Annotated in this window: 104 protein-coding genes, 2 rRNA genes, 4 pseudogenes and 1 riboswitch (1 of these 111 running past the window's edge); of the genes and pseudogenes, 56 read left to right on the top strand and 54 right to left on the bottom strand. The window is 39.8% G+C overall.

Annotation, left to right across the window (positions count from 1 at the left end; genetic code table 11):
• The 4 genes from putA to FTT77_RS08940 form a co-directional block, all read left to right on the top strand.
• Nucleotides 1–1,615, top strand: partial view of a trifunctional transcriptional regulator/proline dehydrogenase/L-glutamate gamma-semialdehyde dehydrogenase gene (gene putA / locus FTT77_RS08925; RefSeq protein WP_180109191.1) — the final stretch only. Its footprint begins 2,117 nt before the window's first position; the window shows 1,615 of its 3,732 coding nt (coding positions 2,118–3,732); its start codon lies off the left edge, out of view; it ends in the stop codon at nt 1,613–1,615.
• Nucleotides 1,616–1,844: 229 nt separating this feature from the next.
• Nucleotides 1,845–2,927 carry a tRNA (uridine(54)-C5)-methyltransferase TrmA gene (gene trmA / locus FTT77_RS08930; protein ID WP_078193491.1) on the top strand — a complete coding sequence of 361 codons (1,083 nt, stop codon included), beginning with the start codon at nt 1,845–1,847 and terminating at the stop codon, nt 2,925–2,927.
• Between the two features lie 252 nt (nt 2,928–3,179).
• Entirely contained in the window at nt 3,180–3,404 is a 225-nt protein-coding gene (locus tag FTT77_RS08935; RefSeq protein ID WP_168378613.1) for a hypothetical protein, read from the top strand.
• Nucleotides 3,405–3,667: 263 nt separating this feature from the next.
• Nucleotides 3,668–3,916 (top strand): hypothetical protein, encoded by a 249-nt coding sequence (locus FTT77_RS08940; RefSeq protein ID WP_180041590.1) that lies wholly within the window; start codon nt 3,668–3,670, stop codon nt 3,914–3,916.
• Between the two features lie 56 nt (nt 3,917–3,972).
• On the opposite strand, the gene FTT77_RS08945 is transcribed toward FTT77_RS08940, so the two are convergent.
• Complete coding sequence (locus FTT77_RS08945) at nt 3,973–4,749, bottom strand: phosphodiester glycosidase family protein (protein WP_257220784.1); 777 nt, start codon at nt 4,747–4,749, stop codon at nt 3,973–3,975.
• Nucleotides 4,750–4,884: 135 nt separating this feature from the next.
• Between FTT77_RS08945 and FTT77_RS08950 the strand changes: the two genes are divergently transcribed.
• Nucleotides 4,885–5,421, top strand: a complete 537-nt coding sequence (locus tag FTT77_RS08950) for a lecithin retinol acyltransferase family protein (RefSeq protein WP_078193494.1) — start codon at nt 4,885–4,887, stop codon at nt 5,419–5,421.
• Between the two features lie 139 nt (nt 5,422–5,560).
• Here the strand turns inward: FTT77_RS08950 and FTT77_RS08955 are convergent, their stop codons facing one another.
• Together FTT77_RS08955 and FTT77_RS08960 are read right to left on the bottom strand one after the other, a co-directional pair.
• Complete coding sequence (locus tag FTT77_RS08955) at nt 5,561–6,019, bottom strand: SRPBCC domain-containing protein (protein WP_373686706.1); 459 nt, start codon at nt 6,017–6,019, stop codon at nt 5,561–5,563.
• 79 nt (nt 6,020–6,098) lie between these two features.
• Nucleotides 6,099–7,129: pseudogene (locus tag FTT77_RS08960) on the bottom strand (aldo/keto reductase).
• Between the two features lie 96 nt (nt 7,130–7,225).
• Here FTT77_RS08960 and FTT77_RS08965 point away from each other — a divergent pair.
• Nucleotides 7,226–8,149 carry a LysR family transcriptional regulator gene (locus FTT77_RS08965; protein ID WP_180109189.1) on the top strand — a complete coding sequence of 308 codons (924 nt, stop codon included), beginning with the start codon at nt 7,226–7,228 and terminating at the stop codon, nt 8,147–8,149.
• A 9-nt stretch (nt 8,150–8,158) separates the two neighbouring features.
• Here the strand turns inward: FTT77_RS08965 and FTT77_RS08970 are convergent, their stop codons facing one another.
• The gene (locus FTT77_RS08970) at nt 8,159–9,070 is read right to left on the bottom strand and encodes a bestrophin family protein (RefSeq protein WP_180109188.1); all 912 of its coding nucleotides are present in this window, start codon (nt 9,068–9,070) and stop codon (nt 8,159–8,161) included.
• A gap of 135 nt (nt 9,071–9,205) precedes the next feature.
• The gene (locus FTT77_RS08975; protein ID WP_180004641.1) at nt 9,206–10,933 is read right to left on the bottom strand and encodes a glutamine--tRNA ligase/YqeY domain fusion protein; all 1,728 of its coding nucleotides are present in this window, start codon (nt 10,931–10,933) and stop codon (nt 9,206–9,208) included.
• A gap of 168 nt (nt 10,934–11,101) precedes the next feature.
• Between FTT77_RS08975 and FTT77_RS08980 the strand changes: the two genes are divergently transcribed.
• Nucleotides 11,102–11,611: a peptidylprolyl isomerase gene (locus FTT77_RS08980; RefSeq protein ID WP_078193500.1), complete on the top strand. Its 510-nt coding sequence runs from the start codon at nt 11,102–11,104 to the stop codon at nt 11,609–11,611.
• Between the two features lie 87 nt (nt 11,612–11,698).
• On the top strand, nt 11,699–12,418 hold the full coding sequence (locus FTT77_RS08985; protein WP_180109187.1) for a UDP-2,3-diacylglucosamine diphosphatase: 720 nt from the start codon (nt 11,699–11,701) through the stop codon (nt 12,416–12,418).
• Nucleotides 12,419–12,549: 131 nt separating this feature from the next.
• Here FTT77_RS08985 and FTT77_RS08990 read toward each other — a convergent pair whose 3' ends face one another.
• Nucleotides 12,550–12,768 carry a transposase gene (locus FTT77_RS08990; RefSeq protein ID WP_111883736.1) on the bottom strand — a complete coding sequence of 73 codons (219 nt, stop codon included), beginning with the start codon at nt 12,766–12,768 and terminating at the stop codon, nt 12,550–12,552.
• 308 nt (nt 12,769–13,076) lie between these two features.
• Here FTT77_RS08990 and FTT77_RS08995 point away from each other — a divergent pair, with 308 nt between their 5' ends.
• From FTT77_RS08995 to FTT77_RS09035, 9 genes and pseudogenes are all read left to right on the top strand, one after another.
• The gene (locus FTT77_RS08995; protein WP_168378620.1) at nt 13,077–13,226 is read left to right on the top strand and encodes a hypothetical protein; all 150 of its coding nucleotides are present in this window, start codon (nt 13,077–13,079) and stop codon (nt 13,224–13,226) included.
• Between the two features lie 59 nt (nt 13,227–13,285).
• Nucleotides 13,286–13,513 (top strand): annotated as a pseudogene (locus tag FTT77_RS17605) (transposase).
• 752 nt (nt 13,514–14,265) lie between these two features.
• Nucleotides 14,266–14,457 (top strand): cytochrome oxidase putative small subunit CydP, encoded by a 192-nt coding sequence (gene cydP / locus FTT77_RS09005; RefSeq protein WP_078188513.1) that lies wholly within the window; start codon nt 14,266–14,268, stop codon nt 14,455–14,457.
• Nucleotides 14,457–16,043 (top strand): cytochrome ubiquinol oxidase subunit I, encoded by a 1,587-nt coding sequence (locus tag FTT77_RS09010; protein WP_180109186.1) that lies wholly within the window; start codon nt 14,457–14,459, stop codon nt 16,041–16,043. The genes cydP and FTT77_RS09010 overlap by 1 nt, the downstream gene beginning before the upstream one ends.
• Nucleotides 16,040–17,185, top strand: coding sequence for a cytochrome d ubiquinol oxidase subunit II (gene cydB / locus FTT77_RS09015; protein WP_168378622.1), 1,146 nt, complete (start codon nt 16,040–16,042; stop codon nt 17,183–17,185). Before FTT77_RS09010 ends, cydB begins: the two co-directional genes overlap by 4 nt.
• 24 nt (nt 17,186–17,209) lie before the next feature.
• Nucleotides 17,210–17,311: a cytochrome bd-I oxidase subunit CydX gene (gene cydX / locus FTT77_RS09020; protein WP_002120988.1), complete on the top strand. Its 102-nt coding sequence runs from the start codon at nt 17,210–17,212 to the stop codon at nt 17,309–17,311.
• Between the two features lie 3 nt (nt 17,312–17,314).
• Complete coding sequence (locus FTT77_RS09025) at nt 17,315–17,617, top strand: cyd operon YbgE family protein (RefSeq protein WP_078188516.1); 303 nt, start codon at nt 17,315–17,317, stop codon at nt 17,615–17,617.
• A gap of 212 nt (nt 17,618–17,829) precedes the next feature.
• Nucleotides 17,830–18,318 carry a hypothetical protein gene (locus FTT77_RS09030; RefSeq protein WP_180059728.1) on the top strand — a complete coding sequence of 163 codons (489 nt, stop codon included), beginning with the start codon at nt 17,830–17,832 and terminating at the stop codon, nt 18,316–18,318.
• 26 nt (nt 18,319–18,344) lie between these two features.
• A complete protein-coding gene (locus FTT77_RS09035) occupies nt 18,345–19,196 on the top strand; it encodes a hypothetical protein (RefSeq protein WP_180022129.1) in 852 nt (283 codons plus the stop codon).
• A 284-nt stretch (nt 19,197–19,480) separates the two neighbouring features.
• Here FTT77_RS09035 and rodA read toward each other — a convergent pair whose 3' ends face one another.
• The 6 genes from rodA to FTT77_RS09065 all read right to left on the bottom strand — a co-directional run bounded on the left by rodA (nt 19,481) and on the right by FTT77_RS09065 (nt 25,683).
• Nucleotides 19,481–20,617, bottom strand: coding sequence for a rod shape-determining protein RodA (rodA, locus tag FTT77_RS09040; protein ID WP_168378624.1), 1,137 nt, complete (start codon nt 20,615–20,617; stop codon nt 19,481–19,483).
• 85 nt (nt 20,618–20,702) lie between these two features.
• The gene (gene ispD / locus FTT77_RS09045) at nt 20,703–21,428 is read right to left on the bottom strand and encodes a 2-C-methyl-D-erythritol 4-phosphate cytidylyltransferase (protein WP_180109185.1); all 726 of its coding nucleotides are present in this window, start codon (nt 21,426–21,428) and stop codon (nt 20,703–20,705) included.
• Entirely contained in the window at nt 21,391–21,783 is a 393-nt protein-coding gene (locus FTT77_RS09050; RefSeq protein ID WP_078188520.1) for a septum formation initiator family protein, read from the bottom strand. The genes ispD and FTT77_RS09050 overlap by 38 nt, the downstream gene beginning before the upstream one ends.
• Before the next feature lie 16 nt (nt 21,784–21,799).
• Nucleotides 21,800–23,089, bottom strand: coding sequence for a phosphopyruvate hydratase (eno, locus tag FTT77_RS09055; RefSeq protein WP_078188521.1), 1,290 nt, complete (start codon nt 23,087–23,089; stop codon nt 21,800–21,802).
• Between the two features lie 64 nt (nt 23,090–23,153).
• Nucleotides 23,154–24,011 (bottom strand): 3-deoxy-8-phosphooctulonate synthase, encoded by an 858-nt coding sequence (kdsA, locus tag FTT77_RS09060; protein ID WP_078188522.1) that lies wholly within the window; start codon nt 24,009–24,011, stop codon nt 23,154–23,156.
• 31 nt (nt 24,012–24,042) lie between these two features.
• Entirely contained in the window at nt 24,043–25,683 is a 1,641-nt protein-coding gene (locus tag FTT77_RS09065) for a CTP synthase (RefSeq protein ID WP_180055921.1), read from the bottom strand.
• 229 nt (nt 25,684–25,912) lie between these two features.
• Between FTT77_RS09065 and FTT77_RS09070 the strand changes: the two genes are divergently transcribed.
• Complete coding sequence (locus tag FTT77_RS09070) at nt 25,913–26,326, top strand: internalin (RefSeq protein WP_180005101.1); 414 nt, start codon at nt 25,913–25,915, stop codon at nt 26,324–26,326.
• A gap of 112 nt (nt 26,327–26,438) precedes the next feature.
• Here the strand turns inward: FTT77_RS09070 and FTT77_RS09075 are convergent.
• A pseudogene (locus FTT77_RS09075) lies at nt 26,439–27,323 on the bottom strand (LysR substrate-binding domain-containing protein).
• Between the two features lie 110 nt (nt 27,324–27,433).
• On the opposite strand from FTT77_RS09075, the gene dkgB reads away from it, so the two are divergent.
• A complete protein-coding gene (dkgB, locus tag FTT77_RS09080) occupies nt 27,434–28,240 on the top strand; it encodes a 2,5-didehydrogluconate reductase DkgB (RefSeq protein WP_218945807.1) in 807 nt (268 codons plus the stop codon).
• A 1-nt stretch (nt 28,241) separates the two neighbouring features.
• Nucleotides 28,242–29,417: an MFS transporter gene (locus FTT77_RS09085; RefSeq protein ID WP_180007842.1), complete on the top strand. Its 1,176-nt coding sequence runs from the start codon at nt 28,242–28,244 to the stop codon at nt 29,415–29,417.
• Nucleotides 29,418–29,455: 38 nt separating this feature from the next.
• Here FTT77_RS09085 and FTT77_RS09090 read toward each other — a convergent pair whose 3' ends face one another.
• The 3 genes from FTT77_RS09090 to FTT77_RS09100 form a co-directional block, all read right to left on the bottom strand.
• The gene (locus FTT77_RS09090) at nt 29,456–30,547 is read right to left on the bottom strand and encodes a YheT family hydrolase (RefSeq protein WP_180005104.1); all 1,092 of its coding nucleotides are present in this window, start codon (nt 30,545–30,547) and stop codon (nt 29,456–29,458) included.
• A gap of 203 nt (nt 30,548–30,750) precedes the next feature.
• Nucleotides 30,751–31,155 (bottom strand): nuclear transport factor 2 family protein, encoded by a 405-nt coding sequence (locus FTT77_RS09095; RefSeq protein WP_078189187.1) that lies wholly within the window; start codon nt 31,153–31,155, stop codon nt 30,751–30,753.
• Between the two features lie 123 nt (nt 31,156–31,278).
• Complete coding sequence (locus FTT77_RS09100; protein WP_180109184.1) at nt 31,279–33,303, bottom strand: NADPH-dependent 2,4-dienoyl-CoA reductase; 2,025 nt, start codon at nt 33,301–33,303, stop codon at nt 31,279–31,281.
• A gap of 180 nt (nt 33,304–33,483) precedes the next feature.
• Between FTT77_RS09100 and FTT77_RS09105 the strand changes: the two genes are divergently transcribed.
• Nucleotides 33,484–34,023 (top strand): PadR family transcriptional regulator, encoded by a 540-nt coding sequence (locus tag FTT77_RS09105; RefSeq protein WP_180055917.1) that lies wholly within the window; start codon nt 33,484–33,486, stop codon nt 34,021–34,023.
• A gap of 25 nt (nt 34,024–34,048) precedes the next feature.
• Complete coding sequence (locus FTT77_RS09110; RefSeq protein ID WP_180007844.1) at nt 34,049–34,957, top strand: alpha/beta fold hydrolase; 909 nt, start codon at nt 34,049–34,051, stop codon at nt 34,955–34,957.
• 134 nt (nt 34,958–35,091) lie between these two features.
• On the opposite strand, the gene FTT77_RS09115 is transcribed toward FTT77_RS09110, so the two are convergent.
• The gene (locus FTT77_RS09115; RefSeq protein WP_180059718.1) at nt 35,092–36,003 is read right to left on the bottom strand and encodes a LysR family transcriptional regulator; all 912 of its coding nucleotides are present in this window, start codon (nt 36,001–36,003) and stop codon (nt 35,092–35,094) included.
• Between the two features lie 279 nt (nt 36,004–36,282).
• Between FTT77_RS09115 and FTT77_RS09120 the strand changes: the two genes are divergently transcribed.
• Entirely contained in the window at nt 36,283–37,197 is a 915-nt protein-coding gene (locus tag FTT77_RS09120; RefSeq protein WP_180055915.1) for a LysR substrate-binding domain-containing protein, read from the top strand.
• 311 nt (nt 37,198–37,508) lie between these two features.
• On the opposite strand, the gene map is transcribed toward FTT77_RS09120, so the two are convergent.
• Nucleotides 37,509–38,303: a type I methionyl aminopeptidase gene (map, locus tag FTT77_RS09125; RefSeq protein WP_180109183.1), complete on the bottom strand. Its 795-nt coding sequence runs from the start codon at nt 38,301–38,303 to the stop codon at nt 37,509–37,511.
• Nucleotides 38,304–38,652: 349 nt separating this feature from the next.
• On the opposite strand from map, the gene brnQ reads away from it, so the two are divergent.
• Nucleotides 38,653–39,945, top strand: a complete 1,293-nt coding sequence (gene brnQ, locus FTT77_RS09130; protein WP_180007846.1) for a branched-chain amino acid transport system II carrier protein — start codon at nt 38,653–38,655, stop codon at nt 39,943–39,945.
• Between the two features lie 559 nt (nt 39,946–40,504).
• Complete coding sequence (locus tag FTT77_RS09135; RefSeq protein ID WP_078188534.1) at nt 40,505–40,741, top strand: hypothetical protein; 237 nt, start codon at nt 40,505–40,507, stop codon at nt 40,739–40,741.
• Between the two features lie 273 nt (nt 40,742–41,014).
• On the opposite strand, the gene FTT77_RS09140 is transcribed toward FTT77_RS09135, so the two are convergent.
• A complete protein-coding gene (locus tag FTT77_RS09140; RefSeq protein WP_180007847.1) occupies nt 41,015–41,476 on the bottom strand; it encodes a hypothetical protein in 462 nt (153 codons plus the stop codon).
• A 173-nt stretch (nt 41,477–41,649) separates the two neighbouring features.
• On the opposite strand from FTT77_RS09140, the gene FTT77_RS09145 reads away from it, so the two are divergent.
• Both FTT77_RS09145 and FTT77_RS09150 read left to right on the top strand, forming a co-directional pair.
• Nucleotides 41,650–42,510, top strand: coding sequence for an alpha/beta fold hydrolase (locus FTT77_RS09145; RefSeq protein ID WP_180007848.1), 861 nt, complete (start codon nt 41,650–41,652; stop codon nt 42,508–42,510).
• Between the two features lie 216 nt (nt 42,511–42,726).
• Nucleotides 42,727–43,212 (top strand): Lrp/AsnC family transcriptional regulator, encoded by a 486-nt coding sequence (locus FTT77_RS09150; protein WP_078188537.1) that lies wholly within the window; start codon nt 42,727–42,729, stop codon nt 43,210–43,212.
• An 85-nt stretch (nt 43,213–43,297) separates the two neighbouring features.
• Here FTT77_RS09150 and FTT77_RS09155 read toward each other — a convergent pair whose 3' ends face one another.
• Together FTT77_RS09155 and FTT77_RS09160 are read right to left on the bottom strand one after the other, a co-directional pair.
• The gene (locus tag FTT77_RS09155; RefSeq protein WP_168378640.1) at nt 43,298–43,510 is read right to left on the bottom strand and encodes a hypothetical protein; all 213 of its coding nucleotides are present in this window, start codon (nt 43,508–43,510) and stop codon (nt 43,298–43,300) included.
• Nucleotides 43,507–43,719 (bottom strand): DUF4177 domain-containing protein, encoded by a 213-nt coding sequence (locus FTT77_RS09160; RefSeq protein WP_168378641.1) that lies wholly within the window; start codon nt 43,717–43,719, stop codon nt 43,507–43,509. Before FTT77_RS09160 ends, FTT77_RS09155 begins: the two co-directional genes overlap by 4 nt.
• 385 nt (nt 43,720–44,104) lie before the next feature.
• On the opposite strand from FTT77_RS09160, the pseudogene FTT77_RS17610 reads away from it, so the two are divergent.
• Nucleotides 44,105–44,891 (top strand): annotated as a pseudogene (locus tag FTT77_RS17610) (IS3 family transposase); the annotation flags it as partial.
• A 127-nt stretch (nt 44,892–45,018) separates the two neighbouring features.
• Here the strand turns inward: FTT77_RS17610 and FTT77_RS09165 are convergent.
• From FTT77_RS09165 to FTT77_RS09180, 4 genes are all read right to left on the bottom strand, one after another.
• The gene (locus FTT77_RS09165; RefSeq protein WP_078193829.1) at nt 45,019–45,510 is read right to left on the bottom strand and encodes a hypothetical protein; all 492 of its coding nucleotides are present in this window, start codon (nt 45,508–45,510) and stop codon (nt 45,019–45,021) included.
• 361 nt (nt 45,511–45,871) lie between these two features.
• Entirely contained in the window at nt 45,872–47,266 is a 1,395-nt protein-coding gene (gene fumC, locus FTT77_RS09170; RefSeq protein ID WP_180003739.1) for a class II fumarate hydratase, read from the bottom strand.
• 198 nt (nt 47,267–47,464) lie between these two features.
• The gene (locus FTT77_RS09175; protein ID WP_180003741.1) at nt 47,465–48,472 is read right to left on the bottom strand and encodes an SDR family NAD(P)-dependent oxidoreductase; all 1,008 of its coding nucleotides are present in this window, start codon (nt 48,470–48,472) and stop codon (nt 47,465–47,467) included.
• 518 nt (nt 48,473–48,990) lie between these two features.
• The gene (locus FTT77_RS09180; RefSeq protein ID WP_180026274.1) at nt 48,991–49,587 is read right to left on the bottom strand and encodes a phosphatase PAP2 family protein; all 597 of its coding nucleotides are present in this window, start codon (nt 49,585–49,587) and stop codon (nt 48,991–48,993) included.
• A 314-nt stretch (nt 49,588–49,901) separates the two neighbouring features.
• On the opposite strand from FTT77_RS09180, the gene tusD reads away from it, so the two are divergent.
• Genes tusD through FTT77_RS09200 form a run of 4 tightly spaced genes read left to right on the top strand, consistent with a single transcriptional unit; the run spans nt 49,902 to nt 51,327 of the window.
• Entirely contained in the window at nt 49,902–50,270 is a 369-nt protein-coding gene (gene tusD / locus FTT77_RS09185) for a sulfurtransferase complex subunit TusD (protein WP_078190984.1), read from the top strand.
• Between the two features lie 45 nt (nt 50,271–50,315).
• Complete coding sequence (locus tag FTT77_RS09190; protein WP_078193833.1) at nt 50,316–50,666, top strand: hypothetical protein; 351 nt, start codon at nt 50,316–50,318, stop codon at nt 50,664–50,666.
• A gap of 13 nt (nt 50,667–50,679) precedes the next feature.
• Nucleotides 50,680–50,967, top strand: coding sequence for a DsrH/TusB family sulfur metabolism protein (locus tag FTT77_RS09195; protein WP_078190986.1), 288 nt, complete (start codon nt 50,680–50,682; stop codon nt 50,965–50,967).
• 48 nt (nt 50,968–51,015) lie between these two features.
• A complete protein-coding gene (locus FTT77_RS09200) occupies nt 51,016–51,327 on the top strand; it encodes a TusE/DsrC/DsvC family sulfur relay protein (protein ID WP_111884335.1) in 312 nt (103 codons plus the stop codon).
• An 82-nt stretch (nt 51,328–51,409) separates the two neighbouring features.
• On the opposite strand, the gene FTT77_RS09205 is transcribed toward FTT77_RS09200, so the two are convergent.
• A complete protein-coding gene (locus FTT77_RS09205) occupies nt 51,410–51,889 on the bottom strand; it encodes a helix-turn-helix domain-containing protein (protein ID WP_180007850.1) in 480 nt (159 codons plus the stop codon).
• A gap of 149 nt (nt 51,890–52,038) precedes the next feature.
• A complete protein-coding gene (locus tag FTT77_RS09210) occupies nt 52,039–52,938 on the bottom strand; it encodes a LysR family transcriptional regulator (RefSeq protein WP_180007851.1) in 900 nt (299 codons plus the stop codon).
• 97 nt (nt 52,939–53,035) lie between these two features.
• Here FTT77_RS09210 and FTT77_RS09215 point away from each other — a divergent pair, with 97 nt between their 5' ends.
• Both FTT77_RS09215 and FTT77_RS09220 read left to right on the top strand, forming a co-directional pair.
• A complete protein-coding gene (locus FTT77_RS09215; protein WP_180022109.1) occupies nt 53,036–53,488 on the top strand; it encodes a CidA/LrgA family protein in 453 nt (150 codons plus the stop codon).
• On the top strand, nt 53,485–54,195 hold the full coding sequence (locus FTT77_RS09220) for an LrgB family protein (RefSeq protein ID WP_171262654.1): 711 nt from the start codon (nt 53,485–53,487) through the stop codon (nt 54,193–54,195). The genes FTT77_RS09215 and FTT77_RS09220 overlap by 4 nt, the downstream gene beginning before the upstream one ends.
• Before the next feature lie 67 nt (nt 54,196–54,262).
• On the opposite strand, the gene FTT77_RS09225 is transcribed toward FTT77_RS09220, so the two are convergent.
• From FTT77_RS09225 to FTT77_RS09295, 15 genes are all read right to left on the bottom strand, one after another.
• Nucleotides 54,263–55,009, bottom strand: a complete 747-nt coding sequence (locus tag FTT77_RS09225) for an adenosylcobinamide-GDP ribazoletransferase (protein WP_180022108.1) — start codon at nt 55,007–55,009, stop codon at nt 54,263–54,265.
• A complete protein-coding gene (locus FTT77_RS09230; RefSeq protein WP_180049618.1) occupies nt 55,006–55,629 on the bottom strand; it encodes a histidine phosphatase family protein in 624 nt (207 codons plus the stop codon). Before FTT77_RS09230 ends, FTT77_RS09225 begins: the two co-directional genes overlap by 4 nt.
• Nucleotides 55,630–56,682 (bottom strand): nicotinate-nucleotide--dimethylbenzimidazole phosphoribosyltransferase, encoded by a 1,053-nt coding sequence (gene cobT, locus FTT77_RS09235; RefSeq protein ID WP_111884330.1) that lies wholly within the window; start codon nt 56,680–56,682, stop codon nt 55,630–55,632. It abuts the gene before it with no gap.
• Complete coding sequence (cobU, locus tag FTT77_RS09240; RefSeq protein WP_180049616.1) at nt 56,679–57,200, bottom strand: bifunctional adenosylcobinamide kinase/adenosylcobinamide-phosphate guanylyltransferase; 522 nt, start codon at nt 57,198–57,200, stop codon at nt 56,679–56,681. Before cobU ends, cobT begins: the two co-directional genes overlap by 4 nt.
• Nucleotides 57,197–57,871, bottom strand: coding sequence for a 2'-5' RNA ligase family protein (locus FTT77_RS09245; RefSeq protein ID WP_180011401.1), 675 nt, complete (start codon nt 57,869–57,871; stop codon nt 57,197–57,199). Before FTT77_RS09245 ends, cobU begins: the two co-directional genes overlap by 4 nt.
• Nucleotides 57,872–58,063: 192 nt before the next feature.
• Entirely contained in the window at nt 58,064–60,235 is a 2,172-nt protein-coding gene (gene mtlD / locus FTT77_RS09250) for a bifunctional mannitol-1-phosphate dehydrogenase/phosphatase (protein WP_180089918.1), read from the bottom strand.
• Between the two features lie 235 nt (nt 60,236–60,470).
• On the bottom strand, nt 60,471–61,691 hold the full coding sequence (locus tag FTT77_RS09255) for an MFS transporter (RefSeq protein WP_180109182.1): 1,221 nt from the start codon (nt 61,689–61,691) through the stop codon (nt 60,471–60,473).
• 111 nt (nt 61,692–61,802) lie between these two features.
• Nucleotides 61,803–64,070 carry a TonB-dependent receptor gene (locus FTT77_RS09260; RefSeq protein WP_180109181.1) on the bottom strand — a complete coding sequence of 756 codons (2,268 nt, stop codon included), beginning with the start codon at nt 64,068–64,070 and terminating at the stop codon, nt 61,803–61,805.
• Between the two features lie 15 nt (nt 64,071–64,085).
• Nucleotides 64,086–65,357, bottom strand: a complete 1,272-nt coding sequence (locus tag FTT77_RS09265) for an MFS transporter (protein WP_257224712.1) — start codon at nt 65,355–65,357, stop codon at nt 64,086–64,088.
• Nucleotides 65,333–65,725: a hypothetical protein gene (locus FTT77_RS09270; protein ID WP_180109179.1), complete on the bottom strand. Its 393-nt coding sequence runs from the start codon at nt 65,723–65,725 to the stop codon at nt 65,333–65,335. Before FTT77_RS09270 ends, FTT77_RS09265 begins: the two co-directional genes overlap by 25 nt.
• A complete protein-coding gene (locus tag FTT77_RS09275) occupies nt 65,722–66,354 on the bottom strand; it encodes a GNAT family N-acetyltransferase (RefSeq protein ID WP_180109178.1) in 633 nt (210 codons plus the stop codon). The genes FTT77_RS09270 and FTT77_RS09275 overlap by 4 nt, the downstream gene beginning before the upstream one ends.
• A gap of 54 nt (nt 66,355–66,408) precedes the next feature.
• Nucleotides 66,409–68,244, bottom strand: coding sequence for an IucA/IucC family siderophore biosynthesis protein (locus FTT77_RS09280; protein WP_180109177.1), 1,836 nt, complete (start codon nt 68,242–68,244; stop codon nt 66,409–66,411).
• Nucleotides 68,244–69,701, bottom strand: a complete 1,458-nt coding sequence (locus tag FTT77_RS09285; protein ID WP_180109176.1) for a lysine N(6)-hydroxylase/L-ornithine N(5)-oxygenase family protein — start codon at nt 69,699–69,701, stop codon at nt 68,244–68,246. Before FTT77_RS09285 ends, FTT77_RS09280 begins: the two co-directional genes overlap by 1 nt.
• Nucleotides 69,694–71,478, bottom strand: coding sequence for an IucA/IucC family siderophore biosynthesis protein (locus FTT77_RS09290; protein WP_180109175.1), 1,785 nt, complete (start codon nt 71,476–71,478; stop codon nt 69,694–69,696). The genes FTT77_RS09285 and FTT77_RS09290 overlap by 8 nt, the downstream gene beginning before the upstream one ends.
• Before the next feature lie 590 nt (nt 71,479–72,068).
• Nucleotides 72,069–72,338 carry a hypothetical protein gene (locus tag FTT77_RS09295; protein WP_168378663.1) on the bottom strand — a complete coding sequence of 90 codons (270 nt, stop codon included), beginning with the start codon at nt 72,336–72,338 and terminating at the stop codon, nt 72,069–72,071.
• Nucleotides 72,339–72,730: 392 nt separating this feature from the next.
• Between FTT77_RS09295 and FTT77_RS09300 the strand changes: the two genes are divergently transcribed.
• The gene (locus tag FTT77_RS09300) at nt 72,731–73,630 is read left to right on the top strand and encodes a hypothetical protein (RefSeq protein WP_180007864.1); all 900 of its coding nucleotides are present in this window, start codon (nt 72,731–72,733) and stop codon (nt 73,628–73,630) included.
• 344 nt (nt 73,631–73,974) lie between these two features.
• Here the strand turns inward: FTT77_RS09300 and ybaK are convergent, their stop codons facing one another.
• Entirely contained in the window at nt 73,975–74,442 is a 468-nt protein-coding gene (ybaK, locus tag FTT77_RS09305; RefSeq protein ID WP_180023982.1) for a Cys-tRNA(Pro) deacylase, read from the bottom strand.
• A gap of 154 nt (nt 74,443–74,596) precedes the next feature.
• On the opposite strand from ybaK, the gene FTT77_RS09310 reads away from it, so the two are divergent.
• The 7 genes from FTT77_RS09310 to FTT77_RS09340 all read left to right on the top strand — a co-directional run bounded on the left by FTT77_RS09310 (nt 74,597) and on the right by FTT77_RS09340 (nt 81,470).
• Nucleotides 74,597–75,499, top strand: coding sequence for an acyl-CoA thioesterase II (locus tag FTT77_RS09310; RefSeq protein WP_180007865.1), 903 nt, complete (start codon nt 74,597–74,599; stop codon nt 75,497–75,499).
• Between the two features lie 81 nt (nt 75,500–75,580).
• The gene (locus tag FTT77_RS09315; protein WP_180109174.1) at nt 75,581–76,216 is read left to right on the top strand and encodes a CDP-alcohol phosphatidyltransferase family protein; all 636 of its coding nucleotides are present in this window, start codon (nt 75,581–75,583) and stop codon (nt 76,214–76,216) included.
• A gap of 47 nt (nt 76,217–76,263) precedes the next feature.
• Nucleotides 76,264–78,018, top strand: coding sequence for a bifunctional alpha/beta hydrolase/class I SAM-dependent methyltransferase (locus FTT77_RS09320; RefSeq protein WP_180109173.1), 1,755 nt, complete (start codon nt 76,264–76,266; stop codon nt 78,016–78,018).
• An 18-nt stretch (nt 78,019–78,036) separates the two neighbouring features.
• Nucleotides 78,037–79,389, top strand: a complete 1,353-nt coding sequence (locus tag FTT77_RS09325) for a phosphatase PAP2 family protein (RefSeq protein WP_180109172.1) — start codon at nt 78,037–78,039, stop codon at nt 79,387–79,389.
• Nucleotides 79,386–79,814 (top strand): hypothetical protein, encoded by a 429-nt coding sequence (locus FTT77_RS09330; RefSeq protein ID WP_180109171.1) that lies wholly within the window; start codon nt 79,386–79,388, stop codon nt 79,812–79,814. The genes FTT77_RS09325 and FTT77_RS09330 overlap by 4 nt, the downstream gene beginning before the upstream one ends.
• Before the next feature lie 61 nt (nt 79,815–79,875).
• Nucleotides 79,876–80,526 carry a 1-acyl-sn-glycerol-3-phosphate acyltransferase gene (locus tag FTT77_RS09335; RefSeq protein ID WP_180003782.1) on the top strand — a complete coding sequence of 217 codons (651 nt, stop codon included), beginning with the start codon at nt 79,876–79,878 and terminating at the stop codon, nt 80,524–80,526.
• Nucleotides 80,526–81,470: a phosphatidate cytidylyltransferase gene (locus tag FTT77_RS09340; protein WP_180109170.1), complete on the top strand. Its 945-nt coding sequence runs from the start codon at nt 80,526–80,528 to the stop codon at nt 81,468–81,470. Before FTT77_RS09335 ends, FTT77_RS09340 begins: the two co-directional genes overlap by 1 nt.
• A 109-nt stretch (nt 81,471–81,579) precedes the next feature.
• Here the strand turns inward: FTT77_RS09340 and FTT77_RS09345 are convergent, their stop codons facing one another.
• Nucleotides 81,580–82,785, bottom strand: coding sequence for an alkane 1-monooxygenase (locus FTT77_RS09345; RefSeq protein ID WP_180109169.1), 1,206 nt, complete (start codon nt 82,783–82,785; stop codon nt 81,580–81,582).
• 181 nt (nt 82,786–82,966) lie between these two features.
• Here FTT77_RS09345 and FTT77_RS09350 point away from each other — a divergent pair, with 181 nt between their 5' ends.
• Nucleotides 82,967–83,917, top strand: coding sequence for an AraC family transcriptional regulator (locus FTT77_RS09350; RefSeq protein ID WP_180049598.1), 951 nt, complete (start codon nt 82,967–82,969; stop codon nt 83,915–83,917).
• A gap of 4 nt (nt 83,918–83,921) precedes the next feature.
• Here FTT77_RS09350 and lpxB read toward each other — a convergent pair whose 3' ends face one another.
• Together lpxB and FTT77_RS09360 are read right to left on the bottom strand one after the other, a co-directional pair.
• Nucleotides 83,922–85,094, bottom strand: a complete 1,173-nt coding sequence (lpxB, locus tag FTT77_RS09355) for a lipid-A-disaccharide synthase (protein ID WP_180022776.1) — start codon at nt 85,092–85,094, stop codon at nt 83,922–83,924.
• 106 nt (nt 85,095–85,200) lie between these two features.
• Nucleotides 85,201–85,461: a helix-turn-helix domain-containing protein gene (locus FTT77_RS09360; protein WP_180009501.1), complete on the bottom strand. Its 261-nt coding sequence runs from the start codon at nt 85,459–85,461 to the stop codon at nt 85,201–85,203.
• Between the two features lie 387 nt (nt 85,462–85,848).
• Between FTT77_RS09360 and FTT77_RS09365 the strand changes: the two genes are divergently transcribed.
• From FTT77_RS09365 to FTT77_RS09375, 3 genes are all read left to right on the top strand, one after another.
• Complete coding sequence (locus tag FTT77_RS09365) at nt 85,849–86,745, top strand: sulfite exporter TauE/SafE family protein (protein ID WP_180109168.1); 897 nt, start codon at nt 85,849–85,851, stop codon at nt 86,743–86,745.
• A 127-nt stretch (nt 86,746–86,872) separates the two neighbouring features.
• Entirely contained in the window at nt 86,873–87,964 is a 1,092-nt protein-coding gene (locus FTT77_RS09370) for a 3-deoxy-7-phosphoheptulonate synthase (protein WP_143221612.1), read from the top strand.
• A gap of 57 nt (nt 87,965–88,021) precedes the next feature.
• Nucleotides 88,022–88,546, top strand: coding sequence for a protein tyrosine phosphatase family protein (locus tag FTT77_RS09375; RefSeq protein WP_078191020.1), 525 nt, complete (start codon nt 88,022–88,024; stop codon nt 88,544–88,546).
• On the opposite strand, the gene ispF is transcribed toward FTT77_RS09375, so the two are convergent.
• The gene (gene ispF, locus FTT77_RS09380; RefSeq protein ID WP_168378679.1) at nt 88,534–89,022 is read right to left on the bottom strand and encodes a 2-C-methyl-D-erythritol 2,4-cyclodiphosphate synthase; all 489 of its coding nucleotides are present in this window, start codon (nt 89,020–89,022) and stop codon (nt 88,534–88,536) included. The genes FTT77_RS09375 and ispF overlap by 13 nt on opposite strands.
• 100 nt (nt 89,023–89,122) lie before the next feature.
• Here ispF and FTT77_RS09385 point away from each other — a divergent pair, with 100 nt between their 5' ends.
• Nucleotides 89,123–89,773, top strand: a complete 651-nt coding sequence (locus FTT77_RS09385) for a hypothetical protein (protein ID WP_180109167.1) — start codon at nt 89,123–89,125, stop codon at nt 89,771–89,773.
• A 75-nt stretch (nt 89,774–89,848) separates the two neighbouring features.
• Here FTT77_RS09385 and FTT77_RS09390 read toward each other — a convergent pair whose 3' ends face one another.
• The gene (locus FTT77_RS09390; protein ID WP_168378681.1) at nt 89,849–91,090 is read right to left on the bottom strand and encodes a D-amino acid dehydrogenase; all 1,242 of its coding nucleotides are present in this window, start codon (nt 91,088–91,090) and stop codon (nt 89,849–89,851) included.
• Between the two features lie 133 nt (nt 91,091–91,223).
• Nucleotides 91,224–91,314: riboswitch (glycine riboswitch) on the bottom strand.
• A 231-nt stretch (nt 91,315–91,545) separates the two neighbouring features.
• Here FTT77_RS09390 and FTT77_RS09395 point away from each other — a divergent pair.
• The 3 genes from FTT77_RS09395 to FTT77_RS17455 all read left to right on the top strand — a co-directional run bounded on the left by FTT77_RS09395 (nt 91,546) and on the right by FTT77_RS17455 (nt 93,022).
• Complete coding sequence (locus tag FTT77_RS09395; RefSeq protein WP_180109166.1) at nt 91,546–92,319, top strand: hypothetical protein; 774 nt, start codon at nt 91,546–91,548, stop codon at nt 92,317–92,319.
• 175 nt (nt 92,320–92,494) lie between these two features.
• The gene (locus tag FTT77_RS17450; RefSeq protein WP_252725826.1) at nt 92,495–92,698 is read left to right on the top strand and encodes a hypothetical protein; all 204 of its coding nucleotides are present in this window, start codon (nt 92,495–92,497) and stop codon (nt 92,696–92,698) included.
• 60 nt (nt 92,699–92,758) lie between these two features.
• Nucleotides 92,759–93,022 carry a hypothetical protein gene (locus tag FTT77_RS17455; protein ID WP_252725827.1) on the top strand — a complete coding sequence of 88 codons (264 nt, stop codon included), beginning with the start codon at nt 92,759–92,761 and terminating at the stop codon, nt 93,020–93,022.
• A gap of 102 nt (nt 93,023–93,124) precedes the next feature.
• Here the strand turns inward: FTT77_RS17455 and FTT77_RS09405 are convergent, their stop codons facing one another.
• The 3 genes from FTT77_RS09405 to prmB all read right to left on the bottom strand — a co-directional run bounded on the left by FTT77_RS09405 (nt 93,125) and on the right by prmB (nt 96,038).
• Nucleotides 93,125–93,640 (bottom strand): GNAT family N-acetyltransferase, encoded by a 516-nt coding sequence (locus FTT77_RS09405; RefSeq protein WP_180109165.1) that lies wholly within the window; start codon nt 93,638–93,640, stop codon nt 93,125–93,127.
• Between the two features lie 279 nt (nt 93,641–93,919).
• Entirely contained in the window at nt 93,920–95,014 is a 1,095-nt protein-coding gene (gene aroC, locus FTT77_RS09410) for a chorismate synthase (RefSeq protein ID WP_180109164.1), read from the bottom strand.
• A gap of 13 nt (nt 95,015–95,027) precedes the next feature.
• Entirely contained in the window at nt 95,028–96,038 is a 1,011-nt protein-coding gene (gene prmB, locus FTT77_RS09415; protein WP_078193871.1) for a 50S ribosomal protein L3 N(5)-glutamine methyltransferase, read from the bottom strand.
• Nucleotides 96,039–96,349: 311 nt separating this feature from the next.
• Here prmB and FTT77_RS09420 point away from each other — a divergent pair, with 311 nt between their 5' ends.
• From FTT77_RS09420 to FTT77_RS09445, 6 genes are all read left to right on the top strand, one after another.
• On the top strand, nt 96,350–96,655 hold the full coding sequence (locus FTT77_RS09420) for a hypothetical protein (protein WP_078191029.1): 306 nt from the start codon (nt 96,350–96,352) through the stop codon (nt 96,653–96,655).
• Nucleotides 96,656–96,812: 157 nt separating this feature from the next.
• On the top strand, nt 96,813–98,186 hold the full coding sequence (locus FTT77_RS09425; RefSeq protein WP_180041466.1) for an AarF/ABC1/UbiB kinase family protein: 1,374 nt from the start codon (nt 96,813–96,815) through the stop codon (nt 98,184–98,186).
• A gap of 241 nt (nt 98,187–98,427) precedes the next feature.
• Nucleotides 98,428–99,714, top strand: coding sequence for an acyl-CoA dehydrogenase family protein (locus FTT77_RS09430; RefSeq protein ID WP_180109206.1), 1,287 nt, complete (start codon nt 98,428–98,430; stop codon nt 99,712–99,714).
• 29 nt (nt 99,715–99,743) lie between these two features.
• Nucleotides 99,744–100,943: an acyl-CoA dehydrogenase family protein gene (locus tag FTT77_RS09435; protein WP_180109163.1), complete on the top strand. Its 1,200-nt coding sequence runs from the start codon at nt 99,744–99,746 to the stop codon at nt 100,941–100,943.
• An 88-nt stretch (nt 100,944–101,031) separates the two neighbouring features.
• Nucleotides 101,032–101,517: a GNAT family N-acetyltransferase gene (locus FTT77_RS09440; RefSeq protein ID WP_180109162.1), complete on the top strand. Its 486-nt coding sequence runs from the start codon at nt 101,032–101,034 to the stop codon at nt 101,515–101,517.
• 339 nt (nt 101,518–101,856) lie between these two features.
• The gene (locus FTT77_RS09445) at nt 101,857–102,441 is read left to right on the top strand and encodes a lytic transglycosylase domain-containing protein (RefSeq protein ID WP_180054910.1); all 585 of its coding nucleotides are present in this window, start codon (nt 101,857–101,859) and stop codon (nt 102,439–102,441) included.
• An 84-nt stretch (nt 102,442–102,525) separates the two neighbouring features.
• On the opposite strand, the gene FTT77_RS09450 is transcribed toward FTT77_RS09445, so the two are convergent.
• From FTT77_RS09450 to FTT77_RS09460, 3 genes are all read right to left on the bottom strand, one after another.
• The gene (locus FTT77_RS09450) at nt 102,526–102,966 is read right to left on the bottom strand and encodes a hypothetical protein (RefSeq protein ID WP_180009496.1); all 441 of its coding nucleotides are present in this window, start codon (nt 102,964–102,966) and stop codon (nt 102,526–102,528) included.
• 250 nt (nt 102,967–103,216) lie between these two features.
• Nucleotides 103,217–103,331: ribosomal RNA gene (gene rrf / locus FTT77_RS09455) — 5S ribosomal RNA — on the bottom strand.
• A 254-nt stretch (nt 103,332–103,585) separates the two neighbouring features.
• Nucleotides 103,586–103,693, bottom strand: a 23S ribosomal RNA gene (locus FTT77_RS09460); the annotation flags it as partial.

The raw sequence follows: 103,693 nt of genomic DNA on the forward strand, positions 1-103,693 counted from the left end.
TGTGCTGTGCATTAGCCCATGGAACTTCCCGCTTGCTATTTTCACAGGTCAAATTGCTGCAGCCTTGGTTGCAGGTAATACCGTGATTGCCAAGCCTGCTGAACAAACGCCTCTGATTGCTGCTCAAGCTGTACATATTTTATGGGAAGCATGTGTTCCCTTCGATGTATTGCAACTCCTTCCTGGACGTGGCGAAACCATTGGTGCCAAACTCAGCGCGGACTCACGTATCCAAGGCATCATGTTTACAGGCTCAACGGAAGTCGCACGTATTTTGCAAAAAACCGTGGCACAGCGCCTAAACCAATTTGGCGAGAGCGTGGTATTGATTGCTGAAACTGGTGGTCAAAATGCCATGATTGTTGACTCATCTGCATTGACAGAACAAGTGGTATTGGATGTCGTTAACTCTGCTTATGACAGTGCAGGTCAACGCTGTTCCGCCCTGCGTATCCTCTGTGTACAAGAAGATAATGTGGACGTAGTCCGTACCATGTTACAAGGTGCGATGAAGCAACTTCGTGTCGGTAATCCTGCCCTATTAGCAACTGACATTGGCCCAGTAATCGACCTTGAAGCACAGCAAAATATTGAAAAACATATTGAGAAGATGCGTAGCAAAGGCTATCCCGTACATCAAATCATGTTTAATGCTGATAGCAATGCCTTAAGTACGGGAACCTTCGTTGCACCAACTTTGATTGAACTGCCAAATTTAAATGATTTAGAACGCGAAGTTTTTGGGCCAGTATTGCATTTAATCACCTACAAATATGGTGAGATTGAAAACCTATTAACACAAATTAATGCCAAAGGTTATGGTTTAACCATGGGCTTGCATACACGTATTGATGACACGATTCAAAAAGTCATCGGTCATGCAGAAGTCGGCAACCTGTACATTAACCGTAATATTGTAGGTGCTGTGGTTGGTGTACAACCCTTTGGCGGCGAAGGCTTATCAGGTACAGGTCCAAAAGCGGGCGGTCCTTTATATCTCTACCGTTTAATGCATCAAGTGTCTGTGAAAAAACTGGCTACACCTTATGCGGCTCAGGCAGAAACGCAAGCTACACACTTCCCTGCATATGAAGCTTTTAACACTTGGGCGAAGCAGCATTTTTCAGGCATTGCGATTCAAGCACCGCAGGCCATAGCCGCTGGACAAAGTTTTGAGCTACAAGGCCCAACCGGTGAAAACAACCAATATGCCATTTTGGCACGTAAGGGTGTGCTTTCATTGGCTAACAATGATGCAGATCAACTACATCAAATTGCTGCGATTTTATCGGTAGGTAGTCAGCCTGTGGTACTTGCAGACAATACTTTTGTGTTGAAACACTTAAATAGTATGCCGAAAATTCTCGTGGACCAATTTAAAGTGATCACGGATATTTATCATGGGAATTTTGATGCAGTTTTACATCATGGTGAAAAAGGTGAGTTATTAAAAATTCAACAAGTCATCGCGTCTCGTGAAGGTGCAATTATTGGCATTACGCATTTAGCTTCAGGCCAATATGACATCCCTGTAGAACGTTTCGTGATTGAGCGTGCAATCAGTGTCAATACAGCGGCAGCCGGTGGTAATGCTAGCTTAATGACAATGAATTAAACACTGAATTGAACTCCAACTAATCAGTTCCTCACTTAGCTCAATCTTTATGAATGTTCCATAAAGATTGAGCGTTTTTTTAACTTCCCCTCGATAAAAGTTCTGTTTAGCGTATTCAGATTCATCTTCTCTACAGATAAATACAGCCAAAAGTGGAATTAATTTAGTCTTATAAGGTGAATTTTGCTAACATGACTTTTTTTAATATGTTTGCGATTTTTTACTGCATATGACTTCAACTTATCAGCAACAACTTGATGCCAAAGTTGCCCGCATTACGGCTCAATTTTCAGAATACAACCCTCCCTCTTTAGAAGTTTTTCCTTCTGCTGAACAAAACTTTCGTATGCGAGCGGAATTCCGAATTTGGCATACTGAAAATGATATGTTCTATGCAATGTTTGAACGCAATGCAGACAATGAAAAACAAGTTGTAGAAATTAAAGATTTCCCTATTGCAGATAAAAGCATTAATGATTTAATGCCCGTATTATTAAATGAACTCAAGGCACAAGAGATCTTATCGAGCCGTTTATTTGAGGTTCATTTCTTAGCAACCCTGAAAGGTGAAATGTTAGTTTCATTGGTTTACCGCTGCCCGCTCAATGCTGAATGGGAGGTAGCTGCCAAAGCGCTGTCTGAAAAGCTCAACATCAAGATTTATGGTCGTAGTCGTGGTCAGCGCGTGATTTTAACTGATGACTATGTGGTTGAAGAACTCCAAGTATTTGACCGTAAATATCAGTACAAACAAATTGAAAGTAGTTTCACTCAGCCCAATGCTGGCGTGTGTCAAAAAATGCTGGAATGGGCGTGTCAGGTTGCGGATCACTCAGACAAAGACTTACTTGAGCTCTACTGTGGTAATGGTAATTTCACGCTGCCACTTTCTACACGCTTTAATCGCGTTTTGGCAACAGAATTAGCCAAGTCTTCAGTTTATGCAGCACAGTGGAATATTGAGCAAAATGGCATTGATAATATCCAAGTGGCTCGTCTATCAGCTGAAGAGTTTACCCAAGCCTACAATGCTGAACGTACATTCCGCCGCCTTGAAGAAGCTGAGATTGAAATTTCAAGCTATAACTTCGATACGGTATTTGTCGATCCACCGCGTGCAGGTATCGATGATGAAACACTAAAACTGTTGCAACGTTTTGAACGCATTATCTATATTTCATGCAACCCAGATACTTTACATGACAATCTTAAACTGCTTTCACAAACGCATAAAATCAGTAAATTTGCCTTGTTTGATCAATTCCCTTATACACACCATGTAGAGTCTGGTGTGTTTCTTGAGAAGATTTAAACAAATTATTTCAAGTCATGTTGTTGTCATAAAAGGAGCTTTCTAAAAGCTCCTTTTTTATATACTAAAAAAGCTTTATTTTCTCGCCACATGCGGTGTAATGGATGCCTTTTTATATCAATTAGGCAAAGATTCTAAAAGTCCAATCGAAAAAATGATGATTCAAGTGGCTAAAATTTCACTTTAGTAGTCTTGCTTTATTTATTGGATTGGTTATATTTCGTCCTATGTTAGGTCGCAAATGAAGGCTCTATGAGTTTTTGGCATAAGTTGTTCGCTAATGAACAGCAAAACGGGCATAAGAATCAAATTGCCTGTGTTGAAAATGATTGCTCTTGTAAAACCAATGAACAGCTTATTGCTGCTCTTACAAAGGCAACAGATGAAGATGTTATCCTCGGTATCAAAAAAGTACTCGCTTCGCGCGGTTATAGCCGTAAGGAATTAAATGAAATCCAGCATCTACCTCTACAGTAGAGTCTGAACATTCAATGTTCAAACAAGGCATTCTGTTTTACAGAGTGCCTTTTTCATTTTTTAGTCTAATCAAAAGTATGCCGCTTATTTACAGATTAGGTTTTGTGGATTGGCCACATCGCTATTTACAGCTTTTATGCTATGCTCCAAGGCAACTCAGTGATGTCTAATTTTTAAACACACGACAATAAAACCTAATATTGCATCAAATATGATGCCGAAGACCTCTAAACAGCATTGATATAAAAACTAAAGGAATGAACATGAATAAATTAACAATTTGCCTAATCGCCTGCTGCATACTTAGTCTAAGTGCTTGTAGCCAAATTCCCAAAGAATGCGAAGAATCTTGGGATAAACTCGAAGCCTTATCGAAACAAATGGGCTTAAACGAAGAGCAAATCAAAGAACAGAAAAAACAGTTTGAAGAAAGTATCAAGCAACAATCTAAAGAACAAGCCATTCAAATGTGCCAAACCCAAAGTACCTTTTTAGGTTTAGTCGGCAAATAAACAGTAGTTGCTATCAATCTAAAGACTGTATACATGAAGCCCGACCATTCGGGCTTTTATTGTTTGCATTGAAATGCTGTTGTATACGCTACAATTGGCCCTAAAGCTTTCAAACTTGAATCATGTCTATTCAATGCTTGAATATCTGCACTAGACACAGATCCATCTAAATACAAGGCATTGTTAATCGATAATTGCTGCTTAAAATATTGTGCAAATGCATAAAACGACACGCCTTCACGACTGATCACAAAATACAACTTGCCGTTTTTGATCCCCACACCATTGCGGATTTTCAATGAATCTGACTGTGGGATAAAGTTTGAATTGATTTTTCCATCTACCACTAGCATCGGGCCTGACTGCGTCGCATAACGTGCATTAAAATTTGTGGAAGCATATTTTTGTGTAGTTAATATCACCGCTTGCTTGTCATTCCATGCTAGAACACCATTCGGCTGAATTAAGAAATTGCCAAAGCCTCGTGTTGCACGATTCAAGGCTTTTTTCTGCAGCCCATTTTCAACGTAAAGACCAACAGGCGCTAAATCTGCATGATACATCCCTGCATTCATTGCGAAGTTCATCGTATTACATTTACGCGCTAATGCCTGCTTTAAACGCTGTAAGTCTCGATATGGCTGCTGCTCTGCATTATATAAATAGAGCTTCAGTTGACTCAGATCCGAAATTTCAACCACATCCACGGCAATGGGCTGACTGACACGTTTCGCTTGAATATTGGCATAGGAAATAGTCGGTGAGAAAATCAGACCGAGCAGCATCATAAAGCGCATTTTTTTAAACATTGAGGTTGATTGAACACCAAGCATGACCCTATCCATAGCGTGCGTTAAAAATCGAACAAATTTTAGCTAAATCATCGCTAAAATAGTCGATTAATTCACAGATTAAAAGTAGACTAATCTTTAAAAATAATTCGGATTTAAAGTAGGACTGGTAAATTCATGCACGTGCAGAAAGATGGTTTTCCTCTTGGAACACATCTTATTGTTAAACACTTCGGTTATAGCCATCATGGCATATATGCCGGCCGCGGTAGAGTCATTCACTACTCTGGTTTTGCACACCTTTTCAAAAAACATCCAATTGAAATGACTTCGATCGAAAAATTCAGCCACGGCAAAAAAATTATCGTTCAGTCATATAGCAATCCAAAATTTAAAGGTCGTAAAGTGGTGCGTCGCATGCGCTCACGTATGCATGAAAACAACTATCATCTGATTATTAATAACTGTGAACACTTATGCACCTGGGCTATTACCGGCGTTGAAAGTAGTCCTCAAGTGTTCCGTATGATGAACCGACTCACCACGATTGGCTATGTCAGTTCTCTGATGAGCTTTATGAGCAGTATGATGCTGACCGTGACCACCACTTGCTTTGCACTGGTGTTCTATATTAAAAAGAAACTGCGCGAAAAAGCCAAAATGCAAATGCCGGTTTATACCTATTTAAAGCGTGAAGAACATAAAAATCGTTAATTCACTGCAGCAGCATTGAACCGTGGCTTTATCAAATTTCAATACATCAGCACATTGCTTAGAAATCCTGCGCTAATACACAAGCTTTTCCTTACGGCGTATCAGATGTCATGCTTAATTTTGGTCACTCTTCACATTGCTAAAAGTTCGCATTGCTAAAAGGTGGAAATTTATCTTCAACCAAATTGCTTTGCAGGCCATGTTCTAAATAAATTTTGGCTGCATCCAAAACCGTTGTAAAACCACCTGTACTATCGATAATAAAATCAATTAATGCCTGACCTTGCAGAGGAATCTTTGAATTTTTGATACGAACGTAGGTTTCCATCGGGCTAATCTGCTGAAAAATAAAATCGACCTGAGTTTTTGGTTCACCCCACTGTATTTGAATTAATTTGTTTTCCTTAATATTCAGCACGTCTACATCGGCGACTGCATTATATTTTTGCCAAGTCCATTGCACCGTTTTACCTTCTTCTAGATATCCACTCGATGCACTAAACCAAAAATGCTGTGTTATTAAAGGATCAACAAAAGCATTAAATACGATATTGATGGACTTACGAATTAACATCTGGGTTTCAATCACGACACTCATCAGCATTCCTTAATATTTTAATTTTATTCAGTGATAGCACAGAGAACTGATCATTGCCTACCACTGAATTGTTATTGCCCTATTCTGCTGTATGTTCTGAAATAAAGGCTGATGTCACTAGCGTGGGATTCTTCTCTGTAAATTGCCCATTCCAATAGGGATAGTATGGATAAGGTGGATACACTGCACTGACTGCGTCTAATCGGGCTAACTGCTCTACGCTTAACGACCAATCTTTCGCCGCAAGGTTATCCAACAGTTGCTGTTCATTACGTGCGCCTATCAAAATACTAGACACAGTCGGTCTGGTTTTCAGCCAATTCAATGTAATCTGCGGGATAGAGTGCCCTGTTTCCATGGCAATTTCTTGCATTACATCTAACACTGCAAATAACTTTTCATGTCGAACTGGCGGTGCGAATTGTGCTGTTTCATGCAGCCGACTTTGCTTTGGAATCGCATGCTCACGATCAAATTTTCCTGTTAATCTCCCCCAGCCCAGCGGACTCCAAACCACTGCACCAATCTGTTGATCATGCTGCGCAGGCATCAACTCCCATTCATAGTCACGTCCAATCAAAGAATAATAGACTTGATGCACACTTAGCTTTTCATAGCCATGCTGTTGGGCAATCGACTGTGCTTTCATAAGCTGCCAGCCTGAAAAATTCGATGCACCGATATAGCGAACTTTTCCACTACGTACCAAGTCATCTAAACTGCGCATCAGCTGCTCAAGTGGCGTCGTGCTATCAAACTGATGCAGCTGCAGCACATCAATATAATCTGTGCCTAACCGTTTTAAACTCGCCTCCACGGCTTGAATTATATAGCTTCTAGAATACCCACTTTGCTGGAAATAATCACCTCTTGGCGTTTTGATTGAAGTAATGCACCGAGCATCTGCTCAGAGGCACCATTTGAATAAGCATCTGCGGTATCGAAATAATTCACGCCTTGATCAATACAGAGATCAATCATGCGCTGAGCATCATTTAAGCTCGCTTGCCCCCATGCAGAGAAAATTGGGCCTTGCCCACCAAATGTACCTGCTCCAAAACCAAACTCTGAAACTTGTAGGCCAGATTGCCCTAGATTGTGATAGTTCATGGTGATTTCCTGTGTTTTATTTATACACAGAATAGGTACAGATGTTTATCAGAAAAACCCTGAATATCAAGAAAGACTTTCTTGATTATATTGATAATGCTGACTGAAGATTTCGACTTATTCACACGAATGGCGACACTGGGTTCAATCAGTCAAGCCGCCAAAGAAGCCAATCTCTCTGTTTCTGTCGCTAGTAGCCGTCTACACAGACTTGAACAAAGTTTAGGGCTACGCCTATTTCATCGCACCACACGGCAACTACATTTAACACAGGAAGGTGCTGTTTTATTGCAACAAGGATTTCCCTTACTCGAACAATTTAATTCGCTACTGAGCCAATTTCAGCCTGAACCACAACAACTCAGTGGCGTATTAAAAATCATATGTTCAGAAGTTTTTGGAAATCGTATTTTAGGGCCAGTATTTGCAGCCTTTGCCAAGTTGCATCCAACATTGACTTTGGATATTGAACAGACCGATCAAAATTTAGATTTGGTCTCGGCAGGTATCGATGTTGCGATACGTATTGGTCAACTAGAAGACTCATCGCTGATTGCTAAACCACTTAGCTTAAACCGTCGTATTTTGTGTGCCTCGCCAAACTATATCGAGCAACATGGCGAACCTCGCTCTCTAGAAGAGCTCTCTATACACCAATGCATTTTACAGAAATACCCTAAGGGTGTTTCGCAGCTTTGGACATTCGTCCAAGATCAACACAGCATAAAAATACCCGTTTCAGGGCAATTTCATATCAACTCAGGTGAAGGCGTACGCCAAGCAGCACTTGCAGGTTTAGGCATCTCAAACCACTCCATCTGGCATGTGGATGAAGATTTACAATCTGGCCAGCTCATCCAAGTTCTACCCAAGATCCCTCTTCAAAGTACTGCAATCTATGTGGTAATTCCGCATCGACATTTTGTTCCGCCTAAAGTACAGGCTTTTATGCGACACTTGGACGATTATTTTCAGCATCAGTATGCTTGGTACGTATCGCCCAATTTATCTAAAAGTTAGGCCAAGAACTTATCTTAGGTTACTGTTAAATGTCTTAATCAGCGGCGGAAGTTCAATTTCTAGGCTGCTAAACATTTCACGCTCAATATTGCGTACAATCGAGTCCAGCGGTAAATCATTTTCCTGCAAACCAAAAGGCTCCTCCAGCTCTGCACTTAACGCATCCAACCCTAAAAATAAATATGCAATCAATGCCACAATGACAGGTGTCCATATCCCTAAACTGGCCTCTAAGCTAAATGGTAAAATCAGACAAAATGAATACACCGCGCGATGTAAAAGCACCGAATACGAAAATGGCAATGGCGTGGTCATAATACGGTCACAGCCTGCATGGATATCACCCATCGCTACGGTATGACGTGTGAGCGTGCTGTAGATAATGTCTGTAATCTGACCTTGTTTATAGGTTTTGACTAAATCTTTTTGAATAATTTCAAGTAAATACTGTGGTGCATTGATATTGTCTCGGCATTGCTGCCATTGCTGCTCCGTTAAATCTACACCGTCTTTAAAATGTACAATATCTTGTGATTCATAGCGTAAGCGATCACGTAACAAATTGCAAAACAGCATGATGCGGTACATCAACACGGTTCTTTGCTCATCTTCAAGTACATGACTATCCCGAATCATGTGGCGTGTATTGGCAATCAATGTGCCCCAAAGCTTGCGACCTTCCCACCAACGGTCATAACAGGCAGTATTTCGAAAGCTCAAAAAAATCGACAGAATTACCCCAAAGATAGTAAACCCGATGGCTGGAACTTCGGGCGTATTCAGGTAATGTGCAGCACTTAGATACACCAAAATCGCCGACAAACTCACGACGACAGCCAACGCAGGCATGACTTTTGGGAGTATCGTGCCATGCCATGCAAATAAAAGTTTAAAGCTATTATTTTTATTTCGAATGATCACTTATTTCCCCTCTGTACTGCCTTAATGAACCATCTCAAGCATGAAAAAAGCCCAACCGAAGTTGAGCTTAATCTTAACCTACTTGATCTTAACCTATTGGGGATTCAAAGATGAATCCCTTTAAAAACTAAGATTTTATTTACCCGGTTTAAAACTGTCTTTCAAATCTAAGATGCGGTTAAACACTGGTTTTTCAGCTGTATGATCAAACTGATCTGCAACAAAGTAACCTTCACGTTCAAATTGGAAACGATCTTCAGGTTTTGCTTCTGCCAATGCAGGCTCAATGACCGCTTGAACCACTTTAAGTGATTCTGGATTTAAGTTTGCAAGGAAGTCATCACCCACTTCAGGGTCTGATTCAGTGAATAAACGGTCGTAGATACGAACTTCCGCAGCAATACCCTTGCTTGCAGAAACCCAATGTACAACGCCCTTCACCTTACGGCCTTCGGGGTTTTTACCTAAAGTTTCAGGGTCAATTGAACATTTCAATTCAACCACTTCACCGTTCTCGTCTTTAATCACTTCATCGCACTTAATCACATACGCATGACGTAAACGCACTTCACCGCCCGGAATCAGACGTTTAAAGCCTTTAGGTGCAACTTCTTCAAAGTCTTTACGATCAATGTAAATGTCTTGAGTTAACGGAATGATACGGTCACCCATGTCTACGTTTGGATGACGTGCATGCACCAAATCCATCGCTTCAGGCAAGTTAGTTAAAGTCACTTTGAGTGGATTCAACACAGCCATGCCACGCGAAGCAGTATTTTCTAAAGACTGACGGATGCAGTATTCAAGCATTGCAACATCTACGATACTGCCATCAACTTTCGTTACACCTACACGTTTGCAGAAGTCACGTAGACCTTCTGGAGTAAAGCCACGACGGCGCATACCCACAACGGTCGGCATACGTGGGTCATCCCAACCATTCACAAATCCACCTTCAACCAATTTACGTAATTTACGTTTAGAGGTAATGGTGTAATCCACATTTAGACGGCTTGATTCGTACTGACGTGGTACAGATGGGGATTTAACTTTCTCTACAACCCAGTCATAGAACGGACGATGATCAACAAACTCTAGTGTACACAGTGAATGCGTAACTCCTTCAATGGCATCTGATAATGGATGCGCATAATCGTACATTGGGTACATCTTCCATTTATCACCAGTTTGGTGATGTTCAGAATGCAAAATACGATACAAAATAGGATCACGCATATGAATGTTAGGTGAAGTCATGTCAATTTTGGCACGTAGTACTGCCTGACCTTCTCCCAACTCACCATTACGCATTTGTTCAAAACGCGCTAAGTTTTCTTCTACGCTAGCATCACGTTGCGGCGAATTTTTACCCGGCTCCACAAAATTACCGCGGTTTAGTTTGATTTCTTCAGGGCTTTGCAAATCCACATAGGCATCACCTTGTTCAATCAATTGAACTGCCCAAGTGTAAAGCTGATCAAAATAGCTCGATGCATAACGTGGCTCGCCGTTCCACTCAAAACCTAGCCATTTCACGTCATTGGCAATACCGTCTACATACTCTTGTTCTTCGGCATCTGGGTTTGTATCGTCAAAACGGAGGTTACATAGACCCGCGAATTCTTGAGCAATACCAAAGTTCAGACAAATAGCTTTTACATGACCAATATGTAGGTAGCCATTTGGCTCAGGTGGAAAACGTGTTACAACTTGTTCTGTACGACCTGCTGATAAATCATCGGTAATGACCTGACGTACAAAATCTAAGCCTGGCTGTTGTTCCTGCTGCGCAGCTTCGACAGGGGCATTGTTCTTGGTTGTCGGATTGTTAGGCAGGGATGAAACAACATCGTTTGGCTTCATGGTAATAAAATCACTTCTATAAAGATAAAATTAGGATAATTAAAACGCTTTTCTTTATTTTTAACAAAGAAAGTAACGTTTTTACTTGCCTTGTAGTTTACAGTTTGCTTATGCTTCTCACAACCAAAAAACCCATGGCTTTCATGTCCATGTACAGGAGATTACACAATGAGTTTTCCTCAAGTCGAATTAAACACCAATAAAGGTCGTATTGTTCTTGAGCTTAACACTGAAAAAGCACCTAAAACTGCTGAAAACTTCTTACAGTATGTTCGCGATGGTTTCTATGACGGCGTGATTTTCCACCGTGTTATTGATGGTTTCATGATCCAAGGCGGCGGCATGGATGAAAACTTCAAAGAAAAAACAACTCGTGATTCTATTGAAAACGAAGCTGACAACGGTTTAAGCAATGATGTTGGTACGATCGCTATGGCACGTACTCAAGCACCTCACTCTGCTTCAGCTCAATTCTTCATTAACGTGAAAAACAACTCTTTCCTTAATCACACTGGTAAAACAGCGCAAGGTTGGGGCTATGCAGTATTTGGTAAAGTAGTTGAAGGTCTTGACGTTGTTGACGCAATCAAAAGCGTTCGTACTGGTAACCGTGGCTACCACGCAGACGTTCCTTTAGAGAACGTTGTAATCGAATCAGCTAAAATCATTTCTGAATAAGAATCCCTCCTAACCTCCCTTTATAAAAGGGAGGAAAAGTCCCTCTTTTTTAAAGAGGGATTTAGGGAGATTCAAAGGAAAAGATTCGTGACCTATCTGTTTATCGCTGATTTACATTTGTCACCTGAACACCCTCGACTCGTTCGGGGGTTTTTAGCTTTGTTAGAACAATACAAAACTCAACATACCCAGCTGTATATTTTAGGTGATTGGTTTAATGCTTGGATTGGTGATGACTTTACTGCCCCATGGTTAGACGAAATCATTGCAGCGCTTAAAGATTTTACTGCTTTGGGAAATCAAATTTATTTCCAAGTAGGTAATCGTGACTTTGCATTGGGTCAAAAGTTTTTAAATAAATTTCACGGTCAATTATTACAAGACGTTGATTATCTCCACGTTGGCAACTATAAAATTCGCCTCGAACATGGGGATTTACTTTGCACCGATGATATGTCTTACCAAAAGTTTCGTAAAGTGATTCGTAATCCTTTGCTTTTAGGTTTCTTAAAGAGCTTACCGCTTAGCATTCGACAAAAAATCGCCAATGGTTTCCGCAAAAAAAGTACTGAAACCAAGCAAGTTAAATCCTATGACATTATGGATGTAAATGCCGAAGCTGTAGAAAAGGCTTTAGAGCAAGCCGATCTACTGATTCATGGACATACCCACCGCCCCCAAATACATGATGTGCACGGCAAATCACGTATCGTTTTAGGGGACTGGCGTGCAGAACAAGCTCAAATATTAGAGTTTAATGAAAACCCATCTGTAAGTGATTTAAAATTAAAAATCTGGTCTTACTAGTCTATAGCTTTCTAATCGTTAGCCTATAGAAAAATTTACCATCATATCTGATTTAATGTACGTATCCAGACCATGCCAACGTAGACTTTTAATTAAGCAAAAAACAGCAGATGATCTGCTGTTTTTTGCTTTTAGGCTAAGCGATATAGCTGGTTTGGGCCAGTATAGAAGCTTTTGCCATCTAGATTCAGGTTAAAGGTCTCGCCTGTTTCTAATTCAATCATTTGCCCAACATCAACCCAAATTAAACCAGCATTGGTATTTTGTTGACGTTTCAAAGGCACCAGTTTTACATTAATTTCGTCGCCATTTACGGCTTTGGCAGTTTGCCAAGTATTTAAAATATTCAAAAGATTTACTCAACATGTGAGCTTTTTGTGACAGAACAAAGAGATTAATCAATCGGGTTTGGAATAATAATTCTGTAGTTACAAAGATATGAATCAAGTCAGAAGCTTGAATACAGATAAATCACAATCAGCTAAATAAAAAAAGATAAGCAGGAACATTACCCACTTTGAGTTAGGCACAAGTATACAATATCGCGCTTTGATTAGCAAAAGTAGGACTTATATACGTTATAAATACCTGCTTTTTCAATAGTATTCAAAAATCTGTGTCATTTCAATAAACTGAATCAAACAAGAAATGACACATCATGGCAAGCAACTTTGATTTCAAAGCTGTTTTTAAAAACAATTACAGTCAAGCCCTCCTCACTGGTGAAAACGGTATCTTAACCCCACCCCTCAAACAACTGACAGAAGCAGCTTTAAATGCTGAAATTGAATTTAGAAGCCCCCACTAGCCAATTGTAGGAATAGCTATTCTCGTAAGACTGTAAAATCATCTTACGGTTCATTTGAACTGGAAATACCTCGGGATCGTGCTGACGATTTTGAGCCTCAACTCGTCAAGAAAAATCAAACCTAACTCCATAAATAGATCGACAACAAAGTCATTTCGCTATATGCACTCCGTACGGGCTACCGCAATATTCAGAAACAAATTACCGATATGTATGCACTGGTTCTTTCCAAGGGTGGCATTACCAATATTACAGACAAGTTAATCCCTGAATTACATGCTTGGTAACGGCGTCTTCTCGATATTGCCGTATATCCATTTGTGTGGCTCAATACCATTCATTACAAGTATTATTCACCAATTAAAATGTCGTGTTTTTAACAAAAAAGATCAAGAATGAAGGTATTTCTGTCAACAAAGCCGTTTTACCATTCTGGGATTACATGCCGAGGACCATAAAGAACGGCTAGGTCTTTACCTTTCAAAAAGTGAAGGTGCTAATGAATGTTCAGCGTATTCACAGATTTGCAGAATAGTGACAGACATTCTGATCGCCTGCATTGATGGACGTAAAAGCTTCCTGAGGCAATTGCTGCGATATGTCCGCAGACAGAAGTTTATACACTGAAGAATGCGGCCCACATCAAAACAAGCCTCAATTTATCATGATATATCTGGGCTTATTCATGATTCGGGTTATTTAATAGCGAGGTGGTGTCGCACTTCAAGACTTAACCTACTTATATTTAATTAGTAAAGATTCTCATTATTCACAATGTAAATTTTAGTAAATATAGTAAATTAGTCAGAATTTAAATTAGATACATAAGCAATTTAGTCGGGTTTAAAAAGTTTAAATATAAGTATTTTAGTCAGGTATTTAAATAACAGAATTAGTTTATTTTTAAATCATTAAAACGATTAAGTTATTGTATTAAAACACTTTAATAATATATTTTTATTTTAACTGTTCAACCTATTTGCTTTTTGTGTATATTTGTTAATAATATAGTACAAGTTTAAAGAATAGGCTTATCTCCATGAGCTTAAAATTCAAAGATTTAAATCGTCGTGTGGTCAGAGAAATAACCGCAATACTAATAATTAAAGTGATTATTTTAATGATCATTAAGAACATCTGGTTCGACGCCCCTACCATCCCTAAAAACTTTGACAATCAAGTTGCCGAGCATATTGCTGGCAGTCCTTCCCAAATCAAGGAGACACGTTGATGATTTCTGAAAGCGTGGTCGATCTTTCGCGGTTCCAATTTGCAATGACCGCGATGTATCACTTTATTTTTGTTCCGCTGACTTTAGGTCTGGCTTTTATTCTTGCCATTATGGAAACCACCTATGTGATTTCTGGCAAAGAAATTTATAAAGACATGACTAAATTCTGGGGAAAACTCTTCGGTATTAACTTCGCATTAGGTGTTACTACTGGTTTGACCATGGAGTTTCAGTTCGGTACTAACTGGGCGTATTACTCGCACTATGTCGGTGATATTTTCGGTGCACCATTAGCCATTGAAGGTCTGATGGCATTCTTCCTTGAATCAACATTTATTGGTTTATTCTTCTTCGGCTGGGATCGCCTATCCAAAGTTCAGCATTTGGCTGTAACTTGGTTAGTTGCACTTGGCTCGAACATGTCTGCACTATGGATTTTAGTAGCCAATGGTTGGATGCAAAACCCTGTTGGTTCTGCTTTTAACTATGAAACCATGCGTATGGAAATGGTGGACTTCGGTGCGCTGATTTTCAACCCCGTGGCTCAGGTTAAATTCGTGCATACCGTATCTGCAGGTTATGTGACTGGTGCTATTTTCGTACTGGCAATTTCAAGTTACTACTTATTGAAAAAGCGTGACTTGCCATTTGCGCGTCGCTCATTCGCCATCGCTGCTATCTTTGGTTTAGCGTCTACACTTTCGGTGATCTTACTGGGTGATGAATCTGGTTATGAAATTGGTGACGTACAAAAAACTAAACTAGCTGCGATTGAAGCTGAATGGGACACTCACCCAGCTCCAGCGCCATTTACTTTGTTCGGTATTCCAAATAAAGAAACCATGTCTACTGACTACGCGATCAAAATTCCTTATGTCATGGGGATTATCGCAACACGTTCAACTGATAAAGAAGTGACAGGTATTAAAGACCTGATCGTACAACACGAAGCGCGTATTCGTAACGGTATGGTGGCTTACTCACAGTTAGAACAACTTCGTGCAGGCGATACGTCTCCTGAACTTAAAGCAGCATTTGCTGAGTCTCAAAAAGACTTGGGTTATGGTCTGCTTCTGAAAAAATACACAGACAAAGTGGTCGATGCTTCTGATGATCAAATCAAAGCTGCTGCAAAAGACACTATTCCACATGTTCCAAGCTTGTTCTGGGCATTCCGTGCAATGGTTGCTTCTGGTTTCTTAATGCTCCTTCTGTTCGTACTTGCTACCTTTGCTGTCGGTAAACGTAATGCAGAAAACAAACCTTGGTTATTAAAATTTGCTTTGTTTGCTCTACCATTACCTTGGATTGCTGCACAAACAGGTTGGTATGTTGCCGAAGTTGGTCGTCAACCTTGGACTATCGGTGAAGTTCTACCTACACATCTTTCAACTTCTAGCTTAAGTACAGGTGATGTATGGGGTTCTATCCTTGCATTGGCAGCGTTCTACACTGTACTGCTGATCATTGAAATGTACTTAATGATTAAATTCTCACGCCTTGGCCCAAGTTCTCTACATACTGGTAAATACCACTTCGAGAAACTTGAAGCTGCAAAAAAGGCAAATGAGGAGGCTCAAGCATGATCGAATATGAATTACTCAAAATCATTTGGTGGGTTTTAGTCGGTGTCCTACTGATCGGCTTCGCCCTCACCGATGGCTTCGATATGGGCTCAATGGCGATCATGCCATTCGTAGGTAAAAAAGACGAAGAACGTCGTGCGGCAATCAATACGATTGCCCCACACTGGGACGGTAACCAAGTATGGTTTATTACTGCCGGTGGTGCACTGTTTGCAGCATGGCCAATGGTATATGCAACTGCATTCTCAGGCATGTATTGGGCGCTGTTACTGGTACTCTTCGCTCTCTTCTTACGTCCAGTCGGTTTTGACTACCGTTCTAAACTTGAAAATACCAAGTGGCGTAATTCTTGGGACTGGGGTTTAGCAATTGGTGGTGCCGTTCCTGCCCTCGTATTTGGTGTTGCGTTTGGTAATATGTTCCTTGGTGTTCCATTCACTATGGACGAAACTGTTCGCTCGACTTATACAGGGAGCTTCTTTGCACTGCTTAACCCATTCGCTTTAGTTTGCGGTATCGTGAGTTTATCTATGCTTTGCGCTCACGGTGGTGCATGGCTCATGCTTCGTACAGACGGCGATCTACGCGCACGCTCTGCAAAAGCAACTCAGCTTATGGGTATCGTATTCTTAGTTTGCTTCTTACTGGCAGGCGCATGGTTATACTTCGGTAATATCCAAGGCTACACATTAGCTCAACCGTTTGACACTAATGGCGTTGCAAACCCATTAGCTAAAGAAGTGATCACCAATGCCAACCCAGGTTGGATGAACAATTACAGTACTTATCCAATTACTATGATTGCGCCAATCATGGCTATTTTAGGTGCGCTGATCATCATCCTTGCCGCAGGTAAAGGTAAAGCAGGTTTCAGCTTCCTTGGTTCAAGCTTGGCAGTCATTGGTGCAATCTTAACTGCTGGTTTTGCATTGTTCCCTTTCCTTATGCCATCGAGCATCAACCCAACTGTAAGTTTGACTATGTGGGATGCGGTATCAAGTAAAAATACCCTAACTGTGATGACAGTTGCAGCATGTATTTTTGTCCCACTTATCCTGTGCTACACAACTTGGTGTTACTACAAAATGTGGGGCGTGGTTACTAACAAACATATTGAAGAGAATTCACACAGCCTATACTAAGGCTGTGTCTAAGGAGAAAAGACGATGTGGTATTTTGCTTGGATTCTCGGTATCTTGATGGCATGTTTTGCAGGTGTACTTAGTGCGCTTTACATCGAACATCATCAAGATCTAGATGAGGAATAACAAATGACTGATGCTGCTGTAGAAAAATCACTTGTAGAAAAGAAGCCAAATAAATTTGCAATGGTCATTTCCTGCCTGTTAGCTTTTCCTTTGGCAGCCGTGTTACTTGTACATCCTGCTGCCATGCTGGATGACAATGGTGGATATAGCCATCGAGCGCTGATGTTCATCATGATAGGTATTTCAGGTGGTTTTGTGCATGGTGTGGGTTTTACACCACACCATTGGTTCTGGAAATGGCTTTTTAGCCCCTTCCTCGCTTGGCCACTAATGTTGTGGGGCTATTACACGTGGTTCCTACATTAATTAATATCTAAATAAAGCCCTCAATTGAGGGCTTTTTTTATGTTTGCCTTAAAGCGCTGATTTTTCAATGCAGATTAATAAAACAAAATATTATAAATTTTCATTAAAAATTAAACATTTTCTAACATTTGATTATACATATTAGCGCCCGCAAAGTTGCATCGCCGCTGCATGGCCTTTAGCATGCTCTGCACCTGAATTGGAGTTATATAATGAAAACTAAAACCTTTTTAGCTGCAGCATGCATTATTGCCAGTACTTACACATCTGCAGAAGAAGCAAAAAAAGGATGGCTGTCAAAAGCTATTGATAAATGGAATACCTTGGGGCAGCTGACAGATAAGGATTTTGAACAGTATCCGACGGTGCAGGAATTTTTCCAAGCCAAGTATAAAAATCCGCGCACCATCACCATGAATAACGTATCTTACGGTGCAGGCACCATTATGTGGGAACGCGCAAACACCTATTGTGCGCGTGACGGCGGTGAATTTGTACAAATTAAAAGCCATCCATCACCGCTGATTCCTTATAAAGGCTCTGAGGTGCTGTCTACACCGAATCTGCAAAAATACTACGGCTTATTCCAGTGCAAAAATATCAAAAACAGCTGGAAAGTTTACTTTGACCATCAGAACGAGCGTATTTTCCAGCATCCGTCTCCAAACACGGCTTCTGACGTCAGCTTCAATTTCGAATAATCGTTATCTATAGAAAAAATCAAAATATGCAAAAAACATTATTGTTTCTTGCCGCAGCAGCCGGGCTATCCGGCTGCCAAGTCACAGGGGAACGCGGCAGCCTCTATCAAAATGTGCTAGGCGGCTTCGGGCCTAAAACCCAGCATATCCAGCTCAATCCAGAACTGAACAGTTTTTCCCTGACAGTACCGCTCTCGGCTTATAATGAATTGGATTTAAACAAAGGGCTGATCAGCAATGCCCCGTTCTTTAACCAGTTAAAACAAGACCGTTACTGGAGTGTGCATCATATTTATGACGCGCAATTCCGGCGCTTGGCGCAAGACCGGGTTAAAATAAAAGTCTGCAATACGGTCAGCGCTGATCACCGCCGCAGCGCCAACGACTCCAGTTCCTGCGCAGATATACAGATGCGCGTCGCATACGACAGGCTGAGTGATGGCGTACGCATGACCTTCAAGCCTATTACGGCCGATATCAGCACAGAAGACTTCGGCTTCTTTATCAAAAACGCAGCGCCGGAATTATTTAAAAATGCCGAGCAGCTGAACACTGCAACCCTGATTAAAACCTTCGGCTATGAAGATGCGCTGACAGTCAGCAGCAAACGCACGATTTCCAGCCTCAGCAATGTGCTAGTAAAAAATGGCTATACCGTTACTACTCAGGATATTGCCAATGAAAAAATTTACTTAAGCTCATTTGAGCTTAAATCGGCTGACGCGAAGGTCTTTTCCATCTTGAACTGCCGCACCGCTGCCGCCAAAAATGGTTCCAGCACCAGCTGCAAATATGCCCTGTTCAGCCCCTATGCCATCAGCGACTATCGAATTTACAACAAAGAAATAGCCAGAAAAATCAATCAGCTATTCAACTAAACCCAAAGCCGGCATGAAGCCGGCTGTTTTTATCCGCTTAGCCGGCGCCTGCCCAGATACTGACAGATTATACTTGCGGGCGCTTATGAGCGCTGGCCGGCCAGTCCGCCATAGCTTAAACAACTACAACCAAGGCATTCGACCTGCCAATCATCTGCACAGAAACATTGATTTACGTTCTGACGGACTGCTCAATACATTCTGCTACAGCATTTTCCCGTACGTCCAGCGCATAAAAAAAGCCGGACATTGGTCCGGCTTGATTATTCCGTTTACATTAATGCTTAGCGATGCGTATGAATCGACATCACAATCCCCATACCTGCAAGCATGGATATGACTGCTGTACCCCCATAACTCATCAAAGGCAATGGATCGCCTGTTACAGGCAAAATACCGCTAACCATACCTGAGTTCAAAAACACAAAGAAAAAGAAGGTTAAGCCCATCGCCCCTGCATAAAGTCGTCCAAAATTATGGAAGGAATTTAGTCCAATAATCAAACAGCGAACAATAATTGCTGTAAACAAACTAAATAAAAGGAATACACCAATAAAGCCAAATTCTTCAGCATAAGTCGACATAATAAAGTCAGTATGATGCTCTGGTAGATAACCCAAGTGCGACTGTGTCCCTTCGGTATAACCCTTGCCCATTAACCCGCCTGAACCAATGGCAATTTTAGACTGAATAATGTTCCAACCTGCACCAAGCGCGTCAGATTCAGGGTCAAATAACGTCAGTACACGTTTTTTCTGATATTCCTGCAGAAAGAACATCCAGAGTACAGGTGCTGCAATCGCAAAGGCGGTTAAAGCAGCTGCAATTAAACGCCAAGACATACCACTTAAAAATAAAACAAAAATACCCGGAATAATCAAACCGATATTCAAGTCAGGCTGTAAAGCGACCAATGCAAATGGAATCAATAATAAAATTAATGCCCCGACGATTTGTAAAAATTTCGGTGGAAATGGTTTTCGCGCAAAATACCACGCCATCATGAGTGGCATGGCAAATTTCATAAACTCACTCGGCTGCATACTGCCGATACCCGGTAAGCTAATCCAGCGTTTCGCCCCCATCCTTTTTTCACCAATAACCAAAACCAACAACAGTAAAAATATACCGATGGCATATAAGTACGGACTCATAGATTGGTAAACTTTGGGTGGAATTTGCGCGCAGATCAACATCACAATAAAGCCTACACCAAAACTTGTGGCTTGACGTAGTACCATTCCCGAATCTTCCGCGGTCGCACTATAGACAACCATCAGCCCCAATATTGCATTGAGTACCAAGAAGCAAAGTAACCACGGGTCTAAATGAAGTTTAGCCCATCGAGAAGAATCGTGTTTTATACTGCGGCCATCACGTAATGACTGACGTAAAAAACGATACTGTTGAGAAGGGATCATTGCGAAACAGATCTAAAAAGGATGCGGGAATTATAGATTAAAGCGACAGTAAAAATCACTGTCCCTTAAATATTCCTTGAAATAATCATCTATTAACTTGAGACGCTAAAATTAAACGTGCCAATTCCAAGTCATCAGGATAGGTAATTTTAATATTGTCCGAACGACCTTGCACGACATTAACTTGCTCACCGACAAATTCTAAGGCACTAGCTTCATCTGTGATGGTCGCACCAGCGGCAAGCGCTTGTTCAATGGCATTTTTAAGCATACCCAATTTGGCAATTTGTGGTGTCTGCGCTTGCCATAAAGTTGAACGATCTACCGTTGTTGATATTTGTGGTGGCGTTTCAACTTGTTTTAAGGTGTCGCGTACAGGGATGGCGAGAATCGCACTTTGCTCCGAATCGACTGCCGATTGAACTAAATCTTCTAGACTCAACTGTGAGACACATGGTCGTGCTGCATCATGAACAAACACCCAATCATCATCATTGGCAATCGAAGATAGATATTGCAATGCATTGAGTACAGAATGCACACGCTCTGCACCGCCTAAACAAAAATGAGCCTTCTCTTGATTAGTGAGTGCCAAGGTCTGAGCAACATTATCTTGCTCACCTATAGCCAATACATAGCCTGTCAACGGCAATTGGTTGAGACGTGCAACTGTGTGTTCAAGCACAGTTAGACCCGCAATGTTTTGATATTGTTTTAGTTCAGTTTTAGAAAATCGACTTCCTGAACCAGCAGCAGGAATAATAGCCCACAATTTAAGGTTCGGGTGGAAGTTCGGCTGGTTCTGATTCATTGGTACGTAGGTCTACTTTTGCATTTGGATCAATATAAATTGGTTTGTACTGAGTACTGATCGTACTCATCTGTACGAAAGTCTCATGCGGTTTAATTAAACCTAAATCTAGACGAGCATGCTCTTCAATAGCTTCAACGCCATTTTTTAAATCGTATACTTCAGCGGCAAGCACGCGATTTCGTTCTTTTAATTCGTCATTGAGTTCGACTTGTTGTTGTATTTTCTGACTCAGTTGTTGATGTTGATGATAACCACCTTCACCGAACCAGTATAAATATTGAAACCCTGCGATCAAAAAGATCGCAAGGCCCAACAATGCTTTACTCGCTTTGGAGTCAAATACATTTAACATAGATAGCATGATCTGCTTAGTTCAAACCTTTGAACTCAGCTTTACCGCGATATGCAGCATTAGTCAATTCTTCAATACGAAGTAATTGGTTATATTTCGCTACACGGTCAGAACGGCAAAGTGAACCAGTTTTGATTTGACCCGCTGCTGTACCCACTGCAAGATCCGCAATAGTTGAATCTTCAGTTTCACCAGAACGGTGTGAAATTACTGTAGTGTAACCATTTGCTTTTGCAAGGTAGATTGCATCTAGAGTTTCAGTCAACGTACCGATTTGGTTGTACTTGATCAGAATCGAGTTACCCACTTTTTCATTGATACCACGTTGAAGAATTTTAGGATTCGTAACGAATAGGTCATCACCAACCAATTGGATTTTGTCGCCAAGGATTGAAGTGAGGTAAGACCAACCTTCCCAATCAGACTCATCCAAACCATCTTCAATTGAGATGATTGGGTATTGTTTTGCAAAACCAGCAAGGTAGTCAGCAAATTGGTTGCTTGTGAATGCTTTATTGCCTTCACCTGCAAGGATGTATTGACCATCTTTGTAGAATTCTGAAGATGCACAGTCAAGCGCAAGCATAATGTCAGAACCAGCTTTGTAGCCAGTTTTTTCAATTGCTTCAAGAATTACTGTAATTGCTTCTTCGTTAGAACGAAGGTTCGGTGCAAAACCGCCTTCATCACCAACTGCAGTATTTAAACCTTGTTTCTTTAAAACTGATTTCAAAGAATGGAAAATTTCAGCACCAGCGCGTAAAGCTTCAGAGAATGAAGTGAAGCCTACTGGCTCAATCATAAATTCTTGAATGTCTACGTTATTGTCTGCATGTGAACCACCATTTAGGATGTTCATCATTGGAACAGGCATAGTCAAAATGCTGTTATTACGAAGGTCTGCGATGTATTGGAAAAGTGGAATTTTCTTTTCGTCAGCAGCAGCGCGTGCAGCAGCTAGCGATACCGCTAAAGTTGCGTTCGCACCTAATTTTTCTTTGTTTTCAGTACCGTCAAGCGCGATCATTGTGTTATCAATGTCTTTTTGTTCGAATACTGATTTACCCAACAATGCATCACGAATTACTGTGTTAACGTTGTTAACCGCAGTTTTAACGCCTTTACCTAAGTAACGAGCTTTGTCGCCGTCACGAAGTTCTAAAGCTTCACGAGAACCAGTTGAAGCACCAGATGGTGCACATGCACGGCCTACAACGCCAGAGGCTAAGATTACGTCTGCTTCGATGGTAGGGTTACCACGAGAGTCCAAAATTTCACGTGCACGAATGTCAACGATTTGGCTCATGAACAATTCCTCAGTTGATTAATAAAAATGATGCGTCAAAAGTGACGCATCAATGTGTATCGAATTAGTGTGTGTCTAACTTTGCGAAACCTTTAACTAAGGTATCGAGCTCTTTTAACTGTGCCAAGAAAGGTTCCAACTGTGACATGCGTAGCGCACATGGACCGTCACATTTGGCATTTTCTGGATCTGGATGAGCTTCTAAGAACAAACCTGCTAAACCAGTCGCCATACCTGCACGTGCCAGTGTCGTGATTTGTGCACGACGACCACCTGCAGAATCCGCACGACCACCCGGCGTTTGAAGCGCATGCGTAACATCAAAGAACACAGGGACATTCATTTCTTTCATGATGTCAAAGCCCAACATGTCTACAACTAAATTATTGTAACCAAATGCTGAACCACGTTCACAAAGAATCAGTTTGTCATTCCCTGCTTCCAAACACTTATGCAAAATATGACGCATTTCGTGTGGTGCGAGGAACTGTGCTTTTTTAATATTGATGATGGCATCAGTTTTCGCCATCGCTTCAACAAGGTCAGTTTGACGGCTTAAAAATGCAGGAAGCTGGATAATATCCGCAACTTCAGCAACAGGCGCAGCTTGATATGGTTCATGTACGTCAGTAATAATCGGCACATTAAAGTGTTTTTTTATGTCAGCTAACCACTCGATTCCTTTTTCCAGGCCTGGGCCACGGAAAGAGTTCAAGCTTGAACGATTGGCTTTATCAAAACTTGCTTTAAACACATACGGAATATCCAAGCGTTTGCAGATATCCACATAGGTTTCAGCAATTTCAAAAGCAAGGTCTTTTGACTCAAGTACGTTCATGCCGCCGAATAGTACAAATGGCAAATGATTTGCCATTTGTATATCGCCTAAACGTACAATTTCCTGTGGTTTTAATTGTGACATTTAAACTCTTCCTGGTTTAGTCAAAAACACATTATTTCGCTTTTTGGTACTGCTTTTTAGCAGCATCAATAAAGCCTGCGAATAATGGGTGTCCATCACGTGGTGAACTTGTAAATTCCGGATGGAATTGTACAGCAATAAACCAAGGATGTTCAGGAATTTCAACAGTTTCAACGAGACGCTGTACTGGAGAATAACCTGAAATCTTCATGCCTTTTTCTTCAAGCACTGGGATATAACGGTTGTTCATTTCATAACGGTGACGATGACGTTCAACGATCTCTTCAGAACCGTAAACTTGTGCAGTTTTTGTTCCCGCAACCAATTCAGATTTTTGAGCACCCAGACGCATTGTGCCGCCTAAGTCAGAATCTGCATTACGTTGTTGAACTTCGCCGCGCTCATCTAACCATTCAGTGATTAGACCAATCAATGGTGATTTAGTAGAACGGTTAAATTCAGTAGAAGTTGCATCGCTAATACCCGCAACGTTGCGCGCATATTCGATCACAGCCAACTGCATACCTAAACAGATGCCAAGGAATGGCACACCGTTTTCACGTGCAAAACGAATCGCTTTCATTTTGCCTTCTGTACCACGTTCACCGAAGCCACCCGGCACTAAGATTGCATCCGCGTCTTTTAATACGTCGTTTACATCTTGGCTTTCAAGTTCTTCTGCATTTACGTAGTCGATTTGAACTTTCACACGGTTTTGAATACCCGCATGTAAAAGTGCTTCGTTTACAGATTTGTATGCATCTGGAAGTTCAACGTATTTACCAACCATCGCTACACGAACTGTATATTCAGGGTTCAGTAATGCATCTACAACGTTATCCCAGTCTGTAAGATCAGCTTCTGGAAGATCGTCATAACCAAAACGTTCGCAGATTAAATCATCAACGTTTTGTTCATAGAAAGTACGTGGAATTTGGTAAATTGAACGCGCATCTTTACATACCACAACTGCACGCGCTTCAACGTTCGTAAATAACGCAATTTTACGTGTAGTGTCAGCATCAACATCATGCTCTGTACGGCAGATCAGGATGTCTGGTTGAATACCAATCGACAAAAGCTCTTTTACAGAGTGTTGAGTTGGTTTAGTTTTTAATTCAGCAGCTGACTTAATATATGGGAGTAAAGTTAAGTGCATTAACATTGTGCGCTTATGACCTAGTTCGACCATAAGTTGACGTACAGATTCCATGAATGGGAGAGATTCAATGTCACCTACTGTACCGCCGATCTCAACGATCGCAACGTCATAGCCTTCACCTGCGCGAAGAACACGTTCTTTAATATTGTCAGTAATATGTGGAATAACTTGAACTGTACCACCGAGGTAATCACCACGACGTTCTTTATTCAAGACATCTTGGTACACTCGTCCTGAAGTAAAGTTGTTCAGTTTGGTCATTTTCGCACGACGCAAGAAACGTTCGTAATAACCCAAGTCTAAGTCAGTTTCAGCACCATCCTCTGTGACAAAAACTTCACCGTGTTGGAATGGACTCATAGTCCCTGGATCGACATTAATGTATGGATCCATTTTTACCATGGTTACTTTTAAACCACGGGCTTCTAAAAGCGCAGCCACTGATGCAGCTGAAATACCTTTACCTAGTGATGATACAACACCACCAGTAACGAAAATAAAATGGGTCATTAAGTTTCTCGTACAATGGAGCCTAAATTGGCCTACAATGTTGTGCGATTTTACTTTACTCTGTACCAAGAAAGCAAAGTCATTCCGCATCAATTCATAGAACAATTAACAATTGGCTATTGTAACAGCAATTATCATAAAAATTTAGAGTAAGTTCTTATCATTTCTATATTCTTATTTGCTGTTATAATGCAGTTATCCAATCCACACTTTTTTGTTTTGTGTAATTATGAATAAGAAACTTTTAATCTGCGGTGCAATCGCAACAGGTCTACTTCTTACAGCATGTGTAAAAAAAGAAGCACCAAAAGAAGAAGAACAGGAACAGGTTGAAGTTGCAGCATCTGAACCAACAGTATCTGTACCTACACAATTAGAACCAGTTGAAGAACAACCAGTTGTTGAAGAACCGACTCAGCAGCAAGTTGAAGTGATTCGTGAAGAAACACCGAATACAACAACTGAAATTCGTCGTGAACCTACTCCTCCTGCAGAAGCTCCTGCTCCAAAAGCAGAAGCACCTAAAGCAGCAGAAAAACCTGCGCAAGCTGCTCAACCTAAACAAAACTCTGGTTCTGCACAGTCTGAAGATGACGCCGTTGCCGCTGCCATTGCTGCTGCAACACCAGCCTTAGAGAACTAAGATCGAAGTTTTATCAAACAAATGATCAAAAAAACCCGGCAAAAGTCGGGTTTTTTATTGTTTCTATGTAAATAAAAATCTGTACCCGACGATGCACTGTTTTTTCTCACAACTATTCTTGTAATTTTTCAGCTAAATATTCAATAAATAAACGAACACGTTTCGGTAAATGCTCTTGTTGATAATAGACAGCATGAATAAGCTGTTCATGCGGTTCAATTTGATCGTCTAAAAATTGTACCAATCGCCCTTCTGCAATATCTTTTTCTAACATAAAAATCGAAAGACAAGCGATGCCCATCCCATGAATCGCAAGCTCCCGTAGTGTTTCACCATTTGATGCCTTGATGTTGGGTCGGATCGTCAGGGGCTTCCCTGCGACTTGGAACGGCCAAGTATTCATATGGGTAATTTGACTAAATCCAAGTAAAGCATGTGCTGTTAGCTCATCAGCATTTTGCGGTCGTCCATGCTGCTGAAGATATTCAGGACTCGCCACCAAACACAGTCGACTCTTGTAGATAAGTTTTGCATGCAAACTGGAGTCGCTTAATTTTCCAAAGCGAATTGCGACATCTGCTTTATGCTCTAATAAGTCAATCACTTGATCATGATTCACCAATTCAATCTGTATATGCGGATAACGTGCATTAAATTCTGGTATCAAGGGAACGATCATATGCAGAATAAACGAAATCGCAGAATCGACCCGCACCAACCCCGAAGTATCTGCATCTAATTTCAGCAGAGAATCTTCCGCTTCACTCAAATCATTCAATATCCGCCGTGTTTTAGCTAAAAATAATTGCCCCTCTTGCGTCAGCTTAATTTTGCGGGTTGTTCGTTCCAACAGGGTTACATTTAATTTAGATTCCAGACGCTGTAATGCACGGCTGACACCAGATGCTGTTTAATCCAGTCTTTCTGCTGCTTTGATAATAGAGCCGCTATCTACAATAACAGTAAAAGCCTGAAGCTCCTCAATGGTCGATTTCATTGCATATTCGAATTCGTGATTTTTAATCAATAATATATTCCAAACTCATGCATTTTTCTTCAATAAAATTAGCAGCACAATAGCATCAACTCAAAAAAAGAGAATTCCTGATGATTGTTCCTCAATTTGGTGTCGGCACCTTCCGTTTGACAGGTGACACTGTCATTCATTCTGTTAAAACTGCCTTAGAAGTTGGATATCGTGCTGTAGACACCGCACAAATCTACGGTAATGAAGCAGAAGTAGGCCAAGCAATCGATGAAAGTCAGGTCAATCGAGCTGATATTTTCTTAACCACGAAAATTTGGACTGAAAATTATGCTGCCGACAAACTGATACCCAGTCTAAAAGACAGCTTAATTAAATTAAGGACAGATGCAGTTAACCTCACACTTATTCATTGGCCTGCACCTGCACTTGGAGTCAATATTCCAGAATTAATGGGACATTTACTTGAGGCAAAAAAACAAGGTTTGACTGAATATATTGGTGTATCTAATTTTAATATTGAGCTTACTCAACAAGCTATTGACAGTATAGGTGCTGAGCAGATTGCAACCAATCAAATTGAACTGAGTCCTTATCTTCAAAATGAACGACTTGCGACTTACTTAAAACAGCAAAATATTGATGTCACCTCTTATATGACCTTGGCTTATGGCAAAGTGCTAAATGACCCAATACTTTCTGATATTGCAGCACAACACCAAGCTTCAGTTGCACAAGTGACACTCGCTTGGGCGCTGCAAAAGGGTTATGCCGTAATTCCATCGTCAACCCAACGTGAACATTTAACCAGTAACTTAAAAGCTCAAGACATTCATTTAACATCAGAACAGATGCAGGCCATTGCCACACTAGACAGAAATGCACGTGAAGTGAACCCACCTGAACTTGCTCCAGTGTGGGATATTTAATATGAAATTCAATTTTCCATTAATTGCATTAGCCGTAGGTGCTTTTGCAATTGGCACAACAGAATTTTCACCGATGGGTTTTTTGCCTGAAATCGCAGCAGATTTATCGGTTTCCATTCCTCAAGCGGGCTTACTGATTAGTGCCTATGCCGTTGGCGTCATGATTGGTGCCCCATTAATGACCTTATGGTTAGCACGTTTTCCTAAACGTACTGCCCTTATTTTACTAATGGCAATCTTTACCATCGGTAATATTTTGGCAACGATTGCACCCAATTATCTCGGTTTAATGGCGGCACGTTTGGTGACTAGCTTAAATCATGGGGCATTTTTTGGCTTAGGTTCTGTCGTTGCAGCGAGTGTTGTGCCGAAAGATAAACAAGCCAGTGCCGTTGCTATGATGTTTATGGGCTTGACCATTGCCAATATTGGCGGCGTGCCACTCGCAACGTGGGTGGGGCAAAATATCGGTTGGCGTATGTCTTTTGCCGCTATTACCTTACTGGGCATCATCACCATGTTGGCATTATGGAAAGCACTACATCATCAGCAACAGACCGAAAAACCTGATGTACGAGCAGAGTTAAAAGTATTAACACGCATGCCTGTTGTTTTAGCACTGCTCACCACGGTAATGAGTGCTGGAGCTATGTTCGCGCTCTATACCTATATCGCACCGAGCTTAAAAGTCTTTACCCATGCAAGCCCTGAGCTTATCACTTTCATGTTGGTCTTAATCGGGATCGGATTTTCAATTGGTAACCATTTCGGTGGTAAGTTTGCAGATCAGTCTCTAGATAAAACCTTGATTGGCTTTTTAGTCTTACTCATGCTGATGATGCTGTTATTTCCAATTTTAGCAACAACCACCATTGGCGCGGCGATTGCATTAATCATCTGGGGAGCAGCAGCCTTTGCCGTTGTACCACCTTTACAAATGCGTGTTATGACAGTCGCTCACGATGCACCAGGCCTCGCTTCTTCAGTGAATATTGGTGCATTTAATCTTGGAAATGCTTTGGGCGCTGTTGCAGGTGCCGCAGTGCTAAATCTCAACCTAAGCTATGCTGCAGTATCTTATACAGGAGCGACATTGAGTGCTATAGCGTTGATTTTAGTATTGATACAGATGAAGCTTAAACCTCAAACAACTGCATGTTGCGCACAAGCCGAGTAACACACACTTAAAATAGCCTATCCAAAGTAGGCTATTTTTTAGTTCGCATATAACTTTAAAAAATCTGCCATCAATTTGGTTGCCCATGAATGGGTATCAACAAGACCTTCATAATAACCACAGTGACTGCCTTTTTTGGTGGTCACCACCACCACATTCGGCAAAGAACGAATTAATTCTTTATAGGGCTCAAAGTTTTGAATGTGGCAAATAGGATCGTCTTCGGCATTTAAAATCATCAAAGGAATTTTAAGATTTTCAAATACATAAATTGGGTTGGTGGATTTGGCATAACTTTCATAATCAGTAAAACCCGCCATTTGAAAATATGTACGTTCAAACTGCGCCAGATCTTTACTTTTTAGGACTTCAATTATAGATGGAGTCGTTGACCATGTTGCAGAATAGGGTTCTACAAATTTCTGAAAGAGCTTCTTGGTCATCATTTTACTGTAAAAAGGATGGACATTTTTAAAGCCAAGCTCGGTGTCATAGCCCGGACATAAAGCAAAAGCCGCTTTAAGTGGTGTTTCCTCACCTTGTTCGCCTAAATAGCGGACCAATAACCCCGTTCCTGCAGATGAACCGACGCCAAATAAATTCGATTCGGGAAATTTCTGCTGAATAAAGGCAATCTGTTCACGCAGGTCATCGGTTGAACCAAATAAATTTATTTTGGCAACAGGCATAGGTAAATTGGCATGACCGCGTCTTAAACATAGCGCAATGCGCCAACCTGTATATAGATGAAGATCCCGAACCACTTCTCGCATACTTTCAGGCGTTCCCGTAATCGTATGCATGAGCACCACAGTTGGCACATCCGCAGGTAAATCCAAACCCAACCATGCAATGGCTGTGATTCCACCATCAGCCATGGTTAGCTGCTCTATGGCATCATATTTAAGCTTCACTTGACGCTTTTTAATGACATCAAAATACAGTAAATGTGCATGGGTATTCGACAGCCAAGGCGTAGGACGATATTTTTCATGTAGTTGCTTTAACTTCGGCAGCACATGTTGCATTTGCCCTTCAGGATGATAATAAAGCTGTGGTATTTCCGCACCGATGGCATGATCTACAAAATTTAAAAGAGCCAGACGCCCTTTATGCATCACATTATTCATTGACCTTACCTTCACCTCGCTTCGCACTACAGCAAATCATTTCAATCTTTTCACTTTGACCAACAAGGCCCATTAAACAAACGTATCTACAAAACCATATCTCACTAGCAATATTTGTTTACTTAAACCTCATAAGCAAAAAGCATGACAATATCCATCATGCTTTTTATCATTCTGTGATGAGCATTTAAAAATCAGCAGATTCAAGGCTGATATTGCATAATGCGCTCACCCATTTTCGCCGCCAATGCTTCCAAGCCACTTTTCGGACGGAGCATGACTTCAAAATCAATCATCTGTCCTTGTTCATTAAACTGAATCATGTCGATCCCTTTTAATTTTTTCTCGCCAACATTGGCAGAAAACTCAAGCACCACATTTAAACCATCTTCTGAGTAAAACTCACGGTGATAGGTAAAATTTTCAAAAATTTGAATCACATTGGTCAAAATAAAAGTTACTACAGGCTTACCTGGATATGGGTTAAACGCGACAGGTGAACGAAACACCACATCCTCTGCCAAGAGTTCATTTAAAATATTCATATCCCGTGTGTCGAGCATTTCGTGCCAACGTGCAACAGATTTTTTTGTTATTTCAATAGTCATGTTTATGTCCTTTTTTTGTTGATGAATCATTTCCCTATCCTCAAACTCCTCTCAAAATGGAGAGGAAGCACGACAACTGCATATTAAATTGAATGTAGTTGTCGTGGTTAAGTATGAGGCTGATTAAATCACCGCAGCCAAATCTGCACCTTGACGAATGGCACGTTTAGCATCTAACTCACCCGCTTCTTTCGCGCCACCAATCAGATGCACATTTTTTCCATCTGCTTGTAGCTGTTCATACATCGCGGTATAGGATTCCTGACCTGCACAAATCACCACATGATCAACATCTAAAATACGTGGTTGACCATCAACGGTAATATGCAAACCTTGATCATCAATTTTATCGTAGCTTGCACCCGCAATCATTTTCACATCGCGGTGTTTCAAACCTGTACGGTGAATCCAACCCGTGGTTTTACCTAAGCCAGCACCGACCGATTTAGCCTTACGCTGCAATAAATACACTTGACGCGGCGATTCTTCGACGTCTGGATGTTTCAAGCCACCGACTTGCGCATAAGTGGTATCAATTCCCCATTCATCATAAAATTTCTCAGGATTGAGGCTACCGCTTTCACCTTCATGCGTTAAATATTCAGCCGTATCGAAACCAATACCGCCTGCACCAATGATCGCTACACGTTTGCCAACTGGTTGACGCTCACGTAAAACTTGTAAATAACTCAATACTTTTGGATGATCAATACCATCTATATCTAACTGACGCGGTGTTACACCCGTCGCCACCACGATGTCATCAAACTCAGACTGAGCTAATTCTTCATAGGTTGCCGTATGGTTCAGTACCAATTTAATCTGAGGCAATAGTTCTATTTTGCGTTTGAAATAGCGCAGCGTTTCATAAAACTCTTCTTTACCAGGAATCGTTTTCGCAATATTAAACTGCCCACCAATTTGGCTTGAAGCTTCAAAAACCGTTACATTGTGACCACGTTCTGCTGCATAAGTTGCAAAGCTTAAACCCGCAGGTCCCGCACCAATCACAGCGATATTTTTCACCTGTGCAGATTCTTTAAATATCAGTTCAGTTTCATAGCAGGCTTGAGGGTTAACCAAACATGTTGCAATTTTCATTGAGAAAATATGATCTAGGCAGGCTTGGTTACAACCAATACAGGTATTAATTTCATCACTACGCCCTTGTTCTGCTTTTTCCACAAAACATGGGTCAGCTAACATTGGACGTGCCATGGACACCATATCTGCATCACCTGATGCAAGAACATGTTCAGCCATTTCAGGGGTGTTAATACGGTTTGAAGTGATTAAAGGAACATTCACAAGACCTTTTAACTTCTTGGTCACCCATGTAAATGCAGCACGTGGCACTTTGGTTGCAATGGTCGGAATACGCGCTTCATGCCAACCAATACCGGTATTGATAATAGTTGCACCGGCTTTTTCAATGGCTTTTGCAAGTTGCACAACTTCTTCGAAAGTCGAACCACCTTCAACCAGATCCAGCATAGAAAGACGGTAAATAATAATAAAATTTTCACCGACTAATTCACGCGTACGACGCACGATCTCAATTGGAAAACGAATCCGGTTTTCATAACTGCCACCCCATTCATCATCACGGTGGTTGGTACGTGCAGCAATAAACTCATTAATTAAATAACCTTCTGACCCCATGACCTCTACACCATCATAACCCGCTGTCTGTGCTAACTGAGCACATTTGGCAAAATCATTGATCGTGCGTTCGACGTCTGCTGTGCTTAAAGCTTGCGGTTTTACTGGGTTAATTGGTGCTTGAATAGATGAAGGTGCAACATTATTGGCTTGATACGAGTAACGACCTGTATGCAAAATCTGCATCGCAATTTTACCGCCAGCATCATGTACCGCCTGCGTAATCACTTTATGTTTTTCTGCTTCTTCTAAAGAGTCTAATTTTGAACCACCAGCAAATGTCACACCATCATCATTGGGAGAAATACCACCGGTTACAATCAGACCTACACCACCTTTCGCACGTTCTGCATAAAAAGCAGCCATGCGTTCATAGCCACCCGGTGCTTCTTCAAGGCCGATATGCATAGAACCCATCAATACACGGTTCTTTAGCGTTGTAAAACCTAAATCTAGTGGTGCCAATAAATTTGGATAATTTGACATTTTTTCTCCTTAGCGTGCTGAAAAGCTGGCTATTTTTATCTTCACTTGTATACGAGCTTTCTATTTCCATCTACGCACACAAGCTTTTGCAACTTGTTGCACTAATTTATATGCGAGATTTGATTTTTATGCAACATGTTGCATAATAAAAAGTACAAAACTATTTTGACTGAGCCATATATGTCTTTAGCCCATGTTTTACTGACGAGCTTACTTGAAAAACCGAGTACAGGAATTGACCTTGCACGCCGTTTTGACCGCTCTATGGGCTTTTTTTGGAATGCAACACATCAGCAAATCTACCGTGAACTCAGTGGCATGCAGCAAAAAGGCTGGATCAGCACCATTGAAGATGACCACAGTACAACCCGTAAAAAAACCTACCAAGTTGAACAGCTTGGACGTGTTGAATTAGCCAATTGGATGGTTGAGCAAAGCCCTCCGGCTCAGTTACGTGAAGAGTTGATGGTTCGTTTACGTGCAGAAGCTCAGCTGGGTACAAATGGCGTATTACCCGAATTAGAGCGCCATCTAGACATTCACAAAGAAAAACTAAAAGTGTACCAGTCTATTTTTGCAAAAGACTTTGCACATGCGCATGATGAAGACCGTACTTTGTACATTCATAAAATGATTTTACAGCTTGGGATAGATTTGGAAATCGGTTGGATCAAATGGCTCGAAACCATCATTCCACAGTTGCATAAATTTAATCGCTAAAACAAAAAAATAAATAGGAAGCCGCATGCCACACTATACAATGCCAGATCAACAACAACTGTATGTTCGTGAATATGGTCAAGGAGAACCCATCCTGGTTTTATCTGGACTGGGCATGCAAAGTTGGCAATGGCACCCTTTTCTATATCAACACCGAAAGCATTTTAAATTTATCATTCCAGACTGGCGTGGATTTGGCGGCTCTAAACATTGTCAAATTCCAAATACGGACACCATTTCAAGCCATTGGCGAGATATTGACAGCTTAGTTTCCCAGCTTGGTTACGATAAAATCACGGTGATTGCCTACTCCATGGGGGCAACGACCACCATGCACGGTTTAAAATACGGTCAGTTTGCTGAAAAAATTAAACGCTATTTACACATCGATCAAACCCCTAAAATACGAGTAGATGCAGATTGGCAATATGGTTTATATGGCAAACGCCACAATGAGTTTTTAAGTATTTTAGAAGACATCTCGAAGGTACTTGCAACCAACCTCTCCGTGCCATTTGCACAGCAGATGAATAAACATGACCGTCAAGGTCTGGTCGACGCTTGGTTAAGATTCATAGACTTACAAAATAGCAATCCTTATGCTTTATCCGCTTTCCGTTTTGCATACCAACAACCAACTTTACAGAAGCTGATGTTACCCTCACAAAGTGTGACCTATTTATATTGGTATATTCAAAACTATTTGAACCATACTGAAGATTATCGTGAAGCCATTGCAGCACTCACCGCACCAACAACTTTTTTCACAGGTGCAAAATCGATCCTCTATCCTGCCCAAGGTCAAAAAATTATTGCTGACAGCCTAACCAATGCAGAGCAAATCATTTTTAAGAAATCGGGGCACACGCCATTGCTCAGTGAACCGGTCAAATTTAGCCGTGAAGTCACCAAGTTTTTAAAACAAGCGGTCTAATAACACTAAATAAAAAAAATAGGCTCAAAACTTTCAAGATTGAGCCTATTTTTGTATGAAGGAAAGTGTTACTTAACTGTTTGCTTCTAAATTGAATTTCGAAATTAACATCTAAATTAATTTTAAAACAAATGTTAGAAAACTCGACGATCGTATTCAATTGCTTCCAAATCATATACTTGGTAAACACAATCAAATAAAGGACGTGCCAATTCCCCTTCATCATCATTCCGCACAATCAAATAAATTTGGCTAATGGCCGCACTATCCGATAATTTCACATAATTCACATGCCTAAACTGCATAATTTGTACAGATTCAGGAACAATACAAATGCCTTCGCCTGCGGCAACCATGCCTAGTGATTGCTGCAAATCTGCTTGAGTGTTAAAGCGTTTCGGCTCCATACCATATTCTAAAAACAACGACTTGATTAGCGTTGCATAACTTTGACCATCCGTTGCTGGATAGATAAAAATCTGCTCATCTTTGAGATTATTTAATGCAATCTGCTGCTGTAAAGATAAAGGATGACTCGAATGCACCGCAACAATTAGTGGCTCTTCTCGTAATAGCACACGTTTAACCGCCTGATCCGACACACGAACTCGGCTAAAACATGCATCAACCCGACCTTCTTTTAATGCCTGAATCTGATCAACTGCACTCAGTTCAATTAAATTTACATTTAAGTGTGGATATTGCTGGCGGAACAAATAAACGATTCGAGGTAATAAACCACAGAGTAAGGAACCGCCATACCCAATATTAATGGTACGTTCAGTAGCACTGGCCCGCTGCGTAATGAGCTTAATTTCTTCTGCATTTGAAAGTAATTTCACGGCTTGCTGATAAAAGAAACGGCCAATGGTGGTGGTTCTCAAAGGACGGCTGCCACGCTCAAAAAGCTGTGCACCCAACTCTTCTTCTAAATTTTGAATTTGACGACTTAAAGGAGGTTGAGCAATAAATAGCTTTTCAGCAGCCTTCGTAAAACTCTGTTCTTCTACAACGGCGACAAAGTAACGTAAATGTCTTAATTCCATGACATTGTCCTTTAATGTCGAATTTCTTTCATAATGGTCTTTTATTTGAATATATCAGGACGACACTCAAATCACATCCTTCAAATTCGGTTATTTAAAAGATGTATACACCACATTTATTGTTTGGTCATGCTAATGTGAAACGATTACAAGGTTAACCCGACTTTAGTCTTGGCAATTTTACTCAACTTTCTCACATGAAAAACTACAAAACGTGATTGACTTCATGAAACAATTCAAGTTAATTAGCTAAATCGTTGCAAATATGGAATAAGAACAGTGCTGAGTGATCTAGATGATTTTTATTGTTTTGCCCAAGTGGTCGAACATGGTGGTTTTAGTGCAGCAGAACGTGCAACAGATATTCCAAAATCAAAACTAAGTCGTCGGGTCTATAACTTAGAAGAACGTTTAGGTGTCCGCCTGATTCAACGTAGTTCACGACATTTTGCTGTTACAGATATTGGTATGAATATCTACCGCCATGCACAAGTTATGATGAATGCCGCTCAAGCCGCACATGATTTGGTTGATCATCTCAGCACACAGCCGCGCGGCTTAATTAAAGTCAGCTTACCTGTTTCCATCGCGCAAAATGAAATGACCAAAATATTACCTGAATTTTTAAAGCAATATCCAGAAATCAAAGTGCAAATGATGGTGACCAATCGGCGCGTAGATATCATTAATGAAGGCTTCGACCTTGCGCTGCGTGTACGTTCAAATCTAGACGATGACCCGAATTTAGTCATTCGTAAATTTGAAACGATTGAGCAGCACTTATTTGCCAGTCAGGCCTATCTGAATAAATTTGGTGAACTCAAACAGCCCGAAGACTTATCACAACATCAAATATTAAGTATGGCGGATGAGCATCTCGATCAACATATTATTGTGACCGATGCACAGCAGCATCAGAAAAAAATTAAAGTCAACCCAACGGTAATGGGCTCTGACCTATCGATGTTAGCTGCACTAGCCTGCCAAGATTGTGGCGTGGTGTTATTACCCGACAGTATTGTGTCCGATCATGTGAAATCAGGTGCTTTGGTTCATGTATTACCTGAATGGAAAGCTGCACATGGTATTTTCCATGCTGTATATCCATCTCGTCGTGGCTTATTACCGGCTGTACGTGTTTTCATTGATTATTTAGTTGAAAAACTCAGCCAACATGAACACGCTAAATTTTAGGCAAAAAAAAGCTTACCCATGTGATGGGTAAGCGAAAACTTAAAAACTAAGAAACTACAGCAGAATCTGTAATCATATTATATAAATAAAATACATCTTTATTAAATCGTTAATAGCTCTAACTGATTTTCAGAGTTATAAGCAAAACCTTATAAATTAAGCTATAGAGAAAACCTCTTAGTCTTAAAACCTATAACGCTCATACACACTACAACTTATTAGACTAAAGTCAAAAAATATACACTTGTACAATTTAATTTAACTTCAATCCTTTAGATACAGCAGATTCAGGATTAAATTCGCGATTTAGCTTAGATTGCAGGATATGTACCTGTACCTTCTGGCCATGGAGATAGCAACTCAAAACCACTATCGGTTACAACCACCATATGCTCCCACTGTGCAGATAAAGAGCGGTCTGCAGTAATCACTGTCCAGCCATCTTTTAACTCTTTAGTTCGCGCTTTACCGCTGTTAATCATCGGCTCAATGGTAAAGACCATGCCTTTTTTTAGAATTACACCTTGACCCGGTTGACCATAGTGTAAAACGCTCGGTTGCTCATGATAAACCTTACCAATCCCATGACCACAGTATTCACGTACAATGCTGTAGCCTTCACGATGAGCAACTTGTTGAATGGCATAACCTACATCTCCCAATGTTGCTCCCGGTTTAACTGCATGAATCCCAGCAACCATGGCCTCGTAGGTAGTTTCGACTAACTTTTTAGCCGCAGGCGAAACCTCACCCACATAGTACATACGACTGGTATCACCAAAATAACCATCTTTAATGATGGCAACATCAATATTGATAATGTCGCCATCTTTCAATACGGTTTCTTTCGAAGGAATACCATGACAAACCACTTCATTCGGTGAAATACAGGTGGTTTTGGTATAGCCATAGTAGCCAACATTGGCAGGAATCACTTTAAGTGTGTTGATGATAAAATCATTGCAGATATCGTCCAAATATTCAGTCGTCACGCCCGGCTTGACATACTCCCCGATCATCTCTAAAACCTGAGCAGCTAAACGACCTGAAATGCGTAATTTTTCAATATCTTGCTCGGTTTTAATCGTGATTTTGGAAGCTTTCATCTGAATATCCTCAAATTTGAATACACCGAATTATAGACCTTTTAGATTTTTTTTGTTTTATTCAGCCAATATTTCTGCATTTATTCGGCTTATAGCATCCTATTTAGTGCTGAAAATTAGAACAATTGATTTATATCTGATAAATCTTAATCGCTAAACATATTTCTATAAAAAATTTATATACAATAAATTTCTTTTATTTATCATAAATATAAATAAAACATTATTTTATCTGTCAATATATTCATGATTCGTATTATAAAAACTATCTATACGATTTATAAATTTTGCTCCAAAAACGAGCTTAATTGCACTAAAATTGCCTTTTTTCACAGTTCATCTCCCCTTTATGACAAGTCTTCGTACACGGGATATTGTTGCCTTAGGTTTTATGACCTTCGCACTGTTTATTGGTGCAGGCAACATTATTTTCCCACCAATTGTCGCACAGCAAGCGGGTGAACATGTTTGGTTAGCTGCATTTGGTTTCTTAATCACCGCAGTTGGTCTACCTGTCATCACGATTATTGCTTTGTCGCGTGTTGAAGGTTCTATTCAAGTTTTAAGTTCACCTTTGGGTAAAGCAGCCAGCATTATCCTTACTGTCGCGTGTTACTTAGCTGTTGGACCTTTATTTGCAACACCTCGTACAGCTACCGTTTCTTATGAAATTGGTTTCTCTTCTTATTTTGGTAACGGCGCAAACAGTCTGCTAATTTATAGCGTGATTTATTTTGCATTAGTGACGATTGTTTCACTTTATCCAAACAAAATTTTGGATACTGTGGGTTATTTCCTTTCACCACTCAAGATCTTAGGTCTCATTGTACTGGGTATCTCTGCGTTCTTTATCCCTGCCGGTGTGATTCCACCTGCTATTGGTAATTACGTGGCTGCACCAGTTTCAGAAGGTGTGGTCAATGGTTATTTAACCATGGATACTTTAGGCGCTTTAGTTTTTGGTATCGTGATCGTAAAAGCCATTACTTCACGCGGTGTAACGGATAGTAAGCTCGTCACTAAGTATGCTGTCATTGCCAGTATTATTTCTGGTATTGGACTTACACTGGTTTATATCAGCTTGTTCAAACTCGGTATGGGCAGCCATGATATTGCTCCAAATGCAACAAATGGTGCAGTGATCCTGCATGCATATGTACAACATGCTTTTGGTGATATGGGCGCTTATTTCCTATCTGCAATGATCTTTGTTGCATGTATGGTGACCGCGATTGGCTTGACCTGCGCATGTGCTGAATATTTCTCAGAATTGACTAAAATTCCATACAAAGTTTTTGTGTTCATTTTAGTTGGTTTCTCACTGCTGATTTCAAACTTAGGTTTAACCAAACTCATTGCAGTTTCAGTGCCTGTTCTAAGTGCGATTTATCCACCTGCGATTGCAGTTATCCTACTTAGCTTCTGCTCTAAATGGTTTATTTCACCATCACGAGTTATTGCTCCTGTTACCGCTTGTGCGTTTATTTTCGGTATTTTTGATGGTTTAAAAGTAGCTGGTTTCGAAGATGCGCTTCCAAGCTTTATTGCCAATCTACCGCTTGCTCAACAAAATTTAGCATGGCTGATCCCTTCTGTGATTGTGCTGATTATTGCTGCTGTAATTGACAAAGTTAAAAAATAACCTTTTTTGACCTGTCTAAAATCGGAGTTTTACCCGAATGACGATTTTACCTGTGACCAATAATTGTCGAGTTTTACCCAAACTGACTTTTATTTGTCCTACTACAGCGCAAAAATCCTAAGTCATTGAACTTTTTTAATAAAGTTTTATTTTCATGATGAGAAAAAAATCCAGCCCTTTGGCTACAAAATATAATAATAGTTAAAATACAAATACTTTCTGCAAAATACACCGTACACAAACTCCATGATTAAGCCCGATTCAGACTGTAAGCTAGGCGGTTTCGTGTCATAAAGCCGATATACCCGTGTTGGTATATATATTGCTTATTCATACATAGATATTATGCATCGACCATTTTACTCACCAGTCAACACCTTTAGATTCATAATATTTAGTATATGAATAAAATGATTATTCTTATACGATGATCTAACATAGTTTTATGACAAAATAATGACATTTGCTATTGAAATACTTCTAGTTTCGAAGTACAACAGTAGTTCAAACCTGACCAAAATCATGGGTTTTGGCTAAACAACAACAAGGAGGGGTGGAGATGTTATCAGTACATTTCAAAAAGCAATTCTTCATTAACGCTCTGAAGGCAAATAAGAACATGGTGACCTATACAAGCACCACTATTGCTCTCATGCTGACACTACTTATTCAAGGCTTAATACAAGGAAATTTAAGACCTGAATATTTTGCTTATGCGCTTATTGTCTCTGTAGCCTTTTATTTATGGGCAGTCATTGACCACAAATATCGAAAGCAAAAATCAACAGAATTTTAAGTTAGAAGATGGATGAGGCATCATCCATCTTGAAAAAAGAAAGATGCCACCCCCACCTTCTCGATCATTTAATCCTTTTTAAATAACAATACAAATAATCCCTAAAATAACCAGAAAATCATCAGCCTTTTCTCATAAATTTTCAATTCTGCAGAACTTAAAATTTTGTTTATATAAATTCTTCGACCTAACAATCGTCTGCACTTTAAAAGCTTTTATCTCCTGATTAGCCTCCAATCTAATTGATACGATTTTTATTTGATACTACTTTGCTTAAAACCAAAATTTAACGATGACTCCGAAGAGCAATCCGAGTGTTGCAATTAACTCGCCAATCACCAATCCAAGCATTGCCATACTCATCATCCATTTAGGTAAATGCCATTTGCCTAAGACGTGCGGTACTTTAAATTGATTGGTGGTATCAGCTAAAAAGCCATGCAGCACATAGCTTAAAATCGAAAAGCTAAAAAAGAACAAATTGATGATTACAAAGAGTAAATTGAGTGTATGTGGAAGTGCTGAAAAATAGGCCAATACCGCTAAAATAAGCGTCGCTGGGGCGTATAACAAACTGCTCCGATGTGCGATATCTACATAATAATGCGCACGTGCCAGTTCAGACTGCCTTATTTGTGCATATTTCCACACACCTGTGAGCATACCTACCCATAAATAAATCCCACTAAAAACTATCGCAATTTTTACTGCACTCGAAAGTTGAAGCATGTCCATTTTAATTTACATCCATTGTTCAATTATACGCATTATTTTTATCTGTATTTCTTCTGCAATAGTACTTGCTTCAAACCTGTTATGACATGACTTTAGAGTCATACTCTTTTCAGGTTTCTTTTTGGAACTTGTGTAAATTAGTGACATCGGAACACACCCATGAAGTTTGAATCATGTCATCATCTGAAAAACTCACGATTCATTGCCAAGACGGCTATTCACTGAGTGCGCGCTTTTATCCGCACCAGACAGAGCTCAAACAGGCTTTACCTGTGTTGATTTGTCCAGCCACAGGCATTACCAAGCAATTTTATAATAGCTATGCAACATGGTTGAGCCAACAAGGCTATGACGTTTTAGTTTTCGATTTTCGTGGTATTGGTGAGTCGCTACACAGCCCTTTAAAACAATCGACAGCAAGTATTGTGCAATGGGGGCAGCTAGATATCCCTGCGGCAATCGACGCTTTGATCAGTAAAACGCAGGCACCTAAAGTCATATTACTCGGTCATAGCGCAGGCGGACAATTATTAGGTATCGTGCCAAATTATGACAAAGTTGCCAAAGTGGTTGCTGTTTCTGGCTCTACAGGTCATGTCAAAGATCTTAAAGGTCGCACCAAGCTTTTAGCTCCAGTGATGTTTAATGTGATCTTCCCGATTGCACGCTATACCATTGGCTATGGCCCGACTAATGCGATTGGCATGGGTGAAAATTTGCCAAAAGATGTTGCTCGTGAATGGGCTGAATTTTGTAGCAAACCCGGTTATGTCATCAACGCCTTAGGCAAAACTGTTCAGCATGATTTTCATCAACAGGTGAGCTGTCCGATCACTGCCGTATGGAGCTCTGATGACGAAATCGCCACGGAAGCCAATGTCAAAGACTTGCTGCGCTTATACCCGAATGCTTCGACTCAAATGATTGAGTTAAAACCGAAAGAAACAGGTCATAAAGCCATCGGACATATGTTGATGTTTAAATCGTCACATCAAAACCTATGGCCGATCATTGAACAACAGTTACACGCTTAAGTTTTTGCCACTCAGTCAGTAATCCGGCTGAGTGGTCTTTTTATAATCTGCACAAGATTTTCTATTTTTAGCTTCAATCACCCTGCCTAACACCTTACATAATTTATTTTTCTATCTTTAAAATCTGCATTGCAAGTCCGAGTGTGCTAATTTTCTTCAGCCGACCATTGCAAAAAATGATATAACTATTTTTTCTCAATTATATTCTATTTTGGCATGAGTGAAGCACGACACAACCTCGACAGAATTGATCGTTTAATATTATCCGCATTAAGAGAAGATGGACGACTCACCATAGCCCAGCTTTCTGAACGTGTTGGTCTCTCCTCTTCGCCATGTTGGACACGCTTAAAACGTCTAGAAAATTTAAAAATTATCGATGGTTATACAGCCAACATCAATCCAAAATCGATTGGGATCAATGAATTATTCTTTATTGAAATCACATTAGAACGTCACGATGATGAAATTTTAGATCAATTTAGTGAAACTTTAGCCAATATGCCAGAAGTGGTAGAGGCACATTTAGTCACTGGCGATTACGATTATTTAGTGAAAGTTGCGGTTAAAAATGCTGAACACTATGAGCGTTTTTTGCGTAAAAACTTATATTCTATGAAAGGTATACGCCATACACGCTCTATTTTTGCGCTACGACAATTAAAATCTGCCAGCAGTGCTGACCTTATGATGATTGAGTAATGAGCCAATATAGATTTAATCTATAAGATGACTTTAAAATTTAAGGGCAATTGAGTTCAGCACTCAATCGCCCTATTTATGCGGTCTAATCTATAAAGCCATCTTTTTTCAATTTTTTATCTGTCAAATACTCACGTATGACCAATGTTGCGATAATAATGATGGCTTCTAGAATCGCCACAGTGACGGTTATTTTGGTAAATACTTCGACACTGAGCAACTCAAACCACAACTGAGCGATGGCTAATAACCCCCATAAAACTGAAATAATAAGTGCGCTAAAGACACCATATTTCATATTTCTCTCTCCAAAACAACTACATAAGCTTCACGCTTCCAAAAAAGTAGCATACGGCGGATATCTTTTTCCATCGTAATCACCGCCCAACCTTGCTGCGCATTTTGATTTAAAAAATTGGTGAATTTAACAGGATCAACTTTTGAAGAGCCAAGCAGTAAAGATCCCAGCATGCCTTCTTGATAGATAACAACTTTATATTCTTTCATCAATATAGTTCTTTATGGTTATAGTGAAATGAACAAATGTTCAGGGCAAAGTATAGCGATCGCTTTTTTCTAAAATAACCTAGTTTTACCCGCCTAATTTGCTCAGCAATTTTTTCGATTTTATGTTTTAATACATGCAGTATGAGATGAGCCTTATATGAGTATCACGCGAGTGATACGACTAGCCCCTAACCATGGGGCTTTTTAATGTCCGCATTTATGATTTTCAAGTTTTAGCATCTTTGAGAGACTCTTTCGCTAATAGTTTGCTGTGTCTTTCGACATGCTGCCAGCATAGCCCTATACTCGTAAAGCTAAGAAAGTATTCAAAGCAACGATATACTTACTTAAATCTATCACCGATCAGTTAAAAATAATCACTGCAGTCTCTTCTGCCTGCAAATATCTAGGTGTCAGCACTTCACGCTTCTATGCATGAAAAATGTTAGATTTATTTATGTATGATGATTTGAAAGCTATCCATTGGCAGCATCATACTCATTTAGGCGCACAATCATGTCCATGACATACATGATCTTGATTATCGTATGAATGAATGTTCTGTCTGTAGAATCTAAGAATATTTAAAAAGCTAAGTTTACTGAATAAAGTTGCACGCAAATATAAGCATACAACGGATATTACTTATATCAGTACCAAGCAAGATGGGTTGTATTTATGTGGATGCTAAGTTTATTTAGTCGTTGTACTGTCTGTTGGCAAACTAGCCATTGTAATGGTCAAGTAAAATCAGACCATCAATTGATATGCGTGTAATGCATTTAATTAAGCAGTAGCTCATCAAGGTTATCCAAACAGGTGCATGGTACATTTCCTTGCAAAGCAATACTTCACAGACTCGAAGTACTGTAATCATGATTGTAGGGGCTATTTATTGATGAATAACGGTATTCTAGTATACAACCGTCGCGACCTTACACAGTATGCTGCTCATGGGATAATGCAGTAAGCGAAGCTTGTCTCCCACATTAAAAGACCATGTGATTCACGGTAGTGTTTACTACTAGAAAAGAAACCGATGCTGTATTATTCTCAAAGTTTACTACCATCGAATTAGACGACCTTCTACAAATGACTGGTTAAGTCTAAAAGCCTTTAAGCAGAAATATTTTAAGTATTTAGAAGGGATGACCGTTCACGATATTGTTTAGGATCAATGCTTCACTTGCTTGATGGGTCACTATGAAACAGTCACTTGCCGCAGTAAATCTGAAGTTCTGCTGTGCATATAAAAAATCCTCCTAAGCGGAGGATTTTTCGACTAAAACTGTGTGCAGTTTAGAATTTTGCTTCTAATACATTCGCTGACACTTGGTTTTTCCAAAGCTCACGTAAAGTCGGTAGATAGAATTTTTCACCTAGCTCGACCAACTCTGCATCAATCAAACCATGAACTTCGTGCATGAATAAATAATCAAGTTCAACGGTTTGTAATTTTGACTGTGCTTTTTTATATTCTTTACGTTTTTGCTGTGCTTTTTTTACCAAGTTATCTGCATAAGCACGGTCTTTATATTGGGCAATAGCATTCAAACGTAGCTCAATTACGCCCCACCCACTGAGTAGTAATTTAAATTTTTCAAAATCTGTCGTTGTTGATTCCCAGCTCATTTCTTCTAGATTTTCATTCTCAGGCAAAACTGGTAGCAAAAGCTCCATAACACTTGGGAAAATCTTTTTAAAATTCAAAACAAATTTAACAGGATGCTCGCCCGGATAGTCTTTAAATTGAACGTTCTTTTGGACATCTGTCAAATAGATGGTGAGCATTGGGGGAAATCCTTAAATAAAACACTGTCTTGCAAATATTTATTCAAACAAATGTCAAATAGCAACGAAAACAGAAAAAGAAAGGCATTTTAACAAGTGTGCCAATGAATTCAAAGCCCAATCCAATGAATTACTCGCTTCATCATCAGGCCTTTCTTCATTTTGTTCGTTCCCCTATTTTTAATAAATCGTCTGGTTTCTATACATACATTTCAAGATGAATATGAATCCAAAGAATCTGTGTTAGGCAATAACTAGTTGAAAAATAATTCAATCATATATCCAATAAAAAGAGAGGCTGAATATGAATCAGCCCCTCTTTTTATTTTCAAACACTCTAGATGAATGATCTCAAACCAATTTATTTGGTATTGGGTAAAACCATTTGCTCAGGACGAACCACTTCATCAAATTGCTCTGCAGTGACTAAACCGAGTTCTACCGCAACTTGCTTTAGAGTTTTACCTTCTTTATATGCAGTTTTAGCAACTTTTGCAGCATTTTCATAACCAATTACAGGATTGAGTGCCGTAACTAACATTAATGAATCATGTAAGAAATGATCGATTTTTTCACGGTTTGGCTCAATGCCTACTGCACAGTGGTCATTAAAGCTATTACATGCATCACCGAGGAGTTGAATAGATTGCAATAAGTTAAAGGCAATAACAGGCATAAACACGTTTAATTCAAAGTTACCCGATGCACCGGCAACATTAATGGTTGTGTCATTTCCAAGTACTTGAGCAACCACCATTGTCATGGCTTCACTTTGAGTTGGATTGACCTTACCTGGCATGATGCTTGAGCCTGGTTCATTTTCTGGAATACGTAGCTCACCAAAACCACAGCGTGGGCCACTGGCTAACCAGCGCACATCATTGGCGATTTTATTTAAACTTGCAGCAAGTGTTTTTAAAGCACCCGACGCGAATACAGCTGCATCACGCCCTGCTAGTGCTTCAAATTTATTTGGCGCAGTGACAAATGGCAGACCCGTTTGTTTCGCAAGTTCTGCTGCTGCTTTTACAGCATATTCAGGATGTGCATTCAGACCTGTACCGACCGCTGTACCACCTAGTGGTAATTCATACAGTCCTTCTAAAGCTTGATTTAAACGCTTCAAACCATGATCGAGCTGTGAAACATAGCCGCTAAACTCTTGGCCTAATGTTAAAGGCGTTGCGTCCTGTAAATGTGTACGGCCAATTTTAACAATATCTTTAAAATCGTTAGATTTAGCTTCTAAGGTATTACGCAGTTTTGTTACTGCAGGAATTAAAAGCTCATTGATTTGTAGACTTGCAGCCACATGAATTGCGGTTGGGAATGAATCGTTGGTCGATTGAGCACGATTGACATGATCATTGGGATGGACAGGTTTTTGTGAGCCCAACGGATTACCCAGTTTTTGATTGGCAATATTGGCAATTACCTCATTACAGTTCATGTTACTTTGCGTACCTGAACCAGTTTGCCAAACTACCAGTGGAAATTGTGCATCCCACTGCCCTGAGATCACTTCTTCGGCTGCATTGACGATATAACCAGAAAGTTCCTGAGGGATTTGACCCAATGCTGCGTTAGTAATCGCTGCTGATTTTTTAACGAGACCCATTGCACGAATCATTGGACGTGGTAAACGTTCACCACCAATTTTAAAGTTTTGCAAACTACGCTGTGTTTGTGCACCCCACATCGCATCGCTAGGTACTTCAACATCGCCCATTGTGTCATGTTCAATACGTGTTTGCATAAATGACCTCATATCCTTATCTATAAAATTGAACGTCTGTGCAGAATCAAATTCTGCTGATAAATACAGTTTAGGTAACTTGTTTAGACTTGTAAATAATAACCATTATCAATTATAAGTGGTTTATTTGATAATCTTTATCGTGATTTTATAAAGAAAATCATGCACGATGATTAAATTCACCCAATACAAGACGAGTTAATTACCTCTTAATGTTTGTTGATAGAAACGCCATTCATCTTCTAGCATTTTCTTTAAATCTTGTTCAGGCTGCCAATCAAAAGTACTTTTCGCTTTCTGTGTACTTGCCCCAAGCTGGTCATATTCATGGCTTGGATAAAAAGTAGATTCGACAGTCTTAATCTCGGCCTTAGTTACTTCTGAAAGCGTATCTAATAGTTGCTGTATCGAAACCAACTCACCTGAAATATTAAAAGCCTCACAGGCGAATTGCTGCTGCGACAACCATTGCAAACATTGCCACACCGCCTTACAACAGTCGAGTACATGCAAGAAACTCCGTTCCACAGTACCATCTCCAGTTTTAGCTTGTTTGCGAAGTTCGATAAAATCTCGTTGTAAAGCCCCAACTTGCATCGCTAGTGGCACGATATTTTTTGGCAATGGCGCTACAAACTCACCTAAAACTGCATGCTCGAAAGCACCTGCGACGTTTCCTAAACGCAAAATCGCAATTTTCCACTCATTATCCGTACGTGCAGTATCCCGTATAATTTCTTCCACCATTTGTTGAGATTTCACATAGGGATTTGGATAGGTAAAATTAATTTCTGTGTCTTCTGTTAATTCTGCCGACGACTGACCATATACCGCTAAACTTGATAAATGGATCAGTGTTCGTACACCTGTTCGCTGCATGGCACGCAGCAAACTCATGATACAACTGACATTATCATTATAATATTCAAGTGGTTTAAGGACGGATTCTTCCAATGACTTAAAGCCTGCCGTATGAATGACAGCATCGACGGTATATTGTTCAAATACTTTATTGAGTGCGGGAGTATTGCGAATATCGAGTTTGACAAAAGGCACATACATGCCTGAAATAAATTCTAGTCGTTCAAGTGTTTGTAAATTTGCATTGGATAAATTATCCACAATAATGACTTCTTGACCTTGAGCCATTAAACTCAAGGCTATATGTGAGCCTATAAAGCCTAAACCACCAGTCACTAAAATCATTGTTTAGATACTCCTTATAGTTATCAAGCTTTTACAACTCTTTGGCATCATCTTGAAGTAGTCACCAACTTTTCTACAGATCAAAATTATTAAACCTCGCCTCAGCATTTTCCATGAGCCGAACAATCTGCAAGAGCATTCTAGTTTTATCTTACTGCTTTGGAATTTTGACTGTGTTGCAGTTATGAATATTAACTGTATTTGATTTACGAAAAATGACCTCGCTAGCCAATCAATTTTGAAGAAATCTCAAGATTACGTGGTATTTGAGTGAACGCTTTTAGAAGAAGATATTTAAAAAAAATTCGCACTACTAAATATTTGATGTAGGACAGTCGAACTAGAAAACACCTGCTCGAATGAGCAAATGGAATTGAGCAGTCTGACTATTTTTTGAGGTATAGAATCTGGATGTGAACGCCAGATGAATCATCATAAATATTCATCTGGCAAGATGTTGGCAATGTAACTATAACAGCAGCAAACGTTTGAAATCGCAAATATCTAAGCAACTTAATTTAGCGGATATAGCCTTTTTTAATCATGGCTGAGAATAGGAACTCGTAAACTTTTAATATCATGCTCACCAAATGAAAACCATAGCTTCGCCATAAAGACAGTCCGACAAAATTAAGCAAAACAGCGATGATCAACGCGCCCGCCATATCCATTGGATAATGCACACCTAAATAGACTCTCGACCACGCCACAAGAAAAGCGAATGCGAGAAATACATAGCCGACGGTTTTTTGCTTTGAAAATATATAAGAAAATGCAATCGTGCTAAAAAACAGCATGTGATCACTCGGGAAGGATCCATTCGGTGAATGTTCTATAATCGTGCGTCCGACGTCCAAGACAAAGGGTCTAGGATAGTAAAAGAAACTCGAAATCACTTGGCTGATAAGAAAAGCGACGATTGTAAAAACTGTGGCTTTAACGATTTGTTTTTTGGTGTCAAAACTGCCTTTAAACCAAGCCAAAAACATCAAAAGAATCACGATATAAAATAGATCATTGGCAATAAATATGGCAAAAGAAATAGTGAAATCTAAAGCATTGTCCGAAGCATTGATTGAATTAAATAAACTTAAATTAAATTTCTCTATATTCATGAGATGGTTTAAAAAATGAAAAGATCATAGCACTCTGTAAAATCAAAAATTGCGTTTTATTCATATAAAGATTTTTCAGTATGTAACCGTAGAGTTTATTTATGAAAAAGTGATGGCTCGAGGCTGAATCCAAATTAAACCCAATGTTATACCAATCGTTCTATTTGAAGAAAAATTTGCAATGGCAGTGCTGCCTAAATAAGCAAAACTGTGCAAATATTCAGATCATTGAGTAAATCATTGTATACTAGCTTTTTCTTCTGAACTCAGAACAAACTGTCGATCTAGACCGTTTATTCATTTAGTGAATTTCGATGAGTACTCTATTACTAATTACCTCCTCACCCACTTCGATATTGGCTTGGCATGCTTTGGGTCTTGCCCAAGCGCTGAAGCAAAAAGGCGAAAACTTTCGGGTTTTTTTCTATCAAGATGGTGTAAATGTCGCAAATGCCCTGCAATGGGTGCCAGATGATCAACGCAAACTCAGTAGTGAATGGCAAAAACTCGGCATTCGTTTACCTGTTTGCGTAAGTGCAGCTCTCGCACGTGGGATCACAGATCAGGAAAATGCACAGCGTCACAATATTCAGCAACATAATCTAGCTGAGCAATTTGAACTTGTGGGCCTAGGCGAACTCGCCGATGCCGTACAAGCTGCTGACCGTTTATTGCAATTCTAAGTATTTTGATTGCCGCGCATTTGTAGCATTGAAAAGGAAAATTACGTGAAATCTGTACTGGTTGTTTTAACCCATGCAAATCTTGCAAGCTTACAAGTACATGAAAGTCTTTCTGCGACCATGGTGCTTGCAACCTTCGGCTGTGACGTTAAAGTGTTGCTCAAAGATGCTGCGCTGAGCTTACTTCAGGCAGAACAAGAGTTTAGTCAGCTCAAGCATGCGTTTAAACTCGCTTCCAACATGGTTGATAGCTTTGAGTTTTACGATCTCACCCCGATTTATATTGAACAAAAAAATTCACAGCATCCTTTTGTGATCAACAGTGAACAAGAACTAGAGTTTGTTCAATTCAATACTGAATTAATTCAACAATTTGATCATGTGTTGTATTGGTAAAAGAGGAATGATGATGTCAAATTCTACGCTGTATTTAGTCCAAGCCAGCTATGCCAATACCCTACAGCACATCCAGCAGTTAGCCAGTTTAATCAATCCTGAAGATGCAATTATCTTGATGGGTGAAGCAGTCTTACATATTGCAGATGAACAAATTCAGCAATTTGGCACATGTTATGTACTTGAAAATGATGCTGAGATTTTAGGTAAAAGTATGAATTATAGTCATATGAAAGTGATCGACTATGCCGCTTTTGCTGATCTATGCCTTAGATTTAAACGATGTATTTCACTCAAATAATTTGAGTAAAAGCGATCCATTTCTACAATCTTCTCTTTTGGAATGAATATGAATCTTGAATTAGACCAAGATGGCCATTTGGTGGATTACACTATTTGGAATGAAGCTGTTGCCCAAGAACTGGCTAAAAGTTTAGAACTTGAGTTAAGCCCTTGGCATTTTGAAGTTTTACAAGCTGTACGACAGTTTTATCAACAGTTTGGTCACTCACCGGCAACTCGCCCACTCATTAAATTTTTAATGAAAACCGTGAGCGCTGATATTAATAATGCAGTTTTACAAGACAAATTTAACACCGGTTTGGTCGCTCGACATTTAAGTCGTTTAGCGGGCATCCCTAAACCTGCAAATTGTTTGTAATTTTAAAGTAATCTAAATACTGCTTAGGCTATTTTGGCTATATGGATGCAAATCAGCATCTTGAAGAAAGCCATAAAACAGCTTAGGCAGGTTTTAATTGATTGAGAGCGATGTAATAGGCTTGGGTAAAAACTGGTTTGACCTGTTTGGCTTGGATCGGTTCTGCACAACATGAACACACTAAAACGGGTTTAAACTTTTCACCACATGTCTGATGGACATATTCAACAGGTGATCCCAAGCCCTGATCCATATATTGATCGGCCCAATGTGTCATAGCTAAAAGGATTGGATACAAGTCTAAGCCTTTTTGCGTCAGTCGATATTCAAAACGTTCCTGACGCTCGACATAAGCAACTTTGGTTAAAATACCCTCTTCAACCAAACGCTTTAATCGGTCGGATAACACATGACGCGTCACACCGAGATTTTGTTGAAAGTCATCAAAACGTCGAATGCCCATAAATGCATTACGGATAATCAACATGGTCCAACGATCCCCTAGCACTGAAAGCGCACGAGCGATTGAACACGGTTGTTGACCAATATCATCCCATTTCATTTTATGAACCATCAAAAATAACGACCAACACCCAATTTAATTCATGCCTGTTGATTTTGCAAAATCCTTTTCAATAATCTTTGATGTACAAATCATAAATCCACCATCGTTTCAACGCATTCATTTTATCTGCTTGATCTGTAAATGAACTAAAAATGTATTTTGTCTTTATTGTCCTCAATTATTTCTAGCCATGCACGCGTTGCGGGACTCATGGCAACAGTGGTATTCCAGGCCATACTGAGTTTCCAGTCTAGGTTTGGATTTTCTAATTCAGCCATATGGTATTTTGCCGCATCAAGTTGTTCACAATAAATTTTAGGCAGGAGTGCAATCCCGACATTTGAATCTACCATTTTGGCGATGAAGTCCCACTGGCTACTTTTACACACTACATTGGGCTCAAATCCGACGTAATTTGCCGCCTGTATAATGATGTCATTGAGTGTGAAGGTATCGTCATACAATAAAAAGGATTCTTCTTTTAATTCAATCAACGAAACGGTTTTTCGCTTACGCCACTGTGAGTTTTTTTTGGACAATAGACACAAAGGTGACTCCATCACTGGAATACCACTCAGCACCGGTTTCAAGTGACCCAAAATAATCCCGACGTCGACCTGTTTTTTTAAAATGGCACTTTCTATACCTGTCGCCCCAACCTCAAAAAAGCTCAGTTCAATATTGGGGTATTTTTTATGAAACAGCGCGATTAACTGACTGAACAACACTGATGCCAATGGCGGTAAACCTAGGGTCAATTTACCTTGTTTTAAGGCACGAACTTGGGTAACGGTATCAAGCATCCGTTGTTGTTCATTCAATATCACTAAGGCATGCTGATAAATCTGCTCTCCCATATAGGTGAGCTGTGCTTCCCTTTTTCGACCTGCTTCTCCTTTATGAAATAAAGGCACGCCGATCTCGTCTTCTAACTGACGAATTAATTTACTAATGGTCGGCTGAGTGACAAAAAGCGCTTCTGCTGCATGACTAAAACTCTGTTTTTGTACGATGGTCACAAAGACTTTTAGGCTTTTAATGTCCATTATTATTCCATTTAAGCATAATTAATAATTAATTATTCATAATTATACAGGGTATGCACTTTTAAAATAGCGTCATCTCCTATTCTACTGTCGTCTCATGGATACGTTTCCACAATCTACTTCCAAATTTACCCAGTTTCTTAAAACTTTAGCGCAGCTAAGTTTATTGATATTGATCTGGTGGATTGGCTCTTGCATTCAATCTTGGTTTAACTTGCCGATCTCTGCTGGCGTGATTGGTTTATTGCTCCTTTTAGCCGCATTGTTGAGTGGTTTATTTAAAATGCAGTGGATCAAACAAGGCTCAGATTTTATTTTGGCTGAACTGGTTCTATTCTTTATCCCCTGTGTAGTTGGATTAATTAAATATCAAGATTTATTACTCAGCTCTGGCTGGCAGTTAATTTTAGCCGTGGTACTGGGTACCGTCTGTGTCATGGTGTTTACAGCATTTACGGTTTATTGGGGCTTTAAACTCGAGGCAAAACTTAAAGCGAAACACCAAACTGCGACAGATCATGATGTCAACACAGCAGGAAAAACCTTATGAACGATTTTGGGTTGAACAGCATCTCTGTATTGTTTTTCGTCCTGACCCTTGTCGGTTATATTTTGGCGAAAAAGCTACATCGTAAGTTACCGTATATGGTTCTTTCCCCTGCACTATTCGTCCCGTTTGTGCTGATTATACTCATGCTTTGCTTTCATATTTCATATGACACCTATATGCAAGAAAGCCAATGGATTGTATGGATGCTCGGCCCGGCAACTGTGGCCTTTGCTATTCCCATCTATGAATATCGGCAAATTATCCGTCAGCATGCGCTGAGTATTAGTTTGGGCATCGTGATTGGCATGTTAGCAGGAATTATCAGTGCTTTTTATTTGGCACAGTTGTTTCAGTTTGACCAAGAAACGTCTTATAGCTTAATGGCACGTTCCATTTCTACCCCCTTTGCCATGGAACTTACCTCGAATATTGGGGGGTCAGTCGAATTGGTGATTCTATTTACCATGATTACTGGGATTGCCGGCGTGGCTTTGGCTGACCTAGTTTTGGCTGGGCTTAAATTGCATTCACGCTTTGCGCAAGGTGCGGCTCTTGGCAATGCTGCACATGGATTTGGTACAAGTAAGGCGTTATCACGTCATAAAGAAGAAGGTGTTGCAGCCTGCTTGAGCATGGTACTAGCTGGGGTCTTTATGGTATTGCTTGGGCCATCACTTATTCATTTAGTCATTTATCTGTTGGGATAAAATAAAAAGCCCAGTGCAATAGCTGGGCTTTTTTTAAATCAGGAGTTAAGTCATTTCACTGTAAAAACTAAGCAATTACATAATGTAGTGCTATGACAAACGCTAAGAGACTCGACACTTCTGTAATTTCAATCGCTGCACCAATTGTATCTCCCGTTACGCCACCTATACGCTGAATAAATTTCCATCGCAAATACAGTAAAGTACAAATAAACGCGAATATACTCACCACTCCAGTCCAGCTAAAATACAAACATGCACTTAGGCAGAGTATAAAGACCAGGTATGCCGACTTTCGTGGAATAGTTGCTGCTATCGATGAGCCCAAGCCTTTTTCACGAACATACTGAGTTGTTAAAAACAAAAATAAAGGGGCTAAACGACCTAATACTGGAAATACAATTAATGCCAAATACATTTGCTGTTGTAGCAAAACATAAAGCGCCGACCATTTGAGTAAGCAAATCACGACGAGGCTCAACACACCAATCGGCCCACATGCAGGGTCTTTCATGATTTTAAGTGTACGTTCGGCATCACCAAAGCCACCGACCCATGCATCTGCCGTATCGGCTAAACCATCTAGATGTAACCCACCTGTGAGCCAAATCCAAACCACAAGCAAAATGCTACTGAGTAAGATGATTGGCAGGCTGTGAAATGTAAAAGCAAGCAAGGCAAGAATGCCACCGATCAGCAATCCCACCACTGGATAAAACAGTAAAGACTGTCCATTTTGCTGTTTCGATGGCATCGCTTTAAGTTGAATCGGAAAAGTCGTGAGAAACTGTAGAGCAATCCAAAAAGGTGTCATTCACTTTGCTCCAAAAGACGGATATTTGCGCGATTTTGAACAAGAAATGAATTTAATTGTCCCAATTCAGCCGTCATTTTTAATAAATCATCTAAGTGACCTTGCTGTGCCATACATTTTAATAATTTAATCACACCACCATGGGAAACCAATAAAACGCGTTGCCAATGATGCTGTTGAGCCTGCAAGACTAGCTCATCTAGACCGCTTAAGATCCTTTGTTGAAATTGCTGAAGACTTTCTGCATTCGGTGGCGTAAATGTGCTGGGACTTTGCCAAAACTGTGCGAGTAACTCTGGAGTGTTTTCATAGATATGCTTGGTTGATACCGCTTCCCAGTCGCCAAAATGCATTTCTTGAAACTTCGCATTTTCAAACATTGGACGTTTAAGTTGTTGAGACAAATCTAAAGCAAATAAACGGCAGCGCTGTAAGTCAGAAGTAATGATGACATCCCAGCTCGCTAAACCGTGTGTATGAATGACGTTCAATACATCATCTATGGTCTGCTGCATCTGCTGCCAACCTTTTTGCGTCAAAGCATCATCTGTAGAGCCACGTAAGGTATGGCTCAGTTCAGTCTCACCATGACGCAATATATCTAAACGGAAATGTTCCATTTAAACTTTTTCACCAATCACAGCAGCTTGTGCAAAAGTCGCCATGTTGTTATGTAAACGACATGCCAAACGAATTAAACCCAAGGCCGCACCGGCACCGCTGCCTTCACCTAAACGTAAATTCAACTTTAAGAGTGGTTCAGCTTCAAGGGCTTGAAGTAAACGCTGGTGCCCATATTCAGCCGATTGATGACCAAAAAGCATCCATTCACGTACAGCAGGATTTAAACGAACAGCGACCAAGGCAGAAACCGTACTAATAAATCCATCAACGACCATTGCCAGACCCAATTGCGCACAGCGAATGTATGCTCCAACCATCGCGGCAATTTCCAAACCACCTACGGCACATAGGGCTTTAAAGACATCTTGGCCAACATAGTCCTGATGTAAGGCTAAAGCTTGATCAATCACTTGTTTCTTATGTGCCAATTGTTCAGCACGAATACCTGTACCAACACCTGTCAGTTTTTCGGCCGGCTCATTAAATAAAAAACATGCAACAGCAGAAGCAGAACAAGTATTGCCAATGCCCATTTCCCCTGCGACATAAATAGACGCACGTGCAGCGATAGCATCTTCAACACTTTTACGGCCAAGATTCATCGCTTCAATACATTGTGATTCGCTCATCGCAACAGTTTTAGCAAAATTTGCTGTACCCGCTGCAATACAGTAGCGCTCTACCCCTGCATATTCATAAGCTTCGCCTACCGAACCACAGTCAATCACTTGTAGTTTGGCTTGATACTCACGTGCAATGACACTAATACATGCACCACCGGTCGTGAAGTTTTGTAGCATTTGGCGTGTGACAGCTTGTGGGTAGGCCGAAATATTTTCTTCCATCACGCCATGATCACCTGCAAAGATGGTGATCCATGGGAAATCGATATTAGGCTGATCCGTGTTTTGTAATGATGCAAGTTGCACCGCTACATTTTCAAGTTCTGAAAGCGAGCCCGTAGGTTTAGTTAGCTGTAACTGGTGATTTACCGCCTGTTGCTTAGCTTCGATACTCGGATTTTGACAGGGTTCTTGCCACCAGTTCATGCTTTATCTCCTTTTAAGATCATTGGAAAACCTGCAACACAAAACACCACATGGTCAGCTATTTGACCAATTTGTTGATGTAAGCGCCCAGATTCATCGACGAATTTTCGACTGATTTGTCCCATGGGAACAACGCCCAGTCCAGTTTCGTTACTGACTAAAATAATGTCTGACTTTAATATTGGCAGCACCGTAAGTAATTTTTGGCATTGTTGCTGTTGAAAATCTGCTTGTTCATGCAGCAATAAATTACTCATCCACAGCGTTAAACAATCGATAAGAATGGTTTGATGAGCTTGGTCTATTTCAATTAAGCGGTCGGCTAAATATAGAGGCTCTTCAATCAGCCCCCAATGCTCAGGACGGTCAGCTTGATGATGCTGAATTCGCTCCTGCATTTCCTCATCATATGCTTGTGCCGTAGCGACATAGATGACGGCTTGAGCACTCGCTTTAGCTTTTTGTTCTGCAAGTCGGCTCTTACCTGAACGTGCCCCACCCAAAATGAAATGAATCATGATTGTGCCATCTCTATATTTTGTCTGAACTGATGTTGATAATAAGCACTCAATGCCCCTTGTAATACTTGAGCCTGATAATGACCAAAAGTCAGTTGCTTGCTTTCAAAATCAAAGCTGTGCTGTTCAACTTGTTGGATTCTTTCAAAAATATCATCGCTATTCCATGCCTGTTTATACAAGCCCAATGTAATATGCGGACAATATTCGATCGGTGCAATTTCATTCGAGCTTACATTGAAAGCTTGACGTAGATGATCAAACTTACGATCTAAATCCAAAATTTCAATAAACAGTGCGCTTTGAAAGCTATGGATCTGACCTGTACGTAGCCGAATATTAGATAGCGATAACTGTCGAAGTTGTTGTTGATGCAGTGCCAACTCATCTGCTGAGAAATTATCATTCCATCGTTGTTCAGAATGATCGATTAATTGGGTTTTATTCAGCTCTTCAAAAAAACCACAAATAAACACGGTGATATGAAATTGGCGCGTATTCGGCGTGTATAAAAGATCTGAAAACTGCGCTCGAAGTGCTGTGAGATATTCCAATAATTTAGGATCCTGTATTTCTAGATACCACAAAGCATAGTGCTGACGACCTTGATGCCAATCGGGATAATCCTGATTGAGCGTCGGTACGACTTGCGTTGAAGGTTTTAGAAACACAGATAAATCACTTTAAATTCAATCTGCTTTATTAAAGCATGAATCAAAACAGACTTTACCCAATTTTGATTTAGTAATATTCAGTTAGAACTGAAATTCATTCATCTAAGACCTCTATTTAAGAAAAAAAATGCCGAGTCATACTCAGCATTTTGATTCAATATATATTGCGCACAGATAAGCATTATATTTTTAGGCAAATTTCGCAGTATCTTTCTGATCTTGCGTTACAGCATGGTTTTTCCAAGATGTAAACTGCTCTGTGAACTGATCAGAAAAATGCTGCAACTGTATCATTACATTGGCCTCAATCTGTTCAATACGTTCCAGTTGTTCAAGCTCGTTTGTCTTTTTCAGTTCTGAAAATTGCAACTGGATAAAGTTGATAGCCTGATCCATCGAACATTGATTAACACTCACGGCATACATCAAACCATAGACAATACCTTGCTGTAGGTGCGTTGTCTCCAGTCCATATTTCACATTGGTCGCCAACGAGCCCAACACTCGTTCATTAATTGCAAGTTTACGTAAAGGATCTCGTGCCACACGCGCACATGGATCTTTATACGCATGTTCACAAGAGTTTATAAAGCTTTCTGCCAGTCGTGTTAGATCAAAAGCACGATTTGGTAAGCGTCGTGCTAAACCAGCCTGCACCTCGTCAATAAGTTCATGCATAAATTGATCAACCCGATGATCTGCAAGTGCCACACCTATGGTTTGATGATTGAACAGTGCTGATTGCCAAGCCAACATGGCATGTACGCCATTCCATAAGCGATTTTTAATTAATTGAATATCTTCAATATGATCGACCAAAATCATTTGACGCATTTTTTCTAACAAAGGACTGTTATTTTCTACATAGATCGGCATGTCAGATTCTGCGTTAAATAAAATTAAATCCATGCTTTGCAATATATGACTTGGGTGGAAATTTCGGCGCATATCCTCAACATATAAAGTGGCTTGACGTTCCTGATCAGGATTTAATTTCGTCGCATCTTCTAAGTCTAATTGAGCATTCACTTCAACTTCATCTAATTGAAATTGTTTGAAGATATTATATTTTATACGGAGCTGACGATATAAGTTTTGGTCACTTAACTTAGATACCATGCGGTTGACCACGGTATCGCAAAAATAGTGTTGTTGCATGATTTTCTCTGCAACAACCGCTCCAGCAAGCTCAGTTAAAGCCTGTTTTAAATGTGACATTAATAATTGTTTTGCTCCGACTTTGTTCAAAATGATCAGCATCGTTAGAGGTTCGATGGCTTTCTCATCATGTGCAATATGTCGTGCATACAGGCCTTGTGCAATGGTTTTGGCCTCTTCTGCAATCGCTTTTTCAGGCAAACAGATGGCAACCAAACTTGACTCTGTGTACATCTCTTGCATCTGCTGAATATTTTCAGCATCAATGACTGCCATGTTTTCAATGCGTTCGTCATAAGACAATTGACCATAGCGAATACAATAGGTACCAAATGCATTGACCGCAGAACGATATAAAGGGTTACGAGTCGATGCATAAATTTTTTTCGGGCGTGTATAACCATCCCAATGCGACAAAATTTGTGCTAAATAACCACCACCAATCGCCCCAAAACCATGAATACCAACAGTGAGCTGATTAAGGGTTTGTGGAAAAGCCTCTTGCACATGCGGCATCTCTAAATGCGCAGTGAACGGGTCAAGTTCCGTCAAACAGTCATACATACATTCATAATAATATTTGGCTTTGGACAGCATGTTTTGATTGGGCGATTTAATATCTTTAAACAGTACGGTAATACCGCCAGCCTCAAAGGCCGAAGTCACACCATTTTCCGAGTCTTCAAACATCAAACAATCAGCAGGATTTAAATTCAGCTTTGCGGCAGCACGCATAAATATTTCAGGATGTGGCTTACCATTTTCAACTTCATCGCCACAGACTAAGACATCAAAGAACTTATACACATTGGCATTGATGAGATATTCTTCTGCGATTGCACGGCGACTCGATGTTGCCACGGCCATCCTCAGTCCTGACTTACGTAAGCGTTCTAATACTTGAACCAAGCCTTTTTTGATCGGTACACCAAACTGACGAACATGCTCCAACTCTAATTCATCTGCGCGTTTGCGAATATCTGCGTATGGAATGTTTTCATCATATTCAGCTTGGGCCAATCGATGCGCGCTTTGTGCACTTAACCCCAAACAATTCATCAGATATGATTCGGAAAACTCAACACCGATCAATTCAAGAGATGCCTGTTTCAATGTTTGAAACCGTAAACGTTCAGTATCAAACATTGTTCCATCCATATCAAAAATGGCGCCCAGAACCAAATCATTATTAAATTTAAGCATTTAACCTCCGTTATTTTTTATGTGAAAAGAATAACGGAGAAAACTATTGATTCAGTACTTTGAGAATTAATGAAACAATTGTGGTTATTTTTTAATCAAAAAGCTTGCTTTTAAAATCTATTTTGTAAAATCAATCGCTGATCAAGTAACATCATGTAATCAAAACCCACTGTTGTCAGGATAGGCCTATCTTCACACCGACCTATTGAAGTAAGTATACAAGTCTCTGCATATTTCACTCAGTTACTCGCTTCACGGTTTGAGTTTTGGTTTGAAATAAAAAGAATACGATTAAACCAAGCATCACTAAAAATAAAAAATAATACGGAAATTCTTTGTGCCACTGGTATAAACCCGTACTAATCAGTGGCCCGACAACAAAACTCAAAGCCTGAGTGGCTGTACACCAACTTGCCACCTTAGTCTGTAACGCACTGGGCGCCGTTTGCGCTGCACCCGTTGTAAATGCAGGGATTAAACATGCTACCGATATACCATATAACAGGTACGTGGCTTGAAATATCCGTAATTCATTGGTGAAAACCGAAATCAGCAAGGCTGCTGCCATGCTAAACAGCCCAACCCACAGTAAGCGATATACGGACCAATTTAAATACTTAGAAATCAGCGTTTGCATCACCACCAAAGCAATACCCACGACGAGAGAACACTCTGCAAAATGCACTGCACCCTCTGCAGCAGTCATATTAAAGCGGTCTTGAATATAAAACCCTGCCGTTAAATTCACTGTCACGATGGCAAGATAGAGACTGAATCCCAACATTAACCATGGATAGCATTGCTGAATGCTCAAATCCGTAGATGGTGACTCATGCTTTTCTGTCACTGGCTTTTCAACGCTATGCTGTTCGGTATGTCGGTCAAAGCTGAACACCAAGACCGCAGAAATCAACGCTAAAATAATGATTGCTGCCCAAAGCGGCGTCATGATTCCACCAAAGCCCAACAGTAAGGTTGTTAGAAATGGACCAATGATCACGCCTGCACTGTTTAATGCACCGAATTTTGACATTGCTTGTGAACGCTGCTGCTCATTGTTAAAACGAGTCATCACATAAGTTTGCAAGGCAATCTGTGGCATCGCCATAAATACCCCAGTGGCTGCACGTGAAAGCATTAGTAAACTAAACAGCAACAACATCCCTATCTGAACAGAAAGGCCATACATCAACACTGCAGTAAATAGCCCCCATGTCACAGCCATGCCCACAAAACCGATACTCAACAGTTGATAAATCGAAAACTTGGATTGATTTTTTGAAATGTAAATCGCACCGATAGCCATCAGCAGCGCACCGACGGAAACCATTGCTCCGCCTTGTAGTTCAGAAAGCTTTAACTCTCGAACCAATGGCGCCAACAGCGGCAATATCATCGAGAAACTTGCACCATTGGCAAGACTGGCAGCAATAAACAGTTTGTTATTTCGATCCATTATTTTTGTTATCCATTTTTAATGGCTACGTTATAAACAATAGAGGTGACTTAAGCCACCTCTATTTTGTAAGTCACGATACCGTGCTTTAAACCTGATTCAGGCTTTAAATCAGTATTTCACCGTATAACTTAAACCGTAGGTGCGACCTTGAGCCGCTAGGCTAGAAATTGGGCCATAGACAGTTTCAACCGACTGACTGTATACCGACTTATAATCCGTATTCCACACGTTGTAGACACCAAAGCCCACATTACCCGGTCCTACTTTTGCATTGGCAATCACGTCCATCGTTGCAAAGCCTTTAATTGACGCTGCTGGAGCAGATCCATATTTCACAGCGTCTTTTTGGGCTTTGTCTGTACCGCCAATCGCTAAAGCTTGAACACGTAGGCTCATGTCATTATCAAATTGCCACTCTGAAAATGCTGTACCTTTTAAAGGTGCTACACGAATGGCATCCAATTCTTGCCAGTCACCTTGGGTATTTTTAAATTGGCCCGTGGTATATGCAACTGTGCCGCCAACAGTCCAATTTGGTTGAACTTCATAACTGGCATTGGCTTCGACACCATAGATACGTTCATCGGTATCAATAACATCAATGGTGTAATTCGGCGCACCAAATTTCAGGCTTTTATCTGAGTCATTATAAAAAGCCGTGACTCCTGCATTTAAACCACCGGCATTTTGTACACGCCAACCGAGTTCATAGTTATTGACTTTAATCGGGTCAATGGTTTGGCTATTAATCACAGAATTTGCCGGCACATCGCGCAGCATACGTTGCACATCGGGCAAGTTTGAACCTTGTGAGAAATTGGCAAACACTTGCTGTACATCTGTTAAGTGATACACCGCGCCAACATTAAACAGCGTTGCATCATGTTTTACTTTGCCGCCGTTCAGTGTTTTCGCCACATAACCTGGGGTTAAATCTGCGGTAATGGCTTCCATATAAGGCACAGATGAATCGACATCGCTTTCTACACGTTCATGGCGAATGCCTGCTTGTAAGCCTAGTCGGTCAGTTAATTCATATTGCGCTTGGGCAAATACCCCAAGTTTTTCTGTTTCAACATCAGGGCCAAAAGCATAGTAGTTAAACGGCTGATAACTCAAACCATTACTTTGAATAAACGTTGCGCTGTCATACATTTGGATATTTTGTTGATCTTTTTCATTTTCATAGTCCACACCATAGGTTAGACCCAGTTCACGACCATTTAAGTTAAGATCTTTTTGTAGAGCAACACGCGCGCCTAAAACATCGATATCGGTTTCTGACTGATACACCAAGAAGAGTTCAGGTGCCATTTGACGTGCAGATGGGAACCACCGTGCTTTTTCATTTCGATAATAGGTTTCAGCATTTAGACGGTGGCCTAAAATATCTTGATTTTCATATTGTGCGTTGACGCTATAACGTTCAGTTTGTGGTTGTTCGGCAAGTTGTAAGCCTTTTACCGCATTTAAAGACAACGGCAGCTTGCCACCCACGGGCTGTGAGCGCAGCGCATTTAAATTTGGACCATAGTCAGGGCCATAGTCACTATCTTGCTCATCATTATAATATTGCGCACCAAAACTCAGCGTTTGACCATCGGCAATTTTCCAACTGACACGACCATTTAGATCTAAAGTGTCGGTATCTTGACGGTCTGTTTGTGCAATTTCAGGCCCAATACGGTTGCCATGACTATCCTGTATTTCGCCACGTTTGGTATAGCTTGCACCTAAAGTTCCGCGTAAATTGCCTTGATTAAAGTTCATGGTTTGTGCAGCTTCATAAGCTAGCGCATCAGACTTAAAATTATTACCAGAAGTGACACCGACTTTCGTTTCAAAACTCAGCGGCTCAGATCCACCTCGTTTGGTGATGATATTGATAATACCGCCTGTTGCACCTGAACCATAAATACTACTTGCACCTGAGACCACTTCAATTCGTTCAATCATCGACGGGCTAATACTTGCCAGTTGTCGAGATCCATCACGATATCCCGTTTGCGGCACACCATCGATCATGTATTGCACCACACGTCCACGCATGGTCATCCCATAGTTAGACGTTGTACCACTCGATGGAGTCAGTGATGGCACCAATAAACCGACAATATCGGCTGTGCTTTTACCTGCATTGGCTTGTTTTTCAATTTCTTCTTTAGGAATGCTGTACACCGTACCCGCAATATCGGCAATGCTTTTCGCAGAACGAGTAGCCGTCACAACAATCGGTGCCATTTTAGTAGCTTCTGTAGTTTGTGTTTCAACTGCTGTATTTTGTGCAGTGTCTGTCGTGACGTCTTGCGCATAAAGCTGAGTGCAAATTGCTAAGCTGAGACAAGTCAGTTGCATCGGTAGAGCTAAACGTTTCATATTCTTTTCCATTTCTTAGAGTTCCGATTGAGTCGGAAGAGTTTGAGTTTTTAAATTTTGTGTTTTTAAAACAATGCGTTGACTAAGTAAGACACTGATTACTGAGCCGATTGCCAATACCAAGTAAAAATGTCCATAGCCTAATGATTTTGCGAGAAAGCCTGAAAATGCGCCGCCAATGAAGTAAACGAGCAATTCAAAGCACACTAATATAGTGAAATCGGTACCCGCCTGTTCTTTAGAACTGGTCTGCATGAAATAGGCATAGAGTGATGTCATGGCGATATAACGAATGGCTAGCATCAACACGACAAATAGACCTAAAAGCAGATGCCATTGATTCAACCACTCCAATACAACGGCTGCCCCAATGACGGCATATAGCAATGTACGTAACCATCCTGCCCAGACCAACAATTGCGTCGCTTTGATTTTTTTCAGCAATACAGCTGCACTAACAGCTGCAATCAGACCGACACCGGCACCGACCACAGACATCAACACCCCGATCTGAGACAGTGACCATTTTTGATCGATCAACATGGGATTCAGCATTGCCATAGCGGGTGCTTCCACCACGCGATAACAAACGATGAGCAGCAAGGCCCAACGAATCGCAGATCGTTTAAACGCTTGTCGTAGGCTTGGTTTGGCTTTGGCAATTTGAGTTTGTGGTTCTTCTTGAATAAAAAACACAGCAAACATGGTTAAAAATGTCAGCAGCGCTAAAGTTGTGAGCGCTGACTGCCAACCCCAATATTGGTAAATCCATAAAGTTGCAGCGCCACCAAGCATGCTACCGACGGCCACCCCAATACTCTGTGCCATACTGCCCAGACGGTAATTGCCTTCGGTAAATTTCTCTACGGTATAACCATCAATCGCAATATCTTGCGTTGCCGCAAACGTTGAAATCCATAAACCAACAATGACAAATAAAGTCAGCCCATAAGAAAACTGCGTAAAGGCTAAAACCAATACCCCCAGTACCAATGCGATTTGCGTAAATAATAGCCATGTTTTACGTTTACCGAGTTTTTTGACATAGAGCTGATCGATCCAAGGCGCCCAAAAAAACTTGAATGCCCATGGAATGTAAAGCAGCGATAACATGCCAATCCAGCGTAAATCTACCCCTTGATGTCGTAAAATAGCAGGCAAAGCCACATTGTAAAAATACAAAGGCAATGCATGTGCTAAGTACAAAATGATCACGACGCTCAAACTCAGAACTGAAATTTGAGATGGTGAAATTGCATAATTTAATTTTCTTGAGTGTTGTTGCATATCCACCTCTGCACTGCCCATTGCAGCGCATCAGACTGTTCTAATGAAACGTAATAAGGCACACGCCACGCTGCATGCAGTGCGGGTGTGTTTAAACGTTTGAAGTCATCTGGATCTTGCGCAATACGCACCAGACCCAAACAATATTGAAAAAAGAGATGTTTAAACTTCTTGTACCAAACGGCCTGTATTTGCCGATATTCTTCGGGAAAAGTCGTTCCATCAGCCGTTTGCATAACCAAAACAAAGGGCTGACTCTTTAAAAAAAAGCGCTCAACTTGAGTCAACCATTGTTCAAACTCTTCCACTGAAACATGCGCTGAAAAGTGCATGTCCAGTATGTGCATGTGGGTGCAGCTGTAACTCATGACACCGCCTTAGCTAGTTGCTGATGCTGAAATGCCTTGGAGTCGTTTAAGTAATGACCAAATTTTGCATAAAAAGTTTCTCTAAAGCAGTAATACAACATAGCGGTCTTTTCAGGCATTGGGATTAGGCGCTGTGCTTCATAGCCCATGTCTTCAACCACAACGGCATAAGGCTTCACACTATGATCAGGTTCTCCCACAATCTTGGCTGATGCAGCATTTTCAAAGATATAAAAACTCAATAAACGCATGACGGGACGTAAATAGCCTTTACCAAAAACGGACTTTTCACCAAATAACAAATGCCAACCTAGATCAAGCTCATCACCGTCGTAGTACAAACCTAATCGATCCCGTTTTCCTTCGTAGATCTCTGTGTAGCCCACATCTTCACCATTGACTCCTACAATCAAAATTCGGTGATGATCATCTGCCAGCATTTTTTCGTAATATACTTTTAGTTCAGTTTCTGACTTATTGAGCTGCCATTGTGGAATCACATGCGGTTCATGCATCCATTTATGAACCAAAGCCATATCTTCTGGATATTGCATTTGTCGTAAATAGTATTGCGTCTCATTCTCATGGTACTCATAAAAATCAGGTAGTTGTCGTGATAACGTTGTCATGATGTCGTCCTTTAAATTTGTTTAATCTTTTCTGTTCTTAGCTCAAAAATCTGCTTATGAAGCAATACGGTTGGTTGTCATTTTCTGCTTAGCAGTATGCTGTTGTTCTGCCCACTGATTTAAAGTGCTTGGACTCACAGGGTTTGCAATAGGATCTAAAAATACAGGTACTGGTCGTTCTGCTTCGTCGTTATAACTGGTGGTAAACAGTCGAACACGGTTCAGACAAATTTTCTCGAAACGTGGACGGAACATACTGAATTTTTCAATACGATCTGCCAATTCAGGATGTGCCTGATGAAATTCATCGATCACGCTGGAGATGGTTTGCCAAAACTCAAGTTCTGTATGCTCTGGATAATCTTCAAGGAAGACATTACAGATATAGCGGTAATGCACCATGAATAAACCTGTAAAGATAAAGTGACTAAGTTCTTCAGCAGGATGGCGCAGTAAAATTTGCCCTTCAGTTGGTAAATTTTCGAGTTCAGGAAAATCTTCATCAACTAAATTGACATCATCAATAAAGTCCTTCAGCACCATTTTTTTCGGTAAGCCATTTTCATGGATCAACATGGTGTTTTCACCGTGGGGAGAAAAAGCCAAACCATATTTGTATAAACAAATCAGTAGCGGTGTTACACAAACTTCAGCAAAACGTTTCAGCCATTGCAAAGGGGTCAAACCTGAAGCCTCAATCAACACGGATAAAATAGACCGACCATTTATATCTCGATGCAACAAAGCTGCTTGGGAAAGCGCCAACTGATGTTCACCGATACAAGGCTCTACACTTTCACGCCATAGGCAACCAAACAATTCTTTAAATTGGTAAGGCGCAGCGTCTATCTGATCAAAACACGGCTGTTGCAAAGTGAGACTTGCGACTTCGCCCAAAAACTCCACCTGAGTTTTTTGCAGGTCTACATCATGATGTTGAATGTCCTTCAGCCAAGCGGTCACCGCAGGTGCAGCTAAATTTCGTTTTGAAGGCAAACCTCGATATACCGCCGTATTAAAGATACTGACAGGTAACTTCACATAATGCCGTTCAGGATGACTGGTATTGCATAAGGTACGAATTGATTGCATTGGCACATAGTCATCTTGTCCAATGTCCAATTCAACAATGCGCTGATCAACGATTTCATTGGCATAGGTCGGGATTAACCACTGATGCCACTGCCACGCATGTACAGGAATAAAATAATACTCAGCAGCATCTACGGCTTTGTCCGCCAATTGCTGTTGAAAATCGTGTAATTGCGCAGAATTCAATTCATGGCGATATAAGCTTTTCGCATCCCAAGCCTCGGTCGAACGAAACTCAGCTAAATCACGATGAACAGCTAACCACAGAACTTTGACCGTTGGAGAAATCTCTGGTGCTGAGCTTAAATAATCATCATAGCCAAAGCCCATACGCCCCTTACTCATAATGAGCCATGGGTGTCCACGTAACATGCCTTCAATTTGATAGTGTGGCGCTGACAGCACAGCCTGACTCAGCAATCTTTGCTCATCAAAAACATGTGCTTCAGCCAACCATGTATTGTTCATTTCTTTAATCAAATAGGCCTTGGTAAAAGGTTTCACTTCAGCTTGATTTGAAAAGGCACGAATAAATTCATGTAGATTCCATGCGGGCTGTGCTGTCGAATCACCTAAATCTCGAACACTCCCTTCAACTATACGCCAATGCCCAAGCAGAAACTGAGTCGCTTCAAATTGATACGTTTTATCATCCAGTTTGAGTTGCCAAGTGTTATTTTCCACTTGCTGAATCTGAATAATTTCTTCATATAAAAACTCAGCAATCGCCATTTCAATCAGTCTTTGTCCTGCACGGCGCCACTGCGTTTGATTTATCTTTAATTTTGCAAATGTCATTATAATTTCTCGAGTTTAACCGTATTCTGTTCTTGCTTATTCGGCATGGTCGTATTGCGGTTCATTGCATAGTTGGCAATGGTTTTTTTAACGGATAAAGATCTTTGGATATTGGTTGGCGCTGATTTCTTCACAATGCCCATACTGTGCATTTCAGCATTTTCACTGGGTGAAAAATGTTGGAAACTTTGAGCTTGATCACCTAAATCGTATAAGTTAAAACCCAATAATTGATTGGCAATGATCGCTGCACGGTGAGCACCCAACCCTAAATCAGGAGTCCCGACACCGTGACTGTGCATTTCCTGATTTTGAACAAAGATTTCCCCAACAGCGTCATGCTGTACGCGGTAGTCCTGACTAATTTTCCAGCGACCGAATTCATCACATTGAATCAGTGGTTTTAGATATTTGAGATATTGCCACTCTGGACTGTGATATCCCGTTGAAGCCACGACAAAGTCCGCATCCAGATAGAATTGTTCTGCCGTGACTTTATGCTGAAACTGCAAACGGATGCCCGCACCATGAGGCTCGGCATCGACCAAACCCACCTGAGCATGTAAATGCGTCTGTTGAATATTTTGACCAATACTCCGGTGATACAGTTTTTGGTAAATATCACGGATGGTTTTTGCACTGATGCCCTTATATAACAAACCTTGTTGTTTCAGTTGTTCGGCTTTATTTTCAGGGCTCAGTTGATAAAAATGCGTAGTATAATCCGGACTAAAATGCTCTAAACCAAGCGGCGCATATTCCATCGGGAAAAACCCATTAGAACGGGTCAGCCAATGCAATTTAAACTGCGCTGTTGTGGTTTGATCCTGCAAATATTGACGATCAAACAGATCCATAAAAACTTCGGCCGAAGACTGGCCTGATCCCAGTACAACCACATTCCCTTTCAAGTGATTTAACGCTGCATTGCAATAATTTGCAGAATGTAAGCAGCGCTCCGGATATTGCTGTTGTATGTCTTTTAGACACTTTGGTAAATGCGGAACATTCCCCGAACCAATGACCAAATTTCGGCATTGATAACGTCTAAAACGTCCATCTTGTTTAACCATGACTTCAAAGCCTTGTTCTTGGGCATAAATGGCTTTTACGGTTGATTGATATTGAATATGCTCTAGTTGGTCTGCAACCCACTGACAATAATGGTTATATTCACGTCTAGGAATCTGAGCTTGTTCTAAAAAATAGAATTTGTATAAACGCTGTTGTGCCTTTAAATAGTTTAAAAAACTAAAAGGACTGGTTGGATCGACCATGGAAACCAGATCGGCCATAAACGGTACTTGCAATACTGTATTGGGCAATTGCATACCCGCATGCCAGTCGAACTGTGGTTTCTTTTCAAAAAATTGATACTGCAAATGATTTTGCTTATGTAGCAAACTCGCCAAACTGAGGTTAAATGGCCCTAAGCCTATCCCAATAAAATCAAGCATATTGCACATCCTTCTGTTCCACACATAAAGGATTTGGCAACTGTACATAAACCGATTGCTGATCGACTGGGGCAATCAATTCATCCAGCTCATACAAGCGTGTCAACAGATTGCCCTTATACGGCAAGGTCGGCTGATACAGCAATGAATGAATCAATGAACTTTCTGGATATGCCTGATGTAAGTCCAACAGTTCATTTTGCAATATCGATATCAACACTTGTTCTGTAACATATCCAGTTGCACCAATTGCATTGATAATGCCGAATAAAGTATTACCAAAGAAATAATAGCTAAAGCGCTCATCGACAAAGGCTTTGGAACCCACGGCATGCGCTTTTTCTTGCAACTCTGGAAATGCGCTTAAGACTTCACCTGCAAGTTCTTCAATATAGTAAAAGCCTTGATTGTCGCGCAGCCATAGATATTTAGGCATTGCATGTTCCAGCTCAAGTAAGACATTTTGCTGATGTGATTCAAAGGCCATTCCGTATCGGTGATACAAATACATCAATGGTTTTAGACTGATAGCTAAGAATTGTTTAAACCAATTGATCGCAATGGCGCTTTGATCAAGTTCAGGTTGTTGTTTTTCGATTTGTTCAAACAAGGCATTAAAACGGCTTTTCGGCTGTGCAGGATGCTCTTGGCACAATGACGCAATACAACTCACCTGCTGCTTTTCACTAAAAGGCTGATCACGGAAGATGCAAATAGTTTCATCGACTATTTCATCATCTATGCTCAATGCCATCCATGCAGGATCATTCACCGCTTTGAGCGTTGGGCATTGTTTTAAAATACGTTCACCAAGACTTGAATGCCAAAGTCGATGGGTCATTTCACCACGGTGGCATTCTTTGGCAAGATTGACTCGGATTGAATTGGTGATCATTACGGAAAGTGATGGTTTCAACATCCACGGCGCCGCAAAACTTGCCATGGTGCGTACAGATGTTGTTGGTGAAAATGCCCAACCTTTCTCGCCAAAATCGATAATTTTTAATTTGGTTTTTAAGTTTTTAAACCATACTTTTGACTGTAAATAACGTGCTTGCCAAGGATGCAAAGGCAATAACTTATAATGTGAATAGGCATTCAGTAGTGCTTGATCAGTTTCTGATAAATGCCATTGCAATTCGCTTTTCAATTGCGCTGATACAGCTTGATCTAAAGCTGAACCTTCTTGAATATATTCTGGAGCTACCAACCAATAATGCAGTTGGCTTAGACCTTTGGCTTCTGGCGAATACCTTTCCCAATCTTCATGCACAAAACCGACCCGACTTTTCGGTGCAGGATGCATACTGTGCCCTAAAATTAAGGCCTGTTCCGATTCAATGAAGCTTTGTTCCGCTTGGACCAAAGTCTCAAAATCATGTTCGCGCAGTGTCAAAAATTGTGTAAGCGCTTCACGACTTTCGATCCAACGTTCTAATAATGATGAAGCATCCAGTGTATGACCTGACTCTTGTACGAGCTGTTCAAGTAATAAACTCGCGATCGCGGTGATACTAAATGACTGTTTCTGTCCCTTGTTAAAGACGTGTGGGAGATCTGCAAGACGATGTCTACCAACAAGGCTGACATAAGATAGTGGTACAAATAACTGTGATTGTATGCAATCTAAAGGGATGCATAACAACGTCAAGCCTTGGCTAAACGTCAATTGTGATGAATTCTGTTGATACTTTTCCAGCAAAATACCTTTACCGGTTTCTTGTGAGTATGCATTGACAAGATGCTGCATCGCCAAGCGATTTGCAAGCTCTTTCATCTGACCATATCCTCTATTTTTAAGCTTTTCCAAGCTTTGTCATGTAATTATGTTTCTTTAACTGTGCAAGTAATGCTTAGTACACTGGCCAGCGTGAAACTATGTTAATGATAATCATTATTGTTAATAATTGCATTTTTGTGAAGATTTGCTACAGGATTGCAAATTTGGTCTTATCTCTATGTATTTAAAAATTAATTTTTTTGATATGAACTTTTCTGTTTTTATTTATACAATTTTCTGAAATGGAACTAAATGATAATTTTCTCATTTAGCATAGAACAAATGAATCGAATTGCTTATTTTTTAGCCAAATTATCACATTGTGCAACTTAAACTAAAAACCCATGTCTTTTACATGGGTTTTTATATTCTGCTTTGAACCAAGCTTTTATTTAAATCAAAGAACGAAATGTGCAGTTAAATTTTAATCATTGAAGACTTTACTGGCATCATACTGATCATGCATCTTTATTGACTATAAGCATGCATTTCATAACAAACACCTACTGATTTCTGATCCATATCTTCTATTCAGACTGGCTATACAGCATGAATGATGAATATGTACTCAAACGATTTGGTTGAAATCAATCAATTGATTTAACAACCCAATCCAAAAACTTGTGCTTATCAAAAAAGTCTGGCGCAGCATTCGCAAATACACTTTTTTCTCTGTTGTTAAATATTCCTTTGTAATAAAAAGACCTATCTGCGGTAAATTTTGACTCATCCCCTTCATGTAATTCTTTAAAGAAAATCGATAACTGCATAAATCGACTTTTAGACGCTAAACCATGTTTTTCTAATACAAAATTATAGATTTGCTCAATAATCGCTTTAGTATTTGAATAAGGCATTTTGTTGTCTTTTTATTAGATCGCTCTTTCAAATTACAGCTTTTAAATTAAAATACAACTGTTTTAGTCGGATTTTAAATACCTATTTTTTATAGGTATTTTTACATTTAAATATAATTAAGCACTATTAATGAATGAGCCTCTAAACATGAAGTTTTACTAAATTCTACTTCTGCAACTTCATGGATTTTCGTTATTCAAAGCTAAAAATAAACCCACATTTGGCGAGCATTTTGTACTAACTGAATTAAGACAATTTCGTCCACTATTACAGAAACATCTTAGATACCCTGATCTAGGTCTAATTCTCAATTTGCACTTCTAACTTTGCTTTAATACTATTCACCTAAGCACTTAAAAAAGCATATAAGCGGATCCAAGAAACATTACATATGAAATTTAACTTCAGTTTTGATATAGCCCTCTTTACAACAATATTTACTATTTACTTATTTGTTTGCGGTTACTTTTACTACGATGGTTTAATCAGCTACTACGGATTTAATCAAGTTTCACTTGGCATATCTATTCAAGACTATCTAATGTATGGATGGGTAAACGGTATGTCAGGGCTAGTAGTAGGCTTCTTAATACTTTTACTCGCTGCTTTGGTACATACTGTCTACCAAAATAATTTATATGAAGTGATGATAAAATTTATATTTGTCTTTATTACATTTATCCTTCTCTTTATTTTCAACCTGATTTTTAAAAGGATCTTAGTAAAATTGTGGCAAATTTTACTAACTATTTTTATCTATACCATTAATAGCAAAATACAAAAACCTTTATCAATTGTAGGCTTATTTTGGATTTCTCTTGGGCAATTTACGCTCAATATCATAAAACCTGCAGCTAAAGACGCCATTGATTCATCAGAGAAATTTCATAATTTTGAAGTCATAGAACACAGTGAAAAAATTGATAAAATTGTTCAAAGTGGTGGAATTTACTATGCATATTTAGTTGGTTTTTATATTTTATTTTTCACATTTACTTTTTATGTTATTAGTATTGGTAAAGATGCCCGTAAAGAAGCTGAAAATGAATTTAATAGCACAAAACATAATCAAATTATCATTGACGATGCCCTCATTACTGATTGGCTCGAAGCTAAAAAACTAACTATTACATATCCAGCTAAAGCTAAAGTTATCCATTGTGGCACGCAAAAATGTCTAATTGCCCTGCATACATCAAATTTAAAAGATGCGAATGGGCTCACTTTAAATACAAAACAAAACTACTTAATAAAGCTTGTAAACACTGAAAGTTATGTTGAATTAAAATAAAGTTATCTCTCGTGATTTTGTGCATAATTAATAAACTTGCACCTGAAATATTATGCAGAAAAATAAGTATCGAACATTTAATCAACACCCCAGACAGCAGCTGAAAATCTAATAGTAAAAGTTGTAATTATCATCAACCAAAATTTTTCGGCTGTTCCGAGATAACTAAATTTTCGCTTAAAAGAGAAGATGAGTTGTGATTATATTCCTAAGCATCTCTTCCGTACACTTGATGCATCATCGAACCACAAAGCCGCTCAATGCGGCTTCTGTTATTTTATAGATTGTGAAGTGGAAGGTATTCCCTCTAAATTCACTTAAATTTAAGTAGTGAAAAACCGCACTTAAACATCAATCACATCAGCAAAATTTGCACCCAAGACTTTTGCTAAATCTTCGGGTTTTAAACCAATATCCAAACCACGCTTACCACCACTCACATAGATTTTAGCTAAGTGCTGCGCAGAAGCATCGATCACAGTTTTTAAGCGTTTTTTCTGTCCAACTGGACTAATACCACCAACCAAATAACCGGTTAAACGCTCTGCATCTTTTGGGTCAGCCATTTTGAGTTTTTTACAGCCAAATGCTGTGGCCACTTTTTTCAAATTTAGCTGATATTCAACTGGCAATACGGCAACAAAGTAATTTTTATCGTCCGTAACCATTAATGTTTTAAACACTTCTTCGACCGTTAAACCAAGTTTTTCCGCAGCTTCTAAACCAAAACTTTTTGCTTCTGGGTCATGATCATATTCATGAATTGTAAAGTCGATTTTATTAGATTTTAAGAGTTTACATGCAGGTGTCATTGCTTTATCGTCATTCCATTCGGACAACTAGGAAAACTCGATTATAAGCCTATTCTAGAAAGACTGGCGAAGACTTTTATATTTTTCATGAACATGGCTTGTGCAATAAGTTCGAGTTGAATACATTTAAACAAAGCAAAAATTTCAAAAAAAGATGACAACACTGATTCAAGACCTCATCCAATTATTATCTGTAGTGCCCAAAGAGCAGGGCTACTTTTTAGCACAAAGTAAACCACTGTTTGGTGACCATATTTTTGGTGGACAATTACTTGCTCAGAGCATAGTCAGTGCATCCTATACCTGTACACTCCCACTCCACTCTTTACATGCCAACTTTACTTCTGCGGGTCATGCAAATCATCCCGTATTATTTAAAGTCGAAAATTTACGTGATAGCCATAGTTTTTCTACACGACAAGTGACCGCCATACAGCATGGCAAACCAATATATATGGTGATGTTGTCCTATATGAAAAACGAAATGGGTATGGAGTATCAAATACCTGAACCAGATTTGATCCAACAATTTCCACCAAGTAGCCTCAAAGAGGAGCAATTCTATAAAGCGCAAATCCAATCATCTATTTCACCTGAATATCTATCCACATTTTTACAGCCTTTTCAGCTTATATCTAAACCAATTGAATACGTGCTGACAGATTTGCCACCGTCCGGTCAAGCTTCTGTCTTAAATCAAAATCAATATGCAGAATATTTAAAACTCCATGATGCCTTAGATGCCCAATTTGACCAACTTCATATACATCAGGCCATTGCAGCATACTATTCAGACTATAATTTATATTCTGCGGCGCTCAAAACACATGGTTTAAATTATCTGTCTCCTGAACTCATCGCAACCAGCCTTGATCATTCGATGTATTTTCATCATACCTTTCGGGTGGATGATTGGATTTTCTATGACATGAATACCACTCGAACCTCGCAATCACGTGGGCTTAGTCATGGGCAAATGTGGCAAGATGGAAAATTAGTCGCAAGCACCACACAAGAAAATTTAATGCGTTATACAGGCGAATCGTCAGCCTTGTGACAATCTTTAACATTCAAATTCTTGTTATGTTAAGCATCAAGCGTATAAAATTCATGCAAATCATACCGCTATAACAATAATATGCCTTCGATCTACCAACTTAAACCTGCATTTCAAAACCTGCTTCGACCTTTGGTTAAATCACTTCATCATCTTGGTATTACAGCAAATCAAGTAACACTACTAGCAATGTTCATTTCGCTAGCTGTGGCATTTTTTATTTATATCTATTTCTCTCACAACGGTATTGGTATTTTACTGTTGATTTTCCCCGTATGGATGCTTATTCGTATGGGTTTCAATGCTATAGATGGCATGCTGGCACGTGAGTTCAACCAACAATCCAAACTCGGTGCTTTTTATAATGAATTATGTGATGTGATTTCTGACTCAGCACTCTATTTTAGTTTAATTTGTTTTGCTTTTATTCAAGCTGAATTACTTATTTTAACCTGTTTTCTCGCCATACTTGCTGAATATACAGGTGTGATGGCGCCATTAGTGGGTCAAGAACGTCGCTACGATGGTCCAATGGGAAAAAGTGACCGTGCTTTTGTATTTAGCATCATCTGTATCGTGATCGTGACTTCTTCTATATTGAATGTTGGCTTAAATACATTGTCTCTTATTTGCAATAGTATTTTGATTATTATCATCTTTTTATTATTTATCACGATTTATAACCGCATTAAAAATAGCATTATCAACCCACAATAAATTTCAGTTTAGATCGTCAGTCGATTCATTATTTTGAGAACAACACAATGTATAACAATACTCAGCATACCTTTACGAGCCATGATGGAACATCCTTGTTTTATCAACATTGGGAAAATAGCAGTTTAAAAAGCAACCGTAAGAAAAAAGCGGTGATCTTATTTCATCGTGGCCATGAACATTCGGGACGAATGGCGCATTTGGTCAATGAATTGAATTTGCCTGATTTTGATTTTTTCGCTTGGGATTCGCGAGGTCACGGCAATACCCCAGGTGAACGTGGTGATGCACCTAGCTTTTCTGCATGCGTTCAGGACATTCAATATTTTATTCAGCATATTGAACAAACTTACCAAATCCGATCAGAAAATATAGCAATTGTAGCTCAAAGCGTTGGTGCTGTTTTAGCCGCGACATGGGTGCATGATTATGCCCCTAAAATCCGTGCTTTATGCCTTGCCTCGCCTGCATTTGACATCAAACTCTATGTGCCTTTTGCAAAACCTGGCTTAACACTTCTCAATAAATTCGCTGGCAACTTTTTTATTAATAGTTATGTCAAAGCCAAAATGTTGACACACGATACTGCACGTGCGCAAAGATATGATACTGACCCAAAAATCGCTCGGGCCATTTCAGTCCGGATGCTGCTGGGGCTATACGCAGCTTCAGATCGAATCGTTAAAGATGCACAAAATATTTTTGTTCCTACTCAAGTCTTATGTTCAGGATCTGACTTCGTGGTGCATCAAAAACCGCAATTGGCGTTTTATCAAAAACTCCCTCATCCATTGAAGGAATTTCACGTCTTAGATGGTTTTTATCATGATACTTTAGGTGAAAAACATCGCAAAATCGCCACAGATAAAATCTATCGCTTTATTCAACAATGTTTTAAACAACCCTATTCCGCACCTAAACTTTTAGATGCCGATAAAATTGGCCCGAGCTGTGCTGTAGCAGAAACCTTAAGTTCAACGCTTCCAAAACATTCTTTAAAACATGCATTTTGGAGCTTAACCAAACAAAATCTTAAAATTGGTAGTCTCTTTTCCAAGGGTTTAAAAATTGGTGAAGAGACAGGATATGACTCCGGCAGTACCTTAGATTTTGTCTACAGAGATAAATCAGAAAGCCAAAATGCACTGGGTAAAATCATCGATCGACAATATTTAAATGCGATTGGTTGGCGTGGTATTCGCGTTAGAAAACAAAATATTGAAGCGCTATTAACGAAATATGCTTCTAAGTTAAATGATGCCCAACACGCGGTACGGATTATGGATATTGCTGCAGGCCATGGCCGATATATTTTAGATGCTGTACAAAAACTGCCTCAACAGCCTGAATCCATCCTGCTTAGAGACTATAGCTCGATCAATGTACAAGCGGGTCAAGCAATGATTGAGCAAAGAGGTTTAAGCCAGATTGCCAAATTTGTAGAAGCGGATGCCTTTGATGCCACTTCATTAGCCAGTGTTGAACCTAAACCCACTCTAGCCGTGGTCTCAGGTTTATACGAATTATTTAGTGATAATGATTTACTCAGACAGTCCTTATCCGGCTTATGTCAGGCCATTGAGAAAGATGGGTATCTCATCTACACAGGTCAAATTTGGCATCCGCAACAAGAGTTTATTGCCCGTGCTCTGACCTCACATCGCCAAGGAGATGCATGGGTGATGCGTTTACGCTCACAAGCAGAAATGGATGCATTAGTTGAGCAAGCTGGTTTCAAAAAAATCGATCAAGTTATTGATGAGTTTGGTATTTTCACCGTTTCCGTTGCACAAAAAATTTAAGCTTGGACGGTCAATCTTATGCATAAACTGGATACTGAAAAAGGAACTTGGAAATACGGCCTACTGTGTTTGGTATTTCTGGCACCTTTTTTCTTCTTAAGTTATGGTTTTGCCAATCAATACGCTGCGGGCTTAGCTTCCGTACCTGTTATCGTCTTTGAATGGGAAAAATATATTCCACTTTGGCCATGGAGTATTGTGCCGTATTGGTCGATTGATCTGTTCTATGGTTTGTCTTTATTACTTTGTTGGAATAAGTTTGAATTAAAACAACATGTACTGCGACTATTTTCGGCACAAATCCTTTCAATCAGCTGCTTTTTACTTTTCCCGCTACGTTTTAGCTTTGAGCGCCCCGAACTCACAGGTTTTTTCGGGCTGTGGTTTGATGTCTTGATGGGCTTTGATAAACCCTTCAATCAAGCACCCTCTCTGCATATTGTGCTACTGGTGATTCTTTGGGATTTTTACCGTCGGCATAGCACAGGTAAGCTAAAATATCTGGTAGATGGTTGGTCCTTTTTGATCGGTCTCTCGGTTCTAACCACTTGGCAGCACCATTTTATAGATATCCCAACAGGTTTATTAGTCGGTGCCTTATGTTTATGGCTATTCCCGATGTCCTGTCCTGCGCCCTGGGCTCGAAACCGACAGAGTCGTCTAAGCTTAAAGCACATTAAAATCGGCATCCTTTATCTGTTTGCTGCCTTATTGTGTAGCGCAATCGCACATGCAAAAGGTTGGTGGCTTTGGCTGCTCTATCCTGCAAGCAGTCTGCTTTTAGTTTCGTTTGCATATTTATTCAATCGACCGCATTTTTTTCAAAAACTCAGTCATGGTGATATGACCATTGCTGCAAAAATATTGTTTGCGCCTTACTTTGTATTTGCTTGGATCAATAGCCGAATCTGGACCTATCGCCATCCTAAAGATTCTAAAATCATCAAAATCAATCAGAGTTATATTTATTTAGGTCGCTATCCGTCCAAACAGGTCATGCAACAATATGATGCTTTACTCGATTGTTGCGCAGAATTGCCCACTTATCCAAAGTGCTCATATGCCCAAAACTTGTGTTTAGACCTGATTCCTTTACAGGCCAATCAGCTACATAATGCTGTAGAGTCTTTAGAACTATTCTTGAAATCTAATAACAATGATGAAGCACAAAACATCTTGGTCTTCTGTGCTTTGGGATATTCACGAAGTAGTGCTGTAGTTGCCGCATTATTATTGAAACAACATCCTGAATATTCAGTCGAAGATGTTTTACGGATTATTCGCCATAACCGTCCTTGGGTTGTGCTTAAAACACCGCAAATAAAACATTTAAATACTTATCGTTTAAAACTTAAAGGACTTGCACCATGAATTTACAACTTGTGGTGCTATCAAAGTTGTTACAATCAACCACTGGATTGCTCATTTCAGCTTATGTAGCAGCGATCCTCACGCTCTGGCTCATTATCCAGTTTGGTAATGTGATGCTATTCGATTTGCTATATTTATTAATTTGTCTAGTTTTGCTCGGAATACAACATTATTTAAGCCTGAGAATCAAATTTGATTCGGCACTTTTAGCCACTGTCGCTGAATACAGCCAAACTCAAAACCTTGAACAAACCACCAAGGAGCTGGACTTAAGTTTAATCAACTTAAAATTAATGCCTACAAATAAATGTGGCCGCGCATGGGAACTACGTGAGTTAGGTTGTCTGGCTTTATTTAAATGGCAGATCTTTGTGCTTTGCTTGCAATACATCGCATTCATCTGCATATTTTTACTGTATAAATAATTCACAATAATTTGAAGCCATGCCAAATCCATTAGACACTTCAAGGAATGCTCACTCACCAATGAAAGGTAATTTTTTAAGCCGTTCAATTGCTCGCTATATTGCCTTTCTCACTCGTCGTGGTGCGCGGCTGCTCACGGGCGCGCGGAGTCTGTGGGTCGGGTGCAAACCGGTTATGAAACAGCGTATTTATTATGCAAATCATAATAGCCATATCGACTTTATTTTGCTTTGGTCATCACTGCCGACAGATCTCAGACGGAAGACGCGTCCTGTAGCGGCTTCGGATTATTGGTTAAAAGATGGCTTTCGGCGTTTTCTCATTCAAGACACGTTTACTGGTGTCACTATTCAGCGAAATCGAGAGCAAAATCAAGATCCCTTAGAACCGATCAAAATCGTATTAGCGCAAGGTGACTCGATTATTTTCTTTCCTGAAGGTACTCGAAATTTAAATGATGACGTTGAATTATTAGAGTTTAAAAGCGGCTTATTTCATCTCAAAAATCAATTTCCAGATGTTGAAATCGTACCGGTATGGATCTCAAATTTAAAACGTGTCATGCCTAAAGGCGCGCTTATACCATTGCCATTATTATCTACCGTTATTTTTGGCAAACCTTTAGAAGCACATAATGCACACAGTAAAACTGAGTTTTTAAACTACGCTCAAGAAGAACTACTCAAATTAAAAGCATTGGAGTATCAATAATGGAATTCACCAATGCGCAAATGACCTATGTATTATTTGGTATCTTTGCAGTTATTTTGATTATTGCCTCAACCATTGGCTCAATACTAAAATTTAAAGCGGGTTATGCACCTGCACCGGTCATCGACAATTTAAATGCGCGGATCAATGCATGGTGGGTCATGTTGTTGGTACTTGGTGTAGCAATTTCATTAGGTAAAATCGCCTTTGTGATCCTGTTTGCATTGATTTCACTCTTTGCTTTACGTGAATTTATTAGTTTACTCCCGACCCGTCGCGGTGATTATCTTCCTTTGCTGATCGCTTTTTATTTTGTCATCCCTTACCAGTATTACTTGGTGTATATCGACTGGTACGGGCTATATTCTATTTTTATTCCGCTGTATGTGTTTCTTCTTATCCCTATCGCTACACTCAAAGCTGAAGATACCACGCGATTTTTGGAGCGTAGCTCAAAAATTCAATGGGGACTGATGATCAGCGTATTCTGTATTTCGCATGTACCTGCGCTATTAAACCTCAAACTTCCCGGATTTGAAGGTGAAAAAATTTGGCTAGCGATCTGGCTGATCATGGTGGTACAAGCCTCCGATGTCTTGCAATATGTCTGTGGCAAGCTATTTGGAAAACACAAAGTCGCACCGATACTTTCACCATCTAAGACCGTTGAAGGATTAATCGGAGGCATTGCTTTAGCCACTACACTAGGCGTGGCTATGTCATGGCTTACACCCTTTAGTTATCTACAGGCTGCATGTATTGGCTTTATTGTTTGTATATTCGGTTTCTTTGGTGGTCTGGTCATGTCAGCCATTAAACGTGATCGTGGTGTAAAAGATTGGGGACAACTCATCCAAGGCCATGGTGGCATGCTCGACCGAATTGATTCAATCTGCTTTTCTGCACCGATTTTTTTCCACATTTTGCGCTATTGGTGGTCTTAAACAGCGTCCCATTGAAAACAATCATTTTTAGATTTTGAAGTTTTAAAATTAAGCACAATAAAGAATCCCAAGCAAACAAGCTTGGGATTCTTCTCATTAGGTATTCGATTTAAACGTCTGAAACTGCAAACTTTTTAAAAATACTTGCACGACGTTTAGGATGAATATTGGCTTTAGTTAAATCACCTTGATAGTGATCATAGACACGTTTATCCATCATCTTAAACCATATAGAGGGTACTAAAGCAGGAATTAGCATAGTGGCATAGCCGCTAGGCAACTCTGGGGCTTCATCAAAATGTCTTAATGCCTGAAATGGACGAGTCGGATAAGCATGATGGTCTGAATGTCGTTGTAATTGATACAAAAATAGATTGGTCACAATATTATTGTTATTCCAACTATGTTCAGGCATGGTACGCGCATAGCTTCCATCCACTTTTTGCTCACGTTTCAGGCCATAATGTTCAATATAATTAATAATTTCAAAAAGGCTGATTCCATAAAAGGCCTGTGTAACTAAATACGGTGTCACGCCTTTACCAAACATTTTCAGCATCGCGGTATGAAAACCAGCACTCATCGCCCAACCATGAAACAGCTCATTGTCCTTCGAAAAGAAACTTAAACCTTTACGTTTTAAACGTTGTTTCTCAATCTGCACCGCCGATTTAATTCCACCAAATACAGTGCGTGGCCAAAACTCATAAAAGGTTTCGCCCATTTTTGAAGATGCAGGATCTTCAGGAGTTGCCGCACGTTTATGGTGTCCATATGGATGTTCTATACGGAAATGGCTATAACCTAATGGTGCGAGCGTCGCATGTGCCCAGTAATGGTCTTTTTTATGTGGTCGATGGCAGAGTTCATGTGCTGTATTTACACCGACGCCATTAATTGCACCCATCGAAATCCCAAGTAGAACTTGATCTAATATTGAAACATCTTTACGGGTAACCACATAGCCAGCAAAAGCATTCGCTGCCATTTGCAGTAGAATAAATAATTTGACGATACGATCATAATAAGGATCATTTACTAAAACTTTAATGTCATCATCTGTCGGGTTATTGGCATCATCACCGATCAGTGCATCCAGTGCAGGAATAATGACATGCAATAGAAGCGGCCCGCCCATGGCAAATAGTTTTTTTGTCGGTTTTGGACCAAAATGATAACCCGCCAAGATCCCCATACCAATGACAGGTAAACCTGGACTCAATAGCCAACCATAACGTTTTTTATCTAAAACACTACCGATTTTGCTTTCTAACTGAGCGAGCTGCTGTTCATTTAATTTTACTGGTGCATTCATGCGCTAGACTTCCCTAATTACTTCTTCTGTGTTTATATTCGTAAAATATGGGCAGCCAGAACAGTTTTAAGCGTCCAAAAAAAATATGCGATCGTCTTTGGCATTTAAGGATAAATGTTGACCTTTAAACACATAGTGACCATCTATAAATACAAAATTAATATGAGTAAATATTTGAAATATGGATGCTTTAAGTAAAATTTTTGATGATATTCATCTCCACCGATCTGAATATATTTATTTGAGATCAAAGCATCCTTGGGCTTTTCATTTTCAAGATCACAATGCCATGGTTGCGTATGTGGTGATTCAAGGTCAGTGTGTTGTGCATATAGATCAAGAGCAGGTTTTGCTTGAAGCTGGCGATCTTTGCCTTATTCCGTCAGGGCAAAACCACCACTGCAAATCTATACAGTCTGATATCTTGGTCGAATCAGTGAACATCACACCACTGTTTCAAGAGCAACGAAATAAAACCATTGAATTAAATTCTGCCGAATCTCATGAAGCAGAAGAATTATTTGTACTCGCGATCCGTGGACATGTCGACAGCATTATGGCAAAGCCTTTAGTGAATGCACTCCCCACGCTATTACACACACCACACATCATGAGCAGTACCGCACCTGAATGGTTGCAAATTGGCTTACATTTTCTGGCCGTTGAAGCGAATCAGATCCGTCCAGGCCGCGACAAAATTTTGGATCATTTGGTGAGTATTTTATTTATCGAATGTGTGCGTGATTATATTGCAGCCTTGTCAGATTCAAGCAGTTGGTTGCATGCCTTAAGTCATCCTGAATTATCCAACGCTTTGGCCGCGATTCATGAACAACCACAGCATGCTTGGACCGTCGAAAGCTTGGCAGAACAATGTTGCATGTCACGTTCTAAATTTGCCAGTTTATTCACTCAAATGCTCGGTGAATCTCCACTCGCCTATTTGCAGCAACATCGTTTGCGACTGGCGACACAGCACTTACAAATGGGGCAACTGACTATTCAGCAAATTGCCCATCGTATCGGTTACTCATCTGAAACAGCATTTAGCCAAACTTTTAAAAAGTTTTATGATCTAACACCGAGCCAGTATCGACAGCAGCATCAACTCGCAAAAACTGAGTCACCTTAGAGGTTTAATCTAAAAGCTTTAAAATCGCTTCCACAGGGTTTTCACTGTTACCTGAAAGCAGTTGTTTATGCATGGTGATGTGCTGCATCACTTGAATTTGCGATTTTTCAACATCCATCAAGCTTTCAATTTCTGCTGCTAATTTTTCAGGCGTTGCATCATGTTGGATGAGTTCCTGAATCACCTTTTTGCCCGCAATAATATTTGGCAATGAATAATACGGAATTTTGATCAGCAATTTCACCACATGATAGGTCAGCCAATTTAACTTATAAAAGGTCACCATTGGACGGTGTAAAAGCATCGCTTCTAAAGTCGCTGTACCCGAAGCCAAAGCGACAATATTCGATGCGTTCATCACCAGACGGCCAATTTTAGATTCGGTATCGGTGTTTTCCATCAAGCGAACTTTGGCTTGTAATGCTTCAGGAAACTGCTTGAGCAACACTTCGATTTGCTGTTTACGTGCATCATTAATTGCAGGAATCAGGAATACATAGTCTGGATGCTGCTCCGTCAAAATCTGTGCGGCAGACAGCACCAAAGGCCCTAAGCGCTCAATTTCCCCGCGACGGCTGCCCGGAAGTAATGCAATGTGTTTTTGATGCTCATCTAAGCCTAACTCGTGTTTAGCCGCAACGAGTGGATTATCTAAAGGCAACTGACTTGCCAATGGGTGTCCGACAAATGCAGCCGGAACTTGCCATTTTTGGAAAAACGCTTTTTCAAATGGAAATAAGCAAAGGACTAAATCAATACTTGCTTTAATGCCATGTACACGCCCTTGACGCCACGCCCACACTGAAGGGCTAACATATTGTACTGTTTTAATTGGTAGCTGTTTTTGCTTTAAGCTCTTAGATAAACGCAAATTAAAATCCGGCGCATCAATCCCCACAAAAACATCGACAGGATTTTCAGTCCATTTTTCAACCAGACCATCGCGTACAGCAAAGAGTTTTTTAATATCTTTTAAGACCTCAACAATCCCCATTACCGATAAAATATCCATCGGATAATAGCTATTAAAACCTTCTGCAATCATTTGCGGACCGCCGATGCCTTCAAATTCCGCATCAATCCCTTGCTCTCGAAAACTGCGGATAAGCTTGGCGCCTAATGTATCCCCGGATACTTCCCCAACCACGATGCCAATTTTCAGTTTCCGATTTTGCAAAAGTCTGTCCTTTTAACTCAATGTTCTTTAGCTATAGATTCTATACGAGTCCTTCACAAAGTTAATAGATTTCCAAAAAAAAGCTGCACGTCTTTAATTCAACATTTTAGGAATATTCATCACTGCTATTTAGCTGCTGATTAAAATTTTTCCGCCAATGGTTCGGATTTGTACCGTATTTATTCTTAAACAATTTACGAAATAGCACTGCGGTATTAAAACCTGCGCTTTCCGCAATTTTATCAATCGAATAATCTGTCACTTCAAGCAATTCAGCCGCATATCGCAGTCTTTCATTGTTTAACCAAGTGACAATAGGTAGTCCTGTCGCATGTTTAAAATGTCTGGTCAGTGTCCTTCTACTCATATTGGAATAATGGCGAAACCTTATCTTTTTAAGGAGTATAGATTTTGCAGGAATGGACTTTAAGTTCACAGTCGCATATATCGATAAATAACTAATTAAAGACTAGGAAAATAAACCTACGGTGCGTTTTTTGGTATTAGAGATGCATTTCAGATAGTCATCACCTTATATTCTAAATACATGATTTCACTGCAGCATAATCTCCATTTGAGCTATCAACCACTTGCAAAAACTACAATCAATAACTTAGCTTATTTAAAATCCATTATTTTCCAAATTAAAACCACTCTTTATCTATTTTTTTCACAAGCAAATCACTAATCGAGACAACGACTTATATCAATTAATCATAAGATATGCACGTTTTTTGATATTTGGCATTCAGCGATGGTCGGTCCTTTAGAGTTCATTCTGGCAGGTGTAATTGTAGGTTTCTGCGTAGGTATTACCGGTGTTGGTGGTGGTTCATTGATGACCCCGATCATGATTAGCCTATATAAAATTGAACCCCACATTGCGATCGGTACAGATCTACTGTATGCCGCAATTTCAAAATTTTGTGGTTCTTTAGTCCATGCCCGTAAAATGAATATCGTTTGGACCATTGTCATTTGGCTTGCAGTCGGCAGTATCCCTGCGTCATTTGCGACCCATTGGGTACTTGAAAACTATTTAAGCCAATCGACACATTACAAAACCGTGTTAACCATGTTTTTGGGTTTTATGCTGACGATTACTGGGATCTCAATTATTTTCCGTGGTCATATCGAAAAATTCTTTAATAAATTTCGAAAAACTGATCAGTTGGATGATATGAGTGCGGATCTTGAACGTATCAATTTCCAAGCTAAAAATAAGCGTGCATATATCATCATCATGGGCATTATTTTAGGCGTATTCGTTACCCTATCGTCTGTTGGTGCAGGTGCTTTCGGTATTATGGCATTGGTACTCATGTTCCCTAATTTACCAATGATTCGAATTATTGGTTCAGACGTCGTACATGCCGTGCTTCTTACACTGGTTGCTGGCTTGGGTCATATGAGCTCAGGTAATGTCGATTTTCATTTATTGGGTTGGTTATTGGTGGGTTCTATTCCTGCAATTGTGGTCGGAACTTTAATCAGCTCACGTTTACCTGAAAAAGTCATTCGTAAAGTCTTAGGCATTACCTTGTTTGTTTTAGGCATGAATTTCATTATTAATCCAGTAAAATCAAAACCTGTTGAAAAACCAACAACTGCAATGTTGATCGCACCGACAGTGAATAGTCAGCAGGTTTAAATTAACTGCCCGATTCATCACTTTTTTTTCAGAGACTTATTGATCTTTTTTATAACATTTGAATGCTATATTCATGTTATATTCGGCTCACGAAACAACCTTTTGTATAATCAAACCAGTGACGGCAATGAATACTTTACAGTCAAATTCTATTACCCAAAACGACATTGATGACGTGAATGTAAAAAGCATTCAGCCTCTTGTTACTCCTGCAGAACTAAAAAAAGAGCTACCTCTGACTGAAACTGCCTATCAAACAGTCCTTAAGGGCCGTGAAACTGTACGTAATATTTTAGATGGAAATGACAAACGTCTTTTTGTTGTCATTGGTCCATGTTCAATTCACGACACAGTCGCTGCACATGATTATGCTGACCGTTTAAAAGTTTTAAGTGACAAAATCCAAGATACAATTTATGTCGTGATGCGTGTGTATTTTGAAAAACCACGTACCACTGTGGGTTGGAAAGGTCTAATTAATGACCCTGACATGAACGACTCTTTCAATATCGAAAAAGGCTTACGTATTGGTCGTAAACTTTTACTTGAATTGAATGAAAAAGGTTTGCCTTGTGCAACTGAAGCACTCGATCCAAACTCACCACAGTACTACCAAGATCTTATCTCTTGGTCAGCGATTGGTGCGCGTACCACTGAAAGCCAAACACATCGTGAAATGTCTTCTGGGCTTTCTTCACCTGTGGGCTTTAAAAATGGTACAGATGGCGGTTTAACCGTTGCGACCAATGCCATGCAATCTGTTAAACATGGTCATAGCTTCTTGGGCTTAAGCGACCAAGGTCAAGTTTCAGTTATTCGTACCAGTGGTAACCCTTATGCACACGTTGTACTTCGTGGCGGCAACGGTAAACCAAACTACGACGCAGGTTCTGTTGCAGATGCCGAAGCGGCATTAGCCAAAGCAAAAGTTAGTGGCAAAATCATGATTGATACCAGTCATGCAAACTCAAACAAAGACCCGTACCTACAACCCCTTGTTCTGAAAAATATTACTGAACAAATCCTTGACGGAAACAAGTCAATCGTGGGTATTATGGTAGAAAGTCACTTAAAAGGTGGTCGTCAGGATATTCCTGCCAACTTATGTGACCTCGAATATGGTAAATCAGTGACTGATGGCTGTATCGATTGGGATACGACTGAAAAAGTCTTGTTAGAGATGCATGAAGCACTTAAAGACGTGTTACCGACACGCTAAGTGAATGAAAAACGCCATCTTCGAGATGGCGTTTTACTTTGAAGGATTATTTGTCAGATGAATGAAATCGAAAATGCGTTAAGTCACATTGAAAACTTCCAATATATACATGAACACTTATTAACGTCCGGTCAACCATCTCCTTCTGAGCTTCAAACGATCAAAGAATATGGTGTTTCAACGGTTATTAATTTAGCACTGACTGATGCATCCAATCATATCGAGCATGAAGACCGCATTTGCCTAGATCTAGGCCTGAACTACATCCAAGTTCCAATCTCTTGGGATACCCCTTCAGATGATCAATGCCTTTTAGTACTCGATATGATTGACCATTTGGTTCAAGGTCAAACGGTTTGGCTACACTGTGCAAAAAACTTCCGTGTCAGCAGTTTGATGTATTTATATCGTCAATACTATATGGATGTTGATATGCCAAAGGCTCAAGATTTGATGCATCAAATTTGGGAACCCAATGAAACATGGACAGGTTTAATCCATGCGGTTGCCTTACAACTTCAAGGCCGTAAAGCAACTCAAGATTTACAACATGCACTGATCCATCCAGATCATTTTGCGTGAGAAATCAGTACTGTTGCAGTAGAAAGAATACCTTCTTGGCGACCAGTAAACCCTAATTTTTCGGTGGTGGTCGCTTTGATGCTAATTTGTGTAACTTCAACATCCATAACATCTGCGATACTTTGACGCATTTCTAAATTATGTTTTGCTAGTTTAGGGCGCTCACAAGCCACGGTAATATCAGCATTATTAAGTACATATCCACGATCTAAAATCAGTTGGTAGACGTGTTTTAAAAGTACTCGACTATCGGCACCTTTAAATTTTGGATCTGTATCTGGAAAATGCTGACCAATATCTCCAAGTGCCAAAGCACCTAATAATGCATCACAAAGCGCATGCAGTACCACATCACCATCTGAATGTGCTTTGAGTCCATGTGTATGTGGAATTTGAACACCAGCAAGCGTTACAAAGTCACCTTCTTCAAATGCATGCACATCCATGCCCTGACCGATACGAATTTGAGCTATCATGCTTGAGTTCCTTGAGAAAATAATGATTGAAATCTTGTATTCACGCTTTCTATTTCGCTATAGTGTGGGCAAGCGCAACATAGTGAAAGTATAAGCGATCATGCTGTTGAAAACTGAAATAAATATCATCAAAAAATTCGGACTGGTTCTGCTAATAGGTTCTGGCCTAGCGACGTTTACGCATGCAGAAAAGATTGACTGTGATCAGGCCAATACTCAGGCAAAAAAAAATTACTGTTCTGACGGTTTTGAAGAACAACGTGAAAAGCTAGATGGGCTTTTTTTAACGGCACAGTTGATTACCGATGCCCCAGTACGCTTACTGATAGATACGCAAAAATTATGGTACAGCCGAGTTCAGCAATGCAAAAACTTGGAGTGTTTCAAACAACAGTTTGAACTTCGCCATGAAGATTTGAATATTTATACCTCGATGAACCAAAGTTTAACACAGCATTATCTTAAATTTGAAAATGGTCATTTTGCGACATCACCTGTACATTTAAAGGTACATCAGCTAGGCAAAGACAGCATCAAAATCGAAGGTATTGCCTATCGTAATCCGAACAATCGAGTTGAAACACAAACCATTCCATTTTTAGCCTACACAACACCCGAACAAAAAAATCAAATCACAGATAATGAACACGACTGCAAATATCAGTTCAATTACAGTAAAGCCTTACTCTCAGTAAAAACTGAACAAAAAGGCTGTGAACGTTTTGCAGGGATTTATCGTTTATATGATTAAGATCAAATTCGAATGACTTAGAAACATACAAAAAAGCCTCAACGTTGAGGCTTTTGGGTGTCTAAAATATATCAGTTAAATCGGATGTGTTTGCTGCACTTGCTGGCTAATCATTGCAGCTGTTGCCGCAGATAAGGTCCATCCAAGGTGACCATGTCCAGTATTATAAAAAATATGATCACGCTTACCTGCATGCACCACAGGCATCATATTGGGCATCATTGGTCGTAAACCCGCCCACGGCACCACATGTTCTGTTGATAGGTTAAAGTTACGATTTGACCAATCAATTAAGGGCTGAATGCGATCTGCACGAATGTCTCGGTTATAGCCATTAAACTCTGCCGTGCCTGCAACACGTAGTCGATTTGCACCTAAGCGTGAAGTCACAATTTTGGCACTTTCATCCAACAGACTCACCCAAGGCGCATTGGTCTGACTTTGTTCATCATTTAAGTTTATGGTAATTGAATATCCTTTGACTGGATAGACATTTACACGGTCACCGAGTTTATGCGCAAGTTCATAACTGCCTACACCACCACAGACCACCACAGCATCTGCCTCAAGTAAGGTATTTGCATCAGGATGTTCCATATTTTCATCACTGGCTTTTAACTGAACATTGACACCTTTTGCATGATGTTCAAAGTCAGTCACCTCAAAGCCCCACATATATTTCACATCAAAGCGTTCTGTTGCTTTAGCAAGCTGCGTCGTAAATTTATGGATGTCGCCCGTGGCGTCCCCTGGGCAATAAAATCCACCATAGTATTCACCTGTCAGACTAGGCTCGATATCACGGATTTCAGCTAATGTCACAGGATGACGCTCTAAGCCACCCTCACAGAGCATATTATTAACTTGAGTCGCTACCTCATAATCATGTTGATTATGAAAGAAATGTAAAATGCCGCGTTTTTCTAAATCAAACTGTAAGTTTTCATGCTCAGCAATTTCAAATAAACGCTGACGTGCCATCAATGCAAGACGGACGGTCTCGTGAGTATTTTCACGGTAATCTTTAATATGCCCCATAAACTCAAAGAGCCATGAATATTTGTGTAGATTAAAACTTGGATTTAATAATAATGGCGCGGTTTTTTGTGACATCCATTTGATGCCTTTCACTACCGTTGCTTTTTGGTTCCAGACTTCAGCATTACACGCTGATAATTGTCCACCATTGGCAAACGACGTTTCCATCGCAGGATAAAGATGTTTATCGACCACAGTGACACGATAACCGAGTAATCCGAGTTCGTAAGCTGTCGTTACCCCAGTAATACCTGCACCAATCACAACAATATGACACATATAGGCTCCTTGGAAATTATATTTCCTATGTTCGCCCCATCTGTCATTGTTACCTGAGAGCTTTGGTTCCTTGCGAAGCAATGTGAACCTTCCCCTTCGGTGAGTAGGTCTAGCCTACTTCTCTCCAGATTTTTATATGATTACAGTCCTTTTGCCTGAGAGTTTCCTGGGGGAACTTGCTCCTTCGGCGAGCACGATCTGTGCTTCTCTCCTGCAATCATCCATTCGTTTTTTTATTCGGCATTCATCTTGGTATTGCCTTAGTTAGATATGAGCAATATTTGTACCAAATCTCAAGTCCTATTTGGGTCAATATTGTTAAATAATATTTTTATATCGATTTAAGTTGTTAGGTTATAAATTTAAAATCAATTTTTTTATACCTAAATACTTCATCTTTAAAATAAAGGTTTAAAATACTGAATGAAATTTATATCTAGAAAGATTGAAGTTTTATGTCGGATTCTACCCTTTTCTCTTGCTTTGCATCTGTGATCAAAACACATTCTATTGAAGAATTAACCCAAAGTGATTTACTCCGTCTTAAAACTCTGGGAACTATTCAAAGCTTTTATGCACCATTCGAGGCCATAAATCATGATGCAAAAGTGGTCATCGTCGGCATCTGCCCAGGCCAACAACAATGGCGTAATGCATTAATTGCAGCGAAGGACGGCGTAGAGCAGCAATTATCTGAGGAAAACATACTTAAACTTGCCAAGAATAGTGGTGCTTTTAGTGGTCCTATTCGTAAAAATTTAACTCAACTGCTAGATCATATTGGATTACAGAATCAATTAGGCATACAGACCACTGCAGAGCTATTTAGCAATCATCAAGATATGGTGCAAATGTGTTCGGTTTTACAGCAATGTATTTTGGTCAATGGAAAAAATTATGCAGGCTCAACGCCCGCAATGTTGAAAAATGAATTATTAAAACAACATATTGATGATTATTTTATTCCTATGGTTCAACAGCTTCCGAACGCAATTTATATTCCGCTAGGCAAAGGTGTAGATGAGGTTTTAAATTATGTAAGCAGCTTAGGCTATTTAAAAGATCAGCAGATTTTAGCAGGACTTCCCCATCCATCGGGTGCGAATGCTGAACGGATCAAATATTTTTTAGGCGAAAAACCACGTGACCAATTGTCTCGACAAACCAATCCCGAGCAGATTGATAGCGCAAAATCACAGATCTTACTTAAGTTATCTAAATTTCAATGAAATAAGATTTACATCACTTAATAATATTTTTTATTTGAATATCGACCACTTATATCAAAGCAGTGCTCAAACAAAACTAGAAAAGTGTGATGTATTTTACTTTTTTGTTTTTTCTGTGTGAATATGCGCCAAAATAAATATTGCTTATAAAAATAACGCTAACATGGAAAAACACATGAAAAATTATTTAGTTCTAGGATTTACACTCCTACTACTCACAGGTTGTATTACCGTACCTAAAAATAAACCTGAAACCAAAACATTAAAGCTGAATGGTGTGAATACCGTTGAAAACAGTAACGTAATCCAACGAACCATTACTCGAGGTCAATTACTGTGTGAAACTGGACAAAAATGTCCTGAACTTGCAATTGATTAGCAAAAGAATAAAGGTGAGTATGCACTTTCACTGCATTCTTATGATCAACAGCAGCTTGATATGAATGAAATATCTTTTGTGATCGACGGCAAAGTATTGTCTTATCCTGCAATAGGTCAAACAAATTATCGTCGCTTAGATAATTCAAATGTGATTGATTCTTCTAATACCGTGATGATCCCAGATACTGTGCTTAAACAATTCTGTGACGCAAAAGATATTGCGGTGATTATGAATACCAACCAAGGTGAAATCGCACACTATATGTTAAAAAACCAAAAATCTTCAGATGCCTATCGTCTATTTTTACGAGCGTATTCTTAAGCCCAAATAGTCTAAAAAAAATCCCAAAAGTTAGTGTATGTTCTCTTTTGGGATTTTTTATTCATTTCGCTTTATAAATTGATCAAATGCATCACATGGTCTTTATTTTATTCGTTTAATTAATTGTTTAATTGTGAGTTCACAAATCGGTTGACCTACTTCTAGATGAAGAGGATAGGCTTGATTTTCATTTGTTATGTTATAGCCACGCCGTTGATAATATTTTATTAATTCTAAACGCCGATCAATCACATACATGACAAATTCTTCAACATTGGGTTCAATCAACGTCGCTTGCTGTTCTGCAAATTGCAATAATTTTTTTCCTAAGCCCTGAGCTTGCTCATCTGGGTGAATTGCAAAATGACCAATTTCACTGCTCATTCCCTGCATTTGAATCCCAATACACCCCATGATCTGCGCATGTACCGACTCCATCACATATAGATGAAAATCCTTTTTTTGTAAGAGTTGGCTGAGTTGAGAGACATTTATTCGATTTCCTCGAACAATATGATGTTCCGTGGTCCAACTCTTAGGATGATTCTCCCGATAGGCTATATTCATTAAGCTTTCGAGCTGCTGAATATCACCAAGTAAAGCATTTCTTATATTCATATTTTTTAGCTATTTATTTTCATGGGTCTATTTTACTGAAATAAAAAAACCAGACAATTGTCTGGTTTTTTTATGCAATTTGCTCATCAGTGTAGCTCGCTAGCGCTATTCACCAACCGCATCGGAACAAAAAGCAGTGCTTTGTTATTTATACTCTGTGACTCGCTAACGTTACTCACCAAACCACGTTTGGAACAAAGCAACGCTTTGTTATTTATCCACTGTGACTTGCTAACGCTACTCACCAACCGCATCGGAACAAAGCAGCGCTTTGTTTCCTCACTTGGGTTCAATTGGGGCAAATGGAGCGACAACATCCGCATTTTGTGCACGGTTACGCATGAAGTGATCCATGAGCACAATTGCCAACATTGCTTCTGCAATTGGTGTCGCACGAACACCGACACAAGGATCATGACGACCTTTAGTCAACACATCTGTATCTTCACGATTAATCGTAATGGTTTTACCCGGCGTAGTAATGGAAGCTGTTGGTTTCAAGGCGATCGCAACACGAATGTCTTGACCACTCGAAATACCGCCCAAAATGCCGCCAGCATGGTTTGCCAAGAAACCATCCGTTGTTAACTCATCACGGGTTTCATGACCAAACTGCTCGGCAACACCAAAGCCATCACCAATTTCCACACCTTTTACAGCATTGATGGACATCATAGCATGTGCAATATCTGCATCTAAACGATCAAATACAGGCTCGCCCCAACCGACTGGCACTTGCGTCGCAATAATTTCCAGTTTAGCGCCACAGCTCGTTCCTTGTTCACGAAGTGAAGTTACGAGAGCTTCAAAACGTGGGACAGCATCTGCATCACCACAGAAAAATGGGTTATTCGGAACTTCATTCCAGTCCAATTTCTGTGCTTTTTCGGTACCAATTTGCGTTACATGACCACGAATTTCGATGCCGAATTTCTCAAACAAGAATTTTTTAGCAATCGCACCCGCAGCAACACGCATCGCAGTTTCACGAGCACTCGAACGACCACCACCACGATAATCACGGAAACCATACTTATGTGTATACGTATAGTCTGCATGACCCGGACGGAAGGTTTGCGCAATGTTGCCATAATCTTTTGATTTTTGATCTGTGTTACGGATCAATAGACCAATTGATGTACCGGTCGTTTTGCCTTCAAATACGCCTGAAATAATTTCAACTTCATCGGGTTCTTTACGCTGAGTTGCAAACTTAGATGTGCCCGGCTTACGACGATCCAGATCCTTTTGCAAATCGGCTTCAGTCAGTTTAATACCCGGTGGAACCCCATCCACAATGGCCATCAGACCAACGCCATGAGATTCACCACAAGTCGTTACACGGAAGAGTTGCCCTATACTATTACCTGCCATGTCAAACGACTCCTTATGCTTGAACAGATTGAATGAATAAATCTCGGTATTCGCGGCATTGAGCAGCAGTCAATGCAAAGATACCTGTACCGCCTTTTTGGAACTGTAACCAGTAAAAATCAACGGTATTGAAGTTTTGACGCATTGCCCATTCTGAGTTACCCACCTCAATCACAATTAAGCCATCTTCAGTCAAGTAATCTGCAGCTTGTGCCAACATTTTACGCACAAGATCCAAACCGTCTTGACCCGCAGCAAGCGCCATTTCAGGTTCATGGTGGAATTCTTCTGGTAAATCTGCCATGTCTTCAGCATCCACATATGGTGGATTCGACACGATCAAATCATATTGATTTTCTGCTGGAATTTTGGCGAATAAATCAGACTCAAGTAAAGCCACTTGATATTGTTTATTGTGGTGTTCACAGTTAATTTGTGCCACTTCGAGTGCATCTTTAGATAAATCTGTTGCATCAACTTCAGCGTCTGGGAATGCATAAGCTAAAGCAATCGCGATACAACCCGAACCCGTACACATATCTAAAATGCGCTGAGGAGTTTTTGGATTAGCATTTTCAGGTAGATTATTAACTGCAGCACCCATTTCGCCATTTTCACCTAAGCAATATGGCGCAAAACGGTTTTCAATTAACTCTGCAATTGGAGAACGTGGAATCAGTACACGTTCATCGACATAAAATGGCTTACCAAAAAAATATGACAAGTTAAGTAAATAAGACGTTGGAACTTTTTCATTAATACGACGTTCTAACAATGCTAAAAATTCTGCAACTTCACTTGGCAATAATTTCGCATCTAAGATTTCCGCATCTGCATTCCAATCTAGAGATAACGTTTGTAAAACCAATGCTGAGCTTTCAGCAAAATAGTCTTCTGTACCTTGTCCTAAGTGGGCATCATATTGACGTAAAGCTGTTACCCCAAAGCGGATATAATCACGAATTGTAGATAGGTTTTCAGCTGCTTCCTGTAAATGTTCAGGGCTAATAGTCGGTCGATCCACTTAAGGCGTCTCCAGTTCATAATTTTTTAAACGCCCTATGATACCTTGTTTTGATGCTATTTATAATAAAAATACGGCATTATTCACCGCTTGAAAGCATTTCATAACCGTATATATGAGGTCTGATACATTCGCTGAAATGAAATGTGTACTTTAGGCCTTTCTTCAGCATTTTATAAAACCAAATAGATGAAAATTACGAATAAAAACCAATTCAAGCTCAATTGTTTAGCAATTTGTACTTGATCCTAAGCTTTATTTTCTTAAAATCATCCCCATACAAACAGTTAAATTTTAAATGCGGAGCTCCAATGAGCTATAAGCACAATAACCTCATGGCTATGCGTCAAAGCTATTGGGAAGACACTCAGTCTTTAAACGTGCAAACTGAAAAGGCATTTTTTCAGCAACTACTGATCGAACATCAAGTTTTCCCTGATGCGAGTCTAGAAAACGCACGTACCCTATTTTTTAGCTTACCGAGCATTATTATTGTCAAAGGTTATGCTGCCGGATTTAAAGACGAATCTGTCCAACATCTTATTCATCAACATATTGAAGAACATAAAGCTGCATTGATGCAAAATGATACGGTAAAAATCAAATATCGTTTATAGTTTTATTTCTAATGTGCCTGTCTACGCGGCATCTTGCTTAAGTTTGCAAATGCTTACTGCATATTCAGTAAGTTGAACTATTTTAATACGTTAAGAAACGTTAAAATTAGCTACAATGTATTTTTCTGCGAATTGCTGATTAAAGGATTTAATTTACATGTCAGATCAGAACGATAAGCTCAAACACTTGAAAACGTCTTCTATGGATCGACGCTTATCTATCGCAAAGGCATCGCTACTTGCGGGAACACGTTGGGCAGCATCAAACGCCACTTCTATTTTTTCGAGTGAGGAAGAAAAAGAGAAAAAGCGTAAAAAAGCCATGAAAGATCAGGCTGAATATCTCGTCGCAGAAATTGGTAAATTAAAAGGTTCAATTGTAAAAATTGGGCAAATGATGGCGTTGTATGGTGAACATTTTCTGCCTGAAGAAATCACGCAAGCCCTCAACACGCTGAACAATCAAACAGTTGCATTGGCATGGCCAGCCATCAAAGTCCAACTACAAAATCAACTTGGCTCAAAGCTTGATGATCTCGTGATTGATCATGAGCCACTTGGCACAGCATCTCTGGCACAGGTTCACCGTGCAAAACGTAAATCTGATGGTTTAGAACTGGTTTTAAAAATCCAGTATCCGGGTGTGGCAGATGCAATCGATTCAGATATGAATCTATTCAAAAACATGCTCAAACTGACACGAATGGTTCCTCAAACCCGTGAATTTGATCAGTGGTTTGATGAAGTTCGTGAAATGATGCATCGTGAAGTAAATTATAAAATTGAAGCAGACACCACTCGCCGTTTTGCTGCACGCTTAAAAGAAGACCCACGCTATATCGTGCCGCAAATCATTGAAAGTTATTCAACACCTCAAGTACTGTGTATGACTTTTGAACGTGGTGTACCGATTAACAGCCCAGTAATGCTGTCACTTCCTCAAGAGCGCCGTAACGCCTTAGGTGAAGCATCACTTGAAATTGCCGTACGCGAAATTTTTGAATGGGGTGAAATGCAAACCGACCCTAACTTCGGAAACTATTTGGTGCGTTTGGGCAATGGTGCGGATGTACCAGATAAAATCGTACTCCTCGACTTTGGTGCGATCCGTCAGTTTGATGAGCATCTATTAGGCGTTGCGCGTAATTTGATTACCGCGGGTTACCATCACAGCTCTGAGCAAATGGTCAAAGCGATGACAGGTTATGAGTTCTTTGATGGTATTCCACAAAGTATTAAACCTGATATGGCTAAAGTCTTTTTGTTAGCGACAGAGGCATTTAGTAGCACTGAAAATAACCCAAACATCCCTGCTGGTGTTATGGACGAACAACAACGCTATGACTGGAAAAAAAGCCAATTACATAGCCGTGTGATGCAACAAGCGTCAAAATCGATGGCATCTCGCTATTTCTCAGTTCCACCTAAAGAGTTTATGTTTATTAGCCGTAAATTTATCGGTGCATATACCTTTATGACCGTCATTGAAGCAAAAACCAATGTTCGTCGTATGATTCAAAAATATCAATAATCATTCAATACAGACCTTAAAACTTGGCTGACTCAAATGTCAGCCAAGTCAATTTTAAAATAACAATACTTTTAAGCCTTTTTACTTTTCTATTCTTAATTAATTATTTAGCTATCGAATCCCACCTAATCTCGCCGTTTATCTTTGACAATCATGCATGTCATTTATGACATGGTTTTTCTATCTTTGGCATGTCAGCATTAAATAAGAACAACGCAAATGGAAAACAACAATGACCAATATGGTAAACAAGGCACAAGGATTTGGACTCTCACTTTTAACTAAAATTGCCGGAAGTGATGTACTCGATCAGTTTAAACTGCGCAAATTTGTTGAAAAATCTTTGTATCAAAGCTCAAAAGCTGGTTTTAAAACCCTGAGCCAGACGCAAAAAGTATTTCAGACCAACAAAGATGTGCATAAGCAACGTTTGCCTAATCAACAAAAATCATTATTTGATTTAAACCTGACTGAAGAACAACAAATGACTGCTGATGCGATGCAGCAGTTTGCCACAGAAGTCTTGTATCCACTTGCTCATCAAGCCGATCAAGAGGAAAGATTTCCTGAAGCGTTATGGCAACATATCCAAGATCTAGGTCTAAATTATTATGCCTTACCTGAAGATTTGGGTGGCGTCGCGGCAGAAAAAAATATCATTAGCAATATCTTAATTGCTGAACAATTGGCTGAAGGTGACTTTAGTTTAACAGCAGGTTTACTGTCGACGTTTAGCTGTATCAACGCCATTACCCAATGGGGTTCCGAATCTGTTCAAGCAACCTACTTAGCGGCATTTGCAGATGATTCAGCCCTACGTGCAAGCTTTGCGGTTCAAGAGGCAACAGCGGCATTTAATCCCTATCAACTTAAAACTCACGCGATTGCTGATGGCCAGCAGTATAAAATCAGTGGGGAGAAAACCTTAGTCCTTCTAGGCGAACAGGCAGATGTGCTGTTAGTGAGTGCCATGCTCAATGGACAGCCTGAAGTTTTTATTGTGCAACGCGACCAGAGCATTAGCGCAAAAAAAACACCTGCTATGGGTTTGAAAGCCACTGAAACGGTAACTTTAAAATTTGATCAGACCCCTGCCCAACGCTTAGGCGATCAAGATTTCAACTACACCTCATTTATCGATCTTGGCAACTTAATGTGGTGTGCCATGGCTGTTGGCACCGCAACTGCAGTCAAAAAATATTGCATTCAATATGCAAACGAACGTACAGCTTTTGGAGAGCCAATTTCGCACCGTCAAAGTGTGGCATTTATGATTGCAGATATGGCAATCGAAATTGATGCCATGCATATGCTCATCCTAAACGCAGCAAGTCTAGCCGAAGCCGGCAAGCCATTTCATCGTGAAGCCTATTTAGCCCTCGTGCTATGTGCTGAAAAATCGATGAAAATTGGGACCGATGGCGTGCAAATATTAGGTGGTCATGGCTTTACCAAAGAACATCCCGTAGAACGTTGGTATCGAGACTTACGTGCCACAGCGATTCTTCAATCTGGCTTACATGCATAATTCAGCAAAATAAAAACAAGGAAATGTCCATGAACTTACAAAATCCGAAAAAATTTAAATTGCTGATCGACCAAGCCCATGAAGTCGCTTTAAATGTTCTACGCCCTATTTCACGTAAATATGACAAAGCCGAACACGCCTATCCAAAAGAATTAGACATGTTATCTTCCCTCGTTGACGGTATGAATGATGGCGGTGATGGCATGAATGCAGGTGCCGCCGTCAATAAACGTGGCGACACAGACACTGGTAATAAAAACGGTGTCAATATGTCAACAGCCCTCAGTATCATCGAAATGTGCTATGGAGATACAGGCCTGTTGCTCAGTATGCCTCGTCAAGGGCTTGGAAACTCGGCTATTGCAGCAGTAGCCAATGATGAACAACTAGAACGCTTAAAAGGGACTTGGGCCGCTATGGCTATTACAGAACCCAATTGCGGCTCTGATTCAGCAGCTATTCGGACAACAGCGACGAAAGATGGTGATGAATACATACTCAATGGTGAAAAAATCTTTGTCACCTCGGGCGAACGTGCTGATTCTGTGGTGGTTTGGGCAACGCTAGATAAAAAATTAGGCCGTGCAGCGATAAAATCCTTTGTTGTTGAAAAAGGTACGCTGGGCATGACTGTAGAACGCTTAGAACATAAATTGGGTATTAAAGCTTCTGATACTGCTGCCATTAGTTTTGTAGATTGTCGTGTCCCTGCTGCAAACTTATTAGGCAATGCTGAAATTGATGTAGCAAAGGGTTTTGCTGGGGTTATGGAAACTTTTGATAATACTCGCCCGCTCGTTGCCGCGATGGCTGTTGGCTGTGCAAAAGCATCTTTAGAGCGAATTAAAGAAATCTTTAAAGATGAATTAGATGAGCAGTATTCAACACCGATCTTACAAAGCTCGAATATTGCTGCACAAATCTACCGTATGGAAGCAGACTGGGAAGCAGCACGTCTACTCATGCTCAAAGCCGCATGGATGGCCGACAACAAAAAACCTAACTCACGTGAAGCATCCATCGCTAAAGCAAAAGCAGGCCGTGTAGGTAATGAAATCACGTTAAAGTGTGTAGAGCTCGCAGCGGCTGTCGGTTATAACGAAGATGAATTATTGGAAAAATGGGCACGTGATTCAAAAATCCTCGATATATTTGAAGGCACACAGCAAATTCAACAATTAATCGTTGCACGTCGTGAACTGGGTAAAAGTTCAAGCGAATTAAAATAATTTTTTGCTTGAGTAGCTTTAAACTTAGAGATGGATTTTTTTATAGGATCAGTTTATAAACGATCCATCTTTTTGTTTTTCGATCATTATGTTTCAAATCCGACCACTTCAAATTGAAGATAATGCAAGCATTGCCAATGTCATTCGCACAGTTTCCAAAGAATTTGGATTAGCACCTGAATCAGGATTTGCCGTTGCAGATCCAATTTTAGATGATTTATATCACGTTTATGCGCAAGCAAATGCACAATATTGGGTTATTGAAAATCAACACGGTACAATTTTAGGTGGTGGCGGCCTTTCTCCTTTAGTTGGAGACTCAAGCATTTTAGAAATCCAAAAAATGTATTTTATGCCTGAATTACGTGGTCATGGCTTAGCCAAAGATATTTTAGAACTTTGTTTTCAATTCGCCAAAGATCATAATTTTAAAGCATGTTATTTAGAAACTACACATACACTTGGGCAAGCGGTGAAACTCTATGAAAAAGTAGGATTTGAACACTTACAAGCTCCCAAGGGCAATACAGGTCATAGCCAAGCATGCGAAATTTGGATGCTTAAAACGCTTTAAATAAAATTAGATTCTACAAATTTCACTGGAAAGATTTACAGCTTTATCAAATACAGTTATTTGATGAATGGATATTCTAGTTTTTTATAACTAAAGTTCTCGGGATTTGAATGTTCCCATAATCTTAATAAGTACCATGTTAAGAGAGAAATACTGATTCAATTAACACGATCTTTTTCTCTCTTCACTTAAAAAATCATGTAATTTGAGTACATTTCCATCAATTCTTACAATTTCACTGTACAGAGCATCTTAAGAAAATATTGACCTCTAAGTCTCCAGTTCATAATATCGCTTTAGAAATTACACTTAGCCATGATTATTTTAAAGTGAATATAAATGCAGAATGTACTGAATAAAACTCGCCTTTCAACTCGTCTTTCGTCGCTCCTAAGCGCTCACAGCTTAAAGTTTTCAACTGTTATTATATCTGTAACCCTGATTTCTGGATGTTCATCACTAGGTGGTGGCTCTGTAGAAAAACGTGCAGTTAAACTTTCATCAGGGATCCAAAAGGCCTATTCAGTCAATCCTGAAACTGCAAATCGAGTGTCACCCTACATTGTGCAAACTGCCGATCAATACAACTTAGATCCTTTACTACTGGCTGCCGTTATTCGCCAAGAATCAACTTTCCGCCCTTATGTCAGTTCTCCTGCAGGTGCAGTCGGTTTAACTCAGGTGATGCCACGTTATTGGCAAGCAACATGCCCTGGGGATTTATATGACGAATTAACCAATATTAATTGTGGGTCATTTATTTTAACTAAATATAAAAATGCGGCAGGTAGTATTCCAAAAGCTTTAGCCTACTATAATGTCGGACCTACTGCTTATAACACCAATCGAAAAATGAAAAAACAAGGCAAACGTTATGCAAAACAAGTTAAAGAACATCAAAATAATTTAAAAAGTTCCTTATAATTTCTAAAAATTTAATCTTTTATTTAACCATATAGACCTAACTAAGCTTAAGAGGATAAATTTTGTTAGGTCTAATCTCTTCAATTATTTCATAGATTGACGCATTTTATCTTCATCAAAATATTGCGCAAATGATGCAATACGTTTTTCAACAATTGGATTTTTCATCAGATTTTCAGCTGCACGATTTCCCAATAGTTCAAATGCTTTACCTAGAGCATTTGTTCCTTCATTTTCTGTAACAGCTTTGATTTCAGCATTACAACGTTTAGTAAATAAATCTTGAAATAGAATAGCCATATTTTTATCAATTTTTTGTATCTCAACTGGCGTTACTTTACTATATTTAGAAATTTCTGGATGTGCTGAAAATGCCAAATAAATCCAAGCTGTTAAGTTCTGACTCTCTTTTGCTGAAATTTTATTTACCAAACATTCACTTAGTTTACCCTGATACACACCGGCTGTAGTATTGAAAGAAACAAATGCAAATAAAACTGTAGCTAATAATTTTTTTAAAAACATCTTAAATACCCTATATATTATTAAAGAGACAAACGATTTTATTATATTGATTTATTACACATTTTCATTAGCAAAACATTTTAAATGATATAAAAGAGTTCTAGACGAGTTTATTGTTGATCGGCCTTATTCTTTTTAAATATCTATCATTTCCCTGTTTTTTCTTCTGCTTTTCTTATTATTTTTTTCTTCCCTTTTTCCCCACATAAAAAAACACCCCCTGACATATCAGGGGGTGTTTCGAATAATGAGCTGGCGATGACTTACTCTCACATGGGTAACCCCACACTACCATCAGCGCTAAGAGGTTTCACTTCTGAGTTCGGGAAGGGATCAGGTGGTTCACTCTTGCTATTGTCGCCAGCACAACTGTTATGGATACTTGCTTAGTCTAATCTCAGAGCAGTGCTCTTCGTGCTAAGTTTTCTACCAAATGAGTTATTAACAGGTATATTTGAGTTGATTTTAACATAAAGCATAGCTTTATGTCTTGCGCTCGAACAAACATAATTAATGTTTGTTTATTCCTCGCTCATGTATCTAGCTTTTCAACTAAATCAAGTTTGATTGATTATATGTGAATCAATTGATGCTTTACATACAACTGTTTGGGTGTTGTATAGTCAAGCCTCACGAGCAATTAGTATTGGTCAGCTTCATGCGTCACCGCACTTCCACATCCAACCTATCAACGTCGTAGTCTTCAACGGCTCTTTAGTGGACATAA

The organism is Acinetobacter sp. YH01010, from assembly GCF_013420775.1.
In the GTDB taxonomy this organism is placed as follows: domain Bacteria; phylum Pseudomonadota; class Gammaproteobacteria; order Pseudomonadales; family Moraxellaceae; genus Acinetobacter; species Acinetobacter amyesii.

Excerpts from the sequence above, each read along its gene's own strand:
- FTT77_RS17455 (WP_252725827.1), top strand. The coding sequence starts at position 92,759 with ATGAATGAAATATCTTTTGTGATCGACGGCAAAGTATTGTCTTATCCT.
- ispD (WP_180109185.1), bottom strand. The coding sequence starts at position 21,428 with ATGAATCAGAACCAGCCGAACTTCCACCCGAACCTTAAATTGTGGGCT.
- FTT77_RS09290 (WP_180109175.1), bottom strand. The coding sequence starts at position 71,478 with ATGAAAGAGCTTGCAAATCGCTTGGCGATGCAGCATCTTGTCAATGCA.
- FTT77_RS08955 (WP_373686706.1), bottom strand. The coding sequence starts at position 6,019 with ATGAGTGTCGTGATTGAAACCCAGATGTTAATTCGTAAGTCCATCAAT.
- FTT77_RS09385 (WP_180109167.1), top strand. The coding sequence starts at position 89,123 with ATGCTGTTGAAAACTGAAATAAATATCATCAAAAAATTCGGACTGGTT.
- FTT77_RS09360 (WP_180009501.1), bottom strand. The coding sequence starts at position 85,461 with ATGAGTAGAAGGACACTGACCAGACATTTTAAACATGCGACAGGACTA.
- FTT77_RS09440 (WP_180109162.1), top strand. The coding sequence starts at position 101,032 with ATGTTTCAAATCCGACCACTTCAAATTGAAGATAATGCAAGCATTGCC.
- FTT77_RS09050 (WP_078188520.1), bottom strand. The coding sequence starts at position 21,783 with ATGTTAAATGTATTTGACTCCAAAGCGAGTAAAGCATTGTTGGGCCTT.
- cobT (WP_111884330.1), bottom strand. The coding sequence starts at position 56,682 with ATGAACTGGTGGCAAGAACCCTGTCAAAATCCGAGTATCGAAGCTAAG.
- FTT77_RS09425 (WP_180041466.1), top strand. The coding sequence starts at position 96,813 with ATGTCAGATCAGAACGATAAGCTCAAACACTTGAAAACGTCTTCTATG.
- ybaK (WP_180023982.1), bottom strand. The coding sequence starts at position 74,442 with ATGACACCTGCATGTAAACTCTTAAAATCTAATAAAATCGACTTTACA.
- FTT77_RS09265 (WP_257224712.1), bottom strand. The coding sequence starts at position 65,357 with ATGCAACAACACTCAAGAAAATTAAATTATGCAATTTCACCATCTCAA.
- FTT77_RS09105 (WP_180055917.1), top strand. The coding sequence starts at position 33,484 with ATGTCTTTAGCCCATGTTTTACTGACGAGCTTACTTGAAAAACCGAGT.
- FTT77_RS09370 (WP_143221612.1), top strand. The coding sequence starts at position 86,873 with ATGAATACTTTACAGTCAAATTCTATTACCCAAAACGACATTGATGAC.
- FTT77_RS09065 (WP_180055921.1), bottom strand. The coding sequence starts at position 25,683 with ATGACCCATTTTATTTTCGTTACTGGTGGTGTTGTATCATCACTAGGT.
- FTT77_RS09230 (WP_180049618.1), bottom strand. The coding sequence starts at position 55,629 with ATGGAACATTTCCGTTTAGATATATTGCGTCATGGTGAGACTGAACTG.
- FTT77_RS08935 (WP_168378613.1), top strand. The coding sequence starts at position 3,180 with ATGAGTTTTTGGCATAAGTTGTTCGCTAATGAACAGCAAAACGGGCAT.
- FTT77_RS09180 (WP_180026274.1), bottom strand. The coding sequence starts at position 49,587 with ATGAATATAGAGAAATTTAATTTAAGTTTATTTAATTCAATCAATGCT.
- map (WP_180109183.1), bottom strand. The coding sequence starts at position 38,303 with ATGAAAGCTTCCAAAATCACGATTAAAACCGAGCAAGATATTGAAAAA.
- FTT77_RS09155 (WP_168378640.1), bottom strand. The coding sequence starts at position 43,510 with ATGAAATATGGTGTCTTTAGCGCACTTATTATTTCAGTTTTATGGGGG.
- ispF (WP_168378679.1), bottom strand. The coding sequence starts at position 89,022 with ATGATAGCTCAAATTCGTATCGGTCAGGGCATGGATGTGCATGCATTT.
- FTT77_RS08975 (WP_180004641.1), bottom strand. The coding sequence starts at position 10,933 with ATGAAGCCAAACGATGTTGTTTCATCCCTGCCTAACAATCCGACAACC.
- FTT77_RS09195 (WP_078190986.1), top strand. The coding sequence starts at position 50,680 with ATGTCAAATTCTACGCTGTATTTAGTCCAAGCCAGCTATGCCAATACC.
- aroC (WP_180109164.1), bottom strand. The coding sequence starts at position 95,014 with ATGGCAGGTAATAGTATAGGGCAACTCTTCCGTGTAACGACTTGTGGT.
- FTT77_RS09165 (WP_078193829.1), bottom strand. The coding sequence starts at position 45,510 with ATGCTCACCATCTATTTGACAGATGTCCAAAAGAACGTTCAATTTAAA.
- FTT77_RS09100 (WP_180109184.1), bottom strand. The coding sequence starts at position 33,303 with ATGTCAAATTATCCAAATTTATTGGCACCACTAGATTTAGGTTTTACA.
- tusD (WP_078190984.1), top strand. The coding sequence starts at position 49,902 with ATGAGTACTCTATTACTAATTACCTCCTCACCCACTTCGATATTGGCT.
- FTT77_RS09140 (WP_180007847.1), bottom strand. The coding sequence starts at position 41,476 with ATGGACATGCTTCAACTTTCGAGTGCAGTAAAAATTGCGATAGTTTTT.
- FTT77_RS09445 (WP_180054910.1), top strand. The coding sequence starts at position 101,857 with ATGCAGAATGTACTGAATAAAACTCGCCTTTCAACTCGTCTTTCGTCG.
- FTT77_RS09270 (WP_180109179.1), bottom strand. The coding sequence starts at position 65,725 with ATGAGTTACAGCTGCACCCACATGCACATACTGGACATGCACTTTTCA.
- FTT77_RS09300 (WP_180007864.1), top strand. The coding sequence starts at position 72,731 with ATGAAATTTAACTTCAGTTTTGATATAGCCCTCTTTACAACAATATTT.
- FTT77_RS09315 (WP_180109174.1), top strand. The coding sequence starts at position 75,581 with ATGCCTTCGATCTACCAACTTAAACCTGCATTTCAAAACCTGCTTCGA.
- cydB (WP_168378622.1), top strand. The coding sequence starts at position 16,040 with ATGATCGAATATGAATTACTCAAAATCATTTGGTGGGTTTTAGTCGGT.
- FTT77_RS09220 (WP_171262654.1), top strand. The coding sequence starts at position 53,485 with ATGAACGATTTTGGGTTGAACAGCATCTCTGTATTGTTTTTCGTCCTG.
- cydP (WP_078188513.1), top strand. The coding sequence starts at position 14,266 with ATGAGCTTAAAATTCAAAGATTTAAATCGTCGTGTGGTCAGAGAAATA.
- FTT77_RS09340 (WP_180109170.1), top strand. The coding sequence starts at position 80,526 with ATGGAATTCACCAATGCGCAAATGACCTATGTATTATTTGGTATCTTT.
- FTT77_RS09280 (WP_180109177.1), bottom strand. The coding sequence starts at position 68,244 with ATGACATTTGCAAAATTAAAGATAAATCAAACGCAGTGGCGCCGTGCA.
- FTT77_RS09330 (WP_180109171.1), top strand. The coding sequence starts at position 79,386 with ATGAATTTACAACTTGTGGTGCTATCAAAGTTGTTACAATCAACCACT.
- FTT77_RS09070 (WP_180005101.1), top strand. The coding sequence starts at position 25,913 with ATGAATAAGAAACTTTTAATCTGCGGTGCAATCGCAACAGGTCTACTT.
- FTT77_RS09035 (WP_180022129.1), top strand. The coding sequence starts at position 18,345 with ATGCAAAAAACATTATTGTTTCTTGCCGCAGCAGCCGGGCTATCCGGC.
- FTT77_RS09200 (WP_111884335.1), top strand. The coding sequence starts at position 51,016 with ATGAATCTTGAATTAGACCAAGATGGCCATTTGGTGGATTACACTATT.
- FTT77_RS08950 (WP_078193494.1), top strand. The coding sequence starts at position 4,885 with ATGCACGTGCAGAAAGATGGTTTTCCTCTTGGAACACATCTTATTGTT.
- FTT77_RS09225 (WP_180022108.1), bottom strand. The coding sequence starts at position 55,009 with ATGACACCTTTTTGGATTGCTCTACAGTTTCTCACGACTTTTCCGATT.
- FTT77_RS09025 (WP_078188516.1), top strand. The coding sequence starts at position 17,315 with ATGACTGATGCTGCTGTAGAAAAATCACTTGTAGAAAAGAAGCCAAAT.
- FTT77_RS09365 (WP_180109168.1), top strand. The coding sequence starts at position 85,849 with ATGGTCGGTCCTTTAGAGTTCATTCTGGCAGGTGTAATTGTAGGTTTC.
- FTT77_RS09295 (WP_168378663.1), bottom strand. The coding sequence starts at position 72,338 with ATGCCTTATTCAAATACTAAAGCGATTATTGAGCAAATCTATAATTTT.
- brnQ (WP_180007846.1), top strand. The coding sequence starts at position 38,653 with ATGACAAGTCTTCGTACACGGGATATTGTTGCCTTAGGTTTTATGACC.
- FTT77_RS09010 (WP_180109186.1), top strand. The coding sequence starts at position 14,457 with ATGATTTCTGAAAGCGTGGTCGATCTTTCGCGGTTCCAATTTGCAATG.
- FTT77_RS09420 (WP_078191029.1), top strand. The coding sequence starts at position 96,350 with ATGAGCTATAAGCACAATAACCTCATGGCTATGCGTCAAAGCTATTGG.
- FTT77_RS09085 (WP_180007842.1), top strand. The coding sequence starts at position 28,242 with ATGAAATTCAATTTTCCATTAATTGCATTAGCCGTAGGTGCTTTTGCA.
- FTT77_RS17450 (WP_252725826.1), top strand. The coding sequence starts at position 92,495 with ATGAAAAATTATTTAGTTCTAGGATTTACACTCCTACTACTCACAGGT.
- FTT77_RS08995 (WP_168378620.1), top strand. The coding sequence starts at position 13,077 with ATGGCAAGCAACTTTGATTTCAAAGCTGTTTTTAAAAACAATTACAGT.
- FTT77_RS09390 (WP_168378681.1), bottom strand. The coding sequence starts at position 91,090 with ATGTGTCATATTGTTGTGATTGGTGCAGGTATTACTGGGGTAACGACA.
- fumC (WP_180003739.1), bottom strand. The coding sequence starts at position 47,266 with ATGCAAACACGTATTGAACATGACACAATGGGCGATGTTGAAGTACCT.
- FTT77_RS09135 (WP_078188534.1), top strand. The coding sequence starts at position 40,505 with ATGTTATCAGTACATTTCAAAAAGCAATTCTTCATTAACGCTCTGAAG.
- mtlD (WP_180089918.1), bottom strand. The coding sequence starts at position 60,235 with ATGCTTAAATTTAATAATGATTTGGTTCTGGGCGCCATTTTTGATATG.
- FTT77_RS08980 (WP_078193500.1), top strand. The coding sequence starts at position 11,102 with ATGAGTTTTCCTCAAGTCGAATTAAACACCAATAAAGGTCGTATTGTT.
- FTT77_RS09450 (WP_180009496.1), bottom strand. The coding sequence starts at position 102,966 with ATGTTTTTAAAAAAATTATTAGCTACAGTTTTATTTGCATTTGTTTCT.
- FTT77_RS08940 (WP_180041590.1), top strand. The coding sequence starts at position 3,668 with ATGAATAAATTAACAATTTGCCTAATCGCCTGCTGCATACTTAGTCTA.
- FTT77_RS09285 (WP_180109176.1), bottom strand. The coding sequence starts at position 69,701 with ATGCTTGATTTTATTGGGATAGGCTTAGGGCCATTTAACCTCAGTTTG.
- FTT77_RS09405 (WP_180109165.1), bottom strand. The coding sequence starts at position 93,640 with ATGAATATAAGAAATGCTTTACTTGGTGATATTCAGCAGCTCGAAAGC.
- FTT77_RS08945 (WP_257220784.1), bottom strand. The coding sequence starts at position 4,749 with ATGCTTGGTGTTCAATCAACCTCAATGTTTAAAAAAATGCGCTTTATG.
- FTT77_RS09210 (WP_180007851.1), bottom strand. The coding sequence starts at position 52,938 with ATGGACATTAAAAGCCTAAAAGTCTTTGTGACCATCGTACAAAAACAG.
- FTT77_RS09030 (WP_180059728.1), top strand. The coding sequence starts at position 17,830 with ATGAAAACTAAAACCTTTTTAGCTGCAGCATGCATTATTGCCAGTACT.
- FTT77_RS09325 (WP_180109172.1), top strand. The coding sequence starts at position 78,037 with ATGCATAAACTGGATACTGAAAAAGGAACTTGGAAATACGGCCTACTG.
- FTT77_RS09375 (WP_078191020.1), top strand. The coding sequence starts at position 88,022 with ATGAATGAAATCGAAAATGCGTTAAGTCACATTGAAAACTTCCAATAT.
- FTT77_RS08965 (WP_180109189.1), top strand. The coding sequence starts at position 7,226 with ATGCTGACTGAAGATTTCGACTTATTCACACGAATGGCGACACTGGGT.
- FTT77_RS09435 (WP_180109163.1), top strand. The coding sequence starts at position 99,744 with ATGAACTTACAAAATCCGAAAAAATTTAAATTGCTGATCGACCAAGCC.
- FTT77_RS09430 (WP_180109206.1), top strand. The coding sequence starts at position 98,428 with ATGGTAAACAAGGCACAAGGATTTGGACTCTCACTTTTAACTAAAATT.
- FTT77_RS09150 (WP_078188537.1), top strand. The coding sequence starts at position 42,727 with ATGAGTGAAGCACGACACAACCTCGACAGAATTGATCGTTTAATATTA.
- cydX (WP_002120988.1), top strand. The coding sequence starts at position 17,210 with ATGTGGTATTTTGCTTGGATTCTCGGTATCTTGATGGCATGTTTTGCA.
- FTT77_RS09395 (WP_180109166.1), top strand. The coding sequence starts at position 91,546 with ATGTCGGATTCTACCCTTTTCTCTTGCTTTGCATCTGTGATCAAAACA.
- FTT77_RS09255 (WP_180109182.1), bottom strand. The coding sequence starts at position 61,691 with ATGGATCGAAATAACAAACTGTTTATTGCTGCCAGTCTTGCCAATGGT.
- FTT77_RS09335 (WP_180003782.1), top strand. The coding sequence starts at position 79,876 with ATGAAAGGTAATTTTTTAAGCCGTTCAATTGCTCGCTATATTGCCTTT.
- FTT77_RS09260 (WP_180109181.1), bottom strand. The coding sequence starts at position 64,070 with ATGAAACGTTTAGCTCTACCGATGCAACTGACTTGTCTCAGCTTAGCA.
- FTT77_RS09320 (WP_180109173.1), top strand. The coding sequence starts at position 76,264 with ATGTATAACAATACTCAGCATACCTTTACGAGCCATGATGGAACATCC.
- FTT77_RS09205 (WP_180007850.1), bottom strand. The coding sequence starts at position 51,889 with ATGAAATGGGATGATATTGGTCAACAACCGTGTTCAATCGCTCGTGCG.
- FTT77_RS09350 (WP_180049598.1), top strand. The coding sequence starts at position 82,967 with ATGGATGCTTTAAGTAAAATTTTTGATGATATTCATCTCCACCGATCT.
- dkgB (WP_218945807.1), top strand. The coding sequence starts at position 27,434 with ATGATTGTTCCTCAATTTGGTGTCGGCACCTTCCGTTTGACAGGTGAC.
- FTT77_RS09160 (WP_168378641.1), bottom strand. The coding sequence starts at position 43,719 with ATGAAAGAATATAAAGTTGTTATCTATCAAGAAGGCATGCTGGGATCT.
- eno (WP_078188521.1), bottom strand. The coding sequence starts at position 23,089 with ATGAGCCAAATCGTTGACATTCGTGCACGTGAAATTTTGGACTCTCGT.
- cobU (WP_180049616.1), bottom strand. The coding sequence starts at position 57,200 with ATGATTCATTTCATTTTGGGTGGGGCACGTTCAGGTAAGAGCCGACTT.
- FTT77_RS09145 (WP_180007848.1), top strand. The coding sequence starts at position 41,650 with ATGTCATCATCTGAAAAACTCACGATTCATTGCCAAGACGGCTATTCA.
- FTT77_RS09345 (WP_180109169.1), bottom strand. The coding sequence starts at position 82,785 with ATGAATGCACCAGTAAAATTAAATGAACAGCAGCTCGCTCAGTTAGAA.
- FTT77_RS09115 (WP_180059718.1), bottom strand. The coding sequence starts at position 36,003 with ATGGAATTAAGACATTTACGTTACTTTGTCGCCGTTGTAGAAGAACAG.
- kdsA (WP_078188522.1), bottom strand. The coding sequence starts at position 24,011 with ATGTCACAATTAAAACCACAGGAAATTGTACGTTTAGGCGATATACAA.
- FTT77_RS09310 (WP_180007865.1), top strand. The coding sequence starts at position 74,597 with ATGACAACACTGATTCAAGACCTCATCCAATTATTATCTGTAGTGCCC.
- rodA (WP_168378624.1), bottom strand. The coding sequence starts at position 20,617 with ATGATCCCTTCTCAACAGTATCGTTTTTTACGTCAGTCATTACGTGAT.
- FTT77_RS09110 (WP_180007844.1), top strand. The coding sequence starts at position 34,049 with ATGCCACACTATACAATGCCAGATCAACAACAACTGTATGTTCGTGAA.
- FTT77_RS09095 (WP_078189187.1), bottom strand. The coding sequence starts at position 31,155 with ATGACTATTGAAATAACAAAAAAATCTGTTGCACGTTGGCACGAAATG.
- trmA (WP_078193491.1), top strand. The coding sequence starts at position 1,845 with ATGACTTCAACTTATCAGCAACAACTTGATGCCAAAGTTGCCCGCATT.
- FTT77_RS09215 (WP_180022109.1), top strand. The coding sequence starts at position 53,036 with ATGGATACGTTTCCACAATCTACTTCCAAATTTACCCAGTTTCTTAAA.
- FTT77_RS09175 (WP_180003741.1), bottom strand. The coding sequence starts at position 48,472 with ATGATTTTAGTGACTGGTGGTTTAGGCTTTATAGGCTCACATATAGCC.
- FTT77_RS09090 (WP_180005104.1), bottom strand. The coding sequence starts at position 30,547 with ATGAATAATGTGATGCATAAAGGGCGTCTGGCTCTTTTAAATTTTGTA.
- FTT77_RS09275 (WP_180109178.1), bottom strand. The coding sequence starts at position 66,354 with ATGACAACGTTATCACGACAACTACCTGATTTTTATGAGTACCATGAG.